Genomic DNA, 112,765 nt, shown 5'->3' on the forward strand with positions numbered 1-112,765 from the left:
GCAGATGTACGGGCGAGCCGGCTTCGCACTCCTCCGCCATCGCATCCTGCTCGGCTAACCGCGGTCCGTCACCACCGAAAGTGGGCCAGAGCCGATCACTGGACAGACCCGGCCAGAGCCACTCCAGGTGTGTGTTCAGGTGCCTTGGCCTGATGTACGGCCTTTTGACTTCCGCAGCATGCGGGCTTTGCGGTGGGTGTAGGGCGGCCGGGCGAGGGTTGTCGGGTCGGGGCCCGCGAGCTTGTGCAGGACGGCGCGTTCGTGGCTGAAGGTGCGGATGCTGTGTTCGCCGTGGTAGGCGCCGAACCCGCTGGGTCCGACGCCGCCGAACGGCAGGGTGTGCACCCCGAGCTGGACCATGACGGCGCCGAAGGCGACGCTGCCGGATGAGGTTCTGGTGAGGAGGTCGTCGCGGATGTGGGGGTGTTCGGTGAAGCCGTAGAGGGCGAGTGGTTTGGGTCGTGCGTTGATGAAGTCGATTGCGGCGTGGTGGTCGGCGACGGTGAGGATCGGCAGGATGGGGCCGAAGATCTCGTCGCGCATGACCGGGGAGCCTGGGTCGACGTCGAGCAGAACGGTGGGGGCGACGTAGCGGGCGTCGATGTCGGCTTTTCCGCCGGTGACGACCGTACCGGAGTCGAGCAGGTCGGCGAGGCGTCGGGTGTGGCGCTGGTTGATGATCCGGCCGTAGTCGGCGGAGGTCTGCGGGTCGGTGCCGTAGTAGCTGGTAGCGGCCTCGGCGACGGCGGCGGCGAGTTTCGGGGCGAGCTGTGGGGTGGTCAGGACGTAGTCAGGGGCGACGCACGTTTGCCCGCAGTTGCTGAACTTGCCCCAGGCGATGCTGCCGGCGGCGCGGTCGAGGGGGAAGGAGTCGTCGATCCAGACCGGGGACTTGCCGCCCAGTTCGAGGGTGACTGGGGTCAGGTGCTTGGCGGCGGCGGCCATGACGATCGAGCCGACGGTGCCGTTGCCGGTGTAGAAGATGTGGTCGAACGGATGCTGGAGCAGTTCGGTGGTCTCGGGCACGCCGCCTTCGACCACGTGGACGGCCTGCGGGTCCAGATATCGGGGAATCAGCTCGGCTATCAGCCGCGAGCAGGCGGGGGCCAGTTCGCTGGGTTTGAGTATGACCGAGTTGCCCGCGGCGAGCGCGCCGGCAAGCGGTACGAGCAGCAGGTGCAGCGGGTAGTTCCACGGGCCGATGATCAGGACGGTGCCCAGCGGCTCGCGGTGGATCGACGCGCGCGCCCGGCCGAGGGACAGCGAGGCGCGGACCCGGCGGTCCTTGGTCCAGCGGCGCAGGTTCTTCGCGGCGAGTCTCGCTTCGGCGGCGACAGCGCTGACCTCGGTGAGGTACGCCTCGACGGGGTTCTTGCCGAGGTCGGCGTGAACGGCGGCTTCGATCCTGGCGGCGGATTCGGTCATCATCCGGGACAGAGCGTCGAGTTGGGCGCGGCGCCAGGCCGGCGACCTGGTCCGGCCGGTCGCGAACACGGCCTTGGCCGAGGCGACGGTGTCGGCGATGGTCACCACGCGCGGTCCTTGCGGGCCTGGGCGTGCAGCTTGCGGGCGCTTTCGATCAGCACGACGGCATCGGGGCCCCACAGCAGGCGCATGTGGCGGCGTTCGAACGGGCGCTGCTGCATGAGCCAGATGACCGGCATCAGCAACGTCTTCGCCACGAACGCGAGCCGGATCTTGGCGCGGCCGGCGCCCATGTTCTGCCGGGTCTTGCCGGACATGGCGACCATGACCGGCAGGTTCCACAGTCGCATCCCGATGATCTTGCGGAGGACTTTGAGCTGAGAGCGGTGGAAGTTCTTCTTCGCGGTCTCCAGGACGGTCTTCTGAAAGCTCTGCCCGGTTTCGGGCATCGTGTCCATCGTCGTGCTGTGGGCGAACAGGTCGCCGTACTTGGCGTACAGCGCGTCGAGTTCGGCCATCGTGCGCGGCATCTCGTCGTCGTAGGGGCCGAACAGCTCGCAGTAGGCGACGGTCTCGGCGATGAACCTGTCACGCACGTCGGCGGGCAGCCGCCGCGGGGGCCTGCCGTCGCGCCACGCGAATGTCTCGTAGATCCACAGGATCGAGTGCATCTCGGTCAGTGCGGCCCACATCGCGTCACGTCCGGAAGCGGCGGCATATCCGCCCAGGCCGGGGTTGCCGGCGTCGATGACGTCAGCGGCGACCTTCTGATGGATGTTGATCAGGTGCTTGGCCACCCGCTTCGCGGTGGCCGTGTCGCCGAACCACATGGGGGCATGGATGCCGGAGTTGCGCTGCGCCCGGTCGAACACGTCGAGCATGGTCAGCGTGCCGTTGCGGGCCTTGCGGGAGATGGGGTCATGGTCCCGCACCCCGGCCGCGATCGGCTTGTAGGTCATCTGCAGCATGCCCTGGCCCGGGGTCTCGAAGTACATCATGACCGGGTGCAGCATGAGCTCCCACGCCACCGAGCCGGGACCGAACAGGCCGTAGTCGATCGACCCGTCTTCCCCGCGTGAGCCGCCCGCCGGGGTGGGCTCACCGAAGCGCCGCCACTTGCCGGCGTTACCCAGCAGCCGCTCCTTGGTGACGATGAGATCGTCGGCCTTGAGCGACCTTTCCACGACTGCGGACATGCGGACCTCCTGCGTCGCATCTCACGATTGTTCCCGCGCGGGAACTTAATTCCCGTGCGGGAACAGTAAGCTGTGGTTCGTCGAGCGTCAACAAGGCCGTTGGGGAGAGGACCGCATGCCGGTGGATCAGGAGCGCAGAGCGCGGGGAAAGTGGGCAGGACTCGACCTGGCGCAGATCATCGACGCCGCCCGCACGCTCGACCCCGACGAACTCAGCATGAAGGCCGTCGCGGACCTGCTCGGCGTGGACCGCAAGGCGGTCAGCCACCACATCAGTGACCGCGAAACCCTGCTCGGCATCGTCGCCGCCGAAGCTGTCATGACCGCCTTCTCCGAGGTCGAGATCGCCGCCCAGGCGACCTGGCAGGACGCCTGCCGCGCCTACGCTCTCGGGCTTGCCGACAGCACGATCGCCGTCGGCAAACTCGCCGACCACGTCCGCCTCAGCAACTCCGTCGTCCTCAAGTTTCTGCGGCCCACCGAAGCCCTGCTGGCCAAACTCACTACGGCGGGCTTCGACGACGAGACCGCCTTGCGGATCCTGGTCATGCTCACCAACCTCTGCCTCAGCCACGCCCGTGACGTCACGTTCGCCGCCCGCATCGGCGAACGACCCAGGCCCGCACACCTACGCAACGTCCTCAACGACCCCGCCGCCCACGGCTTCGACAACCTCGAACGCATCGCTGCCGCCGGCATCGACACCTACGGCCAAGAACAACTCGAACTCGGCATCAAGGTCGTCATCAGCGGCGCTGCGGCGCTGCTCGGCCCATCATCATGACAATTCGCGAACCGGTCCATCGCCGGCCCTCGCCTTGACCGCGTTCGAGCGTTGAGTTTTGGACGGAGGAAACTGATACGGACCTGGCGCTCGGACCCGGCGCTGTGCGCCCGCGTCATCGCGGCGACCGACAAGGTGGAGACCCGCACCGGGTTCGCGCAGTGGCTGGGGAGCAGCGGGAACGTCCCGCAGTAGGGGAGTCGCGCTCGCTGCCCGCCATCGAGGTCTGACCGGCGGGGCGTCGCCCTCCGCTACAGGGACACGGCTGGGTTGACGGCGACGTCAACCGGCGATCGGCGGCGATCACGACCCCGTCGTGCCCGGCGGGATCACCATGCGCCTGCCGCCGACACGCCGCCATCCACCGCGACGGAGGTTCCGGTCATGTACCGGAACTCCGCCGAGGCCGGGCCCAGCACGGCGTCGGCGATCTCCTCGGCCGTCGCCACGCGCTCCAGGCCGTTGACGTTCAGCGGCCCGAAAGCCTGCTTGAACCGCTCCCACTCCCCGTCCGACAGCCCGGCCGGCCGGATGAACGGCGTGTCGATGGTCCCCGGCAGGATGGCGTTGACGCGGATGCCGCGCGTGCCATACGCGAGCGCCGCCGCCTTCACGATGAGGTGCAGATGATCACCCCGCCCTTGGCGGGCAGGTGCGGAACCTCGTACTTGATCGACAGGAACACGCCCCTGGCGTTGGTGTCGTCCCATTGCTCCACGGTCAACTGGTGCGGGTCATTAGCGGTGGCGGACACGCCCGCGTTGTTGAAAGCGATGTCCAGACCGCCGTAGTGCCGGGCCACCTCGTCGACGAACGCCTTGACCTGCGCCGGCCGGGCACGGCCGCTGTTGTGGCTGGTCTACCAGACCTTCACCCGGTTCGGAGGCGCCCCTTGGGCCGGGGCGGCCCACGTGCAGCTACGCCCGACCGGCGGTACCACCACACACCTCCGCTCGCCCGGCGCGGCGGACGCGTTGACGGAGCAGGAGCTGCGTATCGCCCGGCTCGTCGCGGCTGGGCTGGGCAACAGGGAGATCGGCAAGCGTCTGTTCATCAGTCCGAGAAGGGTCGGCTACCACCTGCACAAGATCTTCCCGAAGCTCGGCATCGCGGCCCGGGGCGAGCTACGCGATCTCGGACTCACCGAGCACATCACATGAGGCCCGGCCGACCCGTGGGCCGCCGAGGAGCTTGGAGCGCCTTGCGACGCAGGTCCGGCGGGCGGTGCCGGCGTCGCAGGCCGACTGACGCCACGCTCACCCCTTTTCTGGATGTGCAGGTCAACGAAGGAGGGCTTCTTGAGGTCGGACTGGCGCTGGATCCAGACGTTCGTCTTCGTGCGTACTCCCTTGGCCGTGTACTGGTGCTGACCGCCCGGAGTGCGCGTGTGCGCAAATCTCCCCGTAACCGTACATACGTAACCGCCATCGTCTCAGCTCAAACATCCTGAATTAGATAGGCCGCGCATACCATAGACCTTTGCGCCATGTCCGAAAAGTATTGACATGCGGGGGATCACGGCTAGATCATGGCTCCTGTCACCAAGGGGCCACGTGACATAGCGCAGTCAAGGTACTACTGTCCATCATTCGATAGTTAATCGGCCGACTGGGCGCAATCCCGCTTGAATGGGACGCGGGGTGCAATTGCGTGTAAACCTTTACGATTCGGCCGAAGTCCCGGCACTGTTCTGCTTGTGTACGGCACTGTCGCCCGCTCGCGTCCTGATGCGGTGGCGGCTCGCTATGAGCTCCGAAGGGTTCAACGTGTTGTCATCAACTACCCTCGAAGACTTCATGACCGATCCATACTCCATTTATCGGTCGATGCATTCACAGGCGCCAATCACACCCGTCGGCCCGGCCGACTTCCTCGTGACCGACCCAACGCTGATCCTCGAAATCTTCGAGCAACATGACCGATTCACCAGTGTTCACAACTTGGAGGGCCAGGTCCCGGTCTGCGACGCGGCGCGGGCCATTTTGGACGAGACGCTGTTCTATCGGGGCGCCCTCTTCAACGAGACGCCGCCGGCTCACTCCGCCTTCCGTAAAACGTTCATCAGGCCGTTCACGCCTGCCGTGGTGGAGACGCTGGAGCCGAAGATCCGCGAGTTGGCCGCCGTCATGTGCGGCGACCTGTCCGGCCGCCGTTCGTTCGACGTCATGCAAGAGCTGGCGCTGCCGCTGCCCATCAAGATCATCTCAGACCTGATCGGCATTCCGGACGGCGACCGCCAGCAGGTCAAGGAGTGGAACAACCTTTGGGTGGCGCTGCAGGTGGCGCCGCTGCCGGAGGAGCACCAGGTGGGCGCGGCCATGGCGGTGCGCGCGTACGAGGATTACGTGCGCAAGCTGATCGAGGAGATCGGCGCCGAGCGGCGGCCCAGCCTCATCCTCGACATGGTGGACGCCATCGGCACCCCGGGCGCCGTGCACGACGTGGACGACATCATCGTCGCCATCCGGGTCATGATCGCCGCCGGGCACGAGACCACGTCCGGGCTGATCGGCAACGCCGTCAACAGGCTCGTCGAGACCGGCCGCTGGGCGGAGCTGGGCGCGAGCCCGGCGGCCATCCCCAAGTTCGTCGAGGAGACGCTGGCCATCGACCCCCCGGTGCAGAGCGCCCCGCGCTCGGTCGAGGAGGACACCGAGATCCGCGGCATCACCGTCCCCGCGCGCTCCCGGCTGCACCTGGCGATCGGCGCGTACGCGGTGCTGGGCCTGCGGAACAGCGGCCAGAGCAGTGGCCAGAACGGTGGCCAGAACAGTGGCCAGAACGGTGGCCAGAACGGCGACGCCGACAAGCCCGCCGTGCACAAGCACATCGGGTTCGGACACGGCATCCACCGATGCATGGGCTCCCATCTCGCGCGCATCGAGGCGCGCATCGCGCTGGAGGCGCTGCTGACGGCCATCCCGGCCGTGCCGCACTACGACGAGTCGGCTCCGCCTCTCCGCCTGCCCGGAGGCTTCGTCTTCCGGAGTTTCAGCTCTCTTCCCATCTCCTGGTGAGGACGTCTCCGCCATGGCTGTCAAACCACCGTTGGTTCCGCATGCCAAGCCGCTCATCGGACACATTCTCGACATCTGGCAGGACCCGCTGAAGTTCTTCAGCTCCGCCGCCCAGGTCGCGCCGCTGTCGCGCATCAAGATCGGGTGGAAGGACGCCTGCCTCGTCTCCAACCACGAACTGCTGTACCAGATCCTGGTCCCCGAGGCCAAGAAGTACGACAAGGGCATCCAGTACGAGCGGGCCCGCGCCATGCTCGGCAACGGCGTACTGCTCGCGGAGGGCGACCTCCACCTGCGGCAGCGCCGGCTGATGCAGCCCATGTTCAACAAGCCCTCGGTAAACGACTACATCGACGCCATGCACACCTACAGCACGGCGATGGTGGAGTCGTGGGCGGACCGCGACGTGGTGGAGCTCTACCCCGAGTTCTACCGGCTGGCCACCCGGGTCGTGATCGACACGCTGTTCTCCACCAAGATGAGCGAGAGCGACGTGGAGCTCGTCCGCGCCAAGATGCCCATCGTCATCTCCGGCATCGAGAAGCGCGGTGCCCTGCCGCCGCGGCTGTTCGACACCATCCCGACCCCGGAGAACCGCGCGTTCTACTCCGCCATCTCCGACCTGCGTTCCCTCGGCGATCGGCTGGTCGACGCCCGGCTGGGCATGAAGCGCGAGCGGGACGACCGGGCCGACCTCATGGACGTGCTGACCGAGACCGACGACGAGGTGGCCCGTCGCGACAACGACCGCGCGCAGATCCTCAACGAGTTCCTGACATTCCTCACGGCCGGTTCCGAGACCACGCCGAGCGCCATCGCCTGGTCCTGCTACCTGCTGGGCCGCCACCCGGAGATCCAGGAGGAAGTGCGCGCCGAGATCGCGGGCTTCGACCCGGGCGCCAACACGGTGGCCGCCATCCAGCAGCTCCCGCTGCTGCAGGCCGTGGTCAAGGAGGCGCTGCGCCTCTACCCGCCGGTGTGGGCACTGGGGCGGCGCACCCTGCAGACGGCCACCCTCGGTGGGTACGAGCTGCCTCCCGGCACGCAGGTCTTCTATTCGGTGTACTCGATCCAGCGGGACGAGAACGTCTACGACGAGCCGAACGAGTTCCGGCCACACCGCTGGATCGCCGACGACAAGAAGTACCCGCGTACGGCCTTCCTGCCGTTCGGCGCCGGGGTGCGCAACTGCATCGGCGAGCACTTCGCCTGGATCGAGATCTCCATCGCGATCGTCAACATCCTCAAGCGTTACGAGCTGTCGCTCCAGCCCGGCCAGCAGGTGCCGCCCGCGGCCATGGGCGCTCTGGTGCCCGGCAACCTGCCCATGCGGTTAAAGCGGCTGGTGGCGCAATGAGCCCGACCGAAACGCGACTGGTCGAGCACGTACGGGCGAACGTGGCAGCGCTGATGGACGAGTTCGCCGCGCTCACCGCAGGCTCGCGGTCCACCGGCACGGGGGTGGCGGCCTTCACCCAGCGGCTGGCCGACTACGTCGCCCGGTTCGGCAGCATGCGGCGCACCCGCGTGGCGGCGCACGCCCTCGAGGGCTACCGGCGTACCGACGAGGCCACTGTCGCCATGCTCGGCCACGCCTGCGCCGCGCTGGAGCTGTTCCACGCGGCCGCGCTGATCCACGACGACATCATCGACGAGAGCCCCACCCGGCGGAACCACCCGGCCTTCCACCTCGGCTGGGTTGGCGCGGACCTGGTCGGTGGCGCCGACGGGCGGGTGGCGGCGCCGATCTCCGCGCTGATTCCCTCGGCCCGGCTCGGTATCGCGGCCGGGCTGCTGGGCGGCGACGCGCTGCTCGTGCTGACCGCCCGCGCCATCGACCGCATCCCCTCGCCGGCCCGCGACCGCGTGGGCGGGTTCTTCCAGGAAGTGCAGCTACGCACCGTGGTCGGCGAGTTCCAGGACTCCGTGCTGGAGTACCAGGGGGTGCACGCCACTCACACGGCCATCACCGACATGTCGGTGAACAAGACCGCCTGGTACACCGTGATCGCGCCCATGGTCCTGGCCGCCCACTGCGCCGAAGTCGACACGGACCCACTGCTCATCGACGCGGGCTCGGCGTTCGGGGAGGCGTTCCAACTGCTCGACGATCTGATCGAGGTGTACGGCGAGCCCGCGGTGACCGGCAAGAACCCGCTGGACGACCTGAGGGCGGGAAAGGCGACCCTGCTGCACCACCTCGTCGCCACGAGCTGCACGCCCGCGGAGCGGGCGGCACTCGCCCAGGTGTACGACCGCGGCGACGGCACCGAGCACGATCTCGAAGAGTACCGCCGGTTGATCGACGCCAACGCCGCGCACGTGACCGGCCACCTGCGCGGCCTCATGGACCGGGCCCGGTCGCTGCTTCGCGAGGCCGGATTCCGCGAGCAGACGGTGGATCGCATCGAACGCGAGTTGAGCCCTCACTTCCAGATCCCAGTCCCCCTGCATGAGAGCGCCTAGCACATGGCAGTGAACTTCACCCTTCCCCTCGCAGGCACCCATGTGCTGCTGCCTCAGTACGAGCACTGCGTACCCGCGCTGGAACGCCCCGACAACGACCAGGTCGTCACCGACAGCCAGGAATGGTGCCGGCAGGGACTGTCCGACCTGTTACCGCCCGCGGACCTGGACACGCTGCTGGCCGAGCGCGCCTCGCTCTGGACCGCCCTGGTCCTGCCCACCGCGCCCTACGAGTTCCTCGTCGCCGCGGCGCAGTACACCGAATACCTGTCGATCCTGGACAACGCGCTGGTGGACAAGGACCGGCTGGGCAGCGACCCGCTGTACGCGGCGGAGCTGAAGGCGGCCATCGACGTGCTGTTCGACGGCAAGCAGGTGGACACTCCGGTCAACGAAGAGCTGACCGTCTGGTTCAAACCGCTGAGCGACTGCCTGTCCACGCTGCGCGGCCACCTGACCCCCCAAACCTGGGACCGCCTCCATGACGAGGTCGAGCGCTTCCTGATCGGCTGCGTCGAAGAGGTCAACTACCGCAACTCCGACGCCGTCTACCCCTTTGCCGCCTACCTGCGAATGCGCCGCAACAGCGTCGGCATGGGCATGTACTTCGCGCTGGGGGAGGCGCTGGCGCCACCGTTCGAGTCGGAGACGGTGGACGGGTCGGCCTACCGCGAACGGCTGCTGACGTACGCCCTCGATCACATCGCGCTGAGTAACGACCTGTTCTCGTTCCGCACCGAGGCCGACGCCGACGACGCGGTCAACGCCGTGGCCACGCTGATCCTCAGCGAGGAACTCTCGGTCCAGGAGGCGTTCGACCGGGTGGGGCTCGAAGTGCAGCGCACCGAGACGGCGTTCCGGCGCACGCTGCGCGAGACCGTCGCGGCGCTGGGACCGGACCATGCGGTGAGCGTGTACGGCGGCAAGGTGTGGCACATGATGTGCGGCAACGTGGACTGGTCCTTCCGCACCACGCGATACAACGGAGAAAGGCATCAGTGGGATGGCCGGTATCCTCAGGTCGTTCAGTTCGAGGAAGGCAGCACCCTCTTCACCGACAAGAACTACGCCTCCCTCATCGCGGAGGGCCTGGTCTGACCACATGGCCGGATACACCACCCGCGTGCACCACGACGTCGGCCTGGTGCGGCAGATCGTGCGGCTGGCCCGCGACCCGCTGGGCTACGTGACCGAGCTGAACTCCTCGGCCGACCTCCACGTGTTCACCGCGCTCGGCCGGAGCTTCGTCTACCTCGCCGAACCGCTGCTCATCAACGACATGCTCGTGGACCGGCGCGGCGACTTCGAGAAGGGCATCTTCTACGACCGGGTGCGGCGGCTGGCGGGCAACGGCGTCGTGCTGGCCAACGGCGCGGAACACCGCAGGCAGCGCGACTACCTGGACCGCTTCTTCAAGCGCGAGCACGTGGTGGGGCTGTCCGAGCTGATGACCGCGGTGGCGCGGGAGGAACTGGTCCGCTGGGACACCACGCTCGACATCGACGCGGCCCTGCACCGGATGACGTTCAAGATTCTCGCCGCCACGATGTTCGGCACCGACATCGACCACGAGAAGTTCGACCACATCCACGAATGGCTCGCGCTGACGCTCGAAGCGATCATGTTCCGTACCGTCGTGCCGTCGTGGTACCTGCGGGTTCCCACCAAGCGGAACCGCCTGCACGACAGCGCGATGGACCGGCTGCGCGCGGCTATCGTCTCGGCGATGGACGCCCCGGACACGGGCGGCTCCGACCGCCTCGACCTCATCTCGGTCATGCGCACGGTCCGCCACGAGGACGGATCGCCGCTGACGCCGACCGAGATGGCCGACCAGATCGTCGCGGTCACCATGGCCGGGGCGGAGACCGCGGCCACCGCGCTGTCCTGGCTCAGCACGGAGCTCGCCCGCGACCAGGCCCTGCAGGACGCGCTGCGTGCCGAGGTGTCGGACGTGCGCGCCCGCGGCGTCCCCTACGGCCCCGATCTGTCGGAGACGCCGCTGCTCAAACGCACGCTGTCGGAGGTGCTGCGCTGCCGCCAGCCCATCCTGGTCATCTCCCGGCGCACGGCCCGCGACACCGAACTGTCCGGTGTCCCGCTGCCCGCCGGAACCGAGGTGATGTACAGCCCGTGGGCCATGCACCGGGACCGGACCTGGTTCCCGGCCGGGGCGGACTTCGAGCCGGAGACCTTCGGCGCCGGCGGATGCCCGGTCGCGAAGGGCTCGTACACACCCTTCGGCCTCGGCCCCCGGCACTGCGTCGGCGAGCAGTACGCCTGGCAGATGATGTGGATCGTCGTCGCGGAGATGTTGCTGGCGGTGCGGATCGAGTCGGCTGCCGCGCAGCACCCGCACGGACGCCCCCTGGCCACCATCATCCCGGGGAGCGTGCGCGCCAGGGTCGAGCGGGTGGGAGAACCGTCATGACGCGGCTGCTGGAGCCGAGCGAGGTCTTCCACGCCTTCCTCGACTGGCAGACCGGGTTCGAGGTGGAGACGCGGGCGTCGCTGACACCCGCCGCGGCGGCGGCCGGGCTGGCCCGCATGTACGCCGCCTTCCCCCGCCTCGCGGCCCGGCTCGCTCGTACGCCGGAGGGCTTCGTCTTCGAACCCGTTCCGGTCCCGGCGATCGAGACGACCACGTACGGCGCCCGCGCGCACGCCGCGCTGTCGGCGTTCACCGTGGACACCGCCCGCCCCGGCACCGTCGTGGTCACCGGACGGCTGCACCACGCGCTCTGCGACGTCACCGGCATCCTGTCGATGGCGGACCACCTGTTCGGCCTGCTCGGCGTCCGCGCCGACGCGGCCTCGATCCCGCCGCGGGCCGCGCGCGAGTGGCCGATCGCCGCGGAAACCGTGCTCGGCGGGCCGCAGCCGGCCGACGGCATCCGCGAGACCCGCCTCTTCTACGCCCAGGCCCCGTCCGCGCCGCTGAAGCCCGCGCAGCCGGCCACCCTGCACCTTCCCCCGGAGCAGGTGCAGGCCATCGACGACGTGTGCGCCGCCCGGTCGACCTCGCTCACCGGGGTGATCGCCTCCGCCGTCGCGCCGCTCGTGGCCGGGGACGGAGACACAGTGGTGGTCGGCGTCCCGGTGGACTGCCGCGTGTTCATCGGTCCCGAGCGGGCGGAGGCGAGTCCGCCGCGCGCCGTCGGCAACTGCAGCCACGGCGCTCTCGTGCCGGTGCCGCGGGCCCACGGCGATGTGCTGGCGACGGCGCGGGCCTTCGACGCCGACCTTCTGGACCAGTTGGAGGCGGAGACCCCCGCGGCGCCGTTCCGCGACGGCCGCAGGTATCTGCCGGAGCACAACGCGCCCGCCGGCCTCGTGGTGTCGAACGCGCGCGGCGCCGCCCGCAGGTTCCCGCGTCTGGCCGACGCGCCGCGAATGATCGTACTGCCGGAGTCCTCGATCCCGGCCCTGCCGATGATCGCCGTGAACGAGAGCCCGGCGACGCAGGCCGTCACCATCACCCTCATCGCGGACCCGGCGGACCACACTCCTCTCGAAGCCCGCCGGCTCATCGACGCGCTGGCGCGCACCCTCAATGACATCGTGGAGCGGCAATGACCGAAGTATCCGACAGCCTCACGGGGTCCGCGGACGCCCTGCCCACCATTCCGCGCGGCCGTACCTCGGTTTTCGAGCTGCCGAGCGGGCTCTCGGACCTGGCCGCCGCCGGTCCGATCCACCGGCTGCGCTACGCCGACGGCCACATCGGCTGGATCGTCACCGACTTCCAGCTATGCCGCAAGGTGCTGACCATGCCGGAGTTCAGCTCCCGCCCGGACCTGCGGCATTCGGCCATCCACGAGGCCATCGGCGACGGCCAGCCGCCGGAGGAGCGGCCTGGCATGTTCGTCGGCATGGACCCGCCGGAGCACACCCACTACCGGCGCATCGTGGCCGCGGCCCTGAAACTGGGCGAGATGCGGCAGCTCCAGGCGAACATCACCGAACGGGCGAACGCGCTGTTCGACGCCGACCCCGACGGCGATGCCGATGCCGATGCCGATGGCGACGACCGGGTCGATCTGGTCTCCGCCGTCGCCTCGCCGCTGCCCGCCCTGGTGATCACCCAGCTCCTGGGCGTCGAGGAGGAGGTCAGCCACACCCTCGCCAGTTGCCTGGAGCGGATGTTGTCGCTGGACTCCACCGCCGACCAGGTGCGGGAGATGTTCGCCATCATCTTCAGCGAACTGGGCGAGGTGGTGACGCGGCGCCAGCAGGACGGCGCCCCGGGCTTCATCCAGAACATGATCGAAGACGGGCAACTGTCGCACGCCGAGATCACCAGCATCGCCTTCCAGCTCTACACGGCCGGTCATGAGACCACCACGAACATGATCGCGCTGAGCTACCTGTACCTTCTGGCGAACCCTGAGGCGGCCGCGACGCTCAAGGGCGACGAGCGCGCGATCGCCGACGCCATGGAGGAGTTCCTGCGGTTCTTCTCGATCATCCAGTACGGCATCTCCCGCGGCGCGCTGGAAGAGGTCGAGCTGGGCGGGGTGACGATCCGGCCGGGGGAGACGATCACGATCTCCCTGCCCGCGGCCAACTTCGACGACGGCCGCTTCCCGGACCCCCACCGGCTCGACATCGGCCGCAGTGACCGCGGGCACCTGGCCTTCGGCTTCGGCGTGCACCAGTGCGTGGCGCAGCAGCTCGCCCGGGTCGAGCTGACCGTGGCGCTGCGGGTCTTCCTGGAGCGGTACGGCGACTTCGCGCTCGACTCGTACGAGATGAAGTCGGACACCATCGTGCACGGCCTGACCCGGCTCCTGGTGCGGCAGTCCGGCACGCGACAGCCATGATCAGGGCTGACCGGCACCGCTGCTGCGGCTCCGGCATGTGCGTGCTGATCTGTCCGGAGGTGTTCGACCAGGACGACAGCGGGCTCGTCGTCATCGACGCCGATGCCGTCCGCACCGCCGACCCCGCGCTGCTGCGGCATGCCGTCAACTGCTGCCCCGGGCAGGCTCTGTCCGAGGTCGACCAGGCAGGGGCCGAGAAATCCGCTGCCAACGAACGAAAGTGACTGGTCCATGGACCGACGTATCGCCATAGTCGGCATCGGCGCGCGGCTGCCCGGCGGGCGCGGGCCCGCCGAGGTGTGGCGCATGCTCCAGCGGCGCGAGTCCGAGATCGGCGCCGCCCCCGCAAGCCGCCTGCGTCACCTCACCGAGCACGACGTCGGCGACCCCTTGTTCGACACGGTGTGCAGGACCGGGGGGTTCGCGGACGGCTGGGACGAGTTCGACCACCCGGCGTTCGGCATCTCGGCCCGCGAGGCCGAGGTGATGGACCCGCAGCAGCGGATCCTGGTGGAGACCGTGTTCGAGGCCATCGGCGACGCCGGGTTCACCCTCGACTACCTGCAGCGCCGCAGCACCGGCGTGGTGAGCGGCTGCATCACCCGCGACCACTGGCTCGTCGCGCGCCGGGACTCGGGGCTGGACGCCATCAGCAACGTCGGCAACACCGGCAGCGGCCTGTCCGGCCGGTTGTCGCACGTCTTCGGCCTGACCGGACCGTCCGTCACCCTCGACACCGCCTGCTCGTCGGGGCTGGCGGCGGTCGCCACCGCGATCGACAACCTCCTGGTCGGCAACTGCTCGATCGCCATCGCCGCCGCCACCAACCTGGTGCTCGACCCGTACGAGACGCTGTCGTTCTACCGGTCGAACATGCTGGCCGCCGACGGACACTGCAAATTCGGCACCACCCGCGCCGACGGATTCGTCCGCAGCGACGGCTTCGCCGCCGTCGTGCTGCGGCCGCTGGCACACGCCCTGGCCGAACGGGACCGCATCTACGCGGTGATCGAGGGCGTCGCGGTCGGCAACGACGGCGGGCGCAGCGGATCGTTGCCCACCCCGTCGGCGGACGGCCAGACCGACGTCATCCGCCGCGCCCTCACGCTGGCCGGACGCGCCCCGGAGGACGTCGACTACGTGGAGGCGCACGGCACCGGCACCACGGTCGGCGACGCCACCGAGATCGACGCCCTCACGATGGTCTTCGGCGAGCGGGATCGGCCGCTGCCGATCGGGTCGGTCAAGACGCGGATCGGCCACTGCGAGGCCACCTCCGGGCTGGCCGGGCTGGTGGTCGCCGCCCTGAGCATCCACCACGCGACGGTGCCGCCGATGCTGGCGCACGGCGACCTGCGGGAGGACCTGGCGCATCGCGAGCGGGGCCTGTACGCGAACGTGGGCGACGGGCTGCCGCTGCCCGGGGACGCGGTGATCGGGGTCAGCTCATTCGGCATCACGGGAACCAACGCGCACGCCGTCCTCGCGTCACCGCCCGCACCGGTGGAGCCGGAGACGGAGACAGGGCCGCAGGCGCTCCCTTCGCTGCCGCGGCTCAGCTCGCCCGCTGTCACACTCCCGGCGGCACCCGCCGCCGACCCCGGGTGCCTCAGCGCGGCGCTGGCCTACCGCGTCAACCACACCGCGGCACATCGGCAGACCTGTCCGGACGCCCCGGTGACCGCCCCCGGCACGGGCCTCATCGCCGGGCTCTGGCGGGACGCGCCGAAGGTGGTCTTCGCGTTCGGCGGATTCGGCGCGCACTGGCTCGACCCCGGTACGGCCGGCGACACGACTCTGCGCGACCACCTCCACATCACCTACGCGGCGGTGCGGGACCACCTGGCCGAGCACGAGCGACCCCTGCTCGACGGCGGCGCCGACATCCCGGCCGCGCTGCAGCCGTACGCCACCTGGGCCTCGCAGCTCGCCATCGCGTTCACCCTGCGGGACTACGGGGTGCGGCCCGACGCGGTGCTGGGGCACAGCTTCGGCGACATAGCGGCCGCCTGCACGGCGGGCGCGCTCGACCTGGAGACGGCGGCCCGGCTGCTGGTCGCCCGTACGGAGGCGGTGCGGCGACACTCGGACAACACTCGCATGATCGTGATCACGGGGGAGGACGTCGCCCGCGACCGCGCCTGGATCCCGGCCTCGGCGGACGTGGCCGTGGTCAACAGCCCGAGCTGCGTGGTGCTGGCCAGCCCCGCCGACGCCCTCGACGACCTCACCGAACGGGCCGCCGCGCACGGGCACGACGCCCGCGCCCTGGAGGTCGTGTTCGGCTCGCACAGCCGGTTCGTCGAGCCGGCGCTGCCGGCCTTCGCCTCAGCCGTGGAGGCCCTCGGCCACGACAGGACCGCCGCCATCCCGTTCTACTCCTCGACCTCCACCGCCGCCGCCACCGCGAAGACCGCCGTGCCGGCGCGACACTGGCTCGACAACCTGCGCAACCCGGTGGATCTTCCGCCGGTGGCGGCGAGGCTGGCCGACGACGGCCACCAGATCATCCTCGACGTCGGGCCGCGGGCGGTGCTGGCCGGTCACCTGCACGCCTCGTTCGGCGGAACCGTCCTGACCACCGACGCGCTCGAGGGCGACGACTTCGTCCGCGCCACCATCGGCGCGCTCTTCACCGCGAACGTCCCGCTGCGCCCGCACCGGTTACCGCGGTGGACCTCCGCGCTCGCCGCCGCACTGACGTGGAAGCGCACCCCACGCTCGGTGAGCCCCCTGCGTCCGGCCGAGAGCGCGGTCCAGGCCCGGGGCCTGGGTTCGGGTTCGGGCTCGGGCTCGGGCTCGGGTTCGGGCGAGTCGGTGACCTACCAACTGCGTGGGCCGCAGGTCCGGCTGCTGGCCGGGCACCGGGTACGCGGCGAGGCGGTGGCGCCGGGCACGCTGACACTCAGCTACCTCGTACGCTCGCTGCGGACCGACGGCGAGCCGCTGCGCATCGACACGGTGCGGTTCGTGGAGCCGATCGTCATCGACGACACCACCGACCAGCTCACGCTCACCGTCTCGCGGGACGGCTCCCAGGTGGAGGTGCACTTCACCACGGACCCCGCCGCCACGCCCACCCTGTGCTGCACCGCGACCGTGGCACCGGCCCGCCCCGCCGCCGAGACGGCCGCCGCCGAGCTGCCGCTGAACCTGACCCCGCTGTCGGTGAACGCCTTCTACCAGGGGTTCGCCGCAGCGGGCAACGTGTGGGAAGGGCCGTTCCGGTCCATCTCCGAGCTGTGGGCGTCCACGACGCACGCGTACGCCACGGCCGAGCTCGGCACGCCGACCGGAGTCGGCGGGGAGATCGACCCGGCGCTGTTCGACGCGGCGCTGCACGGGCTCGCGGCGGTGCACTTCGGGCTGGCCGACGGCGCGGAGGCCACCTGTCCCTTCTACTTCGAGGGGGTGGACCGCATGACGTTCCACCGGCACCGGCTGCACGGGCGCACGCGTTCGGTCATCGCACCGAGCGCGGACGGAACCGGGTTCGACGTCGCCATCCTGGACGCCGAGGATCGGCTCGCCGTGCGCTGCGAGGGGGTTCGCATCCGCACGATGAAGAGCAGGCCCGCCATCCCGGCCCTGTACCGGATCTGGGTGCCCTACACCGGCTCGTCCGGCCGCGCCGAGCAGCGCCTGGTGAATCTGTTCGACGCGCCGCTCCGGACTGCGGCCCCCGGCGTCGTCGCCGACGTGGTCGCCCGCACCGGACCCGGCCGCGAACTGCTCATCGACGCGCGCACCCCCGCCGCCCCCGCACAGGTGGAGCTGACCGGCTACCTCGCAGGACTTGGACAGGTCCTGACCCGCCTGGCCCACGCCGCCACCGAGGCAGGCGTGCCGCTCGGCGTGATCGTGACCGATCCCGAGCAGCCGCCCGCCGACGAGTTGGGCGGAGCGGTCAGCGGGTTCCTGTTCGCGCTGGCCGGGGCGCTGCCGTACGAGTTCCCCGGCCTGGCCGCCGCGGTGGTGTGCGCGCCCGCCGGGGACCCCCTGGGTGATCTGCCGTCGATCCGGGAGCTGGCCGCGAAGGGCGAGCATCGCCTGCGCCGCGACGGCGGTGGCGGCCTGTCGGTGGCTCGCCTGACAGACCAGCCGCCACGATCCCGCCCCCGGCATCCCGCCGGGCGGCGCCACCTCGACCGCTGGACCGCCGGGATCCGGCCGCACGAAGGACGAGCCTGCGACGTCGAGCTGGTCTGGTCCGATCCGCGGCACGGCCCGCGCGCCGTCGGCATCCGGCCCCTGCCCCAGGGGTACCGGCAGGCGCGGCGGTTGCCGGACGTGCTCTGGGCGGTGCACGCCGCCCAGCGGATCGCCGCGGTGGCTCGGCCGGGCAGGGACGACGAACTCGTCATCTCGGGCGACCCCCACCGCGCCGCCTTGCTGCGCGCCGCCCTCGCCACCGACCCCGGCGCGCTCGGCGGCCCGGGGAGGCGCATCGGGATCGCGCTGGACGAACCCCTCATCGGCACCGCCACCGACCTGCTGATCACGGCGGCCCCCTCCCGGGACGCCGAGGCCGGAGCGGCGGAACTCAACCTGCGCGACCTGGCGCCCACGGGCGCCTGGCCGAGGTCGGTCGCCTACCGGAGCGCTTTCGCGGACACCGAGATCGCGCTGCTCGATCTCGGCGGTGCCGACGACGACGCGTCGTATCCCGACCGGGAGACCACGTTCCGGCGCCGGCGTGCGGCGCTGATCGTCGGGGGCAACGGCGGTCTCGGCTCGGCCCTCGCCGCAGATCTCCGCGCCCGCTCGTTCACCGACATCATCCTGGTCGGAACCCGGGACGACCCCCGCAGCGGGACCGGCTATCTCCGCTGCGACATCAGCGACCCCGCCGCGGTCGCCCTGCTCACGGAGCAACTGGCCCGGATCGAGGCCGACGAGGTGTTCATCTTCCACCTGGCCGGCCGCCTGTCGGCCGGACCGCTCGCCGAGCTGGACCCCGCCGACTGGCACCGTGTCCTGGCCCCCAAGACGGACGGGACCCGCCACCTGGCCGAAGTGGCCCGCAGGACCGGCGCGCACATGCTGGTCGCGTACTCGTCGGCGTCGGCCGTGCTGCCGTCACCGCAGTTCGCCCACTACGCCGCCGCCAACGCGGCCATGGAGGGCATCCTCGCCGCGGCGGGCGACGTACGCGTGCGGGGCGTGCGGTGGGGCTTCTGGGGCGGGGCGGGCATGCTGCGCGACCTCGACCCCACCCGCTCGTTCACCCCGGCCGGCGTGGGGGAGATCGGCGCGGACGACGGTCATGCCTTCCTCTGGAACGTCCTCACCACACCGGACACCGGCTTCCCGGTCTGCTACCCGGCTGACTGGGCGGAGTTCGGCGGACGGTACGAGACGTTGCGACGCGACGCCCTGCTGAGCCTGCTGCGCCCGGCCGGCGTCCGGGAGCTCCCACGGGACCCGGCCGAGGCGGCGGATCAGGACCTGACCGGTCGGACGGACGGCGACGAGGCGAACCGCGTGGAGTCGCTCATCATGGAGACACTCAAGATCTCCGAGGTGTCCGTGGTGCGCGGCGCGGATCGGCTACGCGACCTCGGCCTGGATTCGCTGCTCGCCGTGGAGCTGCGTACGAAGATCAAATCGGCGCTGGGCAACACCGTCCCCATCCGCACCCTGCTGGGCCCGACCACCCCAGCTCAACTGCACGTCCTCCTGACCAAGACCACCGACATCGAGACCGAGACCGACACCGACACCGACACCCGCTCCGCGTGAGCGCGCCAGTCGGCACCGCCGAGCGAATGGGATAACGCCTTGCCGAACCGCACAGCGCCGAACCCACCCGTGCGCACCGTCCTGCTGGCCGAGCCGCGCGGCTTCTGCGCGGGCGTCCGGCGCGCCATCGCGATCGTCGAACAGGCACTGGAGCGGTACGGGCCGCCGGTGTATGTCCGCAAGGAGATCGTGCACAACCACCATGTCGTCGCCGACCTACGCTCCCGCGGAGCCGTCTTCGTCGATTCGGAGGACGAGGTGCCGGAGGGCGGGCTGTGCGTCTTCTCGGCACACGGGGTGGCGCCCGCGGTGCGTGACAACGCCGCGCGCCGGAACCTCGACGTCATCGACGCCACCTGCCCGCTGGTCGCCAAAGTGCACCAGGAGGCGCGCCGCTTCGCCCGGGACGGCCGTACCCTTCTCCTGGTCGGGCACGGCAGCCACGAGGAGGTGGAGGGCACCTACGGCGAGGCGCCCGACCGTACCGTGATCGTCGAGACCGTCCAAGACGCGCGGAGCATAGAGATCGACGCCGCCACCCCGACCGCGCTGCTCACCCAGACCACGTTGTCGCTGGACGAGACCCAGGAGATCACGGACGCGCTCCGCGACCGCTTCCCCGACCTGGCCCTCCCGCCCACCAGCGACATCTGCTACGCCAGTGAGAACAGGCAGCAGGCGGTCAAGGCCATCGCCCGCCGCGCCGACCTGGTGCTCGTGGTGGGGTCGGTCAACTCCAGCAACTCCATTCGCATGGTCGAGGTGGCCCAGGCCGCCGGTGCACGCGCCCATCTGGTGCCCGACGCGGACCACCTCACCGCCGCCTGGCTCGACGGCGTCACCACGGTCGGGGTCAGCGCCGGTGCCAGCGCCCCGGAGAATCTCGTGGACGACCTGCTCGCGGTCCTCGCCGCGCACGGCTTCGCCGACATCCGGGTCGAGCGGGCCGCGACGGAGAACGTCGAATTCACGCTGCCCGCCCGGCTCAACGCACGGGCGGCCGAGGGTGAAGGAGCAGGATGACCCGGATCGAGACCGAGATCGCCATCCCTGTCGCGCGTGCACGGGTATGGGAGGTGCTCACGGATTTCGCCGCGTACCCACAGTGGAGCCCGACGATCCTCCACATCTCCGGCGACCTGGACGTCGGATCCCGGCTCACCGTCCGCATCCTCGGCCCCGGAGGCCGGGCCGTGACGTTCCGGCCGAAGCTGGTGGCGTTGGAGCCGGGCCGGCTGTTGCGATGGGACGCGGTGCTCCTGCGCCCGAATGTGCTCAGCGGGCTGCACCAGTTCTGGCTCGACGACGACGGCGTCGCCGGCACCCGACTGGTGCACTCCGACACCTACAGCGGGGTGTTGGCCGCGCCCCTGCGACCCCTGCTGGTCGCCAACGAGCCACTCATGCGACGGCAGAACACGGCGATCCGAGGCCGGACATTGGACGGGTAGCGGATTCGGCTGGGATGGCCAGATGACGGGCGATCGGCGTATCGGAGAAGCCGAACGGCCCGGCGGCGGCGGGGATCAACTTCACCAGGCCCTTCGAGGTCACCGAGGAGCCGCTGCCCCGGAACCATGAGTTGCCCGGCCAGTACACCTGATACCTGAACGCCCCGATGGACGGCGGGGCGTCGGTGAATCGGCACAGAGGTGCATCCGGCCGGTGACGGTCGCGGCGGCGGGCTCCGTTCCGGAGGAGAAGGGGAGAGCCGAGCACCCGGCATGACTACGGGGCCTGCCCCGCTGACGATCTTCGTTAATCGAACGCATATTCGCACAACGCGGGATTGTCATCTAGGCGGAGGCGTGCAGGGCCTTGTCGTCGGTCGAAGTGTCGCCTCCGGTCGCGGAGGCTTCTCCAGTGAAGTGGCGCAACTCTGGGCTGAGCGCGGCTACGGCGGCGGTCAGGCCGAGCAGTCCGCCGAGCACGATGAGCGACGCCGCGCCGCCCAGTGCCGCAGCCAGTGCCCCGCCGAGGACTGGCCCGAGGGGCTTGAGCGCCATCCCGCCCATGCTCAAGACCGCGCCCATCCGGCCGAGCATCGCCTCCGGCACCATTCGTGCGACCACCACGTTCATCACCACGTTCAGTGAGGGCGTCGACAAGGTGACGAACACCAACGGGATCATCGGCCACCACGCCCCCCAGGGCAGTGCCGTGGCCGCCAGTGCGGCACCGAAGACCGTCACGACGGCCAGAAGCAGTCTGCTGGGAGGCAGGAGCTTGCTGATGCGACCTGACAGCAGCGCACCGGTCAGTCCGCCGATACCGAGGCCGGCCAGGACCGTGCCGGTGATGCGCGCATCACCGCCGCGTTCGCCGACCAGCATGATCAGCGGGATGAGGAACGCTCCGCCCAGCAGGTTGAGGATCATTACCGCTGCGGTGACCTCCCGCAGGCCAGGTTGGTGCCACAGCCAGGCGATGGCCTCGGCTGCTTCCCGGCGCATGTTATGCCGGACCGGCCGCTGCTCCTGGCCATCATCGCGTGCAGAGGTTCGCGGCTCGTCGGCCGGGCGGCGCGGCACCTTCGCAAAAGCATAGAAAAGCGTGGCGGCAAGGAAGGTGATGGTGTCGACGACGAAAGGTAATCCCCGCGCCAGGCTGTACAGCAGGCCGCCGAGCGGAGGGCCGATCAGCCCGGCCGCGTGGGTACGGGCCTCCTCCTGCGCGTAGGCGCTGTGCAGTTGGCCCGAAGGGACGATGCCGCGGATCGACGTGTCTTGGACGGGGCCGATGAACGCGGCGCACAGCCCGTCCAGCACTGCCAGTGTGACGATCTGCCAGACCTGTACATGACCGGTGATGATGAGCGCTGTCAGCAGCGCGGAGACAACCGCCTGGAGACCCTGAGCAGTGATGAGCGTGCGGCGGCGATCCCACCGGTCCACCCAGACGCCGGCCGGCATCTGGACCGCGAGGAAGGCGACGGTGCGGGCTCCGGCGACGATGCCCGCCAACCCGGGCGAGCCGGTGAGCGCCAGCACCAGCAGCGGCATGGCGAGCCTGGTCAGCTCCGACCCCAACTGGGAGACCGCGCTGCCGACCCACAGCAGTTGAAACCGCACATTCTTCCGCAGCGGGACGATGTCGGTCACGAGGCGTATTCCTTGGGCCGGTTCCGTTTCGGACAGATCGGGCGGGACCCGGAGAAGATACCTGTCGGGGATGATGCTGTCCAACTATCACCACCGAGCGGTCAGCATCGGCGAATTACTGACTCAGGACGCTAGAAGACGTATCTCACCGGCCTCGTGCTGTCGGGCGAGTGGAATTCGGTGAACGAGAAGAAGCGCAGCGGCGTTGCCATGACCTGACGGTTGAACGGAAGGCCTGTGACGCGAGCGGCGATGGAGATCGCCAGGCTGATGTGGGCTGTTCCATCCTCGGCTTCTGCTTCGTCCTCTTCCTCTTCCCAGTCTGTGTACGTCACTGGGAGAAGGCCTGATGCGATCAGGTCGGGCAGCAGCTCGTCGGGAGACCTTCCACCTCTGCTGTCCGGGTCCATGATGTGGAACCCGCAGACTAGAGCACCGTTCTCGACGTAGGCGAATCTCGGCGACCCGATGGTGAAATTGACGACCACGGTCATGCGGGTGTCACGCGACAAAAGGCCGGCGAGCTCGTCTGTGTACGCGACGTGGCCGCCGCGCTCCAGCATTATCGTGCCACTTTCGGCGCTGTGAATGCCCGCGATGAAAAGCTGATCGGATTCCTCCTTGCTCACGTTCGGCACGCCGACGGAGTGCAGAGCAGAAATAACAAGATCGGCTGGCTTTTCAGCGATGAAAGTAAGGCAGAACCCGTTGATCCAGTAATGGTGGAATTCGTCTGCGAACCATTGATGATCGCTGCCGTCGCTCACCGTTCCGCCTGACATGTTGGGAATGTCGCTGGCATGTTACACCACTCCCAGCATGTCGCGGACGGATGGTCAGTCGCCGTTTTCGGGGAAGTTGAGCCCATCCTTGTTTCTGTTGCGCCGTCGTCCACCATGGCCGACCAATTATTGGCTAACCTATTGTTCACTCTGTGTGTGGATTCATGGTCGCGGCGAAATGGGAACTCGTCGCACTTCCCTTGGTTGCCGGGGCTGCAGTCAGGGCGAGGGTGTGCCCGCGCCCACCGCCTCCTGGCGGTCGGCTCGGCCCTCGGCGGCGGGCCGTCGCCCGAGGCCCGCCGCAGCGCGCCTCCTCATCGTGGCGATCGGCACCGCCGCCATCGTGCAACTGCTCCGCCGACGAGCTGTCCAGCACCGCACGCCTGATCGACCTGCTGTGGAGGCCAAGTTTTCGCCGTTCGAGCGTCAGGGCGCGCCGCGCAGAGGCCGGTTCACCGCGTCCCGGCCGCTCGTCGTCGCCGACCTCATCGGGGTGGCCATCGAGGTGTACGTGCAGCTCGGAAGCGCGCGGACCTCGTCACCATGACTCGACAACGACCCTGACACCAGCAAACCGGTCCTCAAAAATTGGGCATTGCGGTTTGTCCCCTTCTGGGTGATCATCTACGGGTAGCCACGGCGTACGGGTGCTCGTAGGTTCTGGGAGAGGACGCCTGTCGTGATATTCGCGGTAGTGGGGCTGGTGCTGGTCGGCATCGTCGGCTTATCGAACCTGGCGATCCTGCTGGTCGTGCTCCGCCGATGGCGAGAGCTGGAGGCCACCGGCGGTGGCGGCCACGGTCACGGTTCCCCCGGTGCCGAAGCCTCCTCCACCGTCCGGATGATCGATCGCATTCCGAACTTCTCCGCCCGCGCCCTCGACGGCACCACCGTGACCGAGCGCTCACTGCTCGGGAAGGAAGCCCTGGTCGGATTCTTCTCCCTCACCTGCAAGGCCTGCGTCGAGGCCGTGCCCCTCTTCGCCGGGCACGCCGAGCGGCTGCGGGCCGCCGGAGGGACTTCCTTGGCGATCGTCCACGGAGACGACTCGGCCGGCAGCGAGCTGGCCGCGACGCTCGATGAGGTGGTCGACATCGTGATCGCCGAGGACTCGAAGGCCGAGTTGTCGAAGCTGTACGGAACCAAGCACTACCCCACCTACGCCTGGTACGGCCCGAACGGCCTGGTGACCACGGCGGGCGCGGGCATAGCGGCCCTGCGAACAGAGCTGATCGCCCCTTGACGTCCCGAAGCCCGTCCCCCGTGCCCGCGGGCTGCAGGGCCGCCACGTTCGACCCATTCGTGGCGGCGCTCGGCCCGTGTGTGGAAAACCGCTCACCTCACCCCCAAGGAGAGATCATGTTCCAAAGCGTGACCCGGCGTGTCACCCGCGCCGTCGAGGCGCTGCTTCCCCAGGCCACCGCCGACGCCGGCTGCCCGCCGGACTCGTGGATGGAGTACAAGACCCAGGGCGGCGTGTGCTTCGGCCGTACCTGCACCATCAACGGCGCCTGCGTGAAGCACTGCGGCCCCTGGTACAGCTACAGCAACAACTACTGCTGACGCCCTCCTGCCGCCGGTTCGCATGACACCTGATTGACGCGCCGCGTGGCCGCTCTCGCCGAGGGCGGCCACGCGGGTCCTGGCGCTCCCGGAACGCGCGTGCCCGCCTTCGCCAGGGCGGTCGCGCGCTCACGCACCACCTCCTCGAGGAGCTTCCGTGCTGTACGTATCGTTCGCCTGCCGCCTCGTCGTGGCGGCGGTCATGGCGCTCGCGGCGGTGGCCAAACTGCGCTCACCGGGCACTTTTGCCGCCTCGCTGGAAGGCTTGGACTTCGTTCCCGCGCGACTGCGTCGTCCGCTGGCCGTGCTGGTTCCGGCCGCCGAGTTGCTCATGGCGCTGCTGCTGGCCCTGCCGGACACCGTCACCGCCGGCTTCCTGGCCGCCACGCTGTTCTGCTGCGGCCTGACGGCCGTTCCGATCCTCGTCGTGGCCCGCGGGAAGAAGGTGAAGTGCGCCTGCTTCGGCGCCAGTGAGGTGCCCATGGGCGGCTGGCACATCGCCCGCAACGCGGTGCTGCTGGCGGCGGCGGGACTGGGCTCGTTCGTGGCGCTCGCTCTCGGCGACGGTGTTCCCGCAGACGTTCCGGGGATCGCGCTGGCCGTGGTCGCGGCCGGCGTGCTCACCACTTTGATCGTCTTCGTCGATGACATCGCCGCGCTCTTCAAGTCCCCGGTCGCGGCCGGGGATCTCGGCCGGTGAGACGGCGCCGGGGCCGGAAAGGACATCCGTGGAATACCTCGTCGCAGGGCTCGTTCTGGTCTCTGCGCTCACCGCGCTGAACCTCGTGCTGACCCTGGCCGTGGTGCGTCGCTGGCGCGCCCGTATGAGCACTTCGCCGGCCGCTCACCCGCACCGCCACGACTCCGCCTCCTCCGCCGGGGAACCGTGGCTGGGCATCACACCCGGAGACCGGATGCCCGGATTCTCCGCGATCACCACCGACGGCGCCACGGTCACCGACGAGGAGCTGGCCGGTCGGCCCGCGCTGATCGCCTTCCTCACGCTGGACTGCGCGAGCTGCGACGACAGCGTGCCCGAGTTCGGCGAGCACGCGCGCCGGGTACGGGACGCGGGCGGCCGGGTACTGGCCACGGTGGTCGGCGTCGACGCGGCGGGAAGTGAACTGGCCGCCCAGCTCGTGGGTGTCGCGGACCATGTGGTGCCCGAATTCCTCGACGCACCGGTCGGCGCTGCGTTCGGGGTCCGTTTCTACCCGGGATTCGCCCACTACGGTCCCGACGGAGTCGCCACCGCAGCCAGTGTCGGCCTGCAGGGGCTGGGCGAGACCGCCCGGCCTTCGGTGCCGTGAGCGGCGGCGATGACGCCAGGTGACGTGACGGAGCCCGGCGTCTCCGTCGTCCGCGCAATGAAGGCGGCGTACGCGCTCGCCTGGCGGGCCTGCCCCGGCATGCTGCTCCTCCAACTCGTCACGGCGGTGATCGGGGGCACGGCGCCGGTGGCCACCGCCTGGCTGACCAAGATCGCGCTCGACGAGATCACCGCCCCCGCCCCTCGTACCGGGGCACTGGTGTGGATGGCGGCCGGCATCGGTGTCCTGGGCATCGCGATGGCCACCGCCTCGGCCGTCACGAACTACGCGCAGGGGCGCGCCCGGCGCGCCATCGGCCTGCACTCGCAGGACCGGCTGTTCGACGCGGTCAACCGGATGAGCGGGCTGGCGCGCCTGGAGGAGCCGCGCTTCCATGACCGGCTGCGGCTGGCCCAGCAGTCCGCGGAACACGCCCCGGACCAGTTGGTCCAGATGGGCCTGTCCACACTGCAGGGGACCCTCGGCATCGCCGGGTTCCTGGGCACGCTGGTGGCGATCAACCCCGTCATGACCGGCGCCGCGCTGGCGGCCGCCGCCCCCGCGATGATCGCCCATCTGACGCTGGGCCGGCGGCGGGCGGGGCTCATGTGGCGTACCAGCCCCGGCATGCGACGCAAGATCTTCTACCAGATGCTGCTGACGGACCTGCAGGCTGCCAAGGAGGTCCGCCTGTTCGGGCTGGGGAGCTTCCTGCACGGCCGGATGCTCACCGAGGTGCGCGCGGCCAACAGCGCCGAGGACCGGCTGGAGCGGGGCGTGGTGCGCGTCCAGGTCTTCCTGGCCGTCCTCGGAGCGCTGTTGTCGGCCGCGGGGCTGCTGTGGGCCGTGCACGCCGCAGCCGCCAGGACGATCAGCGTCGGTGACGTGTCGGTCTTCATCGCCTCACTGGCCGGGCTTCAGGCCGGGCTCAGCGTGCTGGTGCACGGCATCGCCATGGGACATCAGTCCGCTCTGGTCTTCCACCACTATCTGACGGTGGTCGGGGTGCGGGACGACCTGGCCGCGCCCTCGCAGCCTCGGGAGATCGCCCCGCTGGCCCGTTCCATCGAACTGCGCGATGTGTGGTTCCGCTACGGCGAGGGCTCTCCGTGGGTGCTGCGCGGGCTGAACCTGACCATCCCGTACGGCACCAGCCTGGCCGTGGTCGGGCTCAACGGCGCGGGCAAGAGCACCCTCGTCAAGCTGCTCTGCCGGTTCTACGACCCGCAGCGCGGCTCCGTGCTGTGGGACGGGGTGGACATCCGCGACGTTCCCGTGGCGCAGTTGCGTCAGCGGATCGGGGCCGTGTTCCAGGACTACATGGACTACGACCTCACCGCCGCCGAGAACATCGGGCTCGGGGACCTGGCGGCGATCGACGACCCGGATCGGATCCTGGCGGCGGCCGATCGCGCCGGGGTCCACGAGACCGTCGAGCGGCTGCCGGACGGCTACCAGACGCTGCTGAGCAGGGTGTTCCACGCAGGAGAGGAGGAGGACGACGAGGAGGGCGCGCGAACGAGCGGCGTCCACCTCTCCGGCGGGCAGTGGCAGCGCCTGGCGCTGGCCCGGGGGCTGATGCGCCAGGGCCGCGACCTGATGATCCTGGACGAGCCCAGCTCGGGCCTCGACGCGGTGGCCGAGGCGGCGGTCCACGACCGGCTGCGGGAGCTGCGCGCGGGCTCCACCAGCGTCCTGGTCTCCCACCGGCTCAGCGCCGTCCGCCGGGCCGACCGGATCGTCGTCGTGCAGGACGGCCAGATCCTCGAGAGCGGCGACCACGCCTCCCTCACCGCGTCCCAGGACAGCGTCTACGCCAGGCTCTTCCGCACGCAGGCGGAGGGCTACCAGGAGGATCCGGCCTCGCCGGCGGGTGACGTCGTCGGGCCGCTGCCCGGGGAGGGCGGCGCGGTGCCGACCTCGGTGGCCGGCGGATGAGCCAGACCCTGATCTGGGTCGGCGCGGCGGTGCTGGTGATCGGGATCGTACCGGCGGCCCGCCTGCTGCTGTCCACCGTCACCGTACGGGGCGGCAGCATGACCCCGGCCCTGCATCACGGTGATGTGCTGCTGGTGCTGCGCCACCGGCGCCGGGCCAGGCCCGGCCGGATCGTGGTCGTCCGGCGGCCCGACCCGCGTACGGGGTGGAACGGCCCCGTCGCCTCCGGCGGGTGGTACGTCAAACGGGTCGTCGCGGCGGCAGGGGACCCGGTGCCGCCCTGGGTGGCGGGGGACCAGCCCGGCCACGTGCCGCCGGGCATGCTGGTGCTGCGCGGAGACCATCCCCGCTCGGAGGACTCCAAGCAGTGGGGCCTGTGCCCGGCGGACCGGATGTACGGAGTGGTGCTGCTGCGGCTGCGCACCGGCGGCGAGCGCGTCACGGCCTGACCCGCTGATGCGGTCTTTCGCGTTCGTCTTGGCGCCACAGAGCCGCCAGGCGGGCGATGCCGTCGGTGAGGTCGGAGGCGGGCTGCCAGAACGGGATGCGGAGGTGGTCGGTGAACCCCCCGACGGCGGAGAACACCGGGCCGGGAACGATGGAGATGTTGCATCGTTGGGCCACACGGGCGAACGCGGTGGCGTCCGTCCCGGGAAGCCTGACCCAGAGGGCGCTTCCCCCGAGGGGTTCGGTCCATGACCATTCGGGGGCGTGGGCGCGGAGGGCGTCCAGGGCGGTCTCGAGCCCGGCGCGTGACGCCGCCGCGGCGGTCAACCCCGACGTGCTCGTGCTCTGCCACGGCGGCCCGATCGCTGAGCCCGCCGACGTCGCCTTCGTCATGGAACGCACCACCGGGATAGCCGGGTTCTTCGGCGCGTCCTCCATGGAACGCCTGCCCACCGAGCGCGCGATCGCCGAGCAGGCTCGTGCCTTCAAGAAGATCGTCGCCCACCACCCGCGGTAGCCGGGACCTCTCATCCCCCCGCGAAACGCCTGTACCTACGACGAGACAAGGACCACCGACCGTGCACAGAAAACCCGATGCGCTGCCCACCATGGTCTTCGACTGGGGTTCGATCACCTGGCTGGTCACGCCGGACAGCGTCGCCGGAGCCAGCTCGACGCTGGGCGAAGTGATCATCAACCCGAACCGGGGCCACGATCGCCACGTACACCCCGACGCCGACGAGATCCTCTACATCATCGACGGCGAGGGGCTCCAGACGGTCGGCGACAGCGGCGAGTTCCCCGTGAAGACCGGCGACGCCGTCTGGATCCCCCGCGGCACGCCGCATTCGACGTTCAACTCGAGCTGGCGTCCCCTGCGGGTTCTCGCCACCTACACCCCCGGCGGCGCCGAAGCCGCGCTGCGGGACGCACCCGACTTCATCGAACTGGCGGCGGGCATCGCGCCCACCTGGAAGGCCGGCAACCACGGCTGAAATCCGCAGCACCGAACCGCTCGGCGCCCTGACATCGCGACGCCTCGCCCGGAGGTACGAGGGAGCGAACGATTTTCCGGCCGCCGCCCCCTCGCGGGTTCGTCACCGGATGGCGCCGGATCGGGTGAGAAGGTCCTGGTACCAGGTGTCGTACGGGCGATTGGTCGCCGGATGGTTGGCCAGTGGGTTCGTCGCGTCGCCCGCCGAGTCGAAGTTCCAGCCGCGGGCGAGGCGGCCGGCCTGCCGGGCCGCGGTGAGGAACGCCGACTGGGCGGCGGGCGCGGCGTGGAACAGCGCGCCCTGCTGGAGCTCCGCGCTGTCGCCCTGCTGGAACTCGTCGAAGGCGACCTGCTGGTAGCGGATGCGGTCGCCGGTGTGCCTGTCGGTGTCGATGCGCAGGGTCTGGGACGGGGTCGGGCCGTCGGCGCCGGTCCACACGCGCACGCGCGAGGTGCCGCTGGTCGAGGTGGTCTTGTCGTGGCGGGCGTCGGAGGTCTTGGCGTTGCCGCTCCACGAGGCCGTCATCGCGCCGGCGTCGAGCACGCCGTCCCAGCTCCAGTTCTGGTTGCTGCTCTGGCTGCGGTGGATCTCGCGCAGCCGGGTGCCGGCCGCGTCGGTGAACCTGATCGTGGGCAGGACGCCGTCGTCGTACTTGCGGCTGGCCGACCAGGTGATCTCGCCGTCGGCGCCGAGGCGGCCCACGCGGTACCACAGCGTGGTCGCGTTCTGGGACTGGTGGACCTCGACCAGGTCGCCGTTGTCGTTCAGCGCCACGGCCGGTGTGACGCCGTTGTCGTACTTTCCGTGGCGTAGCCAGGTGACCCGGCCGTCGGCGCCGTACCTGCCGGACCAGTACCAGAGCGCGCCCGAACCCGAGTCGTGCACCTCCACGACCTGGCCGCGGCCGTTGATCGCGACGGCCGGGTTGTAGCCGATGTCCCGCTTGTACTGGGTGCGGGTCTTGCCGTCGCCGGAGATCAGGGGGAGCACCCGGCCGCGCAGCGCGTCCACGGTCGGCGGGGTCGCCGGGTAGTCCTCGGCCCGGAACAGCCGCGCGCCGAAGACGGAGACGAACTCCTGGTTGAGCGCCGCCAGGTTGCCCGCGGCGTACGAGGTGTTGTCGGTGAGGTCGTCCTTGATGTCGAGCGCGACGACGATGGGCGCGGCGGTGGGATGCTGCGCGGACCAGGTGTTGATCACGTTGAGCCAGTCGCGCAGGAGGTTCGACGCGGGGTTGCCCGCGTGGTCGACCTGGTTGCCCGGGGAGTCGTGGCCGATGGAGTAGTCGCGCGAGGTGGCGTAGTCGTTGTCGTGAATGTCGAGTTCGATGAAGCGGATGCCTTGGTCGAGCTGGTAGGTGATCGAGTTCCTGGCGCCGGAGATGTTTCCCGAGTAGCTGTTGTGCGTGGCGCCGAAGATCGCCGAGGGTAACGGCTGATCCGCCAGCGCTTCGGTGGGCCCGGTGATCAGCAGCGTGGCCGCGGCGACGGCGAGCGCGGACAGGACGGTTCTTGAACGCAGCATCCTCTGATCCTCACGTCGGGGATCTTCCCAGCCAATACGATCACGCGCGTCCGGCCAACCCGGTCCTGGCATGCGACCTTTTCCGTACGCCGGTCGCGATATCATTCACTTGGTCGGCTGAATAAGCGAGCACCGCACCTGAACAGCCGGTTAACTCTCGCGGAACCTCGCCGCCACCCCACGTCGGCCGCCATCCACGCACGTATTTTGTCTATCCCATCCTCATTTGCTCCTGCGTGGCGGAGGCGCAACGTGGACAACTTTCCATGGGAAGTCGTTTTCGCGGCGTTTGGTATCCTTGTTCCACTTGTGGCCTTTCTGTGGGAGTTTATCTTTGTCGGCCGCAAGCGGCTGGGCTATCGCGTGCAGATGGACACCGTCGCCGCCGCCGACGTCAGCTCGCAGAGCGCCGGAGTGCTGAAACAGCTACAGCCGGAAGACGGCAGGAAACTGGTCGACCCATCGTTCGTGCTGCTGCGCATCGAGAACACCGGCGCGAAGAACATCGACACCCACGACTACGCGGTCCTCGACGACGACAAGGTCGGCATCCGCATCACGTTCCCGGGACGTCGGCTGGCCGGAATGGTGGTGACCGAGCTGAGCGACGACTTCCTGCGCCACTCCTTCGGCGAGGACTCCGGGCTGACCATGCTCGACGGGATCATCGAGCTCCCCAAGGTGCCGTTGAACCACTCCCAGCACTACAAGGTCCTCGCCGCCCTCGAACGGGACCCCGACAACACCAGCGGCTCTCTCAAGTTCGAGGACCCGAGGATCGTCGGCGGCATCAAGGGCGGAGTCGGGAACGGGGGGATACGCGAGACCAAGAGCCGCACCGGAACCTCCTGGCGGACGACCGCACTGATCGGCTTCCTCGTGGTGATGATCGCCCTGCAGTTCGGCACCTACCTGCGCCGCGACTCGATCCCCCTGGACTGCGCGACAGGCACGCTCATCCTCACCGGCTCCACCGCCTTCGAACCCGTCCTGCGGGAGGCCGCCGCCTCGTACAGACGCACCTGCCCCGGCGTCGGCTTCGCCTTCGAGTTGCAGGGTAGCGGCGTGGGCATCCGGGCGCTCGACGAGGCGGGGCGCAAGAGCGCCTCCGCGAACAACGACCGGCTGACGTTCTCCGACGGCCCCAAAGCGGAGGGGTATCCCAAGCTGCTGCCGCGCCCCATCGCGCTGTCCCTGTTCACCCTCGTGATCAGCAAGGAGGCAGGAGTGGAGGATCTGTCCCTGGACGAGATCAAGCGGATCTACGACGAGCGGGTCACCACCTGGAAGGAGCTGGGCGGAAACGACCAGCCGGTCCGGTTCGTCGACCGGCACTCCGACTCCGGGACCAGAAAGGCGTTCGAGCAGAAGATCCTCGGCGAGGGGGAACCCGGCGACACCTCCGACGACTGCCTGAAGCGCAGGGCCGACGCCCCGCCCGGAATCGTACGCTGCGTACGAGGCTCCACCGATGACGTGCTGGACGCCGTCGCCAAGACCCCGGGCGCCATCGGCTACAGCGAGGTCGGGGCCGCCTTCGCCCGTTCCGACCTGCTGACCGTACGGATCAACGGCCATCGGGCGACGCCGGAGGCGGCAGACTACGGGGCCTACCCGTTCTGGGAGACGGAGTACGCCTACACCTACGGGGAGCCCGATGCCGACTCGCCGGCCGCCAGCTTCCTGCGGTACCTGACGAACGAGGTCGGCAAGGACATCGTGCGCTCACACAGCCACCGCCCGTGCGGCGAACTGCAGAACCCGGAGCTGTGCCATCCCCTGGACCCCACGCCGAACTCGTCCCCACTTCAGTGAGCTTCTTCCTTGACCAGCCGGGTGCCGTAGGCGGTGGACGTCTCTGTTCGTGTCGCTCATCGTTCGAACTCTGGTCTCATGCGCCCGGGATCTCCGTCCGGCCGCGCGCTCACGGCTTCGGCTGCATCAGCCGGTCGAGCCTCGCGGTGAGTTCGTTCGCGACGACGAGGATCTCGTCCATGCGGGCGTGGGCGTCGGCCTTGACGTCCTGGAGCAGGGTGGTCAGCTCGGGCGTCTCCATACGCAGGGCCTCGGGGACGGCCTGCGCGGCCCGCTCCTGCGCGGCGTCGCGGGCCCGCCCGAACGCTTCCCTGATCGCGGCCGACAGCTCCTCCGAGGAAAGGCGCATCGCCCGCGGGTCGATCTTCAGGCCGACCAGGTCGCTGGTGCCGTCGACCTCAACCTCGACCAGGCCGTTCGCCGCCGCGGCCGTCTCCCGCAGTGCGGTGAACCGCGTGACGAGATCGGGCTGTTCCGCGGCTGTCATGCGTTTCACTCCCCGCCATTAACGCGATTTCTGGTCATTACGGACGGGGACGATCCAAGCAGATGACGCTGAGAACCCCTGAAAACGATCATTAACATTCACGGACGATTCGCTGAACGTTCCCATGGAGCCATCCTCCGTGACCGGCCGGCCCTTCCGTGTGGGCGCTGGGCGGGCACGGGTCGGGCGGCGAGCGGGCGGGCCGTCGTTAGCGTTCTCAACTGCTCCTCCCCTCACGACTCAGAGAGGTTCAGCAGTGAAATTCCGAAGGATGACCACATTCCTGGTCGCGTGCACGGTGGCGGCGGCGGGGCTGTCGACCGCGATGGTCGTGCCGGCCGCCGGAGCCACCGCCGACCGGCCGTGTTCGTGGCGTAAGGCCAAGCTGCACTACATGGGCCAGACGCCTTCCGATTTCGGGGGCTCGCGCACCGTGACCATTCTCAACTGCCACCCGACGAAACGGAAGGCGACCATCGACGTGTCCCGGTCGCCCGACCCGGACTGCCAGAAGATTCCGTTCGGGAAGACCCGCAAGTTCACGTACATGACGCTCCGGGGTCTCGCGTCGTACAACAAGCCGAAGTGGTGCTAGCTCGCCGAGGTGTGGGCGCCGGGCTCATCGGGCCCGGCGGCCCCTTCGGCCCTGGTGGCGCGGGCCGGGGCGAGGTGGTCCAGCAGGGCGGTGCCGTCGTCCTCGACGATCTCGGCCCGGAGAAGACGCATTCGCGTGACGACGAAGACGTCGTGCGACTGGACGGCGGCGTCGGCGATGCCGTCCAGCAGGCGGAGGGCGTCGTCGCGGCGCTCGTTCGCCGTCAGGAACGGGGTCAGGCACGCGGCGAGTTCCGCGGCGCCGCGTACCTCGCCCAGTTCGGCGGCGTCGAGGGCGAGGCCGATCACGTCGCGATGCTCCGCCGCCAGCCAGGAACGGCCGTAGGGCGGCACGTCGCGCGCCGGGCGGTCGGCTGCCGGGTGGCCGGGGCGGACGAGGTCCTTGCCGGCGCTCAGGACCTGGTCCTTCGCCGCCGAGACGAGCCGGCGCGCGGCCATCCGGCGTTCCTGGGCGTCCGCGTCTGTCTCGGCGACCTCGAGGGCGAACTCCCGCACCAGGCCGTGCAGGCGGTAGCGGGGCTGGCCGGCGTCGTCGATCTCGTGGACGGTCAGCAGCCCCGCGCCCAGCAGCGCCTCGATCGCCCTGTCGGCGCCGAGGGACGAATCCCCGAGCAGCGCGGTGAGGGACCAGTCGGTCACGCTGTCCAGCGCCGCCGTTCCGATCAGGCGGAACGCGCGCCGCGCCGGGTCGGTGAGCGCCGCGTAGCCGGCCGCGAATCCGGCGCGCAGCTCCAGGCGTCCGGCGACCAGCTCGTCCAGCCGGCTGCCCGCGCCGTTCAGCCGCGCCGCCAGGCCGGCCAACTGCCAGGAGGGGCGCAGGGCGAGCCGTGCGCCGGCGATCCGCACGGCGCGCGGGAGCCGGCCGCACGCCCGCAGAATCTCCCGTACGGCACCGGGCTCGGCGCCGACGCGTCGCCGCCCGGCGAGCGATCCGAGCAGATCGCGCGCCTCGGCTTCCGAGGGGAGGTCCAGGCGGAACGGCCTGGCCCCTTCCAGGCCGCAGAGCGGGCCGCGGGACGAGATCAGCACCGCGCAGCCGGGCGTGCCGGGCAGCAGCGGTTCCACCTGGGCTTCGTCGCGTGCGTCGTCGAGCACGACGAGCACCGCCCGGTCGGCGACGAGGCGGCGGTAGACGGCGGCCCGGTCCTCCGCTGAGTCCGGCATGCCGTCGCCGCTCACCCCGAGGGCGCGCAGCAACTCCTCCAGGACGTCGGCGGGTTCCTTCGGCGTCGCCGACGACCCGTGCAGCCGCGCGAAGAGCTGGCCGTGCGGGAAGAACGGGCGCAGCCGATGCGCGACGTGCAGGGTGAGGGCCGTCTTGCCCACTCCGGGCAGGCCGTGGACCGCGGCGACGGCGGGTGCGGACTTCGCGTCGTGGAGCAGCGCGGTGATCCGCTCCTGCTCCGCGGCCCGTCCGACGAAGTCGGCGACATCGGCGGGCAGCAGGCAGATCGGGCGTGAAGGCGGGGTGTCCCCGGACGGTTCGGATCGCCGCCGAGGTTCGGGCCGCCTGTGCGGCCACGGACTCCTGGGCCGATGCGGGCTCGTGGGCCGATGCGGGCTCGTGGGCTGAGGCGGGCTCTCGGGCTGAGGCGGTGCGGGGGAGCCCGTGAGCACGTTCTGGTGCAGATCGTGTAATTCGGCGGAGGGTTCGATCCCGAGCTCCTCGGCGAACCGGTCGCGTACGGCGCGGTACACCGCGAGCGCGTCCGCCCGCCGCCCGCTGCCCTGGAGGGCACGCATGAGGAGCGCGTGCGGCCGTTCGCACAAGGGGTGTTCCACGACCATGCGGCTCATCTCGGCGACGACCTCGGGGTGCCTTCCCAGCTCCAGCATGATCTCGGCCCGCGTCTCGATCGCCGTTCTGCGCGCCTCCTGGAGCCGCGCCGCCTCGGCGGCGGCCCGCGATCCCCGCAGTTCGGTGAACGGATCTCCACGCCACCGGGCGAGCGCCGCTTCGAGCAGGCCCACGGCGTCGCCGGGGCGGCCCGCGTCCCTCGCGCGATCGGCGTCCCCCGCGAGGGCGGCGAAGGCGTCGGTGTCGAGCCTGGCGCGGCGGCCGTCCAGCAGGTATCCGGAAGCGTGGGTGACGATCAGCTTCGCGCCGGCCGGGCCGAACGCCCCGCGTACGTCGGCGACCAGCGTACGCACCCTGCCGGCCGGGGAGGCGGGCGGGAGCCGTCCCCACAGCTCGTCGACGAGCCGGTCGACGGAGCAGACCCGGCCCGGCTCCAGCAGGAGCGCGGCGAGCAACGCGCGCCGCTGCGCGGTGAACGCGATCTCCCGTCCCGCGACACTCGCCCGCACCGGTCCCAGGACGCCGAGCTCCACCGGATGCATCGTCCCCAGACCTCCTGTACGCGAGCCGGTTGCCCCTCGCCTCTCGGTCGCGGCGCATTCGGCGTGCAGGAAGCCGGTCCGTGCGGGGCGCGTTCACCCCAACGACGAAGGGCTCCGGCGTGAGGGGACAGCGGAAGGTGTGATCTGCGTCTCGCCGGAGACCTCTCGTGCGGGCCCGGTCATTCGCGGTCACGGACCAAGGCGTAGATTCCAGCTCGGAAAAGCAGGTACGCCCGGCTCACCCCGATCCGCCCGCTTTCGAGTTCGCCGGAGCGTGGAGTTCGAGTGCGGCACCGGCCTGACCGGTCCGCAGCGTGGCGGTGTGCGACCGTTGCTGGAGCAGTTGCGCTGCCGGTCGGCGGATTCCGGCATATCCGGTGAGCGCGGCAGGAACCGGAAGGTCAGGCAAGGTGAGCAGTTCGGAAAGCACCGCGGCGTCCTGCAGGCCCACTCCCGCGCCCTGGCCCAGTCGGGGACTCATGGCGTGCGCTGCGTCGCCTGCGAGCGCGATCCGGCCGGCGGCCCACTCGCCGGTCACGACGTGGTTGATGTTGGTGTAGAAGCCGACGGGCTCGGTGCGCATGGCCTTGACGAGGCCGGCCAGCGGGCCTCGCAGGTCGCCGTAGCCCTCGGCCAGTTCGGTGAGCGTGCGGTCGCGGTTGTTGTCCGGTTCACCGGGCAGGAACACGACGCCGTGCAGTGTCGTGCCGCCGTTCAGCACGAAAAGGCTCAGACGGCCATCGCTGGTCATGGCGGTGAGGTCGCGGCCGCCGGTGTTGGGGACCTGGAAGCGCACCACGGCACTGCCCGCGTAGGTGGGGTCCGGGCCGCCGAAGACGGTGCGCCGGGTCCAGGAGTTGATGCCGTCGGCGCCGATGACCGCGTCGTACTCGCCGCTGGTGCCGTCGCTGAACCCGACCTCGACGTGCGGGCCACCGTCGTTGATCGCGACCGCGGTGATCCCGGTGCGCACCAGGTCGCCGACGGGTTCCCAGAGCCATAGCTGCAGCTCGGAACGGGTCGTCACGACCCCGTCCATGGCGATGATTCGGACCGGGACGGAGGTGGTCGGGTCGAACACGATGATTCGGGCGAGCGGATCCGCGGCCAGATCCCGCGGTGCCAGGCCCAGTTGCCGCAGGGCTTCGAGATGCCTGTCGGTCAGGCTGATCGCCCAGCCGGCCTCGGTGATGACCGGCGCCTGCTCGACGACGGTGACCTCGATGTCGCCGGCGCGGTGGAGTCCGTTGGCCAGGGCCAGGCCGGTGAGTCCAGCTCCGATGATCAGGACGCGGCGGGTCATGCGATCGCCATTCCTCCGTCGATCGCGATCACTTGGCCGGTGACCCACTCCGCGGCGGGGTCGACGAGCGCGACGATCCAACGGGCGACCTCGTCCGCGGTGCCGCGCCGCTTGAGCGGGAGCGCTGCCGCCTCCAGCGCGGTGATCTCGACGACCTTGTCCGGCGGTAGCACCGTCGAGAGGATCGGGGTGTCGGTGGGGCCGGGAGCGACCGCGTTGACGCGGATGCCCAGGCCGGCCAGCTCGCCTGCCCATGACCGGGTCAGGTAGTCCAGGGTGGCCTTGGACGCGCCGTAGAAGACTGACCGTGACTGGGGGCGTTGCGCGACCGCGCTGCTGACGTTCACGATGCTGCCGCCGGAGACCGACAGGTGCTTGACCGCGGCGCCGACCAGATAGGACGGCCCGAAGACGTTGATCGAGAACAAGTGGTTCAAGGCGTCGTGGGTGGGGTTGGTGGTCGCTATGGGGTCGAGTGCGCCGGCGTTGTTGATCAGCGCGTCGAGCCGGCCGTGCGCGTCGGTGGCCGAGTCGACGAATCGGCGGGCCTGGGCTTCATCGGAGACGTCCACTACCTGGTAGCTGATCGCCGGATGCTCGGCGGCGAGATCGGCGAGTGGTGCTTCCCGACGTCCGGCGGCGATCACCTGCCAGCCCGCGTCGGCGAGCTGGATGGCCGTCGCACGGCCGATGCCGGTGCCGCCGCCCGTGATCAGGGCTACTCGCCCGGTGTCGTCCGCAGTCATGGTCAAGCTCCTCAGTCGTAAAATGAATGATCTTTCGCTTTAATTGATACTCGTGACCAGCGGACATGTCAAGGCGAAAGATCGTTCTATAATGCGGGTATGCCGCCGGTCACACCCGAGTACCTCGCCCGACGACGTGCCTCGATCCTTGACGCCGCCGCTCACTGCTTCGCGGCCAAAGGCTTCCATGCCGCGTCGATGCCGGACATCTGCAGCCAGGCCGGGATGTCCGCGGGTGGGATCTACCGCTACTTCGCCAGCAAGGACGAACTCATCGAGGAACTGGCCGGCACCGTGATGGACCCGGTGCTCCACGTGCTGCGTGCGGCGCTCGACGCGAACCCGGTGCCGCGACCGGCCGAGGTCATCGATCTGATCCATGACACGCTACTGGTCGACAACCCGCCCCTGACCAGCGCCTCGCTCATGCTTCAGGTGTGGTGCGAACTCGTCCGCAACCCCGGCGTCCGCGAGTCCCAGCGCCGCTTCATGGGCGAACTCCTCGACGTCCTGAGCGGTTTCACCCGCCGATGGGCCCAGCTCGACGACGCCTCGGCACGGGACGCGGCGAGTGCGCTGGTGGCGATGAGCATGGGCACGTTCTTGATGCAGAACGTCCTGGAGGCGGAAATGAAGACGACGTCGACCGGGAAGCTCATCGAAGCACTCGACCCCATCGTTCGCCCGGGCTAGATCCAAGGCCGTGTCCGGCTGGACATTCAAGCGCCGGCGCCAAGGCCGATCTCCCGCCCGCGCCGCCATCCCCCCGGCGCTCCGGGCCGCGACAGTCGTCCCGGGGTCACACGGCGATCCGCTTGGTGGCGTCGACCGACCGGGCGAACTCCGCGTCCAGCAGCCCGGCCAGGGTGGTGAGTTGCCAGGACTCACGGTCCTTGCGCCAGACCAGGCCCATCTGCGACGCCTCGTCGAGGCCGTCGATGCCCAGATACCGTACGTCGCCGCGGGTGGCGCGCTCGGTCAGCGGACGGCACACGAGCATGCCGTGATCGCCCGCCGCCACCAGCGCCAGCCCTTCCTCGACCGTGGTGATGCCGATGGTGGAGCGGATCGGGGCGCCCCCTGGCGTGGTGTGCGGCACCCGGGCCGCCCTCCAGTAGTCCGGCGCGTCCCCCAGCGGATACAGGACGTCCAGCGTCGCCAACTCCTCGACGTGCACCCGACCTGAGCCCGCCAGCGGATGCCAGGCGGCCACGGCCAGCAGCCGGTCCTGCGGAGGGAACCGGAACCCGGTGGTCAACGCGGGCTCGTTCACCGGGAGTTCCACCACGGCGGCGTCGACTCGGCCGTCCAGCAGGGCCGTGAAGGGCGAACCGAGCGGGATCTCGCTCAGCACCAGCGCCACGTCGTGGTCGATGCGCAGCCGCCGGAACGCCTCGGTCACCTCCTCGTAGAGGCTGCCGTGGAAGCCGATCCGCAACTGGCTCAGGGTGCGGCTGCGCGCGCGTTCCCTGGCCTGGACGATGACCCTGCTCAGCTCCTGGTAGGCGGGACGCACGTCCTCGACGAACTGGGCTCCGAACCGGCTCAGGGCCACGCTGCGGCTGGTGCGGTCGACGAGCCGCGTCCCGACCCGCCGTTCCAGACCGGCGACGAGCTGGCTCACCCGGCTCTGCGAACAACCCAGCCGTTCGGCCGTCCGGCCGAAGTGCAGCTCCTCGGCCAGCACGAGCAAGCACTCGATCTCCTGTACGTGGACCTGGTTCATCGCGCCCCTTCGACGTCCCGATCGATTATCCACACTGATCGAACCTTGAGGAGATCGCCGTTGTTCCTGGTCCGGCGCGATGCTTGGTTGGTTGTCATGGCTTCGCATTCGCCGGTGCGGCACACCGGGTCTGATCCGGCACGCACGACCCCGTGGCAGTGGGTGTCCGTCCTGGTGCTCTCGTTGAGCACGTTCGTGGTCGTCACCTCGGAGATGCTGCCGGTCGGGGTGCTCACCCCGATGGCCGACGGCCTGCGGATCGCCCCGGGCACCGCGGGGTTCAGCCTGACCATCACGGGTCTGGTCACCGCCGTCACCGCCCCGGCCGTCCCCCGGCTGCTGGGAGCGTGGGACCGGCGCGCGGTGCTCGCGGCCGCGATGGCGGTCCTGGCCGCAGGGAACGTCCTGACCGCCGTCGCGCAGGGCTTCGGCCTGCTCGTCGCCTCCCGGATCGTCCTGGGAGTCGGCATGGGCGTGGTGTGGGGGCTGGCCGCCGCCGTCGCCACCCGGCTCGTCGCGCCCCGCAACATCGCCCTCGCCGTCTCCGCCACCGTCAGCGGGGTCGCTGCGGCGTCCGTCGTGGGCGTCCCCCTCGGCACCCTGATCAGCAACGCCTTCGGCTGGCGCGCCGCGTTCGCCGCCCTCGCCGTCGGCTCCGTGCTGCTCGCCGCCGGACTGCTGCTGACCCTGCCCAAGCTGCCCAGGCCCGAGACCCCGGCGGACGCCGACGACGCGACGGGACGGGAGTCGCTGCTGCGCAGCCGTCCGGTTGTCGTCGGGCTCGTGCTCGTGCTCCTGCTCGTCACCGCGCACTTCGCCGCCTACACCTACGTGCGGCCCGTCCTGGAGGAGCGCACCGAGCTGGAACCGGGCCCCATCGCCCTGGTGCTGCTCGTCTACGGTCTCTTCGGGTTGGTCGGCAACTTCGCCGCCGGCTCCCTGGCCGCCTGGCGCGCCCGGGTCACCGTCCTCGGTCTGACGGCGGGCATCGCGCTGTCGGTGGCGCTGCTGGCCCTCTTCAGCACCACGGCGGGTCTCACCTGGGTGAGCGTCGCCCTGTGGGGCCTGACCTACGGCGGGCTGTCGGTGGCCGGGCAGATCTGGATGACCCAGGCCGCGCCGCACCGGGTGGAGCAGGTGACCGGTGTCTACGTGGGCGTCTTCACCGCGGCCATCGCCCTGGGCGCCTTCCTCGGCGGGACCGTCGTCGAAGCCGCCGGGATCCCCACGCTGCTGTGGGGTGCCGCGGTGCTCGCGGCGCTGGCCCTCGCCGCCGGGCTGGCCGGAGGCGGTACGACGCCCGCGCGCACACCCACGACCGAGCCTGGGGCGCTCCCCGGGGAACACCCGGCCCCCTCGTGCCCCGGGACCTGAACCGGCACCGCCGTGCGCGGCCCTCGGACACCCCGGCCCATCCCGTCCGGTGAAGACGGACCGGCGGCCGCGTACGCCGGTGCGACTCAGGCGGGGACGATGTCAGACACGCAGCACGGTGACATCTCGTTCGGAGGGCGTGGTCGCCCGTTCGAAGCCACCGCGTTCCTGCCACGGCGGGGCTTCTGGGCGGCGGTCGAAGACCACCAGCACGCCGGTGGTAAGGGTCAGGCGATCCAGGTACCGGTCGAGCTGTGCGAGGCCGTCGGGCATCGGGTCGTTCTCGCCGGCTCGCCAGACCTTCAGCTCCATGGCCTCCCGCTGCATCAGTCGTTCGCCTTCTGGGCTGGTGTAGGGCCAGCGGACCAGGACGTCCAGGCGCTTGGTGCCGGCGGCGTACTCGCGGTCGAGGTAGCCTCCGCCGTTGACGAGGCGGTGCAGGAAGGCCATGAGGATGATCTGGCAGGCGGCCTCGTGGTAGCCCTCCTGCCGGATGAGCACTTCGCCGTGCTCACGCCAGAACACGACGAACTCCCGCAGCAGGCGCGGCAGGTCGAAACGGCCGTCCGGGAGCACGAAACTGTGCGGATCGGTCTGCACGAACCGCTCCGCGCGCCGGCCCAGGACCCGTAGCAGGACCTCTCGGTAGATCGGGTTGGCGATCTCCAAGTCCCTGGTTCCCCGGATGAGGCCCAGATCGTGAGCGTAGGAGACGTCATCGTCGAATGAAGTGTCCGTGTCTGGCCACGTTCCCGCCATGATTGGTTCGATCACCCGTTCCACCCGGGGCTCGCGCAGCCGGGCGGCCAGCGTGTCGAGGTGGGTGGCCCGCTGCCGGATGAGCCGCTCCTTGGCCTCCTCCACCTGGCCGCCGGTGATGGCGCCAGTCACTCCCATCTTGAAGATGATCTCATTGGCGAGGGCGTTGACCAGCCACGGTTGTCCCTGTGTCAGCTCGAAGGCCCGGTCCACGGCGTCCTTGGTGAACTCCTGGCCGGTCGCCTGCGTGTGCTGGCCGTAGAGCTCGGCGATCTCGTCGGCGGTGAAGTCGCCCAGGCGCAGCGACTCGGCGATGATGTTGAACGGGCTGGCCGGGTTGGAGCGGCCGGGGTCGCCGCCCGAGGCGACCTTGTAGTCACGCAGGTCGCGCAACCCGCACAGCACCACGGACGTCGGGAACGGCTGGCCTCCCGGCCGCGCGTTGTGACCGTCGCGGAGCTGGCTGAGGATACTGATCAGGCTGTTGCCCTGCAGGGCGTCGATCTCGTCGAGGAACAGCACCACCCGGCGCGGGCAGCGATGGCACCACTCGGTCAGCGCCGAACCGAACCGGGTGCCCGCCGGAGCCTGCGGCCAGGGACGTGGCGGCAGCAGTTCCTCTGGCCATCCTGCCCACTCGGTGGCCTGGCGGAGGGACTCCAGCAGAATCTCCTCCGCGGCGGCGTAGTCATCACCGGCCGACTTGGCGCGCTCGCAGGAGAACATCAGGGCGGCGACGTCACTCTCGGCGGTGAGCTCGGACGCCAGGGTGCGCAGCGCTGTCGTCTTCCCGGTCTGCCGGGGCGCGTGCAGGACGAAGTAGCGGTCCATCCCGATGAGCACGCGCGCCTGGGGGAGGCGCTGGGTGGGGGGCAGCATGTAGTGGTGCTGCGGGTCGCACGGGCCGGTGGTGTTGAAGTATCTCGCTCGGGGTGTCCGCACGGTCACAGTCTGCCATCTTGCCGGCGCCCGCGTTCGGTCATCCGGACCCTACCGACTGGGTGATGCGCATCGTGCCGCCCTCGGGGCCGGAGTAGCTCTCGACGCCGCGCTGTGGTCGGCGGTCAGCTCGGCCGGGTGGGGAGGATGATCGCGGACGGGCGCTCGGGGTCGTGGTAGACGGTTTGGTCGGCGGAGAGGAGGGTGGTGGCGGTGGCGCGTGGTTCCCCGGTGCCGGGGTTGCGGGCGTAGCGGGGGAAGGCGCCGCTGGAGACCTGGACGCGGATGCGGTGTCCGCGCTTGAAGCGGTGGGCGGTGGGCCAGAGTCGCACGGTGGCGCACTGCGGTTCGTCGGCGCCGGTCAGGCTGATGAGGCCGTCGCAGACGTTCCAGGAGCGTCCGGCGGGGTCGACGTCGCAGACGCGGACGAAGACGTCGGCGTAGGGCAGGCTGGAGCGGAACCAGATCTCGGCGCTGACCTCGCCGATGATCTCGACGTCCTGGTCGAGGGCGGGCGTGGTGTAGGTGAGCACGTCCGGGCGGTTTTCCAGGGTGCTGTTGTCGACCCGTCCGCAGTCCTTGACCAGGCGGGCGCCGCCGACCGCGGGAGTGGGGTCGGCCGGGTCGTAGCGGTAGTGGTCGGGCTCGGACTCGGCCGGCGGCTCGACCGCGAGCCCGCCGCCGGGGTGGAGGTGGAAGGGACGCGGCGGATAGCCGCTGGGCGGCCAGGACTCGAAGTCGCGCCAGGCATCCTCCCCCATGACGTAGAGCCGGACCGGTGGGCGGGGCGGTGGTCGCTCGCCGCGGGCGTGGGCGAGCCCGAATTCCAGGGCCTCCTTGACCGGCACGTCGGAGAACTCCGCGTGGGTCCAGGGTCCTACGGTCAGGCGTGCCGGGCGTCCCGCGTCCCGCAGGATCCGGAAGTCGCGTAGCTGGCCGGGCAGGAAGATGTCGTACCAGCCGCCGATCGAACTGACCGGCGCCGTCACCTCGGCGACCCGGTCCCGGTGGTCGAGATCGCTCCAGCGGGGGTGGTCCCCGTCGTGGGTGAGGATGTCCTGGATGTAGGCGGAGGGCTCGCCGATCGCGGCGAGGTCGGCCCGGTCGAGGGGGAGCGTCCGCAGGGAGCGGGCCGTCTTCCTCGCCTGGCCCGGCCGGCGCAGCAGCGCGAGCCGGCGTTCCTGGGTGGCGACGAGCACGCCCCAGCCGAACGGTGTCTCCAGCGACATGCCGTCGGCGCGCAGGAACTCCAGGGTCAGCGCCGACTCGGTCACCACCGGAATGATCGCCTTGACCTGTGGCGGCAGTTGGTCGGCGACCGCCCACTGCACATGTCCCAGATAGCTCATGCCGTACAGCACGATCGCGTCGCCGAACCAGGGTTGCCTCACCAGCCAGCCGAGGGTCGCCAGGCCGTCCGCGCGTTCCTGCCGCATCGGATCGAAGGTCCCGCCGGAGCCGAAACCGCCGCGCACGCTCTGGATCAGAACCTGGTAGCCACGCTCTGCCAGCGGCCGGGCCAGGATCATGCCGAAGGGCCCGCGCCGGCCGTACGGGGTACGGATCAACGCGGTCGGCAGGCCCTCGCCGCCGACTCGCGGGGCCCACCGGTCCGCCAGAAGTTCGACCCCGTCGACCATGGGGACACGAAGATCCCGCTGGACCACCACATCCCGGGTCCGAGGCGGCGGCAGCTCCAGTCGGCGCTGGATGAGCCGGCTGATCAGGTTCACTGAGTGGCCTCCCTGTCTGACGTGCCGGTGGCCGGGTGTACGGCCGCCATCAGGGCGGACGTCACGTTCAGCAGCCGGTCGGTGAACGCCTCCGGATCGAGCGGGTCGGCGCCCTCGATCACCCAGGTCGTGACGAGCGAGGCCGCGCCGCCGGTCATGAAGGTGGCCATGTCGTCGATGGCCTGCGGGTCGAGCAGGTCGCCGTAGAGCTCCCGCATGCCCTTCCGGTTGACCGGCAGCAGCAACCTGATCAACTCCTGGTCCAGTGCGAACGCACAGGATCCGGTCAGCAGGGCACGGTAGAACACCCGATGCTCGGCGAAATGCCGGGACACCGCGAGCGCTCGCTCTCGTCCGTCCGTCTCCTTCGGGCTGGCGATGAGGCGGGGGAGCAGCTCTCGTCTGGCGAGATCGAGGCCGGCTTCCAGCAGCAGCGTGTCGCGATCGCCGAAGTGCTGGTACACCACCTTCCGGCTCGCGTCCGCGGCCTCGGCGATGTCGGAAAGCGGCACGCCTGACGTCCTGCGTTCGGTCACCAGCGCGACGGCGGCCCGCATCAGGGCGGCGCGTGAGCGGCGCACCCGGCGATCCCGCGCCGGCTCGGGCACCTGAAGATCCATAATCGAGATAATGCACAAGTGTAGCTAAAGAACCAAACGTTCCCTTACTTGCCGAGCGGTGATCGGCGGAGGACCGGAGGCTTGGGCGGCCTCTCCTGAGAGATCCGGAGCGAGGACGCGGGCCGCGAGTCAGACGTCCGCGCCCTGGCCCCGTCGATCGGGTCGGCTGTAGGCGCCCGCGATGAAGTCCTCGACGTAGTCGCGAGGGCCGGCCAACGCCTCGTCCAGCCGCTTTGGCTGTGCCTTGTCACGGCGGCCACCCGAAACCCTGGGCCTCCTGGCCTGCGAGCACCACTGCTCGAAACGTCCAGGGAGATCAACGGCATCGGCGCTCCGCGAGAGTGACCGGTCTAGGTGGACGGCAGTTGGGAGTAGGTGCCCGTGTGGCCTCGAGCATTCAGTGTCGGCGCCGCGTTTGTTGTCGGGGACGACGACGCGGCCGGTGGGTGTTGATCAGGAGGAGTGTGGTTGTGCGGCTGTGGTCACTCTTCGCCGAACCCTGGCCCGGCTACAACACGGCCCACCTCACCGCGGCATCGGGCAGTGTCGCATCGCAAGCCGAAACAGGGCCGCCAACCTTCAGCGGCCTGGACGTCGGATGGGTCCACCGCGGCGCCGTCCTCGGCGCGCTCTCACTAACGTCAGCGAGTCGGTCCACGAGACCCCATCCCTCTACGAGGCTGCCAAGACCGGCTACCAGAACCGGTTCAACGCCCTCTTCGAGGAGGAAGTCGGATGCGCCGAAGGTAGCGCAGGCGACTGTGGCTGGGTCGCTGCCGGATTCATTCCCCTCACGAAGATCGGCAAATGGGCAGGCAAGGCCATCAAAAAGATATTCGGCAAGGGCGACGACGTGGCTCAGAAAGTGGACGTCGACGCCAAACCGAAAATGGCCGACGACCTCATCGGCGTACCGAAGGCGGCTTGGGACCGTGTCCTGGCGAGATTGGACGGTTTCAGGATTGGCAACAAGAAAGTCGTCAACAGCGTCGAGGTGTTCGGATCACGTGCGGGTAGCACATACAGAGGTTCCGGTGGTCCAGGGCCGGATTCCGACCTGGACGTGCTGATTCGCATCGACCCCACCCAACTGCAGGGAAGGAACGGCCCCTGGATCGACAGAGTCATCCGCGACATCGCCAAGGACTTCAAGGCGGAGACAGGCTTCGAACTCAGTCTCCACCACCCGGAGAACATCTCCATGTTCAAGGCGTCGATCCCTGGTTCCGTGTTCAAGCAGGTAAGATGAGGAGCCATGATCATCCGGCTCGAGGTGGACGGGCGGGAAATCTCTCCCGGCAATGCCATCGCGATATATCAGCGGGATCCATATCCAGGTGGCCATTCCTACGCCGTGGCACTGGAGCCCTCTCGCGCGAGAAAATGGTTCCCGGAGTTGGCAGACCAGCAGATCTGCTCCCCGGACCAGGAGGCTCGGCGCTCCCTGGTCCGCGTCATCGGAGGCCATCTGTCCGGCACCCGAGTGGAAGGAGACGTGTTCATCCTGAACACGGTGGAATCAGTTGAGTGGGGAACGAGCGAAGTGCTCGTCAGAGGAACATGTTCGATCGCGATGACCGGGAGTGACGGAGGCTCGCTGAAGGACTCCTGATATCCGGGCGGAGAAGCCGTTCATGGCGGGTCCAGGCGAGCCACGCTCCTGGCGGCACTCCAGCATGTTGCTGCGGAGAACCAGGACTGCGACACCCCTGATGCCCCGGCAAGCAGACTCGCGTACGTTCGGATCAGCCTGTGGATCACAGTTTTCGCACCCCACAGGCCAGAGAGCTGATCGCGGTCGGGGAAAGGCGCCCGTACCGGTCGGGTACGGGCGCCCTTCGCGGGGCGGCTGGTCGGCTTGAGGGCCGGGTGTCAGTTCTTCGAGGGCGCCAGCGCGTCGAGTTCGGCGACGGTCGCGTACGCGCTCTCGCCGAGTTCGGCGACCACGCGCACGCCGGTCACCGTCGTCGACCGGCCGAGGTCGAAGTCGACGATCTGGTACGGCCGGCCGCTGTCCAGCTCGCTGTCGGGCACCGCCTTCGCGGCCCGCCAGCGGCCGTCAGGACCGCGCAGTTCGACCTTGGCGCTCTCCAGCCAGCCTCCGGTCTCCGTGTGGTCGCCGGTCATGAAGCGCACGGTGTCGACGCGCACCTGACGGTTGTACGTGACCGAGAAGCTCACCGGCCCGTTGGCGCGGCCGGAGAAGAACTGCGCGTCCTGCGGCGGCTCGTACCCGGAGTAGTTCGCCTCCCGGCCGTCGGCGAACGCGGCGGCGGACGCCTGGCCGCCCCCGTCGGTGGATCCGGTCGCCGAGGTCGACGCCTGGACGCTGCCGCCGGTCAGCCGCACCTGGTTGTTGGCACTGCGCTGGTACAGGTCCATGACCGGGTTGGCGGCGGCGATGCTCGTCAGGTTCGCGGGGTCGGGAGCCGCGACCGTCTTGATGTTCCAGCTCCGCGCGGAAACCTTGCCGCCGCCCGCCTTGACCGCCTGGTCCACCAGCGGCAGCATGCGCTCGGCGAGCAGGGTGAAGGTGTCGGTCGCCGCGGGGTTGTCCGGCAGGTAGTCAGGCAGGTTGTCGCGGGTGCGGTAGGCGTTGTAGTCGTCGGAGAGCGTGATCCCGGGGAACTGGGCGCGGATGTGGTCCGTGCCGCGCATCAGTCCGATGAGCCCGCCCAGGGTGGCCGTGGGGTTGTCGGAGTCCCACCCGGACAGGGTGCCGACCTGGATCGTGCGACGGTAGTCGCCCTCCCCGTACAGCAGCGCCATGACCCCGGTCGCGAAGTTGATCGCGGCCTCGACGGCCAGTTCCCGGCCGGGTGCGATGGGGTAGGGGCGGAAGATGAAGCCGTTGCTCGCGGCGTCGGCCTGGTAACGCTGGTAGATCCGGTCGCGGGTGGCTTCCCAGTCGTTCACGTCGGGGTTGGCCAGGAAGTCGGCGAGTACGAAGTCGACGATGTCCGCGGCCTTCGAGGTGTCCGGGATGTACTTGCGCGCCTCCCGGGTCAGCCACAGCGCCTGGTCACGGCCCGAGAGCTTCGGGTCGACCGCGGCGGCGAGGGAGTACAGCACCGCGTAGTACTGCGAGATGTGGGTGGCGTAGCCGTCGGCCGTCGTCTGGATCGGCAGGTCGGCGATCTCCATGGCCAGGTCGGGCCGGCCGGGGGCGACCGCGCCGAACACCTCGGTCGTGAGCTGCGCGTCGATCATGAGCGAGCCCTTGTTGGCGACGTTCATGCCGGTCGACGGCGGCAGGAGGCCCTGGCCCATCAGCTCGCGGGCGCGAGCGTTGGACACCCAGATGAACCGGTTGATGTGGTCTTTCCACCCGTCGGCGATCTGCTCCGCCGTCAGCCAGGGGCTCTTCGCGACGTTGGTCATCAGATGCGTGTAGGTGTACTCGATGTCGGTGTCGTCGTCGGCTCCCCACGGGGCCTGGATGACGAAATCGATCTTCGCTCCGGACCGGCCCTGGTCGGTGCCCCAGTCGGCGTCCGTGTAGAACGGCGGGGCCTGCCGCTGCAGTTCGGTGTTCAGGCCAGTCCAGTTGGCGATGCATTCGGCCAGCCACATGGCCTGCAGCCTGTCGGCGTACGTGTCCCGGTCGAGCGACAACCGGTACTTGCCTCCAGCGGAGTTGTCCTTGTCGGGTTGGGGGGTGGCGACCGCGGGCGCGCCCAGCGCCACGGTCGCGCCTACGGCCGCTGACACGACAGCGGCGATCGCCCGGGAGAGTCTTCCTCTTTGCATTTCGACCGTCCTTCTCGGAACGAAGCGCAACACGTGTTGACAACACGAGTTGCTGGACAAAAGGAAGCTGGCCGACGGCCGGGGGATCAAGGTTTGGATGTTCTTTGTTAGCGGATCGTAACCTCACAGCCATGTTGATTAACGAGTTCGTCACGAAGGCTTGCCGCCGTGCCCAGGAGTGCCGCACACTCTCCTGCCACATGCGTCGCCGGTTCGCCGGTGCGGCGGTCTGCCCGCTGCGCCCGGCTCGCCGGTGGCCGCCGACCATCGCTGACCTGGCGAGGGCCGGTCCGCAGGAGGGCTCTGCCCGCTTCCGGCCCGCTGGCGCCGGACGGGGCCGGGCCGTCGTTCACCCCGTCCGCCTCGGCCGGCCCGCGGGTTCGGGGCAACGGTGATTCGCCGCCGTGTTGCCGAAGTGTTACACCCGCTGACTCTTGCAAGCCGGTGAGGCCGGGCTCATACTTCCGTCAACACGAGTAATCAACACGAGTTGAAGGGCGGAGATGGTAACTCGACGTGACGTGGCGCGCCTGGCAGGCACTTCGGAGGCCGTGGTCAGCTACGTGCTCAACGGTGGTCCGCGCGGGGTCGCGCCGGCCACCCGCGAGAAGATTCTCGCGGCCATCGAGCAACTCGGGTACCGGCCCAACGCGGTGGCCCGCTCGCTGAAGACGTCCCGGACCATGACCTTCGGGCTCGTCGTACCCGACAACTCCAACCCGTTCTTCGCCGAGCTGGCCCGCGCCATCGAGCACGTCGGCTTCGCCCACGGGTACACGATGCTGCTGGGCAACGCGATGGGCGACGACGCCCGCGAGGTGACGTACATCAGGACCCTGCTGGACCGGCAGGTCGACGGGCTCATCATGGTGCCGGCGCACGGCCCGCGGAGCTGGATCAGCGAGCTGTCCGACACCGCGGTGCCCCGGCTGGTGCTCGACCGCGAGCTGGAGCTGCCGGGCGCGACCCACGTCCTGGTGGACAACGAGGGCGGCGGCTACCAGGCCACCAGCCACCTCCTCGGCCACGGCAGGCGGCGGATCGGCTGCATCGCCGGGCTCGCCGGCATCCACCCGACGGTCGACCGGGTCGCCGGCTGGCGCCGCGCCCTCACCGAAGCCGGGCAGGATCCGGCCGAGACGCCCTTGGTGCACGTGCCGTTCGGCCGGGCCGACGCCTACCGTGCCGGCCGGCGGCTGCTCGCGGCCCCGCGGCATCCCGACGCCCTCTTCGTCACCAGCGACGAGCAGGCCATCGGCGTGCTGCGGGCCGCCGCCGAACTGGGCCTGCGGGTCCCGGACGACGTCGCCATCTGCGCGTTCGACGGCATCGACGGCAGCGCCTACACCGTGCCCGCGCTGACCACGATGCGCCAGCCCTTCGACGAGCTCGGCCGCTCCGCGGTCGAGTGGCTGGTCGCCAAGATCGCCGATCGGGAGCTGGCGCCGCGGCGGATCGTGCACCCGACCGCGCTCGTCGCCCGCGGATCCTGCGGCTGTCCGGATCCCGCCGGCGGCGACTCTGCGATCGGCGATGAGCACCATGACGGCTGAGCCGGCGGTCGTCGTGGTGGGCGGCCTGAACATGGACCTGCGGACCCGGGTCCCCCGCCTGCCGAGCCCGGGGGAGACGGTGCCGGGAGGCCGCCTCGACCGCGGCACCGGCGGCAAGGGAGCCAACCAGGCGGCCGCCGCCCGGCGGCTGGGCGCGCGGACCACCATGGTCGGCGGCGTCGGCGACGACGAGTTCGGCGCGCAGGTGAGCGCCACCCTGGCTGAGGCGGGCGTCGACATCGCCGGGGTGGCCACCGTCGGCGGGCCGACCGGCACGGCGCTGATCCTGGTGGATCCGGCGGGCGAGAACATGATCATCACCTCGCCCGGCGCGAACGGGCTGCTGCGGCCGGAAGACCTGGACGCGCTGAGCGGCCGGCTCGACTCGGCCGGCGTGCTCATGCTCCAGCTCGAGGTCCCGGTCGAGACCAGTACGGCCGCGGCCCGGCTGGCCCGCGCCGCCGGCGTGTCCGTCGTGCTCAACGCCGCGCCGCTGCCGACCACGGTGGACGATTCGCTGCGCGAGCTGATCGGCCTGGCCGACCTGCTGGTCGTGAACGAGACCGAGGCGGCCGGCCTGATCGGCGACGTGGCGGAGCGGCTGGAGGGCTCGGATCCGATCGGGTACGCCTCGGCGCTGCGCCACCTGGGCCCGGCCGAGGTGGTGGTCACCTTGGGGGCCAGGGGAGCGGTGCTGGCGGGGAGCGACGGGCGCGGCCGGCACGTCCAGACGTTCCCGATCGAGGTGGTCGACGCGGTCGGCGCGGGTGACACGTTCTGCGCGGAACTGGCCGTGGCACGTGCCACCGGCGTGCGGGAGCTGGACGTCGCGGTCCGGCGCGCCTGCGCCGCCGGCGCCCTGGCCGCCACCCGCCCCGGTGCGCAGAGCGCGCCCAGCCGGTTCGAGGTGGACGCGCTGCTGGCGGCGTCCGAGTGCCAGGCCCCGGCGGCTTCCTGCGGGGCGGGAAGGACCGGCCATGCGTCGTGAGGGCCTCTGGCATCCCCGCCTCGTCGAGGTGCTGACCGGGCTCGGTCACACCGATCTGATCGTCGTGGCCGACGCCGGCCTTCCGGTACCGGCCGGCGTGGAACGCATCGACCTGCTGTGGTCCCGGGGCGAGCCGGGCTTCCTGCCCGTGCTGCGCGCCGTGCTCGCCGAAGGCGTCTTCGAACACGCCACCGTCGCGGCCGAACTCGCCGATCCGGTGGCCGTCTCGGGCCTGGCCGCGGCACTCGGCCCGATACGCCGCTCGTCCGTGCCGCACGAGCGGCTCAAGGAACTCACCGGCGCCGCCCGCGCGGTCATCCGGACCGGCGAGGTCACCCCCTACGCCAACGTCGTCCTGCACGCCGGCGTCGCGTTCTGATTCCGCGCCTTTCGACACCCCTGCAACGCACGCCACGAAGAAACAGAAGGAGGGCCCCCATGAAGACAAGGGCCGCGCTGATCCCGATCGTCACCCTGGCCGCCGTCTCGGCCCTGGCCGCCTGCGGCCAGGAGAGCACCGGCACCACGGTGGCCGCCGAGCCGACCGGCAAGCCCACGGTCTGCCTGGTCATGAAGTCCCTCGCCAACGAGTACTTCCAGCAGATGCAGCAGGGCGCGGTCGACCACGTCGCCAAGCTCGGCAACGTCACCCTCGACTCCAGCGGCACCCAGAACGAGACCGACGTCGACGGGCAGGTGGCGCTGGTCGAGAAGTGCATCACCAAGCAGGTCCAGGCGATCGTGCTGGCCCCGGCCGACTCCAAGGCGCTGGTCCAGTCCGCCGCCAAGGCGGCGAAGGCCGGCATCAAGGTGGTCAACATCGACGTCAAGCTGGACGACGCCGCGCTGCAGCAGGCCGGGGCCGACGTGCCGTTCGTCGGCCCGGACAACCGGGACGGCGCCAAGCAGTCCGGTATGGAGCTGGCCAAGGCTCTGGGCAAGGGCGCGAAGGTGGTGATCCTGGAAGGCAACCCGGGCGCCGACAACGCGCTCCAGCGCAAGAACGGCTTCGACGACGCGGTGACCGAGGGCGGCCTGGAGCTGCTGGACTCCAAGACCGCCCATTGGGAGACCGACGAGGCCCACACCGTGTTCGGCAACATGCTCACCGCCCACCCCGACATCAAGGGGGTGCTGGTCTCCAACGACGCGATGGCGCTGGGAGTCATCAAGGTCATCGAGGAGCGCAAGGCCGACATCAAGGTCGCGTCGTTCGACAACATCCCGGCGGTCAAGCCGTACCTGCAGAGCGGCGTGATGGTCTCGACGCTCGACCAGTTCGGCTCCAAGCAGGCGGCGGACGGCATCGACTACGCGATGAAGATGATCAACGGTGAGCAGGTGACCGGCTGGCAGAAGACGCCGATCACGGTCATCACCAAGGACAACGCCGGCTGACACCCGCCACGGGGCCGGGGTGGGGCCGCGCGAAGCGGCCCCTCCCCACCCCTTCCTCACCCCATGACCGTGGTCCCCGAAGGAGTCAGGTCGCCATGCCCACCACCACTGACACCGCCCTGCTCGACATCGCCGGCCTGACCAAGCGGTACGCGGGCGTCGCCGCCCTCGACGAGGTCGACCTCAGCGTCAAGGCCGGTGAGATCCACATCCTGATCGGCGAGAACGGCGCCGGCAAATCCACCCTCGTCAAGTGCCTGGCCGGCATCGAACGCCCCGACGCCGGGACGATGACGCTCGGCGGGGAGCCACACCGGCCGACCGCCGCCGCCGACGCCCTGCGCGCCGGCATCCAGGTCGTGCACCAGGAGCTGGCCCTGCTGCCAGCGCTCTCCGTCGCGGAGAACCTGTTCCTGCAGCGGCTGCCCCGGCGACTGGGCCTCGTGGACCGCGGCGCGATGCGGCGGCGGGCCAGGCAACTGCTCGAACAGGTCGGGCTCGAGGTCTCCCCTGACACCCCGGTCGAACGGCTCGGCATCGCCCAGATGCAGCTCGTCGAGATCGCGAAGGCGCTCTCCGGCGACTGCCGGCTGCTGGTGATGGACGAGCCCACCGCCACGCTCACCCCGCGCGAGACCGCCACGCTGTTCACGCAACTGCGCCGGCTCACCGCCGAGGGGGTCGCGGTCATCTACATCTCCCACCACCTGGAGGAGATCTTCGAGATCGGGGACCGCCTGACCGTGCTGCGCAACGGCCGGGGCGTGCACACCGGACCGGTCGCCGAGCTGACCCCCGCCGAGCTGGTGCGGATGATGGTCGGGCGCGACCTCGACGCCGAGTACCCGCCCGTCACCGACCGGCCGGTCGGCGACCACCTGCTGCGCGTCACCGACCTGAAGGTGACCCCGGACGCGCCGCCCGTCTCGCTGTCCGTGCGGTCCGGCGAGGTGGTCGGGGTCGCCGGGCTGGTCGGCTCCGGACGTACGGAGACGATGCGGGCCATCTTCGGCGCGGACCGGCCGGCCGCCGGCACCGTCGAGGTACGCGGCCGGCCGGTGCGGATCACGCATCCCCGCGACGCGGTCCGCCACGGCATCAGCTTCCTCACCGAGGACCGCAAGGCCCAGGGGCTGGTGCTGGACCTGCCCATCGCGGCGAACATGAGCCTGGCCGCCATCGACCGGGTCAGCAGGCTGGGCCTGCTGAGGCACGGCGCCGAGACCGCCGCCGCCCGCGACCTGTCGGAGCGGCTCCACGTCCGCGCGACCGGCCCGCACCAGAAGGTACGGGCGCTGTCCGGCGGCAACCAGCAGAAGGTCGTGCTCGCCCGATGGCTGGCCGCCGACACCGATCTGCTGATCGTCGACGAGCCCACCCGCGGCATCGACGTCGGCGCCCGCTACGAGATCCACCAGTTGCTGCTCAGCCTCGCCGACTCGGGCAAGGGCGTGCTCGTGGTCTCCTCCGACCTGCCCGAACTCCTCGGCATCTGTGACCGCATCGTCGTCTTCTCCAAGGGCCGGATCGCCGGCGAGATCGCCCGCCCCGACTTCGACGCCGAACGGGTGCTCAACCTCGCGTACTCCGGCTACCTCAAGAACGGAATTTCGGCATGAGCTCGATCAGTGTGGCGCGGGGCAACCCGCGTACGAACCGCGTGGTCAGCCAGGTGCTCGGCGAGGCCGGCATCGGTGTCGCGCTCGTGGCGCTGGGGGTGTTCTTCCTGGCGTTCGCACCGCACTTCGGTACGGCGCAGAACCTCCGCGACATCATGACCCAGATCACACTCAACACGATCCTGGCCGTCGGCATGACCTTCATCATCCTCGTCGGTGGTATCGACCTGTCGGTCGGCTCGCTCATCGCCCTGTGCGCCGTGGTGGCCGGCACCGCGATGGAGGGCGGGGGCGCGGGGTCCATCCCGGGCGCGATCGTGCTCAGCCTGCTGATCGGCGCGGCGGCCGGCTTCATCAACGGGTTCGTGACCGAACGCTGGCGGGTGCCGTCGTTCATCGTCACGCTCGGCATGCTCTACGTCGCGCGCGGCGCGGCCCAGCAGTACACCGGCGCGGCGACCATCTACAGCCTCCCCGAGGAGCTGACCTCGTTCGGCACGGCGACCCTGGCCGGCGTGCCCGCGGTCTTCGCGGTCGCGCTGCTGATGGCGGCGGTCGCCTGGTTCGTGCTGTCGCGTACGGTCTTCGGGCGGCTCGTCTACGCCACCGGCAACAACGAGGAGGCCGTGCGCCTGTCCGGTCACCGCACCGGCGTCATCAAGGTGATCTGCTTCATGATCGGCGGGGCCTGTGTCGGCGTCGCCGCGATCGTCTACATGGCGCGGCTGGGCGTGGCGAGCCCGATCCTGGGCCAGGGATACGAGCTGAACGCGATCGCCGCAGTGGTGATCGGCGGCGCCAGCCTTTCCGGCGGCCGGGGCTCGGTGGTCGGCACCCTGCTGGGGGCCTGCCTGCTCGGGGTCCTGACCAACGGACTGCTGCTGATGGGGGTCTCGGACTTCCAGCGCACCATCGTGACCGGCGCGGTCATCATCGTGGCGGTGGTGCTGGACGCGTACCGCAAGCGTCTGTCCACCCGCCTGTCCGCCGCCTCCTGACCGGCCCGGCAGCAGCGCCTATTGCTGGGCCCGGTAGGTGCTGAAGGCGGTGGCGAGGTTGGTGCGGCGGGCGTCGAGCAGCCGGCCGCCGGTGTGTTCGGCCAGTTTCCGCATGGACCGTGCGTCGGCGCCGTCGACCAGCACCGGGTAGACGGGCACCCGTTCGAGATCGGGCGGAAGGGCGTCGTGGTAGCTCAGGAAGTCGGACAGGGTGCGGCCTCTGTTGCTCAGGCCGTCGGTGATCAGGACGATCGAGAGGATGCGATCGTCGGTGCCGATCCTGGCCAGTTCCCGCAGCCCGGCCACGAGGGCGTCGTAGGTCGCGGTGTATCCCCCTGGTCTGAGGCGGGCGAGGAAGTCGCTGACGGCTTGGCGGCCCCGGGAGGGGCGGGCGCCGGACAGGTTGATGAGCACGGGCTCGGCGGGGGAGGAGGCGAATGGCAGAAAGATCGCCTGTTCGTCGGCGGCGACCGCGGACGTGTGGGCCACGGGTGTGCCGGCCAAGGCCGCGGCGGCCCGGCGCAACTCCGCGGTCTTGGCCCCGCGCATGGAGCCCGAGACGTCGAGCAGGAAGACGGTGCGGGTGGCGTAGCGGTAGCGGCCCAGGTAGACGGCGACGAGCCGGTCGACGACGGTCTGGTCCCGGGGGATGTTGAGCAACGTGGGCGGATTCGCGGGCAGGTCCGCGGGCAGGCGCACGCCTGGGGTGATCGGACGGTGACGGATCCGGTCGGCGATCTCGCGTTGCGCGTCGGCGCCGAGGAGATGGTCGGTGAGCCGGGACAGGCTCTCGGCCGCCTTCGGCGTACGAGGTTTCAGCAGGGGGCGCAGCGCGTACTTGGCGCTGACCACGCCGTCGCTCGGACGTATGGGGACCAACTGTTCCTTGAGCCGGCCGGAGGCGTTGAGGCGGGCGATCTGGGATTCGTAGGTGAACAGTCCGTCCGCGCCGGTGCCGCCGGATTCCAGGAAGAGGGTGACCAGCTCGGCGTCGGACGATGCGGTGATGGTCTGCGCGGTGGACATCGCCCGCAGCCCACCCGCCGCCGGGTAGATGTCGCCGTCGTCGATCGAGTCGATGACCCCCGTCAAACCGCTGGCGGCGGCCAGTACGGCGGCCCGCCCGGCGAAGGCCGTGTCCGGTGCGCTCATGCCGAAGGTGAAGCGGTGCCCGCGGGCGGCCTCGGCGATCTGCTTCCAGGTGACCCGGCCGTCGATCCAGCCGAGCCGGTCGGCGACCGAGACCTTCAGCGCCGGCAGGACAGGGGAGGAGGCGATGGTCCTTCCCGCGCCGAGCTGCCGGTTGCCGTCCCCGTCGTGCTCGAGGCCGGTCGGCAGCCAGACCGCGTCGACGGGTGGCCGCGTGCCCAGTTGGGCGGCGAGCGGCGCGCTGCCGGCTTCGCGCAGCTCGACCCGGATCCCCTCGGCGCGGGTGAAGCCGGACAGGACGGGACCCAGCTCCATCAGTTCGGGAGCGGCCAGGATCGTGATCCGCTCCGGCCGGTCCAGGTTCCGCGACGAGCACAGCCCGGTGGCCAGGACGAGCGACGTCACCGCTGCCACGATGCCCGCCCACCGGGCTACCGGCCGGTTCAGGCGCACGCCACGATCTCGTTCCTGAATTCGACCATGAGGTCCGGGCGGGGGAACGGGGCGATGTCGGAAGGGCTCGGCAGGGCCAAGGACCCGAGGGCGTCGCCCTGCCGGATGCAGCCGGTCAGGCCGTGTGCGGTGACGGCCTGTTCGAAGAGCCTGGCGTCGGCGCCACGCAGGAAGAATCTCCGCGCCATGATCTGCTGCACTTCGCGCGAGGTGAGCAGATCGCCGACGAGTTCGCTCCCGTCCTCGTCGTCGCGGCCGACGAACATGTGCTTGGAGATCACCCCCGGATCGGGGTAGAGCAGGCGGTAGTCGTCGGGGGATATCCCCTGCTGGTCCGCCAGATACTTGAGCGCGTCGTGCTCGTAGACGAAGGCCATCGGATATTGGTGGCTGGAGAAGAACTCCTGTAACAGGCCGAAGCTGCTGGGCGGCCAGCTATTTTGGAATAATCGCCGCAGATCGCTGATCAGACGAGGCTCATCGGTGCCGTACTTCCTCCGGTGCGCGTGGATGAGCAGGCTGAGGTAGAGATCACCGCCACCGGCCGAACACGGGGCGCCGGAGACCACTTCCACCTGGGAGTCTTCCTGCGTGATCCCTTCGGGCGCGCCGATACTGCCCCAGGTCCAGTTCATCTCCGTCAACCGGCGGTCCAGATAGCGCAGGACGTCGAAGATGTAGAAGCCGTTCTCGGGCCGGACAAGAGACTGGTTCACCAGACAGTCCAGCAGGGCCCGGTGGACCAGCACCACCATGGGGGCCTGGAATATCAGCCGGGGGTTCGAGGGCGACTGTCCCGACGCCCTGAAGTTGTTCTTCACCGCGGCGGCGATGGTGTCGGCCGGGCACAGGAAGAAGTGGTACCGGCCGAGGTCCTGGCCCTGGATGTAGGTCATGTCGATGCCGGAGAGATTGTTGACGTCGACATCGAGCCGCTCCCGGTGGAAGACCTCCCCGATCTCCTCGCTGGTGAACAGGCCCTCCCAGCCTCCGCCGAACACCGGCGTCAACCGGGTCAGGCTCTGCCAGAGCCAGGACACGCCGCCGACCAGAGGGACGCTTGTCACCACTGCCACCGTGGCCGTGACGAGAAGCCGTCGCCTGCCCTGGTCGGGTGTGTCCGGAGACCTCTCCCGCGACGGCGGCATGGGCGGAGGTGTGCTGTGAATGTGCATCGTGTCCACGTGGTCGGCGTGCACCTGGCTCGCGGCCGCGTGGTCGCCCTGCTGGGTGATGCCGCTGTTGTCGACGATCGCGGCGGCGCGTTCACCGCGTGCCGCCGCCTTCTTGGGGGCGGGAGGACCGGTCATCGCGAGGCGGTGGAATCGTCGCCCTGCTGCACCACGCCGACGTTGACGCCGATGACGGCGACCCGTTGGCCCACCGCGGTGACCCCGCTCGGCGGCGCGGCGACCGGCAGCATCCTGGCGATCTCCGCGGCCATCCCGGGATCGGCGGTCAGCGCCTTCCTCAGTTGGAGTCGCAGCGCCGCCGACGCGTCGTCCACGTCCTCGGCGCCGGAGCCCGACTGGGCCTGCGCGAGATCGTTGACGGCGGACTCGATCTGCTCGCGTGACTGCTCTCGCTTGAGGATGCGCTGGAGCACGCGTCGTCCCAGGACGATGGTCTCGTCCGCGAGCGCGTCCTGGGTCTTGGCTGCCAAAGCCGCCCCGTAAGCACCGATCGCCGCGCTCAGGTATGGCATGAGCTGACTGGCCAAGGCTGCCATGTCCATGCCGACCCCTCCCCGTGCATAGGAGTGTGTACGGCGATCGTAACCTCGCCGGAGGCCCGAGCGTCAGGACGAGAAGAAAAGGCGGGGAGGGCGAAGCAGCACTACGATCTTGACCGTCTCCCGCCCCCGAGCGGCACGGCTTCCGGCCGGCGGACGTGGAGCTGCTGAGCGAGGTCGGCCTGCCGGTCGCCGCCGACGTTCTCTTCACGATGCACGTGAACGGTCCGTTCGATGCCCTGACGGTCTTCGATGCCGAGACGCCGGAGCGGCCCGCGCGTTTCATGATCCTCGGTAAGGGCCGTACCGACGATCGGATCCGCTACGTCGTGGAGCTGGAGAGCGGCAACGTCTTCCTGCTCGCGCTGGAGGACGGCGTGCCGACCCCCGAGCCCGAGACCATCAACGCCTCGCTCGGCGCGTTCGTGGAGTTCCTGCACCGAATCGAGCTGTGCGCGCAGGAGATGGGCGGGGCGTCCCCGGACGAGGCGCGCCCGTACCTCGAGAAGCTCATCGCCGACCTGAGGACCTGTGACGAGCGTGCTCTCGCGCCGGACACGTTCTGGGGCGGGCTGATGGACGCCTACCTGCACGGCGGCGTCCCCCGGCCGCGCCAGGGCAGCCGAACGGCGATCGCCGCCGCGCTGGAGGCGCACACCTCCCCGATGACGAGCCGCTGCGCTGGGCGACCGGCATCCCGATGGGTGCGGGCGTCCAAGAGCTGAGCGCGCACCGCGCGGACGGCTGCTGGCTGCTTGTCACGTGGGGGTTCAGCGACCTGGACGGCCTGCTCGGCGTCGGCCAGGAGCCGGAGACCAGCAGGCTCGGCGCGCTGCTGTTCGTCACCGACCCGCACCTGGGCGTGATCTACGCCCCTGACGGCGAGGTCGAGTTCGTCACCGCGGTGGGCGTCACCCGAGAGGAACTCGCCGAGGCGAAGGCCACCGGCAACGACGCGGTGCTCGCCCGCCTCGCCGGAGCGAACGGCGTCCCGCTCACTGACGTCACCCGGTGACCGTCCGCCTCAGGCCACCGAAGGCGCGCTCTCAGTCCGCCGCCAGGTAGGCTCGCCAGCCGCCGTGTGCCGTGATGTCGGTCGCGCCCGCCAGGCCCTCCGGTGTGCACACGAAGCCGGTCACCGTGCTGCCGTCGGCCAGCTCGACCTGGCCGAGCGCGAGCGGCCTGGGCACCTCGGCGAGCAGGCTCCCCAGGCCGTCGGGTGGCAGCTCCCACACCTCGACCTCGATCGGCGCTCCGTTCTGCGCCACGCGGACCAGGCCCGGCTTGGGCGGGGTGGTCGGCAGGGCGTACAGGCGGTAGGCCGCGGCGGTGGCCGTGGTGACGACGAGGTCGGCGCCGCGTTCGGTGAGCTGGTGGTTGAGCGGCTGGCCGCTGAGGTGGGCGCCCGCGACGGCCAGGCGCAGCGGCGGACGGAGGGTCTCGGCGATCGCCGCCAGGTGGTCGTCGGCGTACGGACGGCCCAGCAGCATCACGCCGAAGGGAAGCCTGCCGACCGTGCCCGCCGGTACGGCCAGGGCGGACAGGCCGAACAGATTGGTGGAGTTGGTGAAGCGTCCGAGCCTGGCGTTGGCGGCCAGGGGCTCGGCGGCCACCTCGGCCAGAGTCGGGTGGCCGGGGGTCGTGGGGAGCAGGACGGCGTCCGCGTCCCCGAGGTTCGCCATGGCCTGGGCGCGCAGGTCCGCGAGGGTCTCCTGGTCGGCGAACAGGAGGTGCGCGGGGAGTGCGCCGGCGGCCGTGATGATGCCCGCGACGGTGGGGTCCAGGTCCGGGCCGCCCTTGGTGACGAACTCGCCGACCGCGCGGTGCCGCTCGGCCACGAAGGCGCCCTGGTAGAGCAGCTCCGCGGCCCGCAGGAAGGGATCGGGGTCGATGGAGAGCAGGTGCACGCCGCGCAGCGAGTGGGCGGCGCGTTCGAAGGCCGCCGCCCAGCCGGGGTCGAGTTCGCCGAGCGCGTCCACGTCCGGTACGGCCACCCGCCAGGGCCCCGGCCGTCTGGACGGCACGACCCCCGCCGCCGCCGTCAGCGGCGAGGCGGCCATGACGGCGAAGGCGCGGCGGGCCTCGGGCAGGGAGCGGGCGAAGACGGTGACGCAGTCGAGGCTCCGGCAGGCGGGTACGACGCCGTCGGCAGGGACGAGCCCGTAGGTCGGCTTCAGCCCCACGATCCCGTTGAAGGCCGCAGGGACCCTTCCCGAGCCGGCGGTGTCGGTGCCGAGCGCGAAATCCACGATCCCGAGCGCGACCGCGACCGCGGACCCGGAGCTGGATCCGCCGGAGACGTAGGAGGGGTGCAGGGCATTGCGCACCGCCCCGTAGGGGCTGCGCGTCCCGACCAGCCCGGTCGCGAACTGGTCGAGGTTGGTGGTGCCGAGCACCACCGCGCCCGCCGCGCGCAGCCGGGCCACCACCTCGGCGTCCTGCTCGGGCAGGTAGGCGTAGGAGGGACAGCCCGCCGTGGTGGGCAGGCCCAGGACGTCGATGTTGCCCTTGACCGCGAAGAGCGTCCCCGCCAGCGGCAGGGACGGGTCGATCCCGGCGGCCTCCGCCTCGGTCTCCTGCTGCGGGCGCAGGGTGATCCACACCTCGGGCCGGTCCACCTCCGCGATGCGGGCGTAGGCCCGTCGCACCCTGTCGACCGCGGCCGGGGCGCCGCGCCCCTGTGCCCGCCGTACGCGGTTCGTCGCCGTCATGCCCGCTCTCCTCTCACCACGACCAGTACGGTCCCCGCCTCGACCTGATCGCCGGGCCGCACCAGGACCCGCTCGACCACGCCGGTCACCGGGGACGTGACGGCCGACTCCATCTTCATCGCCTCCAGCACGACGAGCCTGTCGCCCGCCTGGACCCGCTCGCCGGCCGTGACGACGACCTGCCAGACGCCGGCCGCGAACTCGGCCGCGACCCCTCCCTCGATGACCTCTGCCGGAACGAGGGGCGGGTCGAGGGACGGGTCGGCGGGTTCGGGGTCCCGGGCGAACTCGCCGGAGGACTCCCACGCGGCCCGCTCGGCGGCGAAGGCCGCCGCCTGCCGTTCCCGGAAGGCGGCGACGGACGGCGCGTGGGCGGCCAGGAACCGGTGATGGTCGGCCAGCGAGAACGAGCCTTCCTCGATCTTCAGCTCCAGCCGCCCGGCCGCCATGTCCGCCCGCAGGTCGAGCAGTTCCCGCGCGCTGACCGGGTACCAGCGGATGCGGTCGAAGAAGCGCAGCAGCCAGGGTGTGCCCGGCCGGTAGGACGACCAGACCTGCACCGTGCGGCCGACGAACTGGTAGCCGCCCGGCCCCTCCATGCCGTAGACGCACAGGTAGGCGCCGCCGATGCCGACGGAGTTCTCGGCGGTCCAGGTCCTGGCCGGGTTGTACTTGGTGGTGACCAGCCGGTGCCGCGGGTCCAGCGGTGCGGCCACCGGCGCCCCCAGATAGACGTCGCCGAGCCCGAGCACGAGGTATTCGGCCTCGAAGAGGGTGTCGTAGACGTCCTGGACGCTGTCGAGCCCGTTGATCCGGCGGATGAACTCGATGTTCCACGGGCACCAGGGGGCGTCGTCCCGTACGCCTGCCATGTAGCGTTCGATCGCCTCGCGGGTCGCCGGGTCGTCCCACGACAGCGGCAGGTGCACGGTGCGCGAGGGCACCACCAGCTCCTCGACGGGCGGCAGCGCCGCCTCCAGCTCCATCAGCGTGCCGAGCAGCCGCTCCTGCGCCAGCACGGCCGGATCGAGGTGGACCTGGAGCGAGCGGATGCCGGGGGTGACGTCCACGACGCCGGCCGGCCGGGCCGACTCCACCGCCTCGGCGAGGGCGTGCACCCGCATGCGCAGGGCCAGGTCGAGCTCCATGGGGCCGAACTCGACGAGGAGGTTGTCGTCGCCGCTCCGCCGGTAGGTGACGTCACCCCGGCGGGCCAGCACCCCTCCGTCACCGGGCCGGCCGACCGCCGAGGGCAGGCGGACGAAGCGCACCGTGTCACCCGGCCGCAACTGGCCGAGCTTCCACCGCTCGCCCGTCACGACGGTGGCGGGGCAGACGAAGCCGCCCAGCGAGGGCCCGTCGGGTCCGAGGACGACCGGCATGTCGCCGGTGAAGTCGATCGCCCCGACCGAGTAGGGCGTGTCGTGGATGTTCGACGGGTGCAGTCCGGCCTCGCCGCCGTCGGGCCTGGCCCAGCGCGGTTTGGGGCCGATGAGCCGGACGCCGGTGCGCGCCGAGTTGTGGTGCACCTTCCAGGTGGCGGCGTAGAGATCGGCGATGTCGTCGTCGGTGAAGAACTCGGGCGCGGCGTGCGGCCCCTCCACGACGCCGATCTCCCAGGTGCCCGGCTCCCACGCTCCGCCGGTCCCGGCCAGGCCCTCGCGGACCGTCCCGCCGCGCAGCACGTCACCCGCGCGCAGCGCCCGCCCGCCGTGGCCGCCGAAGTTGCCGAGCGTGAACGTGGCCGCGCTGCCCAGGTAGGCGGGCACGTCCAGGCCACCGGCGACGAGCAGATAGGTACGCATGCCGGTCCCCGGGGCCCCGATGTCGAGCGTGGCGCCCGCGGCGACGGTCACCGGCTCCCACATCGGGATGGGCGCGCCGTCGACGGTGACGGGAGCGGGCGCGCCGGTGACGCAGAGCGTGGTGGCGTGGGTGAAGCGCAACGCGGGACCCCGCAGCGTGCACTCCAGTCCCGGCGTGCCCGGCTCGTTGCCGAGCGCCTGGTTGCCCAGTCGGAAGGAGCGGTCGTCCATCGGGCCCGACGGCGGCACGCCCACCTGCCAGTACCCGGTGCGGCCCGGCCAGTCCTGGACCGTGGTGAGCGTCCCCGGCCGCAGGACCTCGACGCGCCGTGAGCTGTCGCCGATCCCGGCGAGGGTGGCGGTGTGATGGGTGGCCGCCCGTACGGCGGGGTCCTCGGCGACCGTCCTCAGGAGGGCGAGGTTGGTCTCGACGCCGTCGATCCGGGTGGCCTCCAGGGCGGTGCCCAGCCGGTCCAGCGCCGTCTCGCGGTCGGGCCCGTACGCGATCACCTTGGCCAGAAGGGGGTCGTAGGAGGTGGTGACCACGGTCCCGGTCTCGACCCAGGTGTCCACGCGGACGTCGTCGGGGAACTCCACCCGGGTGAGCAGCCCGGCGCTCGGCCGGTGGTCCTTGCTCGGGTTCTCCGCGTAGACGCGGGCCTCGACCGCGTGGCCGCGCGGCCGCGGTGCTCCCGCGTCCAGCGGCGAGCTGTCGCCCCGCGCCAGCCGTAGCATCCACTCGACCAGGTCGACGCCGTAGCGTGCCTCGGTCACCGGGTGCTCGACCTGCAGGCGGGTGTTGACCTCCAGGAAGTACGGCAGCCGCCGCACGGGGTCGTAGATGAACTCGACCGTCCCGGCCGAACGGTAGCCGACGGACTCGCACAGTCGCACCGCGCTGTCGGCCAGCAGGTCGCGCACCGCGTCGGGCAGGCCGGGGGCGGGCGCCTCCTCCAGCACCTTCTGGTTGCGGCGCTGCAGCGAGCAGTCCCGGTCGCCCAGGGCCACGACGCGTCCCCGGCCGTCGCCGAACACCTGCACCTCGACGTGGCGGGCGCCCTCGACGAGCCGCTCCAGGAACACCCCCGCGGTGGCGAAGCTGGCCGAGGCCACGTGCTGCACGCTCTGCCACGCCTCGGCCAGCTCCGCCGCGTCGCGGCAGGCCCGCATCCCGATCCCGCCACCGCCGCCGGTGGCCTTGAGCATCACCGGGTAGCCGATCCGCTCGGCGGCGCTCAGCGCGTCCGGCAGCTCGGCGAGCAGTCCGGTGCCGGGCAGCAGCGGGACGCCGGCCGCGCGGGCCGCGTCCCTGGCGGTGTGCTTGGCGCCGAAGAGCCGCAGTTGCTCAGGGGTGGGGCCGACGAACGCCACACCGGCCGCCTCGACCCGGCGCGCGAAGGCGGCGTCCTCCGACAGGAAGCCGTAGCCGGGGTGCAGCGCGTCGGCGCCGGACGCGATCGCGGCGTCCAGCACCCGGTCGGCGTCGAGGTAGCTGTCCTTGGCCGGGGCGGGCCCGAGCCGGACGGCGTGGTCGGCCAGCCGGACGTGCGCGGCGCCGCGGTCGGGGTCGGAGTAGACCGCGACGGTCCGCAGGCCCATCCGGCGGGCGGTGCGGATGATCCGCACGGCGATCTCGCCCCGGTTGGCGATCAGGAGAGTCATGCTCACTGGATCGTGATCCTCACCGGGGTCGGGTCGAAGCCGTTGCACGGGTTGTTGATCTGCGGGCAGTTGGAGACGAGCACTAGGACGTCGGTCTCGGCGCGCAGCGTCACCCGCAGGCCGGGGGCGGAGATGCCGTCCACGATGCCGAGGGTGCCGTCGGCCTCCACCGGGACGTTCATGAACCAGTTGACGTTGCTGACCAGGTCGCGCTTGCCCAGGCCGTGCCGCAGTCCCTCGGCCAGGAAGTTCTCCACGCAGGCGTGCTGGGACCAGGTGTGCTGGCCGTACCGCAGGGTGTTGGACTCCTTGGAACAGGCCCCGCCGACCGTGTCGTGCCGGCCGCAGGTGTCCTCGACGACGGTCAGCAACGGCGTGTGCTCGTTGGACAGCAGCACCGTTCCCGTGGTCAGGAAGATGCCGCCCTGGGCGTGGACGGTGTCCTGGGCGCTGTAGCGTACGGCGGTGTCGTGGGCGTCGTAGACCAGGCAGTCGACGGCCTGGTTGCCGCCGAGGTCGGTGATGGTGAGGTGGCCTCCGGCCCGGACCACCGAGGACCAGGGCGCGCGGGCGGGCACGGTCACGTCGGTCATCGCAGGCCCCTGGCGGTGAGGTGGTCGGCGGTGTTCTCGAACGCGCGGCGGCCCTCGGGGGTGGCCTCCCAGAGCGCGTCGCCGGGCGCGGTCGGCCTGCCGGAGCAGGCGGCGACCTCCAGCGGGCCGCAGGAGTAGCCGGGACGGGGGTCGATCGGGTGTGCGGCGTTGGCGATGAGAACGGTCACCGGCATCTCCACGCGGAGCGTGACGCTCGCGCCGGGGCCCGCCGGGCCGGTGAACTCCAGGCGTCCGGAGTCGGGGTCGACGTGGACGCCCTGGAAGAAGGAGATGGAGGGCGGCAGGTCGCGCGGGCTCAGCCCGTGCTTGGCCGCGGCCAGCTTGAACAGCTCCCGGCCGGCGGGCGAGGCGCTCTGCGGGGCGCCGTCGCCGTAGCGTTCGGTGTTGCGGCGCAGCGTGGAGACGCCGCACATGGTGTCGGCGGGGGCGGTCGACTCCGGCACCGAGGCCAGCACGCGGCCCTGGTCGGACAGCAGGAGGTGCCCCGCGCCGGGGTAGGCGTTCCACAGGACCTTGACGGTGTCGGCGATGTTGAGTCGCTCCCAGGGGCGGTCGGTCACGTGGAGCAGCAGGTGGGCGCAGGCGTCGCCGGTGGTGTCGGTCAGGGTCAGCTCCGTGCCGCGGGCCAGGGCACGGTGTGTGTAGTTGCCGCCCGCGACCGTCTCCGACCAGGTCAAACCCTCCGGGGCCGGTACGCGTGGCATGGCGGGGACCACGGTGCCCTCCTGGGCGCGGGCGTGCTCGCGTGCGCCGTGCGTGGTGGCTGTCGCCATCGGCGTCCTCCTCCTTATTTTCTGTCGCTCGACAGAAATTAGGTTCGTGACGTTTCGTCCGTAGATCTCGGTTGTTTCGTTCCGGTGAATCGGGCAGGTTCGTGACCTGTGGAAAAATCAGCGGGTGAGCAGACGAGGGGTGGGACGGCCGCGTGCCGTCGCGCGTACGGAGACCGGCCTGTCGCCGCGCGAGGAGCTCCTCGCGGCGGCGGCGGAGCTGTTCACGGTCAACGGCTACAGCGCCACCACCACCCGGGAGGTCGCCGAGCGCGCCGGGATCCGGCAGGCGACCATGTACCACTACTTCAAGGGCAAGGAAGAGCTGCTCGCCGAGTTGCTGGCGAGCACGGTGCGGCCGTCGCTGGAGGCCGCGCGCCTGCTCGCCGCCTCCGACGCGCCCGCCGGGGCGCGGCTGTGGGCGCTGGCGCACCGCGACGCGGCCCTCCTGTGCTCGGGCGAGCACAATCTGGGCGCCCTGTATCTGCTGCCGGAAGCCGACCGGTTCCTCGACTTCCAGGAGCTGCGGACCGCGCTCAAGGCGGCCTACGCCGGCCTGCTCGCGCCGGTCGTCGCCGAGCTGCCGCAGGCCGAGCGTGACCTGCGCGCGGAGCTGGTCTACTCCGTGGTGGAGAGCGTCATCCTGATCCGCAGGAACGCCTCCGCCCTCGCGGTGGAGGCGATGGCGGAGGCGGTGGCGGACGCCGCGCTACGCGTTGGCGGCGTCGGTGAGGGTGACCTCGCCCACCTGCGGGAGCTGGGCCGCGCGCTGCTTCCTGGCGGCTGACCACCGGTAGAGCACGCCCGCGCCCACCGCGGCGGCCAGGAACAACACCGTGAACCACTGGAAATACCACTCACCGCTGGCGGGCGCGTACACCTCGGCTCGCGGCCAGGCCAGGTTGACGGCCATGCCGACCCCGTAGACCACGGCCAGCACGTTGACCGGCAACCCCCAGCGGCCCAGGGAGAACAGCGGCCTGCCGCTCTCGTCCGTACCCTCCGGGGCCCCGCCCTGCCACGACCCGCGCAGCCGCTGCCACAGCAGCGGCCCGGTCACCATCGCGTAGGCGAGGTACAGGGCCACGATGCAGGTGGTGCCGATCGCCAGGAAGGCGTCGGGCGAGACGAAGTTGATCGCCACGATGAGGGCCGCCAGGACCCCGGTCACCAGCGCGGGGCCGGTCGGCATGCCGGTGCGGGGCGAGACCCGGGCCAGACGCGAGGCGAACGGCAGGACGCCGTCGCGGGCCATCGAGAAGACCATGCGGGTCGCGGAGGTCTGGATCGCCAGCGTCGCCACGCAGATCGCCACGACGACGTCGGCCAGCAGCAGTTTGCCCACGCCGTCGCCGAGGGTGCTGGTCAGCACGTACGAGAGTCCCTCGGCGGCCAGGCGGCCGTCGGTGAGACTGGGCGCGGCCAGCAGCGCGGCGAAGACGATCAGGCAGGCGAGCAGCCCCGCCACGCCCAGCGCGCTGATGATCGTGCGGGGCGCGACCGCGGACGCCTTGCGGGTCTCCTCGCTCAACTCGCCCGCGCTGTCGAACCCGATCAGTACGTACGCCGCGGCGAAGGCCGCCACCAGCAGGGCGGCGAAGGCGCTGCCCGGCAGGCCCGTCTCGAAGGTGATGGTGGGCTCGCGGTCGGCGTGGGTGAGCAGCAGGACCACGATGAGGACCGCGCCGATGATCTCGGCGGTGACGCCGATGACGTTGATCCGGGCCATGATCTTGTTGTCGAGCAGGTTGACCGTGGTGGTGGCGGCGAGCAGGACCACACCGAACAACGCGGCGTTGGCCGCGCCGTCCGCCGAAACCGGAGAGGGGTCGGTGCCGATGAGCTGGAAGCCCGGCCAGATGGCCGGGAGCACGACCTGGAGGGCCAGCGCCGCCGCGGCGATCACCACGACCTGGCCGAGCACCATGATCCAGCCCGCGAACCAGCCGAACGTCGCATTGCCCATGCGGCTGGACCACTGGTAGATCGCCCCCGAGATCGGATAGCGCGCGGCCAGCTCCGCGAAACAGAGCGCGACCATGAGCTGCCCGGCCAGCACCAGAGGCCAGGTCCAGAAGAACGCGGGACCGCCGAAGGAGAAGCCGAGACCGAAGAACTGGAAGACCGTGGTGAGGACCGAGATGAAGGAGAAACCGGCCGCGAACGAGGCGTAGCGGCCCATGCTGCGGTGCAGTTCCTGCCGGTAGCCGAACCTTTCGAGAACGCTCTCGTCGGCGGAAGGTTCGGCGGCAAGTTCGGCGGAGGGTGAAGGCGTCATGGGCTCTCCCCGGGGGCAATTTCTGTCGATTGACAGATAAGTAGCCTCGATTTGTTGCTCCCACGTGTCCCGGCAGTTCCCCGGCAGTAACGCTGCCCTCACACCGGCAGGGGCCGCGCACGATCTGGGTGGCGGCCGGCGTGCTGCTCGTGGCGCTGGGCCTGTTCGTCCTGGACGAGCACCGGCTGCCTGGGCGGGCGACCGGCGCCCCCGGGTCATGAGGGGGCCGGAGAACCTCGGTGAACGGGACTCCGGGATGATGTCAGGTGGTTGATCACTAGTTGGACGAGGAGAAATCGGCCTGATGGCGGAGAGCTTGCGAGACCTGTTCAGGTCACTTCCGGTCTTCCCCGAGCGACTGCCCCGGTTCGATGCCTCAGCGGCACCGGACGACCCGGTCACCCTGTTCGTCCAGTGGCTGCGGGAGGCCATTGACGAGAAGGTTCCCGCGCCGCACTCCATGACCGTCTCGACGGCCGACGCGGACGGCCGACCGGCCTCGCGCGTCCTCATCTGCAAGGATGTCGACGAGACGGGGAGTTGGCACTTCGCGTCGTCGGCGACCAGCGCCAAGGGCCGCCAACTGGCAGCCAACCCGAACGCCGCCCTGACGTTCTACTGGCCCCAGGTGGGCCGTCAGATCCGCATCCGCGGAGCCGCCGCACCCGTCGGCGCGGCGGCCGGAGCCGCCGACTTCCTGGCTCGCCCGGTGGGCTCGCGCGCCGAGGCGCTCATCGGCCGCCAGTCCGAGGTCCTCGACGACCCGGCCGATCTCGACGACGCCTTCGAGCAGGCTCAGGCGAGAATCACCGCCGACCCCGGCCTGATCGCCCCGACCTGGACCCTGTACGCCGTCACGGCTCAGGAGGTCGAGTTCTGGCAGGCCGATCACGACCGCCGTCACATCCGCCTGCAGTACCGGCGCACCGGACCCGCCTGGTCCCGTCGGCGACTCTGGCCCTGATGACGCGAAGCCCTGGAACCCCATGGCGTCATTCTCGACCGGCGACGACAAGAAGTACGGCTATGCCCGCGTAGAGCGGAAGCACGAAGGTGAGCCCCTGCGAGCCCGAAGGACAGTAGGGCGAGAAGAACGCGAAGACCGAGAGCGCGTAGTAGGCGGCCGTCATGACAGCCGCGCCCGCTCCGATCCAGGTCAGAACGCCTCTCGTCCTGCGCGATGATCGCCATGCGGCGCCCCCCAGCGCCAGCAGGACGACAGGCAGGAGCGTGGCCAGGCCGGCGAAGCCCCAACTCAGCAGGCCATGGTCGCCTTCGGTGTCCGGGTAGGCGCAGATCTGGAGGCCGGAGTCCGCATCCAGCGACTGCCAGTGCGGAAGGAGTGACAGCAGCACGGCACCCGTCCAGCACGCGAGCAGGCGTCGTTTCATTCCTTACGCGCCCGGCTCCGCGGAAGCGGGAGTGACCTGCGGCGTGAAGCATTGATCACGAGCCGGGACTGTACTACGTCAGACTGACCCTCGAACCGGCTACCGCGCCTCCCACCGGCGTCAGTCGCCGTGGCGGGGCGGGACGACGGGCCGGCGCCCCGGGGCCTGGGCCGGGGGGACCTGCGGGCCGGTCGGGGGGACCGGCGCAGGCAGGTGCGCCACCTCGTACTGGGCCAGCGCCAGGTTCCCGGCCGTGCTGGGCATCGTGGGCGGGCCCGCCGGTTTGCCGCGGAAGCGGAAGGCCGAGGTGAGGTCGCCGAAGGTCTCCCTCCGCCAGGCGCTGATGGTGGAGCACTCCACGCCCGTCACCCGTTCCAGGAACCGCAGGTTCGAGGTGTGCTCGAACGGCTCGCTGCACACCCAGCCTCCGGCCGTCCACGGCGAGACGATGACGCAGCCGACACGGAAGCCCGCGCCGACGGGAAGCCCGCCGCCGTCGACGCCGCCCGGGGAGGTGGCGGTCACGAACTCGCCGGGCGTGCCCGCCGGCGGGGTCGGCGGCAGTTCCCCTGGTCGGGCTGCGTCCGGCTGTTGACCGAGGGCCCGCGATTTCGTACGTTGCGCGTGGGCCGTCTCCCGGGCGCCCCCGACCGGAAGGGGTTGCGATGACCTCCGAACTGGCCGCGAACGGGACGTGTCCGGAGATCGTGCCCGGGCCACTTGCCGCCCCGCCTCCGGAGTTCGCCCGCAGACACGAGTCGGCGCCGCTCGCACCGGCGACCATGCCCAGCGGCGACCGCGTCCCACTGGTCGTCAGGTACGAGGACGTCCGCGCCGTGCTGGGCTCGCCCACCTCCAGCCGTAACCTGCGCCTGCCGGGGTTGCCGCGGCTGGTGAGCGGCGTCGGCATCGACGACGACCCGGACGCGCTGGTCAACCAGGATCCGCCGGAGCACACGCGCTACCGCCGGATCATGCACGGCACCTTCACCCCGCGCCGGACAGAGCCGTGGCGCCCCCGCGTCGCGGAGATCGCCCGAGACCTCCTCAACGGGCTCGGCGACGATTTCGACCTGGTCCAGGGATACGCGCTGCGCCTGCCCAGCCACGTCATCTGCGAGATGCTCGGCGTGCCGACAGACGACTACGGCCGCTTCGTCCGCTGGGCGGACATGTTCCTGAGCACGTCCACGGCGACCGCGGAGGCCCGCTACCAGGGCCAGGCCGAGTTCCTGGCCTATGCCGCCGAGCTGGTCGCCCAGCACCGCGCGAAGCCGGGCGAGGACCTGATCGACCTGCTGATCCAGGCCAGGGACGAGCAGGACCGGCTGTCCGAGGGCGAACTGGTCCAAACCGTGTTCGCGCTCATCACGGCCGGTTTCGAGACGACGGCCTCGATGATCGCTCGCGGTGTCTTCCGGCTGCTCCTGCATCCCGCCCAGTGGGCCGAACTGGCCGCGGACCCGGACCTGGCGCCCACGGCGATCGAGGAGATCCTGCGCTTCGACGGACCACCCGCCAGCGCCTTCATGCGCCGGATGACCAAGGACACCGACCTGCCCAGCGGCTCGCTGCCCACCGGGACGGTCGTCATGCCGAACCTGAACGCGGCCAACCACGACCCGCGGGCGTTCCCCGACCCCGGCCGTTTCGACATCCACCGGTTCGCCGACCAGCCGCCCAACCCGCATCTGGCCTTCGGCTACGGCGCACACCGGTGCCTGGCGGCCAGCCTCGCCAGGGTCGAGCTCACCGAGGCGATCAGAGCACTGGCGATCCAACGGCCCACCCTTCGGCTGGCTGTCTCACCCGAAGCGGTGACCTGGACCGACGGCCTGGTCTACCGGCCCGCGGCCATGCCCGTCACCACGGGCGCATGACCAGGCCCGCACGGAGCGGGGCGATCGTCCACCCCGCTGCCGGCGTGGGCTTCGACCAATCGGCCTGCGCCGATACCAGCGCGTCGAGTTCGTCCCCTTCAGTCACCAGGTCGGGCAGAGCAAGCTCGCGCTCCACGCCGGACACGTCGAGGCCGTAGTCCAACATCGGTGTCACCTTCACCCATGGACGACAACGGGCTTCCCCGTTCGGACGGGAGAAGCTCATTTGGCGTGGTCACGCTACCCGAGGTTGACCTCGGCGAGCCCGACACATCACACAGGAACGTGATCAACCGGGACGCCCCGGAAGGTCCGGTTGCCAGATGTCGCCTGTAGTGGGGAAACCACTTGGCCGAACACATAGCGTTGCATTAATCTTACGCAAGGTTGCCGGGCGAGCTTGCGGATCGGCCCTACCAGCCCTTTGGCGGCTCGTATGCCGTCAGCGCGACCCTTGGAGACGGCAGGTCATGAGCATTCGAGCTGATGGTCCGGGGCGGCGAACGCTGCTCACCGGGACCGCGTCCCTGGCAGCGGCCTGCTTGGCCGGCTGCTCGTCGGCCGGAGCGGTCAAGGAGACGCACAGGTCGGGGTCCGCGGGGCCGTCTCCCGGCACGCCGAAGGCTGCTTACGACCGGCTGATGGCGGGCAATGGACGCTGGGTGACCAACGCGCTCCGGCACCCGGATCGCGATCCCACCCGCCGGCAGTTGCTGGCCACCAGCCAGCAGCCCTATGGGGCGGTGCTGTCATGCATCGACTCCCGGGTGCCGCCAGAGCTCGTCTTCGACACCGGCCTGGGCGATCTGTACGTCATGCGCAGCGGCGGGGCCGCTGTGGGGCCCGTGATCACCGGCTCCATCGAGTACGGGCCGATGACCAGCGGAACCCCGTTGATCGTCGTCCTCGGTCACCAGCGGTGCGGCGCGGTTTCCGCCGTGTACCAGGCCCTGCGGGAAGGCGAGCCGCTGCCGGGCAACCTCCAGGCGATTACGGAGGCTCTGCGTCCGGCGTACGAACAGGCCGTACGGGAGAGTCACGTCGACCCCGCGGAGGCGATGGCCAAAGCCCAGGTGAAGCTGACCGCGGACGCCCTGCGCGGCAATCGGGACCTCGCGCCGCTGGTGACCAAGGGAGCCCTGGCCGTGGTCAGCGCGTACTACTCCCTGGACACGGGCGAGGTCGAGATCCTGAACGGCGCACCCGCCTGAGCCGACGTCGGCGGTGATCACGTTCATGCGGGCAGGGCGGCCGGGTCCGATCCGCGCGCCGATCGTCAGGGCGTCACCCGGATCCTCGGGGTGCGACTCCAGCGGAGCAGGCGCAACGCCTGGGCGGCCCGGATCGCCGTCCTCGGCGCGGGCAAGATCGTCGGATCCTGATCGGTCGGTTGCGGAAACGAAGTCGTCCGGGCTGGACGCGGCTACTTTCGGTACGCCGTCGCCCCGTTCTCGATCGCCCGAAACAGCCGGTCCATTTCGAGGGCGGGCGAAATGGCATCCTCCCAAGAGACGATCTCATCCTCTTCGCGAGCGGACGCGGCCCTTTCCGGAGTGGATGTTTCGGCGTCTCCCGACGCCGGGGCGTCCGCTTCCTGTGGCGTGCCGGTGCTCTCCGTCACCGGATCCTTCGCCTTCCCGGGAGAGACCACGATGACCTTCTGGGTTATGTTGCAGACCGGGGTGCGCTTGCAGAGGGCGTTCTGGATGCTGGTCGACCCGCCCGGGGTGCTGGTCGACGTGTGCTGGAAGCCATTGTTGTTCGTGGGGCTTTCCACGGAGACGGTCTTGCTGTTGACGGCGCCGTTCTGAGCACCGCCGGACTCCCCGTCAGGCTCGGGATCGGCGACGGGGCCCCTCGCCGTCAGCCCTGGTTGCACTCTCGACGTGGCCGCCTCCGCCGAGAGCGGTGGGACGCAACCGATGGATACCGCCGAAGCGGATGCGAGCACCAGAAAGGGAACGGCAAGGCTCTTGGAGCCGAGCCTGCCGCCATGATGCCGACAAGTCATCCTTTGTCACTCTCTACTCATCGGAGGAGCATCAATGACGGGGACACCCCTCGATCGGTACGGAGTCACTTGTCAACATAATGGCCATCGACTCGCTCATCGCGATCTCGGCACTCCGGGATCGAATTATTGCCGAACCATTGCCGCGAGAGGCGCGATGCGGGCAATTCGGGCCACAAGCATCAGTAGCCCATCCACTGCGAGATCCTGCAGGTCCAGGCTTTTCTCTTGCAGAAGCCGGACTGGGTTCTGGTCTTATCGGAAATGGAGACCGATATATCCTGGGCGCCATTCATGATGGTGGGGCTCTTCACCGCCACATAGTTCTTGTTGTGCTTTCCGTCTCCCCAGATGAGAGGGCCGCCGTCGTCGGAGACCGCGATCGTCCGGGAGTCCTGCCGGATCGCCGCCAGCGCATGCGAATCCGCCGGCGACAGCACAATGACCTCCACGATCACGGTCGCGAGCGTGACCAGCGTCAGCCGCCGAACGCCGGTGCCCGAACCGACGTGTCCGACAGTGGGAAGAATCAATTTGCGACCCATCTTTCTCCTCTGCCGGCCGGCAGGACCGGCTCCCGCTGTTCGAACCTGGGCGACGGTGGATCTGTACCCGCGAAGCGACGCCGATCCCATTCCCCTTGATCCCGGCGCAGATTATTACTTCCCGTTTGTCGCAAAGTGACAAACGGCGCGGACCGGTGTCATGTGCGGCCGATCGCGTACGGCTGGGTAGGAGTAGGGCGTTGACCTCGGCAGACATGACATGAAAGGGCGGGAGGCGCGGCAGCGGTGGCCCGCTGTCTGGACAGAGACCGCATCGCACTGGTGGCGCCGCCGGCCGTCGCGGCAGTGCTTCTGCCGCCTCGCGACAGCCTGTCGAACACGAGCGTCGCCCTGATCCTGGTCGTGATCATGGTGGCGGTCGCCGCCGCCGGGAACCGCCTGGCCGGTGCTCTGTCGGCGATTTCGGCCGCCGTCCCAGATCCATGACACCGCCACGCCGGCTCAGACCGCCAGGTCGCCCGACACGGTGGTCGATCACGTGACGGTCCAGCTCACCAGGTTGCTGAACCTGCGCGGCTGCCGCTTCGAGTACGGAAACCTGACCGGCCATCCACTCCGCCTCGAACAGGACGGCACCGTGGTCTGGTGCCGCAAACGACCCCGCAGGCCCGCCTGGTCGCGGTCACCCTCGCCGACCAGGTGGGCACCGCGCTCGACACCACCGCCGACGGCTCATAGGCGCCACCCGCGGGTGCTGACGAGTCACCTCGGGCGAGCGGTGAGGACGACGACGCCGCGCGCGACGGCCAGGACGGTCAGCGCGACGGCGAAGACGGTGGCGGCGCCGGTCACGCCGGGACGGTCGCGAGGGGCCCAGCGGGAGCATGAACGAGGTCGCGGTGATGCCCGGCGCGAACACGGTGACCCCTGGGCGTGCCGATCGACCGGGCCGATCAGCCGTCGTGTGCGGTGTCCGCGGGTGCTTCGTCCGTGTGGTCGCGGCTGAGGAACTCGGCGAGGCGGGTGGCGGAGTCGCCTCCGTGGCCGGCCGACACCGCGGCGTCGACGGCGTTCTTGGCGGCCAGGGTGACAGCCGGGGAGATCCCGGCCTCCTCCAACGCGTGCACGATGTGGTCCAGGCTCGCGGTCACCGAGGTCAGCGAGGCCGACTCCGCCCCGGAGAAGCGCCCGGCGTCGGTGTCGGCCGCGAGTTCGGGCAGCAGGTTGGCGACCAGTTCCGCCATCTGCTGGGCGTGTGGCGCCAGCGCGGTGGCGGGCACGTTCTGCCGAGCCGCGAGCGCGAAGGAGTGCATCAGACCGGCGATCGAGGTCCAGAACAGGTTCAGCAAGGCGACGTCGAAGCTCGCCGCCCTCCCTGGGTCGTCCCCGAGATGGACCGCCGCGCCGCCCAGCGCCGCCAGCGTGTGGCGGTGGCGCTCGAAGAGGGCGACGGGCCCGCTGTAGAGAACGCGGGTCGCGTCCGTGCCGATGGCCGCCGCCGGAGTCATGATCGAGCCGTCGAGGTAGGGCAGGCCCAGCTCGTCCGCCCTGGCGGCCAGCTCGCGCGTGCGTCCCGGCCCTTCGGAGGTGAGATTCACCAGCGTGGTGGCGGGCAGCCGGGACCGGCCCGACTCCGCCAGCGCCTGGTCGAGGATGGCGTCCACCGCGTTCGCGTCGACGACGCAGACGATGACCACCTCGGCGGCGTCGAGCGCGGCCGACGGACTGTGGGCACGGACTGCGCCACGGGCGAGAAGATCGTCGGCTTTGCCGGCGGTCCGGTTCCACACCGTGGTCGGGTGACCGGCGACGAGGAACGCCGCGGCGATGGCACGTCCCATGGGCCCCAGCCCCAGCACGGTCACCGGCGCGGGCGAGAGCTGCTTGGTCACTGTCGTGTTCTCCCGTCGTTCGGGGGACGCCGGGGTTCCCGGCGCGTGTCCGTTACGCTAAAGGTTCACGTTGACGTGAAGGTCAAGCCTGGGAGGCGGCGACAGGTGCGGATCGGCGCTCTGGCACGGCGCGCAGGGGTGAGCCCTCGCGCGCTGCGCTATTACGAGGAGAAGGGGCTGCTGACTCCCGGGCGGACGTCCGGCGGATACCGCGTCTACGCCGAAGAGCACGTCGAAACGGTGCGGCGCATCCGGATCCTGCTCGCGGCGGGTCTCAACACCGACATGGTCAGTGAGATGCTGCCCTGCATGGTCGACGACGGAGAGTTCCTCGCGCCCGGATGCGAGGATCTCATCGCCGAGTTCGAACGGGAACGGCGGCGCATCGACACCCAGATCGCCGAACTGCACGACGTGCGATCGGCGCTGTCGGGGATCATCAGCGCCGGCAGGGCCTTCGCGGACAGGTAACCGGCCCAGGCTTCGACACCACCGCCTGCCTCGACGCCCGGTCGCGCCCCAAGCCTCCGCGGCAGCCCTCTCGCCGGTCGCTCCCCTTCGGCCTCCACCGCGCCCGGGGCGCGGTCGTAGGGTGATCGCTGTGACAGTTCACCGAATGCCCGCCGCGGAGGTCTCGGTCTCCGTGGAGCTGGTACGGCGTCTGCTGGACGAGCAGCACCCCGACCTGGCGGGCCTGCCGGTCGAGGTGCTGGCCAACGGCTGGGACAACCTTGTGTGCCGGCTCGGCGAGGAGTTCCTCGTCCGGTTGCCGCGGCGGGCCATGGCCGCGGAGTTGGTCGCGCATGAGCAGCGGTGGCTGCCGGAGTTGGCCGATCGGCTGCCGTTGCCCGTGCCCGTGCCGGTGCGTGTCGGGCGGCCGACGGCTCAGTACCCGTGGTCCTGGAGTGTTGTGCCGTTTCTGCCGGGCCGGATCGCGGCGCGATCGGAGCCCGACGACCTCTGGTCGGCCGCAGCGGCACTCGGCGCCTTCCTGGACGCGCTGCACGTCCCGGCTCCCTCGGCGGCGCCCGTCAACCCGTATCGCGGGATTCCGCTGGTGGGACGGGCCGAGGGTGTGCTGAAGGGGCTGGCGCTCGTCGACCCGGCCGACCGCGCCACCGCGCTACGGGTCTGGGAGACGGCTGCCGCCGCGCCCGCCTGGGACGGGCCGCCGGTGTGGCTGCACGGCGACCTGCACCCGGCCAACATCCTGGTCGACCGCGGCCGGATCAGCGCCGTGATCGACTTCGGTGACGTCACCTCCGGCGATCCCGCCGCCGACCTTTCCGTGGCGTGGATGTCGTTCACGGCGGAGCAGCGTGCCGCCCTTCGACAGGCGTACGGCCGGGCGGACGACGCGACCTGGGAGCGGGCCCGCGGGTGGGCACTCGCCCTGTCGCTGGTCTTCCTGACGCACTCGGCGGACAACCCGCTGATGCGCCGCATCGGTGAGCGGACCTTCCGCGCGGTGCTGGCGTAGCGACGCCGTCAGCGGGCCGGCGGCAACGTCGTCATCCGCGCCCACCGGCCGCTCCCTTCCTCGTCACACCGGTCACTCTCCCGAACGGTACGGCCTGCCGCCGCCCCGCGCCGCGGTCAGCCACCGACGCGGTACCGCAGGTAGACCATCCCGCCGCCGAAGCGGTGCTCCTCGAGCAGGTCCAGTTCGAGCCGGACGCCGTCCTGGAAGAGCCGGTTGCCGCCGCCCACCACGGCGGGTACGACGAACACGTGGCACTCGTCCACGAGACCGGCGTTCATCGCGTGGACGGCGAGGTGGGGCCCGCTGACGGAGATGGCGCGGTCCGCCGTCGCCTTCAGCTCCCTGATCGCGTCGGGCCGGAAGTGCCGTTCGAGGCGTGTCCTGGCGGTGGACACCTCCGGCAGCGTCCGGGAGAACACCACCTTGTCCGCGGCCCGCCACAGCAGGGCGAAGTCGCGGATGACGGCGGACTGCCCCGGGCCGGTCTCCATGGTCTCCCAGCCGGCCATGGTCTCGTACATCCCGCGCCCGTAGAGGTAGGTTCCGATCGGACGCTCCAGGTCGTTGATGAAGGCGTGCACCTCCTCGTCGGGCCTGGCCCAGTCGAAGCGCCCCTTGTCGTCGGCGATGTAGCCGTCGAGCGACGCGATCGCGGCGTAGATCAGCTCGGCCATCCCGGTCCTCCCTCTGTTCGGAGTCGGCTGTCGACCCACACCGGTTGAGACGACGTACTGCGCGGAAACTCATCGCATGCAACGCTTTTCGCGCCTCGTTCCTCTGGGACGTGAAGGAACGACGAAGGGCGAGGAGTGTTGGAACCTGATCCGGATTTCGCGGAGTTCGTCGCCGAACGCGGTGACGCGCTACTGCGCTACGGCTACGTGCTGGCCGGCAATCCGCACGACGCGGCCGACCTGGTGCAGGAGGCGTTGCTGAAGTTACGCGCGGCCTGGCCCCGGCTGCGGCGGAAGGAGAACGCCGAGAGTTACGTGCGCACCACGATGGCCAGGTTGCACATCGCCGCCTGGCGGCTGCGCAGGCGTGAGCGGCTCGTCTGGGACCTGCCGGAACTCGAACACCACGACCAGGTGCCCGACGGCGACGAACAGCGCATGTGGCAGGCGGTGGCCGGCCTGCCGCGCAAGCAGCGCGCCGTACTGGTGCTGCGGTACTACGAGCAACTCGCCGACGCGGAGATCGCCGCCGTGCTCGGGATCTCCAGCGGCACCGTACGCAGCCAGGCCGCCCGCGCGCTGGACAAACTCCGCACCACCATCGCGACCGAGCCGATGCCGAGGGGGACCCTACGATGAACGAGGTCGAGGAGACGCTGCGCAGGACGTTCGGCCAGGCGGCGGACCAGGCGCCCCGCCTGCCCGCCCTGCTCCCGGAACGGCTCGAACGAGTCCACCGGCGCAGGAGGCGGCGGACCAGGGCGGCGCTGGCCGCAGCGGCGGTCGTGCTGATCGCAGGCGGGACGGTCGCGGTGGTACGCGGCGGCGACACCACCACCGCCGTGCCCGCCGCGCAGCCGTTCTCCGCCAAGCCGGCCGCGCCCGTGGAGGAGGTCTGGCCGCAGGCCGTGGCGAAGATCCCGGCGAAGGGACCCGGCGACCGGCCGTGGCGTGTGGCCGCGCTGATCGACGACCGCACGGTGATGATGGTCACTTCGAGGGCGGACACCACCGGCGCGGCGGCCGCCGTGTACGCCTACGACCTGGACAAGGGCGTCCCTCGCGAGATCGCCGCCATGCCGGGGCCCGAGAGCGAGCACGGCCTCGCCAACGGCTTCGCCGTGGGGAACGGACACGTGGCCTGGTGGACCGGGACGGAGGAGCGCGTCGCCAAGCTGTGGTCCGTGCCCGTGAGCGGCGGAGAGCCGAAGCTGGTCGGCAGCCAGAGCATCGAGGAGGGCGACGGCAGCGGGATCGACGAACTGGCCATTGCGGGTGACCGGATCGTGTTCTCGCTCTACACCGGCGGAGTCTTCACCATCCCCCTCGCGGGCGGCACGGTGACACCGGTCGAGAACGGCGCCGGGATGCACCTGCTCGCCTGGCCGTGGATCGGCGCCCCTGGCCGGGGCGGTGAGCCGCGCGGCACCACGTACGGGCGGATCCGGAACGTGGAGACCGGCGAGACCCGGACCTCCGTCACCCAGCCCGGCGAGAACGTCAGACTCTGCGGCGTGACCATCTGCCTCGGTACGACCGCACAGGGCGAGAGCTTCTTCCGGCACCGGGACGGCTCCGGGTACAAGGCCGTTGCCGGTCAGGTGGCCACGACGAGTCCGCCGACCCAGGACCGCTTCTACCCCTCGTCGTACGGGGACGGCCTGCCCGCCGGCGTGGGACTCTACGACCTGGAGACCGGCGCGTCCGGCGACCTGGGCATCCGTGCGGAGGGTCAGCCCATCCCGATGCCCACCACGGATCCGACCGGGCGGCTCCTCAGCTACCCGCTCGGGGACCAGCTCTATCTGATCGACCTGGCCCGCATCCGGTGACCGGTACCTGCGCCAAATAGCCGGCGCTCGGCGGGCCGTTCCGCGGGACAGGATGGTACGAAACCTCAACATGTGGAGCGGTGCTGTGAGCCGAAGGCGCAGGACGTGGCGGTAGTCGTCGTTGGGCTGGCCGGTGTCGCGGTGGCCTTCCCGTCGGTCGCCGCCACGACCTGCCCCGGCTGTTACGGAGGCGCTGCCTCGGACGCTCGACGACTGGCTGCGTGCGGCGAAAGCCGACAGGGCATGTATGCCAAGGCCGCATGCCAAGCGAGCCGGTGGCTCCAGGCGAACGGCGGCTCCACGGCCCCAAGCCCGGCTCAGCGGGCGGCGGCCTTAGGGCTGAGCCTGGTCTCCAGGCCGTCCAGGATGCGCTCGACCCCGTAGGCGAAGGTCTCCTCGCGGATCCGCGCCGGCTCCTTGCCGAGTTGTTCGGTGTATCCGTGGCGCACCAGCGGGTGGTCTCGCGCGGCCTGTTCGGCGGCCGGTCGCAGGCTCTCCAGCCAGCCCTGCTCGCTCTGGCCGCTCCTGGCGAGCATCGACAGGTAGGCCGCCTCGCTGGTGGTCATCCCGATGACGTAGGCGATGAGGGCCTTCATGGCCTGGTCGGCCTCGCCGGGGGCGAAGCCCGCCGCCTGGAACAGGGTGAGCAGGCGCTCCGACTGGCGCATCAGGTTCGGCCCGAGATAGGCGAGGCCGACCTGGCCGAGCACGGAGACGATCCAGGGATGCCGCAGGACCATTGAGCGCAGACTCCCGGCGGCGTCGGTGACGGTCGCCCGCCAGTGCGCCGGGTCGCCGGCGTCGGGCACCCGCATCTCGCCGTAGATCTCGTCCACGACCAGTTCGATCAGCTCGTCCTTGTTGGCCACGTGCCGGTAGAGGGAGGTGGCTCCGGCGCCGAGCCGGGTGCCGAGGCTGCGCATGCTCAGGGCCTCGATGCCCTCGGTGTCCAGGAGCTGGATGGCCTCGGACACGATCCGGTCCCGGCTCAGCGCGGGCTGCTCCCGCTTCGTGCGCGGGCGGGCCCACACCGAGGGAATGGGCTGCTTGTCGGCTGGCATGCGGGTTCCTCCGTCACTTCGCGCTCATCGTCGCGTACGCCGTGCGCATCAAGCGTACGGCATGTGCAGGCGCTTGGCCGACCGGCTTGCGCACGCTGAGCCGACATGCGTACAGTGTTCGCATCGAGCGCACGTCATGCGCACTCTGTGAAGGGGACGTCCGATGGAAGTGACACAGCGTCATCCGCGACGGTGGCTGATCCTGGTCGTGTTGTGCCTGAGCACGTTGGTGCTGGTCATCGACAACATGGTGCTCACCGTGGCGATCCCGCCGCTGGCCGCCGACCTCGGCGCCGACGCCCAGGAGGTCCAGTGGATCCTGGACTCCTACATCCTGGTCTTCGCCGGGCTGCTGCTGACCGCGGGCAGCCTGTCCGACCGGTTCGGCCGCAGGAAAGTCATGATCATCGGGTTGGCGCTGTTCGGCGTCGCCTCGCTGGCCGCCACCTACGCCACCAGCCCGGAACTGCTCATCGCCGCCCGCGCGGCGATGGGGGTCGGCGGCGCGCTGATCATGCCGAGCACCCTGTCCATCCTCATCACCGTCTTCGACGCGGAGGAGCGGCGCAAGGCCATGGCAGCCTGGAGCGCGGTCGCCATGCTCGGCCTGATCGGCGGCCCCGTCCTGGGCGGTGTGCTGATCGCCTGGTTCTGGTGGGGCGCAGTCTTCCTGATCAACGTGCCCATCGCCGTCCTGGCCATCATCGCCGCACTCATCCTGATGCCCGAGTCCACGGGCCCGCAGACCAGGCCCGACCCGCTGGGCGCGGTGCTGTCGGCGGTCGGCATGATCGCGCTGGTCTGGACGATCATCGAGCTGCCGCACGGCCTGTCCGTGCCCGCGCTGGCCGTGGCCGTCCTCGCCCTCGCCGCCTTCGTGGTCTGGGAACTGCGCACGGCGTATCCGATGGTCCCGCTCAGCCTGTTCCGCGACCGCACGTTCAGCGGTGCCAGTTTCTCCCTCACCCTGGTCCAGATCGGCAACGGCGGCCTGCTGCTGGTGCTCACCCAGTACCTGCAGTACGTGCTCGGCTACACCCCCACCCAGGCCGGCCTCGCCTTCATTCCCATGGCCCTGGCCTCACTGCTCTGCAACGGCCTCGGCGCCACCCTCGGCGCGAAGATCGGCAACCGCCCGATGATCGCGACCGGGCTGGTCGTGATGGCCGCCGGGTTCGGCCTGCTGGCCACCCTGTCCACCGGCTCCGGGCTCGTCATGACCGCGGTCGCGCTGTTCGTCCTCGGTGCCGGGGGCGGGCTGGCGATGCCCGCGGCCATCGCGGCCCTGATGGGCACCGTCCCGTCCGAGCACGCCGGCGTCGGCTCCGCGCTGAACGACACCATCCAGCAGGCGGGCGCCGCGCTCGGCGTGGCCGTGCTGGGCAGCATCCTGTCCAGCGGCTACACCGGCGCCATCCCCGCCACGGCGCCCGATGCGGCCAGGCGGTCCATCGGCGACGCGCTCGCTCTCGGCGACCCCGCCATCGCCAGGACCGCCCGCGACGCCTTCACCACCGCCATGTCCGACGCCTTCGTCATCAGCGCGGCCGGCGTCCTGGCGGCAGCCGTACTGGCTCTGCTGGTCATCCGCGACCGCAGGCCCGACGACACCGCCCGGACTTCGAGCGAGCCCGTCCTGGCCGCGAACCACTGACCGTACGTTCCCTACCTCTCAAGGAGACAACCACATGTCCGACAATCTCACCTGGGAAGCCGACGGCACCTGGACGGCCACGGGCGCATGGGGAGCGGACAGCTCCCACGGCCCGCGCTTCGAGCTCGCCCGCTGGCAGGCGCGGCTGGACGAACTGCGCGCCGCCCACCACGTGCCAGGCGCGTCGCTGGCCGTGCTGGTCGGCGGGCGGGTGTACGAGCTGGCCAGCGGCGTCCTGCACCGGGGCACCGGGGTCGAGGTGACCACCGGCTCGATCTTCCACTCGGGGTCGGTGGCCAAGATCTACACCGCCACGCTGGTGATGCGGCTGGTCGACGAGGGCAGACTGGACCTGGACGCGCCGGTCGTCGATGTGCTGCCGGAGTTCGCCACCCCGGACCCCGAGGCCACCAGGACCATCACCATCCGGCAGTTGCTGTCGCACACCGGCGGGGTGACCAACGACTTCAACCACGACTCGGGCCGCGGCGACGACTGCCTGGCCAAGTACGTCGAGGCCGCCAGGAACGTGGCGCTGGACTGCCCGCCGGGCACCGCGATCTCCTACGGCGGCCTCGGCTACATCGTGCTCGGCCGCGTCATCGAGGTGGTCACTGGCACCACCTGGGACCAGGCGTTGAAGGACCTGCTGTTCACCCCGCTCGGTCTCGAGCGGTCGATGACGCTGCCGGAGGAGGCCCTGCGCTTCCCCGTGGCCATGAGCCACCTGGGCGAGGCGGGCGCCGACCCCGACCCCGCCCCGGTCTGGGACATGATGCCCCGCTCGTCCGGCCCGGCCGGTCGGGTCCTGGTGTCCGCCGGGGACATGGTCCGCTTCGCCCGGATGCACCTCGAGGGCGGCATGGGGGTGCTGTCGCCGCAGGCGGTGGCGGAGATGCGGCGGCGCGAGGTGGACGTGCCGGACAAGTGGACGGTCAGCGCCGACGGCTGGGGCCTGGGCTGGACCCTGTACGACTGGAACGGCATCGCCGGCTACGGCCACGACGGCGCCGCCGTCGGTCAGTACGCCTACCTGCGCGTCGTGCCGCACGCGGGGGTGGCCGTGGCCCTGATGACCAACGGCGGCAGCGCCCGCCTGCTGTACGCCGACCTGTTCCGCGACCTCCTCGCCCAGCTCGCCGGCGTCACCATGCCCGCCCCCTTCGGCCCGCCCGCCCAGCCTCCGGCCGTGGACGTCACGCCGCTGCTGGGCACGTACCGGCGGGAGGGCGTCGTCATCACCGTCACCCGCGACGACCAGGGGAACGCGCACATGCGCTACGAGTTCGTCGACGGCATGAAGGACCTCTCCCCGCCCCTGGACATGGACCTGGAGCCGGTCACCGAGACGGTCTTCGCCGCCTCCGGCGCCGGCCCCTCCTTCAGCGAGGACTACATGCCCGTCGTCTTCTCCACCCTGTCCAACGGCGCCGCCTGCGTGTACGTCGGCATGCGCGCCACCCCCAAGTCCACCTGACCCGGGTGGTGAAGGGGACGCGGTCGAGCAGTGCGGCCGGTCCGGTCCCGGACCGCTCGTCCGCGTCCTCCTTCGCGTGCTACCAGGTGACGGGCAGGTCGCGGACGCCGTAGAAGACCGCGTCGGGTTTGAACGCCAGGTCCTGCGGCGCGACGGCCAGAGCCAGCGTGGGAACGCGCCGGAACAGGGTGCCGAAGACGACCTGGAGTTCCACCCGGGCCAGCGGCTGGCCCAGACACTGGTGGGCGCCGTAGCCGAAGGCGACGTGGTGGCGGGCGTTTCGGCGGACGTCGAGCACGTCGGGGTCGGGGAAGGCGGCGGGGTCGCGGTTGGCGGTGCTCTTGACCGCGATGATGCCCTCGCCCCGGCGGATGAGCTGCCCGCCGACGACGAGATCCTCGGCTGCGACGCGGCGGGCTTCGGTGTGGGTGATGGACAGGTAGCGCAGGAGTTCCTCGACCGCGCCCGCCACCAGCGCGGGATCGGCGCCGTCGCGGATCGCGCCTAGCTGTCCCGGATTCGTCAGCAGCGCGATCGTGCCCAGAGCGATCATGTTCGCGGTGGTGTCGTGCCCGGCCACCAGCAGGAGCTGGCCCATCGTGGCGATCTCGCGCCGGGTCATCGCGCCGGTGCGGTACTGCTCGACGGTCATCCTGCTGAACACGTCATCGCCCGGCTCGGCGTTCTTCTCCTCCACCAGGTTCTCCAGGTAGGCGTTCAGCTCCTGGCTGGCAGCCATGGCGTCGGCGGGATCACTCTCGTCCATGACCAGCTCACCGGCCACCCGCTGGAAGAAGGCGCGGTCGGCGTACGGCACGCCCAGCAGCTCACAGATCACCAGCGAGGGAACCGGCAGCGCGAACGCCTCGACCAGGTCGGCCGGGTTCGGCCCGGCGAGCAGGTCATCGATGAGGCCGTCGACGATCCGCTGAATCGTGGGCCGCAGCGCCTCCATCTTCTTGACCGTGAAATCCGGCGTCAGCCGGCGCCGGTGGGTGATGTGCTCCGGCGCGTCCATCTGCATCAGTGTCTTCATCTGCGCATCGCGAGCCTTGCTCACCGCGTTGGTGTGCGGGAAGCCCGGCCGCGCGACGTCGACGCTGACGCGCGGATCGGCGAGCAGCGTGCGGACGTCGGCATGGCGGGTGACCAGCCACGCGGTGCTGCCGTCCCAGAGCCGCACGCGTGACACCGGCGCCTGCTCGGCGCGGCGGCTCAGCTCCGGCGGCGGGTCGAGGGGACATCCCGCCGCACGGGCCATCGGGAACATCGGTGTCTGTGTCAGGGAATCGCTCATGGCATCTCCTTCGAATCGCACCCGGTCATGTCGAACTCGGGCAGGGAGCAGGGCAGGGGATGGGGTGACGGTTACGAACCGCGCTGGGCGGCCGGCGCCGACTGGCTCGTACGAGCCGCCGCACGGGCGGTGACGGCGCCGGCCGCGCAGATGATCGCGAACCCGAACAGCATGGAGCGGGCCGCGTCCAGCATCGAGGCGCCGCCCAGGTTGACCAGGGCACCGGCGACCGCCGTACCGAACGCGATCGACAGGCTCGTCACCGTGGCGATCGCGGCGGCCGCCCGCCCGCCCTCCTCCGGGTCCTGAGTGCTGGACATCACCGCCACCGCCAGGTGCGGATAGGCCAGCCCGATGCCGGCGCCGGCGACGAACATCACCGGCACCCACACCAGGACCAGCCAGGCCGGCGCGTCCGGCCGCTGCAGCAGCCCCTGGACGAGGAAGCCGAGCGCCAGCAGCAACGGGCCGAGAACGCGCAACCGGCCGATCGTGCGCTCTGCGACCGCCGAGGAGCTGACGAGCTGGGTCGCCGACCAGCCCAGCGAGATGGCCGCGCCGAAGAACCCGGCCACCGCCGGGGCCAGCCCGCCCAGCCTCTGTCCGAACAGCGGCAGGAACGACTCCACCGCGACGCCGAACGCCAGCAGCGCCAGCGTCAGGTACAGCCACTTCAGCGGCGAACCCGGCGTGTAGGTGGAACGCGGAAAGACCCGCGGCTCACCACGCCGCTCATGCGCGACGAAGGCGGCCACCAGCAGCAGCGCCACCACGACGCCGGACGCCATGGCCGCGGCGCCGGACAGCACCCCGGCCACGCTGACCGCGGCGGTGGCCGCCGTGACCAGCAGCAGAGACACCACCGGGACCGGTGCCCGCGATCCGCCGCGCTCGCCGCGCGGCAGCACCCGGGGCACGAGGAAGCCGCACACCGCCGCGATCACCGCCATCGTCACGAACGCCAGTCGCCATCCGCCGAACTGGGCGAACAGCCCGCCGAGCGCGGGGCCGACGAAGTTGCCGACGCCGTACATCGCCGACATCAGCGCGTTGCCGCGCGTCCACAACCGCCGCGGCAGGGCCGATCGGACGGCGGCGAAGCCCAGCCCGGACAGCAACCCCGCGCCCAGCCCCTGGACGCCGCGGCCGGCCAGCAGCGCCGGCATCGCCGGGCTCACCGCGCAGGCCAGCGAGCCCGCCAGGAACACGCCGAAGCCGAGCAGGTAGGCGCCGACACCGCCCCACCGCGCCAGGAGGCGGCTGACCAGCATCGTCGCGATCACCATCGCGACGAGGTAGACCGTCATGTTCCACGCGTAGAAGCCGGCGCCGCCGATCTCGGCCACCGCGGTCGGCAGCAGGCTCGAGGCCAGATAGATGTTGACCGCACCGACGAGCACCCCGACGGCCGGCACGATCGCCGCGCCGGCGTGCTCCGGGCTCAGCAGTTCCCGCCACGAGGCCGCGGCGGGAACCTCGGCGGCGCTCACGCGGCCACCCCCGTCGGCTCGCCTGGCACGGCGCGCCTCGCGGAGCCGGATGCGCCCACCGGGGCCGGAGAGCCGTCCGGCACCCCGATCGGCCGGGAACGCGGCCGCGGGCCGCAGGTCTCGGCGGCAGGCTCCGCGCCGAGTCGCTCGTAGTCACAAACACTCATGACTTCAAGGCTGTCGTTGAACAAGTCCCGGAGACTTTCGTCCCCCGTCACACCTCCTGTGAGGGAACCGCAGGCGGAAAGCCTCAACCCGCGGTGGACCCCCTGTGGCTGGGCGGGTCGTCGGTGCTGCCCGCCACGGTCTGCGGCTCCACACCCTCCGGCAGCGGGACCTGGTCTGGCTCCTATCCGGGAGCACCAGCGCTGTCGTGCCCGGTCGTGCGCACGGGAAAATGGGCGAAGTTTTGGCTTCGCATGACGCTCCGGCCGACGGGGACGAGCCCCTCAGGGCACAGGCGTGACCTGGCCGGCGCGATCCGCGCCCGCCCGGCATGCGTGACTTCTCCATCGATAACTGTGCATTGCCGTGCTTTGGGAAACCTGATGGTTCGCTGACGGCCGGCCGTTCGGCGGTGTGTAGCGTGTTTCTGTGCGGTTCGGAGTGCTGGGCCCCGTCATGGTGTGGGACAGCGAGGGAAATCCGGTGCGGGTCCCAGAGGCCAAGGTCCGGGCGCTGCTCACCGATCTGCTCGTGCACGAGGGCCGGCCGGTCACCGCGGACCGGCTCATCGACGACCTGTGGGGCGAGGAGCTGCCCGGCAACCCCGCCAACACCCTCCAGGTCAAGATCTCCCAGCTACGCCGCGCTCTCGGCCGTGATCGCGTGCTCCACGAGTCGGCCGGTTACCGGCTGCGCCTCGACCAGCCCGCCGACGAGGTGGACGCGGAGCGCTTCCAGTCCCTGGTGACCGAGGCCCGGTCCGCCGGCGACGCGCGGGCACGGGCCGAGCTGCTCACCCAGGCGCTCGGATTGTGGCGCGGGCCCGCGTACGCCGGCGTCGAGGACGAGGAGTTCGCGCGCGCGGCGGCACAGCGCCTCACCGAACAACGTCTGGCGGTCCTGGAAGAGCAGGCCGAGGCCCGGCTGGAGCTGGGCGACCACATCCTGCTCATCGGGGAGCTGGCCGACCTCGTGGCCCGGTACCCGCTGCGGGAACGGCTGCGGGCCATTCAGCTCCGCGCCCTGTACCTGGCCGGTCGTCAGAGCGAGGCGCTGGCGTCGTACGCGGAGCTGCGGGAACTCCTGACCGACGAGCTCGGCCTCGATCCGAGCCCTGAGCTGGCCGCTCTGCAGGGCGCGATCCTGCGTCAGGACCCGTCGCTCGCGCTGGTCCAGCAGGCGGTCCAGACTGACACCCCCGCAGGGTCGCCGGGCCTGGAGACGCCCGCGGCGGCGACGGCCGCCGGCCGGATCGCCTGCCCGAGGTCGAACCTGCCGGCGACGCTGAGTGCGCTGATCGGCCGCGAACAGTCCCTCAGCGAGGTCGGTGATCTCCTCGGCCGCGCGCGTCTCGTCACGCTCACGGGGCCCGGGGGAGTGGGCAAGACCCGGCTCGCGGTGGCGGCCGCGACGCGGTTCGCCCAGGAAGCCGACGGGGGGATGCTCGACGAGGCGTGGCTGGTCGAGTTCGCTCCGCAGGACGGGGGTCTGGCCGATCTCATGCAGGTGGTCGCCACCGTACTCGGGATCAGGGACGACGCGCCCTCGGGGACGCCTGGATGGGGTGGGCCGTCGGCGCTGATCGACCGGCTCGCGGCCGCTCTGCGCGAACGCAGGATCCTGCTCGTCCTGGACAACTGCGAACATGTCGTCGCGGCGGCGGCCGAACTCGCCCGGCAGTTGTTGTGCGCCGTGCCCGATCTGCGGGTCCTCGCCACCAGCCGCGAGCCGCTCGGCCTGACCGGTGAGATGGTGTTCCTCGTCGAACCGCTGCGGCCGGCCGACGCGATACGCCTGTTCACGGAGCGGGCCGCGGCCTCGGCCCCGGGGTTCTCCCTCGACGGGGCCACCCAGGAAACGCGCGAGGCCGTGGCGGAGATCTGCCGCCGCCTTGACGGCATTCCGCTCGCTCTCGAGCTGGCGGCGACCCGGGTCCGCGGGCTCGGCGTGCGAGAGCTGGCGGCCCGCCTGGAGAACCGGTTCCGGCTGCTCACGTCAGGGCAGCGGGGGGCGCCGCCGCGCCAGCGGACCCTGTGGGCCATGATCGACTGGAGCTGGGAGCTGCTCAGCGCACCGGAGCAGGTCATGCTGTGCCGCCTTGCCGTGCACTGCGACGGCTGCACCCTGGACGCCGCGGAGACGGTGTGCTCGGGCGACGGCGTGTCCCGTGAGGAACTCCTCGACCTGGTGACGCGGCTGGTGGACCGTTCCATGGTGGTCGTGACCGACGGGCCCGACGGCACCCGGTACCGGCTGCTGGAGTCCGTGGCCGCGTACGCGCTGGAGCGGCTGATCGAGATGGCGGATCTCGCCGCCACCCGGGACCGGCACCTGCGTTACTACCTCGACCTCGCCGAACGGGCCGAACCCCACCTGCGTGACGGGGAGCAGCAGGCGTGGCTCGCCCGGTTGGACGCCGAGGCGGCCAACCTGCGCGCCGCGCTCGAGGAGGCGAAGCGTCGCGCGCGGGCGGGCGCGGGCGGTTGCGAAGCCGTGCGGCTGGCCACCGCCCTGTCCTGGTGGTGGCTGCTGCGCGGGCGGTTGAACGAGGGCTGCCGCGCCATGTCGGCGGTGCTCGCCGTCGCCGGCGAAGCCGCCGAACTCCACGTGCTGCGAGACGCGTTCACGCTGCTGAACGGCACCCGGCCCGAGGAGCCGCCCACAGCCGACCCGGCCGTGGTGGACACGCTGCGGAGCGGACGCGCTGTGTGGCTCTACGCCTACGGGCTGTACTACATCGGTGAGATGGCCGGCAGCAGGGCGGCCAACGCTCGTGCGCTCAGCCTCTTCACCGCCGCCGACGACCCGTGGGGCGTCGCGGCCGCGACCGGCCTGCAAGCCATGCACGCGCTGGTCCAGGGAGATCTCGCCGGTGTCGAGCGCGAGGGCGGGAGAAGCGCGGAGATCTTCCGCGAGCTTGGAGATCGGTGGGGCGAGTTGCAGGCCACGGTCCCGCTGAGCGGGCTGGCCGAGATCAGGGGCGATTACGCGGAGGCGGAACGCCTGCGCGACGAAGGGCTGCGCATCGCGGAGAAACTGGGCCTGGCGGCCGACCTCGCCACCAGCTACTGCGGTCTGGGACGGCTGGCACTGCTCGCCCGTGACTGGGAGCGGGGTCATGAGCTGCACGAGCGGGCGCGACGGCTGGCAAGCGAACAGGGCAACGTCTACGTGGAGTCTCTCGCGGTCATCGGCTTCGCGCTCGAGGCTCGCCGCTCCGGAGATCTCGACGCGGCGGAGACGTACCTCGCGTGCCTGTTCGAGCAGTATCCCTCCTCGGAGGTGGGTGACCATCTGCTCTGGGCGGAGTCCGGCTTCACCGCCGAACTCCGCGGCGACGAAGCCCTGGCGACGGAGCGCCATCTCCGCGCCCTGGAACTCGCCTGCTCCATGGAAGAGCCGCGGGCGCTGGCCCTCTCGTTCGAAGGGCTGGCGGGCGCGGCGGCGCTGTCGAAGGACCCGGGCCGAGCCGGACACGCGGCCCGGCTGCTCGGCGCGGCGGATGCGGCCCGCCGCGGTGTGGGGGCTCCGCTGCCGTCCGCCGAGCGGTATGACGTGGACCGGGTCACGGCGGCGGCGACGGCCACCCTGGGCGAGGACGCGTTCGCTGAGTGTCACCGGCAGGGGGCACGCCTGACCCGGCGGGAAGCCGTGAACCTGGCGCGGCTGACGGCCGAGTGTCAGTAAACCGTCAGGCCCTCTCCGTACCGTCGTTCGGGTAAGGACAGCGGACTACGGCGGGATGCGCGGGATGACTACTCAGACTCAGTTCGAACGTTGTTCGACAAGTGTCGCCGATCGTTGCGCGATCGGCGACGGGCTCGGTGACTCTCCGATGCTTCCCCGGGCCTGTGTCGCCGCGGCCGGGCAGGAGGTGCTGGCCCGGCAGCTCCAGTTCGTCGCCGACGCCTCTCACGAGTTGCGGACCCCGGTGACCGGCCTGCGCGTGGAGCTCGAAGAGGCTGTGATGCACCCCGAGGAGACCGACCTCGACGAGTTGCTCCAACGGGCGTTGAAGAACGTCGATCGCCTGGAGGCCATCGTGGCGGGCCTGCTCCACCTGGCCAAGCTGGGGGCCGGCGCGTCGGACCGCTGGGAGGACCTCGACCTGGCGGACGTGGTCCGGCACGAGGTCCTTCGCCGATCGGATCGGGTCCCCGTGCGGCTCCGGCTGACCTCCGGCGTCACCGTCCACGCGGTGCGCGTCCAGCTCGTTCGTGCTCTGGCGATCCTGCTGGACAACGCCCAGCGGCAGGCCGAGCGGTCGGTCGAGGTCGGCGTGCACCGCCGCGACGGCCAGGCCGAGCTGGTCGTCGCCGACGACGGTGAGGAAGCGGACGAGGCAGACGAAGCAGACCGGAATTGGATCTTCGAGTGCCTCACCCGGCTGGACAGTGCGCGCTATCTCTGCGAGGAGGGTGCCGGTCTCGGGCTGGCGATCGCCCGCGAGATCGCTCAGGCCCACCACGGCCGCATGGGCGTGCGGCGGTCCCCGGCCGGCGGGGCGCGCTTCGTCCTGCGCCTGCCGCTGCCCACGTAGGAGGGCGCGTGATCACCGGGTGCGGGTCGGGTCAGAGGAACTGGGAGATCTGGGTCGCGGTGGTGAGGACCAGCGACGCGATGGCCTCCTCGTCGCGCCGGCCGATGGTCACCACGCCGACGCTGGCCTCGGCCGGGCGGCCGGCCGAGATGATCGGGGCGGCGACGCCCCAGGCGCCTGGCTGCAGCTCACCGGCGGTGACGGAGTAGCCGACGGCGCGGGCCTCCGTGATCTCCGGACGCTCGCCGGCTCTGGGCGGACGTCCGGAGAGTATGGCGATCCCGGAGGCGCCGCGGTTCGCGGGGTGCCGCGTGCCGGCGCGGTAGGCGGCGTGAAACTGCGAAGCGCGCGGCTCGACCACCGTCAGGACGACCGCCTCGTTCTCGTCGCTGTCGAGCACGGTGATGAACGCCGTGGCGTTGCAACTGTCGGCCAGCACCTGCAGGGCGGAGAGCGCCGCGCTGCGGAGCCGGTGCTGGACGGCGGCGTTGAGCTCGACGATGCCGAGACCGAGGGTGAAGCGGCTGCCGACGCGGGCGACCAGCCGGTGGTTGCCGAGCGCGGCCAGATGACGGGAGACCGCGTTGCGATGGATCCCGGCGAGCTGGGCGAGTTCGGTGATCATCAGTCCGTCGGGATGGTCCCTGAGGATCTCCAGGAGCCGCAGGCCCGTGTCGATGGTCTTGGAACCCGCGCCGCGAGACGAGTCCGGTTCGGCGTCGGCGGAGGGGGTCATGCGTCACCTGACCGGGGAACGGGGGTGTAACGGATGGGCAGGTGCTTGACACCGGCGATGAAGTTCGACACCAGCCGGTCGGGCGGACCGGCGAGCTCCATGTCCGGCAGCCGCCAGAGCAGCTCGCGGTAGAGCGCGCGGAGCTGCAGGCGGGCGAACCGGGCGCCGAGGCACACGTGCGGTCCGTCGCCGAACGAGACGTGGTCGTTGAGCTGCCGCGTGATGTCGAAGCGCATCGGGTCGGCGAACACGCGCTCATCGTAGTTGGCGGCGCCGTGGAAGACGACGACCTTGTCTCCCGCCGCGATGGGCTGCCCGGCGAGTACGGTGTCGTGCACGGCGGTGCGACGGAAACTGAGGACGGGCGGATGCCAGCGCAGCATCTCCTCGATCGCCGAGTCGAGCAGCTCCGGACGCGCCAGCAGGCGGCGGTGCTCCGCCGGGTGGTCGAGCAGCGCGATCAGCCCGCCGGGCAGGGCAGAGCGTACGGTGTCGTTGCCCGCGATGACCAGGAGGAAGAAGAACATCGACAGCTCGGCTTCGGTGAGCCGCCGTCCGTCCACCTCCGCCGTGGCGAGCGTGGTCATGATGTCGTCGGCGGGATCGCGGCGCTTGTGGGCGGCCAGATCGCGGGCGTACGCGAACATGTCGGTGAGCATGGCAGGAGAGCGCGGGTTGACCGGCTTCCCACCCGGGCTCCTGACCGCGAGCGCGTGGTCGGGATCCTGGTAGCCGACGACCCGGTTCGTCCACTCCAGGATCTGGCCGCGATCGGCGGCGGGGATGCCGAGGAGATCCGCGAGGTTCTGGATCGGGTAGTCGTCGGTCACGTCCACCGGCAGGTCGCACTCGCCCCGTTCGGCGATCTCGTCGACGAGCGAGCGTGCCCGTGCCGCGATCCCGGCGGCGAACCGCTCGACGCGACCGGGGGTGAACGCGCCGGAGACGATCCGCCTGAGCCTGCCGTGGTCGGGCGGATCGAGGTTGAGCATCATCCGGCGGATGAACGACAGGTCGTCCGGGTCCGGATCGCGGATCTGCGTGGCGCCGATCCACGAGCTGTATCCGGTCGGCGTGCGCAGCACCCGTACGACGTCGGCGTGGCGGGTCACGGCCCAGAAGCCGGGGCCGGCCGGCCAGTCGCCGACCTCGTGCTCCTCCTGCCAGTACACGGGGTGTTCATCACGTAGCAGGCGGTATCGGTCGTGTGGGATGCCCTGCGAGTAAATACGCGGGTCGAACACGTCGATCATGGGCATCCCCTCTGTGGGCCGTCAGGCGGCCAGGAACCGTTCGATGGCGGATACGAGAGCCAGCGGCGTCTCCTCCGTCGCGTAGTGGCCGGCCTCGGACAGCGTCGTCAGCTCGGCCTTCGGGTACCACTGCAGCCACGTGCCCCGCATGACCTCGGCGGAGAGGGCGGGATCGTGCTCGCCGACGATGAGGAGGACCGGCGTGGTGCTGCCGGTGACCTCCGTGTGGAAGTCGGTGCGGGCCCACGCGTCCAGGTAGGCCCGGTACGAGGCCACCGTGGAGTTCCGCAGCGAGTTGCCGACCATTTCGTCGAGCCAGCGGCCAGGAAGCCTGTTGCCCGTGGTGAGGTCGATGATCGCCCGGCGGCCGGCGGGCTCCTCGGCGGAGCCGGAGAACAGCCCCCAGGACTGCTCGTCGAACGGGACACCGCTGGCGGGCACCGGGGAGATGCCGACGAGCTTGCGGACCCGGCCGGGCGCGTCCAGCATCACCCGCTGCATCGCCGTGCCGCCCATCGAGTGACCGATCAGGGAGAAGGTGTCCCAGTCGAGCTTGTCGGCGAGCGCGATCACGTCCGCGGCGATCTCGGCGAGGGTGTACTCGCCGCTGAGGTCCATGGCCTCTCCATACCCCCGGTAGTCGGGGAAGGCGTAGGTGAAGGCGTCGCCGTCCAGATAGGGCTGGATCTTCTGGAAGGAGGTACGGTCGCCCAGCCAGCCGTGCAGGGCGATCACGCGGTGCGGCCCGGAGCCGTGAACGTCGTGGGGAAGGGCGACGGGAGGCATGGCACGTTCTCCTTCATGGTGTCGGACATGGTGCGGTCGGTGAATGGACGGGCGAGCGACGCTTCACCCGCGTGCTGGGCGTTACCTCGGCATTCCAGACTGAACCAGACGAACTTCCCGGCCCCGTGCCGGACGGCACCCCACCGGTCGGCCTGAGCCTCCACCAGGAAGAGGCCGCGGCCGCTCTCGGCCAGGAAATCGGGGGTCCGCACCTGGGGCAGAGCCGGATCGGGGTCGCAGACCGCCAGCCAGAAGACGGCGAACCCCGCTCGCACGTTGATCCTGATCTCCGGGACGCCGCGCGCGACCGGGGCCGCGTGCTGAACGGCGTTCGTGACCAACTCGCTGGTCAGCTCGATGATCGTGGCCTTGTCGGCGGCGGAGAGGCGAAGCTCCCACGACACGCACATCGACGTCACCCAGCGGCGGGCGATGGACGGCGCGACCGGAGAGGGCGGGAGGTCGCGCCAACCGGAGACCTGCCTGTCCCCGAGGCCGCTGACGGCGCTCATAGTCCGCTCATCAAGACAGGCGATGAACGGCGCGTGGAATTGTCACCGCCATGCCGCGCGGCCATTGCCGGCCTGCCGTCGGCGAAGGATGCCAGGGGCACGCTGCCACTGCGGGCAGTTCCCGGCTCGGATTGCACGCGACAATGCGCGAACACGACGTTAACGTCTCCTGAATGCCCAAATAGTGGGCGCTGCAGTCAAATAGCGGGCGTGATCAAGCATCGGCTGGATCGGGGCGTCTGTCAACGCGAATGGAAGAACATGTCGACTCTTCGTGTTGAGGCCGCCGATTCGCCCAGCTCAGCGGGGCCCGGCACGCGCGCCCGCCAACGGTCGCGCCGCTCTGTTCGTCAGCGCCTCATGGCGTACGGCGTGGGTGGGCCGGCCGGTCCACCCACGCGATCGGCCCCCCGGTCGGGGGACCGGAGGGCCGAGGCGGGGCGGCCGTCGGGGGCGTCGGCCGCGAACGGACTACCTGGGGACCAGCGTCGTCACGCTCCCGTCCGCCGGGTTGCTCACCACGATGTCGCCGTTGTCGAGCGCGGCGACGTCCGCCGTGTAGTTGACGAAGGGCAGCAGGCTGATGCCGCGGATGTTCATCTTGAACCCGCCGGCGACGGCCGTTCTCGCGCCGCTGGACGGATCGACGCGCGTGATGCAACCGGTGGCCGCTTCGGCCACGAGCAGGCTTCCGTCCCGGCGTACGGCGATCCCCTCAGGACCGGCCAGACCCGTCGCCACGACCGTCGGCGTCCCGCCGGACACCGGAACGCTCACCACGGTTCCGTTGTCGCTTCCCGACGCGTACACCACGTCGCGCGAGGCGTCGAAGGCGAGACCGCCGACGGATCCGAGCCCGGTCAGCAACGGGGCCGGGGAACCCGAACCGTCGATCGGCACCGAGAACACCGAACCGAGGCCCTGGTCGCCCACCAGCAGCGTGCCCTGCGGGCCTTGACGCAGATGCACGGGAGCCACGAAACCGCCGGCGACAGTCGAACGGGTGCCCGTGTCCAGACCCAGCTTGGAGATCTTTCCACCGGCGAGCCAGTCGGTCAGGTAGACGTCGCGGCCGATCCGCAGGGCTCCCGAGGAGATCATCTGGACGTCGTCCAGAGCGAACCGCGAGACGCGGTCGACCCCGCCGTCAGGGTGGATCTCGACCACCGACGTCAGGTCGGCGGCGACGAATCCGCCATCGGCGGTGGGGTTCAGCGAGACCGGCGCCGACAGCGGACCGTCCTGCAGGACGGGGACGAGTTTCTTGGTTCTCACGTCCACCTGCCGCACGTTGCCGCGCACGAAGTTCGACACGTAGATGGCGCCGCCCTTCGTGATCTGGAGGTTGTCCAGCCCCGGCTCGCCCTGGGCGAGCAGCGTCTTGCTCCCGGACGTCCGGCCGACCTTCCAGACCTTGCCGGTGCCCGCCTCCAGGACGATCAGCGGCTCTGTCGGATCGATGCTCCGCGGAACCACCTTGAGCGCGGTGATCGCACTGTCGAACCGCACACCGAGGCGGCTGACCTGGCCGGTGTCGACGTCCACCTTCGCGATGCGCGCCGCGTACATCTCGGGGACGTAGGCCAGGCCGTTCGACGCGAAGTCGAATCCTTCCGGAACCTCGAGATCCCGAGCCACCTGGACGGGCGGCTTCGTCCCGGAGGGGTCGACCTCCCAGATCGAACCCTTCGAACCCGGTACGAACGCGAGGTCGCTGGCGAAGAGCCTGCCGCCGCGGAAGGCGATCCCGTTCGGCCCCGTGTTCCCGTCGGTGATGCCGGCGCCCACGGTCACGGGGGTGCCCCCGTTCGGGCTCACGCGGAGGATCGACCTCGAGAAGACGCTCGCCACGTACAGGTTGCCGTCCGGGCCGAAGGTGAGGTCGTCCGGCGTCTGGACCTGGTCGGCGGCGGGCTGGGATCCGTTCGCGAGGCTGACCACCTGACGGGTCACCGGGTCGACACGCGAGATGCTGTTGAAGAATGCCTGCGCGACGACGAGCCGCCCCTGTGCGTCGACGGCCAGACCGTTGGACGCGGGGAGCGGGTTTCGCTGTACGAGCTGCTCAACCTGGTATCCGGGCGCCTGCACAGCGCTTCCGGGGAGCGAGCAGTCCGGGGCGCTCTGCGTCGGCCGCGCGGTCGCCGACGCGACGGGGCCGGCCAGGCCCGATACGCCCAGCAGCAGCAGAACGGCCGCCCCTCTCTCCATCCACGACGACGCCCGGCGTCGCGGGATCACGCCCGTCCTTCTCTTGGCTCCAAGCTGCGGTGGGGTGTTGCCGTGGCTACCCATCACTTCTCCCAAAACCATTGATATGTGGTGATCTGTTGCATTGGTGGATCACTGTTAGCACAGCCCAGGCGGAATGGACGCCAGAATCCGACAGCTCCCGTGGATCCGGTCGCGTCGGCGCTGTCGAGATGCGAATCTGCTCGAAGCGAATGAACGAAGAAGGGACCACACGCGAACCGGCCAAGAACCACGTTCGGCGGACGGCCTCTCGCTCGTGACGGCCTCCGGGAGATCACCTGTCGGTCTCCCGCCGTTCCCTCGGGGTTGACCGCGGCGAGGGTTCAGGCCTGGCTCCTCCGGCCCGTGCCCGGCAAACGACCTTGAAGAAAGTGAAACCCCCTGGCGCGTGGCCAGGGGGTTCCATGGGTGCTCAGCGGGGAGCCGGGCGGGTCACGACCACCTGGAACCGTTCGCCCGCCCAACGGGTTTTCACCGCGGAAGTTCGTCCGTCCACTCGGTGGTCACCGAGATGTACGAGTTGCTCATCGCCGAGCCCCCCTCGGCGGTCAGCAAGACGTTGGCGCGCGTCACCCGGGCGCTCTCGGGATCGACGACCATCCTGATCTCCACGTCCCCGGTGAGCGGGATCAGCAGTTCCTGCCCGCCCTCGACCGGCCCCGCGTTCTTGACCCCGGGCGTCGCGGCCAGTGCCTCGAACGCCGCCGAACGGACCTGCGCGGGCGTCGGCAGCTCCGTGATCAGGGTGATCAGCGGGGAGACGGGCTCGCCCTGCCGATCGGCAAGGGTCATGGCGTGGTCCTGCCGCGGAAGCCCGGCGATGCGCTCCTTCAGCTCCTCCGGATCCGACGGAAGCCCTTCGAGCTCCTTCAGACCGATCTCGGCGCCCATGAGCCTGAACGGGGCCGGGTCCTCGACGACGGCGCCGGGAGTGACGTTCGGCTCGTTCCTGGACCAGCGGTCGCCGTCGCGGGTGGTCCAGCTCTCCTGCACCTGGGGCCCGTCCGGGCTCTCGAACGTTCGCGTGACGTGCCAATAGGTCCCCGTGCCCTGGGGAATCCGCTCGGCGCTGGCCGCGGCCATGAGCAGGACCTCCCTGCCCGAGACCGGTGCGGCGGCGGGCGGGGCCACGCTGGTGGCGATCACGGCGACGGCCGCTGCGCCGGCGACCGCCATGCCCAGCACCGGCAGGAGCCGGCCGCGGCGCCGGAGGGCGCGACCCCGCGTCATCCTGTCCTGGAGACGTCCCCTGCTGCGGTTGATCGCCTCGGCGGACGGTTCGGGCTTGGTCAGCAGGGTCGCGACGGCGTTCAGGTCATCCACCAGCGTTCTCCTTGTCAATGAGGGCGAGAATCTTGCTTCGGGCCCGGCTGAGCCGGGAGCCCACGGTGCCGACGGCGATGCCGAGCGCCTGGGCCGCCTCTTCGTAGCTGAGCTGGCCCAGGGCCACGAGCAGCAGTGCGTCGCGCTCGCCGCCGGACAGGGCGGCGAGCGCCTTGGCCAGGTGCGGCTGCATGCGTTGCGCGGCTACGGAGGTGACGACCCGGTCCTCGTGGCCTTCCACGACGGGCTCGGGCCCCAGCTTGGCCAGCGCCTTGTAGTGGCGGGTCTCCTTGCGGCGGTGCCGGGCGATCAGATTGGTGGCGATGCCGAACAGCCAGGGCCGCAGGTCTCCGCGTTCCGGGTCGTACCGGTCGCGCCGGTCGAAGGCCAGCAGGAACGTCTCGGCGGTGATGTCCTCGGCGATCTGCGTGTCCAGGCGGCCGGCGACGTACAGGTAGATGTCGCGGTAGTAGCGATCGTGGACGGCGGTGAACAGGCTGGGGTCGCCCCGGTACTGGGTGACGAGTTCGGCGTCGGTCGCCTGTTCGCTCACTTCGGCGCTCACGTTCTTGTCTCCGGCATAAGGTGGGCCTTCCGGTCGGCGGTCACGATCACCCATCCTTCGCCGCAGACCTGAATCGTCTTCCCACGGGTCAGGAAACGGGGTCAGCGACCTCGTCCAGGAACGCGCCGCCCGCCTCGCGCGTCGCGTGCACCGCGGCGCGGACCTCGGCGCCGGAATCGATCCCCACCTCCGGCAGGGGGCGCGGTGCGAACCTGCGAACCCATCCCTCGACGCCCCCGCGTAGAGTCTCCTCCATGCAAGGCGTGATCGCGATCCGCGAGGCGGGGCCCGGCGACGGGGCCGTCCTCGGCGAGATCCACGCAGTCTCCTGGGGCATCTCGCACGGCCCGTTGTGCGCGCCGAAGGTCGCCGCCGCCGGCATCGAGGAGCGGCGCACCAAGTGGGACGCCATCCTGGCCGAGGGCGAGGACACGCCTCTGCTCGCGCTCCTGGACGATCGTCCGGGCGCCTTCGCCCGCTTCGGGGCCTCCTCCTCCCGCCCCGGCCTCGCGGAGATCCACACCTTCTTCGCCCACCCGGAGGTCTGGGGCCGCGGCCTCGCGGCGGCCTTGCTGGCCGCCACCCTGGACCGGCTGCGGGAGGTCGGCTATGACCGCGTGCATCTGTGGACGCTTCGGGACTCACCCCAGGCCCGCCGTTTCTACGCCAAGAACGGCTTCGGCGAGACCGGCAGGCGACACGACCACGACTTCGGCGAGGGCCCTCCGCTCGCCCTCGTGGAGCTGGAACGAACCGTGCCCGGCCCCGGCCTGTGACGACCAGCGCGTCACCAGGCCGCGGCGTCGGCCCGTCGGATGTGCAGGTGACCGTCCCCCGGGAACGGCGGTCGGGCCGGAAGGACCTGGTGAAAACGGTATCCCGCCTTCTCCGCGACCCGGCACGAGGCAAGGTTGCCCACCTGGTGGAGCAGGTCGAGACGTTCCAGACCTTCGACCGCGAAGACGTCGAAGGCCCACTCGGTGAGAGCCTCGAGCGCGCGAGGGGCCACGCCTCGGCCGCGGGCGTGCGCTGCCGTCCAGTAACCGACCTCTGCGGATTCCCCGCTGGGACCGGTCCGCTTCATGACCACGTTGCCGGCCAACCGGCCCTCGCCTGAGCCGGACCGATCTTCGTGTACGGCGAAGCTCAGCCGCTCGCCGGTTTCCCAGCCGCGTCGCTGAAGCTCCAGCCACGCCACCGCGTCCTCGACGCTCTCTACGGGAAGGCTCGTCCAACGACGCAATGCCGGATCGTGATACGCCTTGACCAGCGGTTCGACGTCACCATCACGCCAAGGGCGCAGGCAGAGCGCAGAGGCGGACGACGTCCCCTCGACCCGTAGTGTGACATTCATCAAGGTCTCCCCGGAAGGCGTTGATCCATCCCGTTCCGCTACCGAAGATCCACGGGAGACGCCCTTAGCGGCCCTCGTCCTCACCCGGGGCAGACCCCTTCACCGACCGGCGGCCTGGGCATGCGACAGCATAGAGCCCGCTCAGTTGGGCTACCGCGTCCTGTTCGGTGGGCAGCTCGGCGGCGCGGCGTTTGGCGGCGGAGGCCAGGCGGAGGGCAGGGCGCCGCCCGTCGACCGGGCCGGGGACGAGCCGCTTACGCCGGGCGTCAAGGTCTGCGCCATTCTCTCGGGCCAGGTCTGGACCTGATGGCGGGAACCGGTCGGCTGCGGGCGGGCAAGTAGGGGTGTTCCATCCGTGAGCCGAGAGGCCAGAGCATGTCAGAAACGAGCCCCGCCGATTCCGCCGTCATCGCGCGGTCCCGGCAGGAGCCCGAGGTGTTCGGGGAGATCTTCCGCAGGCACGCGGCCGAGATCAAGAGATTCGTCGTCCGCCGCCTCGGGCTCGACGTCGCCGAGGACGTGGTGGCGGAGACCTTTCTCGCCGCCTTCCACCAGCGCGGCCGCTACGACCTGGCCAGGCAGAACGCCCTGCCCTGGTTGTACGGCATCGCCACCAACCTCATCGGCCGCCACAAGCGTACCGAGGCCAGGCAGTTGAACCTCCTGGCCCGCACCGGCGTGGACCCGGTCACCGAACCCTTCACCCCGCGCAGCGACGAGCGGCTGAGCGCCCAGGCCGTACAGCGGCGCCTGGCCGCAGCGCTTGCCGCGCTGCCCGCCGGGCACCGCGACGTGCTGCTCCTGGTGACCTGGGGCGGCCTCAGCTACACCGAAGCGGCCGAGGCGCTCGGCATCCGCGCAGGAACGGTCCGCTCGCGCGTCAACAGGGCCCGCGCCAAGATCCGCGAGGAACTGGGCGGTAGCGATCCCACAGCACTCGTCATCGAGGAGGTTCGTCATGGATGAGCTGGCCCAGCTCAACAACTTCCGCTCCGAGGTCCCCGCGCAGGAGGACCTGCGGGCCGAGGCGGAGCGCCTGATGGCCAGCATGTCGGCGCCGGTCCGCCTCGACGTTCGCCGCCTCGACGTTCGCCGCCTCGGACTGCGCGCCGCGTTGGCGGGAGGTCTGGCGGCCGCGGTGGGAGTGGCGGTGTTCCTCGTCCAGAGCCGGGCCGCCCCGGCGCCGCCCCCGCCGTTGATCCGTACGGTCGCGGGCGTGGAGATGCTGTTGCGGGCGGCCGAGCACGCCGGCAGCCGTCCGGAGCTGCATCCCAGGCCCGGCCAGTTCCTCGTCTATGAGTCGCAGAGCATGGACACGTCCGGAGGGGACGCGGGGGTCTGGCTGACGCGCTCCAAGCGCACGATCTGGCTGCCGGTCGAGGGCAGCTCGGTCAAGGGGGTCCTGCGGGAGGAGGTCCTGGAACCGCTGCCGTATCCCGGACGCACACTCCCGCCGGCCGCGCGATGGGAGCAGGAGCAGGTGGGCAAGCCCGGTCGTCCGGGGCGGGCGGCCGACTTCGATCACCGCGCCGAGTTCCTGCGCAACGACTACGCCTACGTCAGCAAGCTGCCGACGGACACCGAGGGCATGCGCAAGCACCTCTACACGCAGGTGCCCTTCGACGGGTTGCAGGACTACCAGGCGTGGAACCGGGTCGGCGGGCTGCTCACGGAGTCCTATCTGCCCGCCGCGCAGCGGGCCGCGCTCTTCCGCGCGGCGGCCACGATTCCCGGGGTGGTGACGGTGAAGCGGGCGCGGGACGCCGCGGGGCGCGAGGGCATAGCCGCGGCGATGGTCGCGCCGCACGGGGTCAGGGAGGAGTACATCTTCGACCCGAAGACCTACGACTATCTCGGCCGCCGGGGGGTGGTCGTGGACGCGAAGCTGGCCGATGCCCCGGTGGGGAGCGTGTTGTCGTCGAGCGCGCAGTTGAAGGTGAGCGTCGCCGACAGCGCGCCGGTCGTGGAGTAGACGGCGCGACGGGGGCTCGGGCAGACGGCACGGCAGGGACCGTCTGCCCGATCGAGTTCCCCGCCCGGGTGGGATCCGTGTGCCCGCCAGTCTGGGTGGGCATCGTGCGACTCGTGGGGTCCAGACCGGCTGTCTCGCAGGACGGTGAGAGGGGTGAACCCGACCGGGTGCCCGGCCGCCGTCCGATGCGTGGGGGCTGGTAGTGTTGGCGGCCTCGGATCCGCAACCTCCCATTTTCGCTGGGTGGCGCAAGATCTCCATTTCGCGTTGGAGGGTCTTGCCATGGGTGGAATCAAGCGGTTCACGAAGGTGTCGCAGCCCGCTCTGTTCCTGCTGACCGCGGTCTGCGCCAGGAAGGACGCGGGCAGCAGCCCCACGGGGATCGTCGGGCGGAGCCTGGCGCGCCGGCTGCTGGATGCCGGTGACCGCGTACGTGTTCTCGCCGAGCCCGGCCAGGTGGACGGCTGGCCCGACGGGGTCGAGGTCGTCGAGGGGTCCATCACCAGGCCGCTGGAGCACGCCGGGGTCTTCGACGGCGTGGACGGCGTCTTTCTCGCCGGAGCCGTGCCGGCGACGGTAGCGGACGCGCTGGTGGCCGCCCGGGATGCCGGTGTGCGGCGGATCGTCGTGCTGTCCTCGCACGGGCCGGAGTACGAGGAGGCGTACCCGCCGGAGACGTGGTTCTGGCTGGCCATCGAGCGAGCGGTCGAGCGCTCGGGCATGGAGTGGACACACATTCGCCCGTCGGCGGTGATGGGCGCGATGATCGAGGGCACCTATCCCGCCACGGGGTCGGACTGGCCGGACACGGTCAGAGGCGAGCGCGTGGTACGCGAGGCTTTCCTGGAGGGCGGCCACTACCCCTTCATCCACGAGGACGACCTGGCCGCCGTCGCGGCGGCGGCGCTGCGTACCGGCGACCATGTCGGCGCCGTCGTCGAAGCGGTCGGACTGCCGATCAGCACCCGGTCACGGGTGGCGAGCATCGCCGCGGCCATCGGCCACGACCTCGCCGCCGTCGAGGTGACCCCCGATGAAAGCCGGGCGAACTGGCGGCGTCGCGGCTGGCCCGATGGCGGCATCGACGTGACGCTGTACGCCCTGCAGGAGTACGGCGAGCGGCTCGCCGAGCTGACCCGGTGGACGCTCGACCAGCGGCCGTCCGTGCGCGAGATCATCGGCAGCCCGCCGCGTGGCTTCGACGACTGGGCGGCCGAGCACGCCCATCTGTTCCGCTGACCCTTCCGCCCAGCCACGAGGGGACACGTCATGAGGAAGTGCGTCGACCACGACACCGATGCCTCGGCTCCCCGGGAGACGGTGGTTTCCGCGCAGGGGAGTGACGGCGCCACCGGCGGCGGGCGTCGTGAGGGCGCGCGTTAAGCTGAGGGGATGGAGCGTCTCGAACTCGAGAGCTTCCTGGTCCTGGCCGAAGAGCTGCACTTCGGGCGGACGGCGGAGCGTCTCATGGTGACCCGGGCCCGGATAAGCCAGACGATCGCGAAACTGGAACGTCAGGTCGGGGCCCCGCTGTTCGAACGCACCAGCCGCCGGGTCCGGCTGACGCCTCTGGGCAAGCATCTGCACGACGACCTGGCCCCGGCCTACGCGTGCATCCGCGACGGCCTGGCCAGGGCCAAGTCGGCGGCGAAGGGCATGGAAGGCGAGTTGCACGTGGGCTTCGTCGGCGCCGCGACCGGCGAACTGCTCATGGGCGTACTGGACCTGTTCGCCAGGCGGCACCCGGCTACGGCGGTGCACATCCACGAGACGCAGTTGGGCGACTTCGTCGAGCCCCTGCGTGAGAGCAGGGTGGACGTGTTGCTGGCCCAGTTGCCTGTCGTCGAGCCCGACCTGGTGACCGGGCCGGTCGTGCTGACCGTGCCCGCGGTGCTGGCCGTCTCCTCGCGCCACCAGTTGGCGCGGCGCGAGGCGGTGAGGGTGGAGGATCTCGCCCGCGCCAAGGTGTTCGCCTGCGGGGGATCGTTGCCGGAGTACTGGGTGACGGCCAACAACAACCCGCGGACGACCCCCGCGGGCTGGCCGATCGAGCGCGGCGACACGGCGGCCACGATCCAGGAGACGCTGGCCCTGGTGGCGGCGGGGCGTGGCGTTTCGGCCGTGGGTGAGGACGTCAGCCGTTTCCACCCCCGGCCCGGTGTGACGTACGTGCCGTTCGAGGACGCGCATCCGATCACCTACGCGCCGGTCTGGCGGGCCTCGGGGGAGACGGAGCGGGTCAGGGCGTTCGTACGAGCCTGCGCGGAGACCCAGGCGATTGGTAACTCCAGCTAACCGATTCGTCCAGGAACAGTCGCTGATCTCCGATCATGGCGGTCTGAGACTTTCCATGTGAATTCCGAGAAGAACCCTCTCGCTCTGGCCGCTTTGGCTCTGGGCGCCTTCGTCGTCGGTACCACCGAGATCGTCATCGCCGGGCTGCTGCCCCAGGTGGCCTCCGGCTTCGGCGTCTCCGTCCCGGCCGCGGGTCTGCTGGTCTCCGGGTACGCGCTCGGCATGGTCGTCGGCGCCCCCGCCCTGACGGTGCTGGGCAACCGGCTTCCCCGTAAGACCATGCTGCTCGCCCTGATGGCGTTGCTCGTCGTCGGCAGCCTGCTCAGCGCGGTCTCCGGCTCGTACGGCGTGCTCATGACCGCCCGCGTCCTGTCCGCGCTGGCCGGAGGCGCGTTCGTGGGCGTGGCCAGCGTCGTCGCCGCAGGCTTGGTGCCGGCGGAGAAGAAGGCGGCGGCCATCGCGAAGGTCTTCATGGGGCTCAGCCTGGCCAACGTGCTGGGTGTGCCCGCGGGCACCGCCATCGGCCAGGAGTTCGGCTGGCGAACGGCGTTCTGGATGGTGAGCGTCGTGGGGGTGGTCGTCATGGCCGGGCTGGCCGCGTTCGTGCCGCACCGGGCAAGCCAGGAGAACCGGCGCGGCGGCCTGGGGCTGGCGGCGTTCCGCAACGGGCGGCTGTGGCTGGCGCTGCTGGTGACCGCGCTGGGCTGGGCGCCGTTCCTGGCGGTCGTGACCTACGTCGTCCCGCTGCTCACCGAGGTGACCGGTCTGGACGCGTCCGCCGTGCCGTTCGTGCTGGTGCTCGTCGGCGTGGGCATGCTGGCCGGGAGCCCGCTCGGCGGCCGGCTCGCCGACCAGGCCCTCATGCCGACCGTCTACGCCGTGTTGGCCGCCGTCACGCTGGTCTCCGTCCTGCTGGTTCCCGCAGTGCGGAGCCCGGTGACGGCGATCGTCGCGCTCGCGCTGTTCGGGATGGCGGGCGCGGCGGCCATCCCGCCGTTCCAGGCGCGGGTCCTGTCCATGGCGGACGGCGCGCCCGACCTGGCCTCGGCGGCGAACGTGTCGGCCTTCAACGTGGGCAACGCCGCCGGGCCGTTCCTCGGAGGGCTGGCCATCGAGGCGGGGCTGGGGTACACCTCCGTGCTGTGGGTGGCCGCGGCCCTCGGCGCGGCGGGGCTGCTGGTGGCACCGCTGACCCGCGTCCCTGCCATGCAGCGAATGTAGGGCCCGTACCGGACGTCGCCCACACCACGGGAGGCGGCCGAGATCCTCGCCCAGCCGTGCCGGAAATGTGGTTTGCCGGTGAGGGAGCATCGAGCGGTCCTAACAGGCGGGATATGAGGAAGGAAAGAAGGCTTCGACCGCCGTTTGCCGCTCCCGCGAACGGACACCAAGCTTCCGGGGAGAATGATCTGCCAGCCATTCTTCAGCGAAATTAACCCGATTTGGAGAAATGTCCATATTTCGGGGATGGCGGCATATTTTTCAGGGGGAGAAAATGGCCAAACGTCCTAATGTGGTATGGCATCTTGCGATGGCCGCCGCGCTGACCGGTGGGGCCCTGCCCGTGGCCACCCCTGCCGTCGCCGCGTCCGCCGTCGCGAGCCATCCCACCCCGAAATCGGCCTCGCCGGTCGCCTCACCGGCCAGGCCGGACGCTCGGACCGCCGAGGCGATGCGGGCCTACCTGCGGGACCTGGCCGCGAGGAAGAAGTTCACCGGCGCGGCGCTGGTGATGAAGCGTGGAGAGGTGCTGGTACGCACCGCCGCCGGGGCGGCCGACGAGGCGAGGCGCATCCCCAACCGGCCGGACACGGTCTTCCGCATCGCCTCGGTCACCAAGCAGTTCACCTCGATGATCGTGCTGAAGCTGCGCGACCAGGGGCTGCTCGGCCTGGACGACCGGGTCTGCCCGTATCTCGTCCCGGCGTACATCAACGCCTGCCCGACGGCGTGGCGGCCCATCACGATCCGCGAGGTCCTCACGCACACCTCCGGCATCCCCGACATCCAGGGACTGCCCGACTTCTATCGCAAGCTCTCGCAGCCGACCACCACCCGGCAGCTCATCCAGCGGTTCGTCAACCTGCCGCTGGACTTCAAGCCCGGCACCAGTTGGGAGTACAGCAACTCCGGCTACATCCTGGCCGGGGCGGTCATCCAGGCGGTGACGCGCAGGCCGTACGGCGCCGTGCTGCAGAGGGAGATCACCGGCCCGCTGCACCTCCAGCACACCGGCTACAGCAGGGGATACCCGCCCCCGGGATACGCCAAGGGCTATCTCACGCTCGGTGAACCGGCGACGCCCATCAACGGCTCCCAGGCGTTCTCCGCGACCGGCATCTACGCCACCGTCGACGACATCGCCCGCTGGGACCGGTCGTTCGGCTCGTACCGGGTCGCGCCGCCCGCCACCGTCAGGGAGGCGTTCACGCCGCAGGCGCGGTGCCCCGCCAGCGGCTGCCTCAGCCTGCCGTCGAGCGCGTACGCCTTCGGCTGGCTCGTCGACCGGCTCCAAGGGCACCGGCTCCGGTACCACCCGGGTCTGCTCGAGGGCTACGCGGCGAGCAACATGTACCTGCCCGACGACGACATCGTGGTGGTCGTGCTCAGCAACGTGCAGGACACCGACACCAACGGCATCGCCCGCCACCTCGCCACACTGGCCCTCCAGTCGTCAAGCCCCAAGCGGCGGTCCTGACGGCGGATACCCGCGACGGCGAACGGACCGGGTTCGCCATCCAGCCCGACAGCCGCGGTCGCGGTTGTCGGGCTCGGCATTTTCCGGCGAGGCTCGACGGCGGGGAGCGGCAGTGCCCGCCGCCACCCCGGTGCCGACGGCTACGACGTGCGACGCTCGACAATACATAAGGTAATGGTATAGTCACGTTCAGCTATGAAGAGCATCGGCGAATTGCCGCGTCACGTGGCGTGCGTGATGGACGGAAACGGGCGGTGGGCCGCGCAGCGATCCCTGCCCCGCACCGCAGGGCACGAGGCGGCGGAGGCCGCCGTGATCGACGTCATCGAGGCGGCGCGTTCCGCCGGCGTCAAGTGGTTAAGCCTCTACGCCTTCTCCACCGAAAACTGGCGGAGACCGGCGGGCGAGGTCGACATCCTGATGCGCCTCGTGCGCCGGGCCATCCGCAAGCACGCACCGGCGTTGCACGCCCGCGGCGTACGGTGCAGGTTCCTGGGCGTCTCCGATCCGCGCATTCCACCCCGCCTGGTCCAGGACATCACCGACCTGATGACGCTCACCGGCGACAACAGGCAGATGACGCTCACCGTGGCCTTCGACCACGGAGGACGCCGTGACATCGTGGAAGCCGCCCGCTCGCTGATCCGCACCGCCACCCCCGCCGAACAGGTGACCGAGGCCTCCTTCGCCCAGCACCTTCCCTATCCCGACACGCCGGATGTCGACCTGGTCATCCGCACCTCCGGTGAGCAACGCATCTCCAACTTCATGCTTTGGCAAGTGGCCTACGCCGAATGGGTCTTCCCCCAGGTGCTGTGGCCCGACTTCCGCGCGACCCACCTCTGGGAATGCCTTGACGCCTACCGATGGCGCCAGCGCCGGTTCGGCGACGTCCGCCGGCCGACCACCACCACGGGAGAGGAACCTCGATGACCCCCACCACCGCAGAGGAGACCCTCGACGTCTTCGGGCCCGACTCGATGCTGCGCCGCCTCGCCAACGAGGCGCGATGGGGGCTCGCGGTGGCCCGCGCCACGGTTCTGGAGGCCGCGTACCCGCAGATCGGCGCGGCGCTGATCGGGAACTCGACGTTCGTGACCCACCCGTGGCGGCGGCTGCGCAACACGTTGACGAGCACGCAGCGGCTGCTCGACCCGGACCAGCACGTACGCCGCAGGGAGGCGACCCGCCTCAACCGCCTGCACGCCCGCATCGCCGGCACCGACCCGCAGGGACTCCACTACGACGCGGCGAACGCCGAAGCGCGTGCCTGGGTGACGGCGACCCTGTTCGAGTCGTCGGTGACGATGTACCGGCTGAGCGGCGAGTCGCTCGACCGGGCCGCGACCGAGCGGCTCTACACCGAGTTCCGCACGGTTCTGGCCCTGTTGGACGGCAACAGCGACCATCTCCCCCCGACGGTGCGGGAGTTCTGGCCCTATTTCGAGGACATAGTCCACCATCGCCTGGAGAACACCGAGGCGGTGCGCGTCATCCTCTACCGGCTGTTCGCCAACGTGCCCGCGCCGCCCCTGCTGCGCGGCAGCCCCGCCGTGTGGGCCGCGAGCCGGGCCGTGGCAGGCCCGGTGGCCGCCGCGATCACCATCGCGTCGCTTCCCGAGCCGCTCTGCCGCCGCCTCGCGCTGCCCGACTTCCCGGGGGCGCGGGCGCTCATGCACGGCGCCTACCTGAGCACCGGCGCCGCCTCCCGCCTGCTGCCGACCGACTGGGTGAGCGTCGAATCCCTCATGAGCCTGCTGGATCCCGACCACTCCAGCGAGAACGGGCTGTGGCAGGGCGTACGCCGCAAGGCGGGCCAGGCCGCGGCCCTGATCAGGCTCGTCACCCCGGCCCCCGACGAGGACGACCGCGCAGTCCACTCGGCTGACCGGTTCTTCGCCGAGGTGCTCGACCAGACCGGCGACGGCCACATCGCCTGGCCCGACCTGGCGGCCATGGCGAGAGAGATCGCCACCCGGCTCGACCTGGACGAACAGGACGAGGAGCGGCTCTACAACGCCTACGCCGCCTGGTGGCGGGAGCTGCAGGCCGGCCTCGACTCCGACGGCGACGGACGCGTCACCCGCCAGGAGTACGCCGCCGCGTCCACCGCCCTGCCCAGCTCCGGGCTGATCAAGGTCGCCGACGTCCTGTTCGATGTCACCGACGTCGACGACGACCAGGCGATCGACGTCCAGGAATACCAGAAGTTGTTCCGTACGGCCTTCCACCGCGACCTGACCGGCAAGGCCGACACCTACTCACGCGGCGCCTTCGTGAGGCAGTTCCTGTCCTTCATGTCCGGGCAGGAACACTCGACCGCCTACGGCTCTCTCCTGGCCTAGCGGGAGACCACGAAGGGCAACGCGTGCGGTGGGTCGCGGAAGAAGGGATCAGGCGCGGGACGCGCCCGTCGAAGGTGCCGCCGGTCCGTACGTCCACCCGCACGCCGGAGCCGCCCACGGTACGTGACAGAGGCGTCTGGTGCGGACGGGGTGCGTCCCGGCGGTCGGCGACTCCTAGGGGCAACTGTTCGCGGCCGGGGCCTTGGGCTGCTGTCTCTGGCCCGGAGTGGCCGTCTTCAGCGCGGCGGCCAGCGCCGCCGCGTTCTGGCCGACCAGTTCTTCTTCCAGCCCGACGTCCGGTCCGGCCGCCCCGGCCAGTGTGCGGGCGCCTTCGACGGTCTGGAGCCGTCCTTCGTGCTCGCCCTGGCCGATGACGTCGCCGTCGTAGGGGAGTTCTGAGCCTTCCCCAAGACCGAGCCACCTGCCCGGCTCGGGCTCGTCGCCCTCGGAGCAGCGGGCGTCCTCCCAGACGATCGCCAGGATGTACTGGTGGCCCGCCTCCACGCGCGGCCGGCCCTCCAGCGCGACCGGTGACAAGGCACTGGTGTCGCCGTCGTTGAAGGTGAACCCGCTGGCGTTGTACACCCAGCTCTGCGGCGCGGGACGGGCTGCCCCGTCGCGCGACCAGAGCACCTCCTTCACCTGGAGGTCGACCGTGCGGCCGATCAGCCCTTCGCCGCGTTCGATCTCGATCTGGGCCGGCGGCAGTTGCTGCTCGGACACGGCGTCGACGACGACCACGTGGTCGGCGTAGGTCACCCAGTCGGCGGCGGTGATGCTGGGCAGGCGGTCATCGGCGTGTGCCATGACCACCTCTCGTGGCTGTGCAGGCGCGCCGCCGTCGGCGGTGGCGCTCAGGGTCCCGGCGGTGACGATCGCGGCCGTGACGACGGCGGCCACCATTCCAGCACCGAGGACAAGGAATCGACGTCTCACGGTTCCCCCTAGTAGGTGTGGTTGATGTGGCTGCGGTTGTTGTCGCCGAGGGTCGTGGTGCCGCCCGTCGGGGTCTTCATGCAGCCCAGCGCCGGATCCGTGCGGCCGATCTGAGGGCTGGCGACGTCGCCGTGCTGGAGGCCGACGGCATGGCCGGTCTCATGGCACACCAGCGAAGGGGTGTAATAGCCGTTGCCCCTGATGCGGACCACCTGCTGGTCGCAGTCGACCATGTCACCGCCCAAGGCGTCGCACCACGCCATTCCGTCGGCGCTGTCGGAGATCCCCGCGGAACCCTCCTGGTAGACGATGTCGGTCTCTCCCGATCCCGAGAACACGGGAGTCGAGTCGTAGGCGATGACCAGATCGGTCGGCGCGAACTGGTTCGCCATGACGTTCTGGACGTCGGTCCGGTCGGCTGTCTCCAGCATGAATTCGCCGCTGCTGTCCATGTAGTAGGAGACGTCGCGATTGTCGGTCTGGCACGGAGTCCTGTGCATCCCCTTCACGCAGAACGGGCTCGTGTTCGAGGTGGGGAACATGTTGTCGGTGACCTCGGCCCAGGCCACACCGACCGCGACCATCAGAGGAACGAGGGCCAGGGCGACGACGCCCGTGACCCGCCGGCGAAACGGCCTGCCGCTGAATAATGACACTGCACTCCCTTACGGCTCGACGAGGTCGTACGTCTCGCGGCGGACCGGCCTGATGGCCGGCTGCCGAGCGTCCGCCTCGTTTTGCGGAAGGCCATCTTGGAGTGAGGCACTTAAATGGCTGTGAAAAAACCCTGAAATGGCCGGGCGTGAGTTCTGTGGTACGGCGTATCCGGCCCGGGTCAATGGCGCTGATGCGCCTTTCCCCCGAAGTCAGGTACCCGGTGGTTCGCCGTCGTCCAGGGCGCGGAGCTTGGCGCGGACGTCGGCGGCCTCGCTTCTTTCGAGTTCGGTGAAGATGCGCAGAGCCTGCCTCCAGGTCTCCCCGGCGGCCCGGCGATCGCCCATGGCGTGATAGGTGTCGCCGAGGTGGGCGAGAACCTCCCCCTCCCGATAGTCGTAGTCGAACGCGCGAGCCAGCTCGGCCGAGCGCTCGTAGCACGGGATCGCCTCCCGATGCTCGCCGAGCAGGTGGTGGATGTAACCGAGGGTGTGCAGGGTGGCCGACGCGCCGCGCTGGTCACCGATTTCCTGCTGGAGGGCCAGCGCCCGCCGGCACAGGACGAGTGCCCGATCGTGATCCTCCAGTTGGAGGTGCAGCCAGCCGAGATTGTTCAGGCCGTCCGCGTGGCCCGCCCGGTCCCCGGCTCGCGCGTAGAGCTCCTGGGCCTGCTCGGCATA

102 protein-coding genes and 2 pseudogenes (1 of these 104 cut by a window edge) are annotated in these 112,765 nt (G+C 70.5%); 58 read left to right on the forward strand and 46 right to left on the reverse strand.

Annotated features, from left to right (window positions below):
* Positions 1-135: 135 nt before the first annotated feature.
* Both ACZ6S0_RS05125 and ACZ6S0_RS05130 read right to left on the reverse strand, forming a co-directional pair.
* Positions 136-1,533, reverse strand: coding sequence for an aldehyde dehydrogenase family protein (locus tag ACZ6S0_RS05125; protein ID WP_465913413.1), 1,398 nt, complete (start codon positions 1,531-1,533; stop codon positions 136-138).
* Entirely contained in the window at positions 1,527-2,621 is a 1,095-nt protein-coding gene (locus ACZ6S0_RS05130) for an oxygenase MpaB family protein (protein WP_465913415.1), read from the reverse strand. The genes ACZ6S0_RS05125 and ACZ6S0_RS05130 overlap by 7 nt, the downstream gene beginning before the upstream one ends.
* Before the next feature lie 115 nt (positions 2,622-2,736).
* On the opposite strand from ACZ6S0_RS05130, the gene ACZ6S0_RS05135 reads away from it, so the two are divergent.
* Positions 2,737-3,405 (forward strand): hypothetical protein, encoded by a 669-nt coding sequence (locus ACZ6S0_RS05135; protein WP_465913417.1) that lies wholly within the window; start codon positions 2,737-2,739, stop codon positions 3,403-3,405.
* Positions 3,406-3,734: 329 nt separating this feature from the next.
* Here ACZ6S0_RS05135 and ACZ6S0_RS05140 read toward each other — a convergent pair.
* A pseudogene (locus tag ACZ6S0_RS05140) lies at positions 3,735-4,207 on the reverse strand (SDR family NAD(P)-dependent oxidoreductase).
* 16 nt (positions 4,208-4,223) lie between these two features.
* Here ACZ6S0_RS05140 and ACZ6S0_RS05145 point away from each other — a divergent pair.
* The 12 genes from ACZ6S0_RS05145 (at position 4,224) to ACZ6S0_RS05200 (ending at position 20,904) form a co-directional block, all read left to right on the forward strand.
* Positions 4,224-4,565: a helix-turn-helix domain-containing protein gene (locus ACZ6S0_RS05145; protein ID WP_465913419.1), complete on the forward strand. Its 342-nt coding sequence runs from the start codon at positions 4,224-4,226 to the stop codon at positions 4,563-4,565.
* 780 nt (positions 4,566-5,345) lie between these two features.
* The gene (locus ACZ6S0_RS05150; RefSeq protein WP_465913421.1) at positions 5,346-6,422 is read left to right on the forward strand and encodes a cytochrome P450 family protein; all 1,077 of its coding nucleotides are present in this window, start codon (positions 5,346-5,348) and stop codon (positions 6,420-6,422) included.
* Between the two features lie 13 nt (positions 6,423-6,435).
* Positions 6,436-7,779 carry a cytochrome P450 gene (locus ACZ6S0_RS05155; RefSeq protein ID WP_465913423.1) on the forward strand — a complete coding sequence of 448 codons (1,344 nt, stop codon included), beginning with the start codon at positions 6,436-6,438 and terminating at the stop codon, positions 7,777-7,779.
* Positions 7,776-8,888, forward strand: a complete 1,113-nt coding sequence (locus tag ACZ6S0_RS05160) for a polyprenyl synthetase family protein (RefSeq protein ID WP_465913425.1) — start codon at positions 7,776-7,778, stop codon at positions 8,886-8,888. Before ACZ6S0_RS05155 ends, ACZ6S0_RS05160 begins: the two co-directional genes overlap by 4 nt.
* Before the next feature lie 9 nt (positions 8,889-8,897).
* Positions 8,898-9,986 (forward strand): terpene synthase family protein, encoded by a 1,089-nt coding sequence (locus tag ACZ6S0_RS05165; protein ID WP_465913427.1) that lies wholly within the window; start codon positions 8,898-8,900, stop codon positions 9,984-9,986.
* 4 nt (positions 9,987-9,990) lie between these two features.
* Entirely contained in the window at positions 9,991-11,319 is a 1,329-nt protein-coding gene (locus ACZ6S0_RS05170; protein WP_465913429.1) for a cytochrome P450, read from the forward strand.
* Positions 11,316-12,464, forward strand: coding sequence for a hypothetical protein (locus ACZ6S0_RS05175; protein ID WP_465913430.1), 1,149 nt, complete (start codon positions 11,316-11,318; stop codon positions 12,462-12,464). The genes ACZ6S0_RS05170 and ACZ6S0_RS05175 overlap by 4 nt, the downstream gene beginning before the upstream one ends.
* Positions 12,461-13,711, forward strand: a complete 1,251-nt coding sequence (locus ACZ6S0_RS05180) for a cytochrome P450 (RefSeq protein WP_465913433.1) — start codon at positions 12,461-12,463, stop codon at positions 13,709-13,711. Before ACZ6S0_RS05175 ends, ACZ6S0_RS05180 begins: the two co-directional genes overlap by 4 nt.
* Positions 13,708-13,935: a ferredoxin gene (locus ACZ6S0_RS05185; protein WP_465913434.1), complete on the forward strand. Its 228-nt coding sequence runs from the start codon at positions 13,708-13,710 to the stop codon at positions 13,933-13,935. The genes ACZ6S0_RS05180 and ACZ6S0_RS05185 overlap by 4 nt, the downstream gene beginning before the upstream one ends.
* A gap of 7 nt (positions 13,936-13,942) precedes the next feature.
* On the forward strand, positions 13,943-19,453 hold the full coding sequence (locus tag ACZ6S0_RS05190) for a beta-ketoacyl synthase N-terminal-like domain-containing protein (RefSeq protein ID WP_465913436.1): 5,511 nt from the start codon (positions 13,943-13,945) through the stop codon (positions 19,451-19,453).
* Positions 19,454-19,492: 39 nt separating this feature from the next.
* Entirely contained in the window at positions 19,493-20,476 is a 984-nt protein-coding gene (locus ACZ6S0_RS05195) for a 4-hydroxy-3-methylbut-2-enyl diphosphate reductase (RefSeq protein WP_465913438.1), read from the forward strand.
* A complete protein-coding gene (locus tag ACZ6S0_RS05200; RefSeq protein WP_465913440.1) occupies positions 20,473-20,904 on the forward strand; it encodes an SRPBCC family protein in 432 nt (143 codons plus the stop codon). The genes ACZ6S0_RS05195 and ACZ6S0_RS05200 overlap by 4 nt, the downstream gene beginning before the upstream one ends.
* 345 nt (positions 20,905-21,249) lie before the next feature.
* On the opposite strand, the gene ACZ6S0_RS05205 is transcribed toward ACZ6S0_RS05200, so the two are convergent.
* The gene (locus ACZ6S0_RS05205; protein WP_465913441.1) at positions 21,250-22,554 is read right to left on the reverse strand and encodes an MFS transporter; all 1,305 of its coding nucleotides are present in this window, start codon (positions 22,552-22,554) and stop codon (positions 21,250-21,252) included.
* A 131-nt stretch (positions 22,555-22,685) separates the two neighbouring features.
* Complete coding sequence (locus ACZ6S0_RS05210) at positions 22,686-23,336, reverse strand: DUF6461 domain-containing protein (protein ID WP_465913442.1); 651 nt, start codon at positions 23,334-23,336, stop codon at positions 22,686-22,688.
* 319 nt (positions 23,337-23,655) lie between these two features.
* Between ACZ6S0_RS05210 and ACZ6S0_RS05215 the strand changes: the two genes are divergently transcribed.
* The 7 genes from ACZ6S0_RS05215 to ACZ6S0_RS05245 all read left to right on the forward strand — a co-directional run bounded on the left by ACZ6S0_RS05215 (position 23,656) and on the right by ACZ6S0_RS05245 (position 28,596).
* Positions 23,656-23,883 carry a hypothetical protein gene (locus tag ACZ6S0_RS05215; RefSeq protein WP_465913444.1) on the forward strand — a complete coding sequence of 76 codons (228 nt, stop codon included), beginning with the start codon at positions 23,656-23,658 and terminating at the stop codon, positions 23,881-23,883.
* Positions 23,884-24,015: 132 nt separating this feature from the next.
* Positions 24,016-24,579, forward strand: coding sequence for a TlpA disulfide reductase family protein (locus tag ACZ6S0_RS05220; RefSeq protein ID WP_465913445.1), 564 nt, complete (start codon positions 24,016-24,018; stop codon positions 24,577-24,579).
* A 116-nt stretch (positions 24,580-24,695) separates the two neighbouring features.
* On the forward strand, positions 24,696-24,899 hold the full coding sequence (locus tag ACZ6S0_RS05225; RefSeq protein ID WP_465913447.1) for a hypothetical protein: 204 nt from the start codon (positions 24,696-24,698) through the stop codon (positions 24,897-24,899).
* A 157-nt stretch (positions 24,900-25,056) separates the two neighbouring features.
* Positions 25,057-25,599, forward strand: coding sequence for a MauE/DoxX family redox-associated membrane protein (locus tag ACZ6S0_RS05230; protein ID WP_465913449.1), 543 nt, complete (start codon positions 25,057-25,059; stop codon positions 25,597-25,599).
* A 28-nt stretch (positions 25,600-25,627) separates the two neighbouring features.
* Positions 25,628-26,209 (forward strand): peroxiredoxin family protein, encoded by a 582-nt coding sequence (locus ACZ6S0_RS05235; protein ID WP_465913451.1) that lies wholly within the window; start codon positions 25,628-25,630, stop codon positions 26,207-26,209.
* A gap of 24 nt (positions 26,210-26,233) precedes the next feature.
* A complete protein-coding gene (locus ACZ6S0_RS05240; RefSeq protein ID WP_465913453.1) occupies positions 26,234-28,147 on the forward strand; it encodes an ABC transporter ATP-binding protein in 1,914 nt (637 codons plus the stop codon).
* Complete coding sequence (locus ACZ6S0_RS05245; RefSeq protein WP_465913455.1) at positions 28,144-28,596, forward strand: S26 family signal peptidase; 453 nt, start codon at positions 28,144-28,146, stop codon at positions 28,594-28,596. The genes ACZ6S0_RS05240 and ACZ6S0_RS05245 overlap by 4 nt, the downstream gene beginning before the upstream one ends.
* Here ACZ6S0_RS05245 and ACZ6S0_RS05250 read toward each other — a convergent pair.
* Positions 28,586-28,987: a hypothetical protein gene (locus tag ACZ6S0_RS05250; protein WP_465915248.1), complete on the reverse strand. Its 402-nt coding sequence runs from the start codon at positions 28,985-28,987 to the stop codon at positions 28,586-28,588. The genes ACZ6S0_RS05245 and ACZ6S0_RS05250 overlap by 11 nt on opposite strands.
* On the opposite strand from ACZ6S0_RS05250, the gene ACZ6S0_RS05255 reads away from it, so the two are divergent.
* The gene (locus ACZ6S0_RS05255; protein ID WP_465915203.1) at positions 28,935-29,111 is read left to right on the forward strand and encodes a phosphoenolpyruvate hydrolase family protein; all 177 of its coding nucleotides are present in this window, start codon (positions 28,935-28,937) and stop codon (positions 29,109-29,111) included. The genes ACZ6S0_RS05250 and ACZ6S0_RS05255 overlap by 53 nt on opposite strands.
* Before the next feature lie 61 nt (positions 29,112-29,172).
* Positions 29,173-29,589, forward strand: a complete 417-nt coding sequence (locus ACZ6S0_RS05260) for a cupin domain-containing protein (RefSeq protein WP_465913458.1) — start codon at positions 29,173-29,175, stop codon at positions 29,587-29,589.
* Between the two features lie 102 nt (positions 29,590-29,691).
* On the opposite strand, the gene ACZ6S0_RS05265 is transcribed toward ACZ6S0_RS05260, so the two are convergent.
* Complete coding sequence (locus ACZ6S0_RS05265; protein WP_465913461.1) at positions 29,692-31,113, reverse strand: phosphatidylinositol-specific phospholipase C domain-containing protein; 1,422 nt, start codon at positions 31,111-31,113, stop codon at positions 29,692-29,694.
* A gap of 369 nt (positions 31,114-31,482) precedes the next feature.
* On the opposite strand from ACZ6S0_RS05265, the gene ACZ6S0_RS05270 reads away from it, so the two are divergent.
* A complete protein-coding gene (locus ACZ6S0_RS05270) occupies positions 31,483-32,928 on the forward strand; it encodes a PstS family phosphate ABC transporter substrate-binding protein (protein ID WP_465913463.1) in 1,446 nt (481 codons plus the stop codon).
* A gap of 109 nt (positions 32,929-33,037) precedes the next feature.
* Here ACZ6S0_RS05270 and ACZ6S0_RS05275 read toward each other — a convergent pair whose 3' ends face one another.
* Positions 33,038-33,415 carry a YbaB/EbfC family nucleoid-associated protein gene (locus ACZ6S0_RS05275; RefSeq protein WP_465913465.1) on the reverse strand — a complete coding sequence of 126 codons (378 nt, stop codon included), beginning with the start codon at positions 33,413-33,415 and terminating at the stop codon, positions 33,038-33,040.
* A gap of 271 nt (positions 33,416-33,686) precedes the next feature.
* On the opposite strand from ACZ6S0_RS05275, the gene ACZ6S0_RS05280 reads away from it, so the two are divergent.
* Positions 33,687-34,010: a hypothetical protein gene (locus tag ACZ6S0_RS05280; RefSeq protein WP_465913467.1), complete on the forward strand. Its 324-nt coding sequence runs from the start codon at positions 33,687-33,689 to the stop codon at positions 34,008-34,010.
* Here ACZ6S0_RS05280 and ACZ6S0_RS05285 read toward each other — a convergent pair.
* The 3 genes from ACZ6S0_RS05285 to ACZ6S0_RS05295 form a co-directional block, all read right to left on the reverse strand.
* Positions 34,007-36,370 (reverse strand): AfsR/SARP family transcriptional regulator, encoded by a 2,364-nt coding sequence (locus ACZ6S0_RS05285; RefSeq protein ID WP_465913468.1) that lies wholly within the window; start codon positions 36,368-36,370, stop codon positions 34,007-34,009. The genes ACZ6S0_RS05280 and ACZ6S0_RS05285 overlap by 4 nt on opposite strands.
* A gap of 238 nt (positions 36,371-36,608) precedes the next feature.
* The gene (locus ACZ6S0_RS05290) at positions 36,609-37,673 is read right to left on the reverse strand and encodes an FAD-dependent oxidoreductase (protein ID WP_465913470.1); all 1,065 of its coding nucleotides are present in this window, start codon (positions 37,671-37,673) and stop codon (positions 36,609-36,611) included.
* The gene (locus ACZ6S0_RS05295) at positions 37,670-38,419 is read right to left on the reverse strand and encodes an SDR family NAD(P)-dependent oxidoreductase (RefSeq protein ID WP_465913473.1); all 750 of its coding nucleotides are present in this window, start codon (positions 38,417-38,419) and stop codon (positions 37,670-37,672) included. The genes ACZ6S0_RS05290 and ACZ6S0_RS05295 overlap by 4 nt, the downstream gene beginning before the upstream one ends.
* 99 nt (positions 38,420-38,518) lie before the next feature.
* Here ACZ6S0_RS05295 and ACZ6S0_RS05300 point away from each other — a divergent pair, with 99 nt between their 5' ends.
* Positions 38,519-39,112 (forward strand): TetR/AcrR family transcriptional regulator, encoded by a 594-nt coding sequence (locus ACZ6S0_RS05300; protein WP_465913474.1) that lies wholly within the window; start codon positions 38,519-38,521, stop codon positions 39,110-39,112.
* Between the two features lie 106 nt (positions 39,113-39,218).
* On the opposite strand, the gene ACZ6S0_RS05305 is transcribed toward ACZ6S0_RS05300, so the two are convergent.
* The gene (locus ACZ6S0_RS05305; protein ID WP_465913476.1) at positions 39,219-40,145 is read right to left on the reverse strand and encodes a LysR family transcriptional regulator; all 927 of its coding nucleotides are present in this window, start codon (positions 40,143-40,145) and stop codon (positions 39,219-39,221) included.
* A 96-nt stretch (positions 40,146-40,241) separates the two neighbouring features.
* On the opposite strand from ACZ6S0_RS05305, the gene ACZ6S0_RS05310 reads away from it, so the two are divergent.
* The gene (locus ACZ6S0_RS05310) at positions 40,242-41,519 is read left to right on the forward strand and encodes an MFS transporter (RefSeq protein ID WP_465913478.1); all 1,278 of its coding nucleotides are present in this window, start codon (positions 40,242-40,244) and stop codon (positions 41,517-41,519) included.
* A gap of 102 nt (positions 41,520-41,621) precedes the next feature.
* Here ACZ6S0_RS05310 and ACZ6S0_RS05315 read toward each other — a convergent pair whose 3' ends face one another.
* The 3 genes from ACZ6S0_RS05315 to ACZ6S0_RS05325 all read right to left on the reverse strand — a co-directional run bounded on the left by ACZ6S0_RS05315 (position 41,622) and on the right by ACZ6S0_RS05325 (position 45,570).
* Entirely contained in the window at positions 41,622-43,220 is a 1,599-nt protein-coding gene (locus ACZ6S0_RS05315; protein ID WP_465913480.1) for an AAA family ATPase, read from the reverse strand.
* 122 nt (positions 43,221-43,342) lie between these two features.
* Positions 43,343-44,950, reverse strand: a complete 1,608-nt coding sequence (locus tag ACZ6S0_RS05320) for a CocE/NonD family hydrolase (protein ID WP_465913482.1) — start codon at positions 44,948-44,950, stop codon at positions 43,343-43,345.
* Positions 44,947-45,570, reverse strand: coding sequence for a TetR/AcrR family transcriptional regulator (locus tag ACZ6S0_RS05325; RefSeq protein WP_465913484.1), 624 nt, complete (start codon positions 45,568-45,570; stop codon positions 44,947-44,949). Before ACZ6S0_RS05325 ends, ACZ6S0_RS05320 begins: the two co-directional genes overlap by 4 nt.
* A gap of 598 nt (positions 45,571-46,168) precedes the next feature.
* On the opposite strand from ACZ6S0_RS05325, the gene ACZ6S0_RS05330 reads away from it, so the two are divergent.
* Both ACZ6S0_RS05330 and ACZ6S0_RS05335 read left to right on the forward strand, forming a co-directional pair.
* Complete coding sequence (locus tag ACZ6S0_RS05330; protein WP_465913485.1) at positions 46,169-46,819, forward strand: hypothetical protein; 651 nt, start codon at positions 46,169-46,171, stop codon at positions 46,817-46,819.
* A gap of 6 nt (positions 46,820-46,825) precedes the next feature.
* A complete protein-coding gene (locus ACZ6S0_RS05335) occupies positions 46,826-47,182 on the forward strand; it encodes a hypothetical protein (RefSeq protein WP_465913487.1) in 357 nt (118 codons plus the stop codon).
* Between the two features lie 260 nt (positions 47,183-47,442).
* Here the strand turns inward: ACZ6S0_RS05335 and ACZ6S0_RS05340 are convergent, their stop codons facing one another.
* On the reverse strand, positions 47,443-49,281 hold the full coding sequence (locus tag ACZ6S0_RS05340) for an ADP-ribosylglycohydrolase family protein (protein WP_465913489.1): 1,839 nt from the start codon (positions 49,279-49,281) through the stop codon (positions 47,443-47,445).
* A 542-nt stretch (positions 49,282-49,823) separates the two neighbouring features.
* Here ACZ6S0_RS05340 and ACZ6S0_RS05345 point away from each other — a divergent pair.
* The 6 genes from ACZ6S0_RS05345 to ACZ6S0_RS05370 all read left to right on the forward strand — a co-directional run bounded on the left by ACZ6S0_RS05345 (position 49,824) and on the right by ACZ6S0_RS05370 (position 55,876).
* Positions 49,824-50,873 carry a LacI family DNA-binding transcriptional regulator gene (locus ACZ6S0_RS05345; RefSeq protein WP_465913491.1) on the forward strand — a complete coding sequence of 350 codons (1,050 nt, stop codon included), beginning with the start codon at positions 49,824-49,826 and terminating at the stop codon, positions 50,871-50,873.
* Complete coding sequence (locus tag ACZ6S0_RS05350) at positions 50,863-51,861, forward strand: ribokinase (RefSeq protein ID WP_465913493.1); 999 nt, start codon at positions 50,863-50,865, stop codon at positions 51,859-51,861. The genes ACZ6S0_RS05345 and ACZ6S0_RS05350 overlap by 11 nt, the downstream gene beginning before the upstream one ends.
* A complete protein-coding gene (gene rbsD / locus ACZ6S0_RS05355) occupies positions 51,851-52,240 on the forward strand; it encodes a D-ribose pyranase (RefSeq protein WP_465913495.1) in 390 nt (129 codons plus the stop codon). The genes ACZ6S0_RS05350 and rbsD overlap by 11 nt, the downstream gene beginning before the upstream one ends.
* A gap of 59 nt (positions 52,241-52,299) precedes the next feature.
* A complete protein-coding gene (locus tag ACZ6S0_RS05360) occupies positions 52,300-53,259 on the forward strand; it encodes a substrate-binding domain-containing protein (protein WP_465913497.1) in 960 nt (319 codons plus the stop codon).
* A gap of 95 nt (positions 53,260-53,354) precedes the next feature.
* Complete coding sequence (locus tag ACZ6S0_RS05365; RefSeq protein WP_465913499.1) at positions 53,355-54,878, forward strand: sugar ABC transporter ATP-binding protein; 1,524 nt, start codon at positions 53,355-53,357, stop codon at positions 54,876-54,878.
* Positions 54,875-55,876 (forward strand): ABC transporter permease, encoded by a 1,002-nt coding sequence (locus tag ACZ6S0_RS05370; RefSeq protein WP_465913501.1) that lies wholly within the window; start codon positions 54,875-54,877, stop codon positions 55,874-55,876. The genes ACZ6S0_RS05365 and ACZ6S0_RS05370 overlap by 4 nt, the downstream gene beginning before the upstream one ends.
* An 18-nt stretch (positions 55,877-55,894) precedes the next feature.
* Here the strand turns inward: ACZ6S0_RS05370 and ACZ6S0_RS05375 are convergent, their stop codons facing one another.
* The 3 genes from ACZ6S0_RS05375 to ACZ6S0_RS05385 are packed head-to-tail and all read right to left on the reverse strand — an operon-like array spanning position 55,895 to position 59,213.
* A complete protein-coding gene (locus ACZ6S0_RS05375; protein WP_465913502.1) occupies positions 55,895-57,430 on the reverse strand; it encodes a vWA domain-containing protein in 1,536 nt (511 codons plus the stop codon).
* A 38-nt stretch (positions 57,431-57,468) separates the two neighbouring features.
* Complete coding sequence (locus ACZ6S0_RS05380) at positions 57,469-58,788, reverse strand: hypothetical protein (RefSeq protein ID WP_465913504.1); 1,320 nt, start codon at positions 58,786-58,788, stop codon at positions 57,469-57,471.
* Positions 58,785-59,213 carry a hypothetical protein gene (locus ACZ6S0_RS05385; RefSeq protein WP_465913506.1) on the reverse strand — a complete coding sequence of 143 codons (429 nt, stop codon included), beginning with the start codon at positions 59,211-59,213 and terminating at the stop codon, positions 58,785-58,787. The genes ACZ6S0_RS05380 and ACZ6S0_RS05385 overlap by 4 nt, the downstream gene beginning before the upstream one ends.
* Positions 59,214-59,353: 140 nt before the next feature.
* Here ACZ6S0_RS05385 and ACZ6S0_RS05390 point away from each other — a divergent pair.
* Both ACZ6S0_RS05390 and ACZ6S0_RS05395 read left to right on the forward strand, forming a co-directional pair.
* A pseudogene (locus ACZ6S0_RS05390) lies at positions 59,354-59,935 on the forward strand (SUKH-4 family immunity protein); the annotation flags it as partial.
* Entirely contained in the window at positions 59,911-60,225 is a 315-nt protein-coding gene (locus ACZ6S0_RS05395) for a suppressor of fused domain protein (RefSeq protein ID WP_465913508.1), read from the forward strand. The pseudogene ACZ6S0_RS05390 and the gene ACZ6S0_RS05395, both read left to right, overlap by 25 nt.
* Positions 60,226-60,256: 31 nt before the next feature.
* Here ACZ6S0_RS05395 and ACZ6S0_RS05400 read toward each other — a convergent pair whose 3' ends face one another.
* From ACZ6S0_RS05400 to ACZ6S0_RS05415, 4 genes are read right to left on the reverse strand one after another with little or no spacing between them, the layout of a single operon-like run.
* Positions 60,257-61,921, reverse strand: coding sequence for an allophanate hydrolase (locus tag ACZ6S0_RS05400; RefSeq protein ID WP_465913510.1), 1,665 nt, complete (start codon positions 61,919-61,921; stop codon positions 60,257-60,259).
* The gene (locus tag ACZ6S0_RS05405) at positions 61,918-65,388 is read right to left on the reverse strand and encodes a 5-oxoprolinase/urea amidolyase family protein (RefSeq protein ID WP_465915205.1); all 3,471 of its coding nucleotides are present in this window, start codon (positions 65,386-65,388) and stop codon (positions 61,918-61,920) included. The genes ACZ6S0_RS05400 and ACZ6S0_RS05405 overlap by 4 nt, the downstream gene beginning before the upstream one ends.
* 2 nt (positions 65,389-65,390) lie before the next feature.
* Positions 65,391-65,981, reverse strand: coding sequence for an urea amidolyase associated protein UAAP2 (locus ACZ6S0_RS05410; RefSeq protein ID WP_465913513.1), 591 nt, complete (start codon positions 65,979-65,981; stop codon positions 65,391-65,393).
* Positions 65,978-66,775 carry an urea amidolyase associated protein UAAP1 gene (locus tag ACZ6S0_RS05415; protein WP_465913515.1) on the reverse strand — a complete coding sequence of 266 codons (798 nt, stop codon included), beginning with the start codon at positions 66,773-66,775 and terminating at the stop codon, positions 65,978-65,980. Before ACZ6S0_RS05415 ends, ACZ6S0_RS05410 begins: the two co-directional genes overlap by 4 nt.
* A 124-nt stretch (positions 66,776-66,899) precedes the next feature.
* On the opposite strand from ACZ6S0_RS05415, the gene ACZ6S0_RS05420 reads away from it, so the two are divergent.
* Complete coding sequence (locus ACZ6S0_RS05420) at positions 66,900-67,559, forward strand: TetR/AcrR family transcriptional regulator (RefSeq protein ID WP_465913517.1); 660 nt, start codon at positions 66,900-66,902, stop codon at positions 67,557-67,559.
* Here ACZ6S0_RS05420 and ACZ6S0_RS05425 read toward each other — a convergent pair.
* Positions 67,482-69,050, reverse strand: coding sequence for an amino acid permease (locus tag ACZ6S0_RS05425; RefSeq protein ID WP_465913519.1), 1,569 nt, complete (start codon positions 69,048-69,050; stop codon positions 67,482-67,484). The two genes, ACZ6S0_RS05420 and ACZ6S0_RS05425, sit on opposite strands and share 78 nt — an antisense overlap.
* 304 nt (positions 69,051-69,354) lie before the next feature.
* Between ACZ6S0_RS05425 and ACZ6S0_RS05430 the strand changes: the two genes are divergently transcribed.
* Positions 69,355-70,014, forward strand: a complete 660-nt coding sequence (locus ACZ6S0_RS05430; protein ID WP_465913521.1) for a pyridoxine/pyridoxamine 5'-phosphate oxidase — start codon at positions 69,355-69,357, stop codon at positions 70,012-70,014.
* A gap of 28 nt (positions 70,015-70,042) precedes the next feature.
* Here ACZ6S0_RS05430 and ACZ6S0_RS05435 read toward each other — a convergent pair whose 3' ends face one another.
* Both ACZ6S0_RS05435 and ACZ6S0_RS05440 read right to left on the reverse strand, forming a co-directional pair.
* The gene (locus ACZ6S0_RS05435; RefSeq protein WP_465913523.1) at positions 70,043-70,441 is read right to left on the reverse strand and encodes a hypothetical protein; all 399 of its coding nucleotides are present in this window, start codon (positions 70,439-70,441) and stop codon (positions 70,043-70,045) included.
* Positions 70,442-70,561: 120 nt separating this feature from the next.
* Complete coding sequence (locus tag ACZ6S0_RS05440; RefSeq protein WP_465913524.1) at positions 70,562-71,215, reverse strand: alkaline phosphatase family protein; 654 nt, start codon at positions 71,213-71,215, stop codon at positions 70,562-70,564.
* Here ACZ6S0_RS05440 and ACZ6S0_RS05445 point away from each other — a divergent pair.
* Positions 71,107-72,321, forward strand: a complete 1,215-nt coding sequence (locus tag ACZ6S0_RS05445; RefSeq protein WP_465913527.1) for a cytochrome P450 — start codon at positions 71,107-71,109, stop codon at positions 72,319-72,321. The two genes, ACZ6S0_RS05440 and ACZ6S0_RS05445, sit on opposite strands and share 109 nt — an antisense overlap.
* Here ACZ6S0_RS05445 and ACZ6S0_RS05450 read toward each other — a convergent pair.
* Positions 72,305-72,487 (reverse strand): hypothetical protein, encoded by a 183-nt coding sequence (locus tag ACZ6S0_RS05450; protein WP_465913529.1) that lies wholly within the window; start codon positions 72,485-72,487, stop codon positions 72,305-72,307. The two genes, ACZ6S0_RS05445 and ACZ6S0_RS05450, sit on opposite strands and share 17 nt — an antisense overlap.
* Before the next feature lie 304 nt (positions 72,488-72,791).
* Here ACZ6S0_RS05450 and ACZ6S0_RS05455 point away from each other — a divergent pair, with 304 nt between their 5' ends.
* The gene (locus tag ACZ6S0_RS05455; RefSeq protein ID WP_465913531.1) at positions 72,792-73,532 is read left to right on the forward strand and encodes a carbonic anhydrase; all 741 of its coding nucleotides are present in this window, start codon (positions 72,792-72,794) and stop codon (positions 73,530-73,532) included.
* A 212-nt stretch (positions 73,533-73,744) separates the two neighbouring features.
* Here the strand turns inward: ACZ6S0_RS05455 and ACZ6S0_RS05460 are convergent, their stop codons facing one another.
* Both ACZ6S0_RS05460 and ACZ6S0_RS05465 read right to left on the reverse strand, forming a co-directional pair.
* A complete protein-coding gene (locus ACZ6S0_RS05460; RefSeq protein ID WP_465913533.1) occupies positions 73,745-74,272 on the reverse strand; it encodes a hypothetical protein in 528 nt (175 codons plus the stop codon).
* A 242-nt stretch (positions 74,273-74,514) separates the two neighbouring features.
* The gene (locus ACZ6S0_RS05465) at positions 74,515-74,877 is read right to left on the reverse strand and encodes a hypothetical protein (RefSeq protein ID WP_465913535.1); all 363 of its coding nucleotides are present in this window, start codon (positions 74,875-74,877) and stop codon (positions 74,515-74,517) included.
* A gap of 306 nt (positions 74,878-75,183) precedes the next feature.
* Between ACZ6S0_RS05465 and ACZ6S0_RS05470 the strand changes: the two genes are divergently transcribed.
* On the forward strand, positions 75,184-75,324 hold the full coding sequence (locus ACZ6S0_RS05470) for a hypothetical protein (protein ID WP_465913537.1): 141 nt from the start codon (positions 75,184-75,186) through the stop codon (positions 75,322-75,324).
* A 467-nt stretch (positions 75,325-75,791) separates the two neighbouring features.
* Here ACZ6S0_RS05470 and ACZ6S0_RS05475 read toward each other — a convergent pair whose 3' ends face one another.
* Complete coding sequence (locus ACZ6S0_RS05475; protein ID WP_465913538.1) at positions 75,792-76,730, reverse strand: NAD(P)-dependent oxidoreductase; 939 nt, start codon at positions 76,728-76,730, stop codon at positions 75,792-75,794.
* Between the two features lie 75 nt (positions 76,731-76,805).
* Here ACZ6S0_RS05475 and ACZ6S0_RS05480 point away from each other — a divergent pair, with 75 nt between their 5' ends.
* Together ACZ6S0_RS05480 and ACZ6S0_RS05485 are read left to right on the forward strand one after the other, a co-directional pair.
* Entirely contained in the window at positions 76,806-77,201 is a 396-nt protein-coding gene (locus ACZ6S0_RS05480) for a MerR family transcriptional regulator (RefSeq protein WP_465913540.1), read from the forward strand.
* Positions 77,202-77,331: 130 nt separating this feature from the next.
* Positions 77,332-78,210, forward strand: a complete 879-nt coding sequence (locus ACZ6S0_RS05485) for an aminoglycoside phosphotransferase family protein (RefSeq protein WP_465913542.1) — start codon at positions 77,332-77,334, stop codon at positions 78,208-78,210.
* 116 nt (positions 78,211-78,326) lie between these two features.
* On the opposite strand, the gene ACZ6S0_RS05490 is transcribed toward ACZ6S0_RS05485, so the two are convergent.
* On the reverse strand, positions 78,327-78,887 hold the full coding sequence (locus ACZ6S0_RS05490; RefSeq protein ID WP_465913544.1) for a dihydrofolate reductase family protein: 561 nt from the start codon (positions 78,885-78,887) through the stop codon (positions 78,327-78,329).
* Positions 78,888-79,022: 135 nt separating this feature from the next.
* Here ACZ6S0_RS05490 and ACZ6S0_RS05495 point away from each other — a divergent pair, with 135 nt between their 5' ends.
* Positions 79,023-79,526: a SigE family RNA polymerase sigma factor gene (locus ACZ6S0_RS05495; RefSeq protein WP_465913546.1), complete on the forward strand. Its 504-nt coding sequence runs from the start codon at positions 79,023-79,025 to the stop codon at positions 79,524-79,526.
* Positions 79,523-80,719 (forward strand): TolB-like translocation protein, encoded by a 1,197-nt coding sequence (locus tag ACZ6S0_RS05500; RefSeq protein ID WP_465913548.1) that lies wholly within the window; start codon positions 79,523-79,525, stop codon positions 80,717-80,719. Before ACZ6S0_RS05495 ends, ACZ6S0_RS05500 begins: the two co-directional genes overlap by 4 nt.
* A 317-nt stretch (positions 80,720-81,036) precedes the next feature.
* Here ACZ6S0_RS05500 and ACZ6S0_RS05505 read toward each other — a convergent pair whose 3' ends face one another.
* Positions 81,037-81,780: a TetR/AcrR family transcriptional regulator gene (locus ACZ6S0_RS05505; protein WP_465913550.1), complete on the reverse strand. Its 744-nt coding sequence runs from the start codon at positions 81,778-81,780 to the stop codon at positions 81,037-81,039.
* Positions 81,781-81,943: 163 nt separating this feature from the next.
* Here ACZ6S0_RS05505 and ACZ6S0_RS05510 point away from each other — a divergent pair, with 163 nt between their 5' ends.
* Both ACZ6S0_RS05510 and ACZ6S0_RS05515 read left to right on the forward strand, forming a co-directional pair.
* Positions 81,944-83,434 (forward strand): MFS transporter, encoded by a 1,491-nt coding sequence (locus ACZ6S0_RS05510; RefSeq protein ID WP_465913552.1) that lies wholly within the window; start codon positions 81,944-81,946, stop codon positions 83,432-83,434.
* A gap of 34 nt (positions 83,435-83,468) precedes the next feature.
* Positions 83,469-84,911: a serine hydrolase domain-containing protein gene (locus ACZ6S0_RS05515; RefSeq protein ID WP_465913554.1), complete on the forward strand. Its 1,443-nt coding sequence runs from the start codon at positions 83,469-83,471 to the stop codon at positions 84,909-84,911.
* Between the two features lie 79 nt (positions 84,912-84,990).
* Here the strand turns inward: ACZ6S0_RS05515 and ACZ6S0_RS05520 are convergent, their stop codons facing one another.
* Positions 84,991-86,208 carry a cytochrome P450 gene (locus ACZ6S0_RS05520; RefSeq protein ID WP_465913556.1) on the reverse strand — a complete coding sequence of 406 codons (1,218 nt, stop codon included), beginning with the start codon at positions 86,206-86,208 and terminating at the stop codon, positions 84,991-84,993.
* A 71-nt stretch (positions 86,209-86,279) separates the two neighbouring features.
* A complete protein-coding gene (locus ACZ6S0_RS05525; RefSeq protein ID WP_465913558.1) occupies positions 86,280-87,698 on the reverse strand; it encodes an MFS transporter in 1,419 nt (472 codons plus the stop codon).
* Between the two features lie 594 nt (positions 87,699-88,292).
* Here ACZ6S0_RS05525 and ACZ6S0_RS05530 point away from each other — a divergent pair.
* A complete protein-coding gene (locus ACZ6S0_RS05530) occupies positions 88,293-91,550 on the forward strand; it encodes an AfsR/SARP family transcriptional regulator (RefSeq protein WP_465913560.1) in 3,258 nt (1,085 codons plus the stop codon).
* 148 nt (positions 91,551-91,698) lie between these two features.
* The gene (locus ACZ6S0_RS05535; RefSeq protein ID WP_465913561.1) at positions 91,699-92,403 is read left to right on the forward strand and encodes a sensor histidine kinase; all 705 of its coding nucleotides are present in this window, start codon (positions 91,699-91,701) and stop codon (positions 92,401-92,403) included.
* 31 nt (positions 92,404-92,434) lie between these two features.
* Here ACZ6S0_RS05535 and ACZ6S0_RS05540 read toward each other — a convergent pair whose 3' ends face one another.
* From ACZ6S0_RS05540 to ACZ6S0_RS05575, 8 genes are all read right to left on the reverse strand, one after another.
* Positions 92,435-93,139: an IclR family transcriptional regulator gene (locus tag ACZ6S0_RS05540; protein ID WP_465913563.1), complete on the reverse strand. Its 705-nt coding sequence runs from the start codon at positions 93,137-93,139 to the stop codon at positions 92,435-92,437.
* Complete coding sequence (locus ACZ6S0_RS05545; RefSeq protein ID WP_465913565.1) at positions 93,136-94,392, reverse strand: cytochrome P450; 1,257 nt, start codon at positions 94,390-94,392, stop codon at positions 93,136-93,138. Before ACZ6S0_RS05545 ends, ACZ6S0_RS05540 begins: the two co-directional genes overlap by 4 nt.
* Before the next feature lie 21 nt (positions 94,393-94,413).
* Positions 94,414-95,178 (reverse strand): alpha/beta fold hydrolase, encoded by a 765-nt coding sequence (locus tag ACZ6S0_RS05550; RefSeq protein WP_465913568.1) that lies wholly within the window; start codon positions 95,176-95,178, stop codon positions 94,414-94,416.
* Positions 95,124-95,690, reverse strand: a complete 567-nt coding sequence (locus tag ACZ6S0_RS05555) for an ATP-binding protein (protein ID WP_465913569.1) — start codon at positions 95,688-95,690, stop codon at positions 95,124-95,126. Before ACZ6S0_RS05555 ends, ACZ6S0_RS05550 begins: the two co-directional genes overlap by 55 nt.
* 471 nt (positions 95,691-96,161) lie before the next feature.
* On the reverse strand, positions 96,162-97,931 hold the full coding sequence (locus ACZ6S0_RS05560; protein WP_465913570.1) for a hypothetical protein: 1,770 nt from the start codon (positions 97,929-97,931) through the stop codon (positions 96,162-96,164).
* Positions 97,932-98,414: 483 nt separating this feature from the next.
* Positions 98,415-99,266: a CU044_5270 family protein gene (locus ACZ6S0_RS05565; protein ID WP_465913572.1), complete on the reverse strand. Its 852-nt coding sequence runs from the start codon at positions 99,264-99,266 to the stop codon at positions 98,415-98,417.
* The gene (locus tag ACZ6S0_RS05570; RefSeq protein WP_465913575.1) at positions 99,259-99,831 is read right to left on the reverse strand and encodes an RNA polymerase sigma factor; all 573 of its coding nucleotides are present in this window, start codon (positions 99,829-99,831) and stop codon (positions 99,259-99,261) included. The genes ACZ6S0_RS05565 and ACZ6S0_RS05570 overlap by 8 nt, the downstream gene beginning before the upstream one ends.
* A gap of 88 nt (positions 99,832-99,919) precedes the next feature.
* Entirely contained in the window at positions 99,920-100,087 is a 168-nt protein-coding gene (locus ACZ6S0_RS05575; protein ID WP_465913576.1) for a hypothetical protein, read from the reverse strand.
* On the opposite strand from ACZ6S0_RS05575, the gene ACZ6S0_RS05580 reads away from it, so the two are divergent.
* Complete coding sequence (locus ACZ6S0_RS05580; protein ID WP_465913578.1) at positions 100,086-100,607, forward strand: GNAT family N-acetyltransferase; 522 nt, start codon at positions 100,086-100,088, stop codon at positions 100,605-100,607. The two genes, ACZ6S0_RS05575 and ACZ6S0_RS05580, sit on opposite strands and share 2 nt — an antisense overlap.
* Positions 100,608-100,618: 11 nt before the next feature.
* On the opposite strand, the gene ACZ6S0_RS05585 is transcribed toward ACZ6S0_RS05580, so the two are convergent.
* Positions 100,619-101,185 (reverse strand): GNAT family N-acetyltransferase, encoded by a 567-nt coding sequence (locus tag ACZ6S0_RS05585; RefSeq protein WP_465913580.1) that lies wholly within the window; start codon positions 101,183-101,185, stop codon positions 100,619-100,621.
* 375 nt (positions 101,186-101,560) lie between these two features.
* On the opposite strand from ACZ6S0_RS05585, the gene ACZ6S0_RS05590 reads away from it, so the two are divergent.
* The 8 genes from ACZ6S0_RS05590 (at position 101,561) to ACZ6S0_RS05625 (ending at position 110,495) form a co-directional block, all read left to right on the forward strand.
* Positions 101,561-102,151, forward strand: coding sequence for an RNA polymerase sigma factor (locus tag ACZ6S0_RS05590; RefSeq protein ID WP_465913581.1), 591 nt, complete (start codon positions 101,561-101,563; stop codon positions 102,149-102,151).
* Positions 102,144-103,157 (forward strand): CU044_5270 family protein, encoded by a 1,014-nt coding sequence (locus ACZ6S0_RS05595; RefSeq protein ID WP_465913582.1) that lies wholly within the window; start codon positions 102,144-102,146, stop codon positions 103,155-103,157. Before ACZ6S0_RS05590 ends, ACZ6S0_RS05595 begins: the two co-directional genes overlap by 8 nt.
* 282 nt (positions 103,158-103,439) lie before the next feature.
* Complete coding sequence (locus tag ACZ6S0_RS05600) at positions 103,440-104,396, forward strand: SDR family oxidoreductase (protein WP_465913584.1); 957 nt, start codon at positions 103,440-103,442, stop codon at positions 104,394-104,396.
* 153 nt (positions 104,397-104,549) lie between these two features.
* On the forward strand, positions 104,550-105,452 hold the full coding sequence (locus ACZ6S0_RS05605) for a LysR family transcriptional regulator (RefSeq protein ID WP_465913586.1): 903 nt from the start codon (positions 104,550-104,552) through the stop codon (positions 105,450-105,452).
* A 57-nt stretch (positions 105,453-105,509) separates the two neighbouring features.
* The gene (locus tag ACZ6S0_RS05610) at positions 105,510-106,673 is read left to right on the forward strand and encodes an MFS transporter (RefSeq protein WP_465913588.1); all 1,164 of its coding nucleotides are present in this window, start codon (positions 105,510-105,512) and stop codon (positions 106,671-106,673) included.
* A gap of 292 nt (positions 106,674-106,965) precedes the next feature.
* Positions 106,966-108,150, forward strand: coding sequence for a serine hydrolase domain-containing protein (locus ACZ6S0_RS05615; protein ID WP_465913591.1), 1,185 nt, complete (start codon positions 106,966-106,968; stop codon positions 108,148-108,150).
* Positions 108,151-108,345: 195 nt separating this feature from the next.
* A complete protein-coding gene (gene uppS / locus ACZ6S0_RS05620; protein ID WP_465913593.1) occupies positions 108,346-109,083 on the forward strand; it encodes a polyprenyl diphosphate synthase in 738 nt (245 codons plus the stop codon).
* Positions 109,080-110,495 carry an oxygenase MpaB family protein gene (locus ACZ6S0_RS05625; RefSeq protein WP_465913595.1) on the forward strand — a complete coding sequence of 472 codons (1,416 nt, stop codon included), beginning with the start codon at positions 109,080-109,082 and terminating at the stop codon, positions 110,493-110,495. Before uppS ends, ACZ6S0_RS05625 begins: the two co-directional genes overlap by 4 nt.
* Before the next feature lie 174 nt (positions 110,496-110,669).
* Here ACZ6S0_RS05625 and ACZ6S0_RS05630 read toward each other — a convergent pair whose 3' ends face one another.
* The 3 genes from ACZ6S0_RS05630 to ACZ6S0_RS05640 all read right to left on the reverse strand — a co-directional run.
* Positions 110,670-111,431 carry a hypothetical protein gene (locus ACZ6S0_RS05630; protein WP_465913597.1) on the reverse strand — a complete coding sequence of 254 codons (762 nt, stop codon included), beginning with the start codon at positions 111,429-111,431 and terminating at the stop codon, positions 110,670-110,672.
* Between the two features lie 8 nt (positions 111,432-111,439).
* Positions 111,440-112,087: a hypothetical protein gene (locus ACZ6S0_RS05635; protein ID WP_465913599.1), complete on the reverse strand. Its 648-nt coding sequence runs from the start codon at positions 112,085-112,087 to the stop codon at positions 111,440-111,442.
* 210 nt (positions 112,088-112,297) lie between these two features.
* Positions 112,298-112,765: the 3' portion of an ATP-binding protein gene (locus ACZ6S0_RS05640; protein ID WP_465913601.1), read on the reverse strand. Its footprint extends 1,875 nt past the window's final position; only the last 468 of its 2,343 coding nucleotides appear in the window; the start codon falls outside the window, past its right edge — the gene reads right to left on this strand; its stop codon occupies positions 112,298-112,300.

Source organism: Nonomuraea sp. NPDC051298 (assembly GCF_055586305.1).

What these genes read in the sequence shown, in the direction of transcription:
- ACZ6S0_RS05245 (WP_465913455.1), top strand. Translation starts at nt 28,144, where the DNA reads ATGAGCCAGACCCTGATCTGGGTCGGCGCGGCGGTGCTGGTGATCGGG.
- ACZ6S0_RS05465 (WP_465913535.1), bottom strand. Translation starts at nt 74,877, where the DNA reads ATGGGTCGCAAATTGATTCTTCCCACTGTCGGACACGTCGGTTCGGGC.
- ACZ6S0_RS05190 (WP_465913436.1), top strand. Translation starts at nt 13,943, where the DNA reads ATGGACCGACGTATCGCCATAGTCGGCATCGGCGCGCGGCTGCCCGGC.
- ACZ6S0_RS05380 (WP_465913504.1), bottom strand. Translation starts at nt 58,788, where the DNA reads ATGACCGGTCCTCCCGCCCCCAAGAAGGCGGCGGCACGCGGTGAACGC.
- ACZ6S0_RS05605 (WP_465913586.1), top strand. Translation starts at nt 104,550, where the DNA reads ATGGAGCGTCTCGAACTCGAGAGCTTCCTGGTCCTGGCCGAAGAGCTG.
- ACZ6S0_RS05270 (WP_465913463.1), top strand. Translation starts at nt 31,483, where the DNA reads ATGGACACCGTCGCCGCCGCCGACGTCAGCTCGCAGAGCGCCGGAGTG.
- ACZ6S0_RS05265 (WP_465913461.1), bottom strand. Translation starts at nt 31,113, where the DNA reads ATGCTGCGTTCAAGAACCGTCCTGTCCGCGCTCGCCGTCGCCGCGGCC.
- ACZ6S0_RS05455 (WP_465913531.1), top strand. Translation starts at nt 72,792, where the DNA reads ATGAGCATTCGAGCTGATGGTCCGGGGCGGCGAACGCTGCTCACCGGG.
- ACZ6S0_RS05540 (WP_465913563.1), bottom strand. Translation starts at nt 93,139, where the DNA reads ATGACCCCCTCCGCCGACGCCGAACCGGACTCGTCTCGCGGCGCGGGT.
- ACZ6S0_RS05280 (WP_465913467.1), top strand. Translation starts at nt 33,687, where the DNA reads ATGACCACATTCCTGGTCGCGTGCACGGTGGCGGCGGCGGGGCTGTCG.
- ACZ6S0_RS05425 (WP_465913519.1), bottom strand. Translation starts at nt 69,050, where the DNA reads ATGACGCCTTCACCCTCCGCCGAACTTGCCGCCGAACCTTCCGCCGAC.
- ACZ6S0_RS05175 (WP_465913430.1), top strand. Translation starts at nt 11,316, where the DNA reads ATGACGCGGCTGCTGGAGCCGAGCGAGGTCTTCCACGCCTTCCTCGAC.
- ACZ6S0_RS05510 (WP_465913552.1), top strand. Translation starts at nt 81,944, where the DNA reads ATGGAAGTGACACAGCGTCATCCGCGACGGTGGCTGATCCTGGTCGTG.
- ACZ6S0_RS05155 (WP_465913423.1), top strand. Translation starts at nt 6,436, where the DNA reads ATGGCTGTCAAACCACCGTTGGTTCCGCATGCCAAGCCGCTCATCGGA.
- ACZ6S0_RS05625 (WP_465913595.1), top strand. Translation starts at nt 109,080, where the DNA reads ATGACCCCCACCACCGCAGAGGAGACCCTCGACGTCTTCGGGCCCGAC.
- ACZ6S0_RS05300 (WP_465913474.1), top strand. Translation starts at nt 38,519, where the DNA reads ATGCCGCCGGTCACACCCGAGTACCTCGCCCGACGACGTGCCTCGATC.
- ACZ6S0_RS05170 (WP_465913429.1), top strand. Translation starts at nt 9,991, where the DNA reads ATGGCCGGATACACCACCCGCGTGCACCACGACGTCGGCCTGGTGCGG.
- ACZ6S0_RS05200 (WP_465913440.1), top strand. Translation starts at nt 20,473, where the DNA reads ATGACCCGGATCGAGACCGAGATCGCCATCCCTGTCGCGCGTGCACGG.
- ACZ6S0_RS05505 (WP_465913550.1), bottom strand. Translation starts at nt 81,780, where the DNA reads ATGCCAGCCGACAAGCAGCCCATTCCCTCGGTGTGGGCCCGCCCGCGC.
- ACZ6S0_RS05435 (WP_465913523.1), bottom strand. Translation starts at nt 70,441, where the DNA reads ATGAAACGACGCCTGCTCGCGTGCTGGACGGGTGCCGTGCTGCTGTCA.
- ACZ6S0_RS05290 (WP_465913470.1), bottom strand. Translation starts at nt 37,673, where the DNA reads ATGACCCGCCGCGTCCTGATCATCGGAGCTGGACTCACCGGCCTGGCC.
- ACZ6S0_RS05595 (WP_465913582.1), top strand. Translation starts at nt 102,144, where the DNA reads ATGGATGAGCTGGCCCAGCTCAACAACTTCCGCTCCGAGGTCCCCGCG.
- ACZ6S0_RS05330 (WP_465913485.1), top strand. Translation starts at nt 46,169, where the DNA reads ATGGGTCCACCGCGGCGCCGTCCTCGGCGCGCTCTCACTAACGTCAGC.
- ACZ6S0_RS05180 (WP_465913433.1), top strand. Translation starts at nt 12,461, where the DNA reads ATGACCGAAGTATCCGACAGCCTCACGGGGTCCGCGGACGCCCTGCCC.
- ACZ6S0_RS05285 (WP_465913468.1), bottom strand. Translation starts at nt 36,370, where the DNA reads ATGCATCCGGTGGAGCTCGGCGTCCTGGGACCGGTGCGGGCGAGTGTC.
- ACZ6S0_RS05385 (WP_465913506.1), bottom strand. Translation starts at nt 59,213, where the DNA reads ATGGACATGGCAGCCTTGGCCAGTCAGCTCATGCCATACCTGAGCGCG.
- ACZ6S0_RS05185 (WP_465913434.1), top strand. Translation starts at nt 13,708, where the DNA reads ATGATCAGGGCTGACCGGCACCGCTGCTGCGGCTCCGGCATGTGCGTG.
- ACZ6S0_RS05225 (WP_465913447.1), top strand. Translation starts at nt 24,696, where the DNA reads ATGTTCCAAAGCGTGACCCGGCGTGTCACCCGCGCCGTCGAGGCGCTG.
- ACZ6S0_RS05365 (WP_465913499.1), top strand. Translation starts at nt 53,355, where the DNA reads ATGCCCACCACCACTGACACCGCCCTGCTCGACATCGCCGGCCTGACC.
- ACZ6S0_RS05585 (WP_465913580.1), bottom strand. Translation starts at nt 101,185, where the DNA reads ATGAATGTCACACTACGGGTCGAGGGGACGTCGTCCGCCTCTGCGCTC.
- ACZ6S0_RS05275 (WP_465913465.1), bottom strand. Translation starts at nt 33,415, where the DNA reads ATGACAGCCGCGGAACAGCCCGATCTCGTCACGCGGTTCACCGCACTG.
- ACZ6S0_RS05400 (WP_465913510.1), bottom strand. Translation starts at nt 61,921, where the DNA reads ATGACGGCGACGAACCGCGTACGGCGGGCACAGGGGCGCGGCGCCCCG.
- rbsD (WP_465913495.1), top strand. Translation starts at nt 51,851, where the DNA reads ATGCGTCGTGAGGGCCTCTGGCATCCCCGCCTCGTCGAGGTGCTGACC.
- ACZ6S0_RS05450 (WP_465913529.1), bottom strand. Translation starts at nt 72,487, where the DNA reads ATGTTGGACTACGGCCTCGACGTGTCCGGCGTGGAGCGCGAGCTTGCT.
- ACZ6S0_RS05430 (WP_465913521.1), top strand. Translation starts at nt 69,355, where the DNA reads ATGGCGGAGAGCTTGCGAGACCTGTTCAGGTCACTTCCGGTCTTCCCC.
- ACZ6S0_RS05550 (WP_465913568.1), bottom strand. Translation starts at nt 95,178, where the DNA reads ATGCCTCCCGTCGCCCTTCCCCACGACGTTCACGGCTCCGGGCCGCAC.
- ACZ6S0_RS05135 (WP_465913417.1), top strand. Translation starts at nt 2,737, where the DNA reads ATGCCGGTGGATCAGGAGCGCAGAGCGCGGGGAAAGTGGGCAGGACTC.
- ACZ6S0_RS05600 (WP_465913584.1), top strand. Translation starts at nt 103,440, where the DNA reads ATGGGTGGAATCAAGCGGTTCACGAAGGTGTCGCAGCCCGCTCTGTTC.
- ACZ6S0_RS05350 (WP_465913493.1), top strand. Translation starts at nt 50,863, where the DNA reads ATGACGGCTGAGCCGGCGGTCGTCGTGGTGGGCGGCCTGAACATGGAC.
- ACZ6S0_RS05160 (WP_465913425.1), top strand. Translation starts at nt 7,776, where the DNA reads ATGAGCCCGACCGAAACGCGACTGGTCGAGCACGTACGGGCGAACGTG.
- ACZ6S0_RS05500 (WP_465913548.1), top strand. Translation starts at nt 79,523, where the DNA reads ATGAACGAGGTCGAGGAGACGCTGCGCAGGACGTTCGGCCAGGCGGCG.
- uppS (WP_465913593.1), top strand. Translation starts at nt 108,346, where the DNA reads ATGAAGAGCATCGGCGAATTGCCGCGTCACGTGGCGTGCGTGATGGAC.
- ACZ6S0_RS05305 (WP_465913476.1), bottom strand. Translation starts at nt 40,145, where the DNA reads ATGAACCAGGTCCACGTACAGGAGATCGAGTGCTTGCTCGTGCTGGCC.
- ACZ6S0_RS05520 (WP_465913556.1), bottom strand. Translation starts at nt 86,208, where the DNA reads ATGAGCGATTCCCTGACACAGACACCGATGTTCCCGATGGCCCGTGCG.
- ACZ6S0_RS05590 (WP_465913581.1), top strand. Translation starts at nt 101,561, where the DNA reads ATGTCAGAAACGAGCCCCGCCGATTCCGCCGTCATCGCGCGGTCCCGG.
- ACZ6S0_RS05210 (WP_465913442.1), bottom strand. Translation starts at nt 23,336, where the DNA reads ATGTCAGGCGGAACGGTGAGCGACGGCAGCGATCATCAATGGTTCGCA.
- ACZ6S0_RS05575 (WP_465913576.1), bottom strand. Translation starts at nt 100,087, where the DNA reads ATGGAGGAGACTCTACGCGGGGGCGTCGAGGGATGGGTTCGCAGGTTC.
- ACZ6S0_RS05325 (WP_465913484.1), bottom strand. Translation starts at nt 45,570, where the DNA reads ATGGATCTTCAGGTGCCCGAGCCGGCGCGGGATCGCCGGGTGCGCCGC.
- ACZ6S0_RS05490 (WP_465913544.1), bottom strand. Translation starts at nt 78,887, where the DNA reads ATGGCCGAGCTGATCTACGCCGCGATCGCGTCGCTCGACGGCTACATC.
- ACZ6S0_RS05130 (WP_465913415.1), bottom strand. Translation starts at nt 2,621, where the DNA reads ATGTCCGCAGTCGTGGAAAGGTCGCTCAAGGCCGACGATCTCATCGTC.
- ACZ6S0_RS05515 (WP_465913554.1), top strand. Translation starts at nt 83,469, where the DNA reads ATGTCCGACAATCTCACCTGGGAAGCCGACGGCACCTGGACGGCCACG.
- ACZ6S0_RS05310 (WP_465913478.1), top strand. Translation starts at nt 40,242, where the DNA reads ATGGCTTCGCATTCGCCGGTGCGGCACACCGGGTCTGATCCGGCACGC.
- ACZ6S0_RS05345 (WP_465913491.1), top strand. Translation starts at nt 49,824, where the DNA reads ATGGTAACTCGACGTGACGTGGCGCGCCTGGCAGGCACTTCGGAGGCC.
- ACZ6S0_RS05335 (WP_465913487.1), top strand. Translation starts at nt 46,826, where the DNA reads ATGATCATCCGGCTCGAGGTGGACGGGCGGGAAATCTCTCCCGGCAAT.
- ACZ6S0_RS05405 (WP_465915205.1), bottom strand. Translation starts at nt 65,388, where the DNA reads ATGACTCTCCTGATCGCCAACCGGGGCGAGATCGCCGTGCGGATCATC.
- ACZ6S0_RS05445 (WP_465913527.1), top strand. Translation starts at nt 71,107, where the DNA reads ATGACCTCCGAACTGGCCGCGAACGGGACGTGTCCGGAGATCGTGCCC.
- ACZ6S0_RS05555 (WP_465913569.1), bottom strand. Translation starts at nt 95,690, where the DNA reads ATGAGCGCCGTCAGCGGCCTCGGGGACAGGCAGGTCTCCGGTTGGCGC.
- ACZ6S0_RS05395 (WP_465913508.1), top strand. Translation starts at nt 59,911, where the DNA reads ATGGGTGCGGGCGTCCAAGAGCTGAGCGCGCACCGCGCGGACGGCTGC.
- ACZ6S0_RS05580 (WP_465913578.1), top strand. Translation starts at nt 100,086, where the DNA reads ATGCAAGGCGTGATCGCGATCCGCGAGGCGGGGCCCGGCGACGGGGCC.
- ACZ6S0_RS05415 (WP_465913515.1), bottom strand. Translation starts at nt 66,775, where the DNA reads ATGGCGACAGCCACCACGCACGGCGCACGCGAGCACGCCCGCGCCCAG.
- ACZ6S0_RS05295 (WP_465913473.1), bottom strand. Translation starts at nt 38,419, where the DNA reads ATGACTGCGGACGACACCGGGCGAGTAGCCCTGATCACGGGCGGCGGC.
- ACZ6S0_RS05370 (WP_465913501.1), top strand. Translation starts at nt 54,875, where the DNA reads ATGAGCTCGATCAGTGTGGCGCGGGGCAACCCGCGTACGAACCGCGTG.
- ACZ6S0_RS05250 (WP_465915248.1), bottom strand. Translation starts at nt 28,987, where the DNA reads ATGACGAAGGCGACGTCGGCGGGCTCAGCGATCGGGCCGCCGTGGCAG.
- ACZ6S0_RS05360 (WP_465913497.1), top strand. Translation starts at nt 52,300, where the DNA reads ATGAAGACAAGGGCCGCGCTGATCCCGATCGTCACCCTGGCCGCCGTC.
- ACZ6S0_RS05410 (WP_465913513.1), bottom strand. Translation starts at nt 65,981, where the DNA reads ATGACCGACGTGACCGTGCCCGCCCGCGCGCCCTGGTCCTCGGTGGTC.
- ACZ6S0_RS05535 (WP_465913561.1), top strand. Translation starts at nt 91,699, where the DNA reads ATGCTTCCCCGGGCCTGTGTCGCCGCGGCCGGGCAGGAGGTGCTGGCC.
- ACZ6S0_RS05545 (WP_465913565.1), bottom strand. Translation starts at nt 94,392, where the DNA reads ATGATCGACGTGTTCGACCCGCGTATTTACTCGCAGGGCATCCCACAC.